110 protein-coding genes and 2 pseudogenes (2 of these 112 cut by a window edge) are annotated in these 111,857 nt (G+C 72.6%); 50 read left to right on the forward strand and 62 right to left on the reverse strand.

What is annotated here, in order from left to right; genetic code table 11:
- Positions 1-382, reverse strand: partial view of an enolase C-terminal domain-like protein gene (locus SM611_RS07595; protein WP_371948314.1) — the beginning only. Its footprint begins 797 nt before the window's first position; 382 of the gene's 1,179 nt are visible here — the first part of the coding sequence; its start codon is at positions 380-382; its stop codon lies off the left edge, out of view.
- Between the two features lie 108 nt (positions 383-490).
- Here SM611_RS07595 and SM611_RS07600 point away from each other — a divergent pair, with 108 nt between their 5' ends.
- The 3 genes from SM611_RS07600 to SM611_RS07610 all read left to right on the forward strand — a co-directional run bounded on the left by SM611_RS07600 (position 491) and on the right by SM611_RS07610 (position 2,289).
- Entirely contained in the window at positions 491-1,216 is a 726-nt protein-coding gene (locus tag SM611_RS07600; RefSeq protein ID WP_371948316.1) for a GntR family transcriptional regulator, read from the forward strand.
- Positions 1,217-1,345: 129 nt separating this feature from the next.
- Positions 1,346-1,912 carry a VOC family protein gene (locus tag SM611_RS07605; protein ID WP_371948317.1) on the forward strand — a complete coding sequence of 189 codons (567 nt, stop codon included), beginning with the start codon at positions 1,346-1,348 and terminating at the stop codon, positions 1,910-1,912.
- Complete coding sequence (locus SM611_RS07610) at positions 1,909-2,289, forward strand: nuclear transport factor 2 family protein (RefSeq protein ID WP_371948318.1); 381 nt, start codon at positions 1,909-1,911, stop codon at positions 2,287-2,289. Before SM611_RS07605 ends, SM611_RS07610 begins: the two co-directional genes overlap by 4 nt.
- A gap of 131 nt (positions 2,290-2,420) precedes the next feature.
- Here the strand turns inward: SM611_RS07610 and SM611_RS07615 are convergent, their stop codons facing one another.
- The 17 genes from SM611_RS07615 to SM611_RS07695 all read right to left on the reverse strand — a co-directional run bounded on the left by SM611_RS07615 (position 2,421) and on the right by SM611_RS07695 (position 16,209).
- On the reverse strand, positions 2,421-3,230 hold the full coding sequence (locus SM611_RS07615) for an IclR family transcriptional regulator (protein ID WP_371948319.1): 810 nt from the start codon (positions 3,228-3,230) through the stop codon (positions 2,421-2,423).
- Positions 3,211-3,588, reverse strand: a complete 378-nt coding sequence (locus SM611_RS07620; RefSeq protein ID WP_371948321.1) for an AMP-binding enzyme — start codon at positions 3,586-3,588, stop codon at positions 3,211-3,213. Before SM611_RS07620 ends, SM611_RS07615 begins: the two co-directional genes overlap by 20 nt.
- Complete coding sequence (locus tag SM611_RS07625; RefSeq protein ID WP_371948322.1) at positions 3,585-4,712, reverse strand: alpha/beta hydrolase; 1,128 nt, start codon at positions 4,710-4,712, stop codon at positions 3,585-3,587. Before SM611_RS07625 ends, SM611_RS07620 begins: the two co-directional genes overlap by 4 nt.
- Positions 4,709-5,287, reverse strand: coding sequence for an NADPH-dependent FMN reductase (locus tag SM611_RS07630; protein WP_371948323.1), 579 nt, complete (start codon positions 5,285-5,287; stop codon positions 4,709-4,711). Before SM611_RS07630 ends, SM611_RS07625 begins: the two co-directional genes overlap by 4 nt.
- Positions 5,284-6,054, reverse strand: a complete 771-nt coding sequence (locus SM611_RS07635) for an ABC transporter ATP-binding protein (RefSeq protein ID WP_371948324.1) — start codon at positions 6,052-6,054, stop codon at positions 5,284-5,286. The genes SM611_RS07630 and SM611_RS07635 overlap by 4 nt, the downstream gene beginning before the upstream one ends.
- On the reverse strand, positions 6,051-6,872 hold the full coding sequence (locus SM611_RS07640; RefSeq protein WP_371948325.1) for an ABC transporter ATP-binding protein: 822 nt from the start codon (positions 6,870-6,872) through the stop codon (positions 6,051-6,053). The genes SM611_RS07635 and SM611_RS07640 overlap by 4 nt, the downstream gene beginning before the upstream one ends.
- Complete coding sequence (locus SM611_RS07645) at positions 6,869-7,999, reverse strand: branched-chain amino acid ABC transporter permease (protein ID WP_371948326.1); 1,131 nt, start codon at positions 7,997-7,999, stop codon at positions 6,869-6,871. The genes SM611_RS07640 and SM611_RS07645 overlap by 4 nt, the downstream gene beginning before the upstream one ends.
- A 3-nt stretch (positions 8,000-8,002) precedes the next feature.
- The gene (locus SM611_RS07650) at positions 8,003-8,884 is read right to left on the reverse strand and encodes a branched-chain amino acid ABC transporter permease (RefSeq protein WP_371948327.1); all 882 of its coding nucleotides are present in this window, start codon (positions 8,882-8,884) and stop codon (positions 8,003-8,005) included.
- 74 nt (positions 8,885-8,958) lie between these two features.
- Positions 8,959-10,212 carry an ABC transporter substrate-binding protein gene (locus tag SM611_RS07655; RefSeq protein ID WP_371948328.1) on the reverse strand — a complete coding sequence of 418 codons (1,254 nt, stop codon included), beginning with the start codon at positions 10,210-10,212 and terminating at the stop codon, positions 8,959-8,961.
- Between the two features lie 242 nt (positions 10,213-10,454).
- Positions 10,455-10,832, reverse strand: coding sequence for a nuclear transport factor 2 family protein (locus SM611_RS07660; RefSeq protein ID WP_371948329.1), 378 nt, complete (start codon positions 10,830-10,832; stop codon positions 10,455-10,457).
- Positions 10,833-10,869: 37 nt separating this feature from the next.
- Positions 10,870-11,619: a 3,4-dihydroxyphthalate decarboxylase gene (gene phtC, locus SM611_RS07665; protein ID WP_371948330.1), complete on the reverse strand. Its 750-nt coding sequence runs from the start codon at positions 11,617-11,619 to the stop codon at positions 10,870-10,872.
- Complete coding sequence (locus tag SM611_RS07670) at positions 11,616-12,872, reverse strand: NAD(P)/FAD-dependent oxidoreductase (RefSeq protein ID WP_371948332.1); 1,257 nt, start codon at positions 12,870-12,872, stop codon at positions 11,616-11,618. The genes phtC and SM611_RS07670 overlap by 4 nt, the downstream gene beginning before the upstream one ends.
- Positions 12,869-13,066 (reverse strand): ferredoxin, encoded by a 198-nt coding sequence (locus SM611_RS07675; RefSeq protein WP_371939220.1) that lies wholly within the window; start codon positions 13,064-13,066, stop codon positions 12,869-12,871. Before SM611_RS07675 ends, SM611_RS07670 begins: the two co-directional genes overlap by 4 nt.
- A 26-nt stretch (positions 13,067-13,092) precedes the next feature.
- Positions 13,093-13,878, reverse strand: a complete 786-nt coding sequence (locus SM611_RS07680) for an SDR family oxidoreductase (RefSeq protein WP_371948333.1) — start codon at positions 13,876-13,878, stop codon at positions 13,093-13,095.
- Positions 13,875-14,246: a hypothetical protein gene (locus SM611_RS07685; RefSeq protein WP_371948334.1), complete on the reverse strand. Its 372-nt coding sequence runs from the start codon at positions 14,244-14,246 to the stop codon at positions 13,875-13,877. Before SM611_RS07685 ends, SM611_RS07680 begins: the two co-directional genes overlap by 4 nt.
- Positions 14,243-14,830, reverse strand: a complete 588-nt coding sequence (locus SM611_RS07690; protein ID WP_371948335.1) for a 3-phenylpropionate/cinnamic acid dioxygenase subunit beta — start codon at positions 14,828-14,830, stop codon at positions 14,243-14,245. The genes SM611_RS07685 and SM611_RS07690 overlap by 4 nt, the downstream gene beginning before the upstream one ends.
- Positions 14,827-16,209 (reverse strand): Rieske 2Fe-2S domain-containing protein, encoded by a 1,383-nt coding sequence (locus SM611_RS07695; protein ID WP_371948336.1) that lies wholly within the window; start codon positions 16,207-16,209, stop codon positions 14,827-14,829. The genes SM611_RS07690 and SM611_RS07695 overlap by 4 nt, the downstream gene beginning before the upstream one ends.
- A 151-nt stretch (positions 16,210-16,360) precedes the next feature.
- Here SM611_RS07695 and SM611_RS07700 point away from each other — a divergent pair, with 151 nt between their 5' ends.
- Positions 16,361-18,016 carry a long-chain-fatty-acid--CoA ligase gene (locus SM611_RS07700; protein WP_371948337.1) on the forward strand — a complete coding sequence of 552 codons (1,656 nt, stop codon included), beginning with the start codon at positions 16,361-16,363 and terminating at the stop codon, positions 18,014-18,016.
- 81 nt (positions 18,017-18,097) lie between these two features.
- Here SM611_RS07700 and SM611_RS07705 read toward each other — a convergent pair whose 3' ends face one another.
- From SM611_RS07705 to SM611_RS07715, 3 genes are all read right to left on the reverse strand, one after another.
- Positions 18,098-19,297 carry an HRDC domain-containing protein gene (locus SM611_RS07705; protein ID WP_371948723.1) on the reverse strand — a complete coding sequence of 400 codons (1,200 nt, stop codon included), beginning with the start codon at positions 19,295-19,297 and terminating at the stop codon, positions 18,098-18,100.
- A gap of 223 nt (positions 19,298-19,520) precedes the next feature.
- Positions 19,521-20,087 carry a DUF3000 domain-containing protein gene (locus SM611_RS07710; RefSeq protein ID WP_371948338.1) on the reverse strand — a complete coding sequence of 189 codons (567 nt, stop codon included), beginning with the start codon at positions 20,085-20,087 and terminating at the stop codon, positions 19,521-19,523.
- A gap of 154 nt (positions 20,088-20,241) precedes the next feature.
- Positions 20,242-20,433, reverse strand: a complete 192-nt coding sequence (locus SM611_RS07715) for a hypothetical protein (RefSeq protein WP_371948340.1) — start codon at positions 20,431-20,433, stop codon at positions 20,242-20,244.
- 258 nt (positions 20,434-20,691) lie between these two features.
- Between SM611_RS07715 and hemE the strand changes: the two genes are divergently transcribed.
- Positions 20,692-21,705 carry a uroporphyrinogen decarboxylase gene (gene hemE, locus SM611_RS07720; RefSeq protein WP_371948725.1) on the forward strand — a complete coding sequence of 338 codons (1,014 nt, stop codon included), beginning with the start codon at positions 20,692-20,694 and terminating at the stop codon, positions 21,703-21,705.
- On the opposite strand, the gene SM611_RS07725 is transcribed toward hemE, so the two are convergent.
- A complete protein-coding gene (locus tag SM611_RS07725; protein WP_371948341.1) occupies positions 21,702-22,679 on the reverse strand; it encodes a DUF4349 domain-containing protein in 978 nt (325 codons plus the stop codon). The two genes, hemE and SM611_RS07725, sit on opposite strands and share 4 nt — an antisense overlap.
- 143 nt (positions 22,680-22,822) lie before the next feature.
- Positions 22,823-23,923, reverse strand: a complete 1,101-nt coding sequence (locus SM611_RS07730) for a ligand-binding sensor domain-containing protein (protein WP_371948343.1) — start codon at positions 23,921-23,923, stop codon at positions 22,823-22,825.
- A 154-nt stretch (positions 23,924-24,077) separates the two neighbouring features.
- Between SM611_RS07730 and hemG the strand changes: the two genes are divergently transcribed.
- Both hemG and hemQ read left to right on the forward strand, forming a co-directional pair.
- On the forward strand, positions 24,078-25,550 hold the full coding sequence (gene hemG / locus SM611_RS07735; protein ID WP_371948344.1) for a protoporphyrinogen oxidase: 1,473 nt from the start codon (positions 24,078-24,080) through the stop codon (positions 25,548-25,550).
- Positions 25,507-26,205, forward strand: coding sequence for a hydrogen peroxide-dependent heme synthase (gene hemQ / locus SM611_RS07740; protein WP_371948345.1), 699 nt, complete (start codon positions 25,507-25,509; stop codon positions 26,203-26,205). Before hemG ends, hemQ begins: the two co-directional genes overlap by 44 nt.
- 91 nt (positions 26,206-26,296) lie before the next feature.
- Here hemQ and msrB read toward each other — a convergent pair whose 3' ends face one another.
- Positions 26,297-26,698, reverse strand: a complete 402-nt coding sequence (gene msrB / locus SM611_RS07745; RefSeq protein ID WP_371948347.1) for a peptide-methionine (R)-S-oxide reductase MsrB — start codon at positions 26,696-26,698, stop codon at positions 26,297-26,299.
- 85 nt (positions 26,699-26,783) lie between these two features.
- Here msrB and SM611_RS07750 point away from each other — a divergent pair, with 85 nt between their 5' ends.
- A complete protein-coding gene (locus SM611_RS07750; RefSeq protein WP_371948349.1) occupies positions 26,784-27,869 on the forward strand; it encodes a DNA polymerase domain-containing protein in 1,086 nt (361 codons plus the stop codon).
- Positions 27,870-27,979: 110 nt separating this feature from the next.
- Here the strand turns inward: SM611_RS07750 and SM611_RS07755 are convergent, their stop codons facing one another.
- Positions 27,980-29,956, reverse strand: a complete 1,977-nt coding sequence (locus SM611_RS07755) for a Xaa-Pro dipeptidyl-peptidase (protein ID WP_371948351.1) — start codon at positions 29,954-29,956, stop codon at positions 27,980-27,982.
- A 211-nt stretch (positions 29,957-30,167) separates the two neighbouring features.
- Here SM611_RS07755 and SM611_RS07760 point away from each other — a divergent pair, with 211 nt between their 5' ends.
- Entirely contained in the window at positions 30,168-30,359 is a 192-nt protein-coding gene (locus SM611_RS07760; protein ID WP_371948353.1) for a DUF4236 domain-containing protein, read from the forward strand.
- Between the two features lie 91 nt (positions 30,360-30,450).
- Here SM611_RS07760 and leuA read toward each other — a convergent pair whose 3' ends face one another.
- Positions 30,451-32,244, reverse strand: coding sequence for a 2-isopropylmalate synthase (leuA, locus tag SM611_RS07765; RefSeq protein ID WP_371948354.1), 1,794 nt, complete (start codon positions 32,242-32,244; stop codon positions 30,451-30,453).
- Positions 32,245-32,440: 196 nt separating this feature from the next.
- Between leuA and SM611_RS07770 the strand changes: the two genes are divergently transcribed.
- A complete protein-coding gene (locus SM611_RS07770) occupies positions 32,441-33,178 on the forward strand; it encodes a FadR/GntR family transcriptional regulator (RefSeq protein ID WP_371948355.1) in 738 nt (245 codons plus the stop codon).
- Here the strand turns inward: SM611_RS07770 and SM611_RS07775 are convergent.
- Positions 33,161-35,542, reverse strand: coding sequence for a HelD family protein (locus tag SM611_RS07775; protein WP_443112128.1), 2,382 nt, complete (start codon positions 35,540-35,542; stop codon positions 33,161-33,163). The genes SM611_RS07770 and SM611_RS07775 overlap by 18 nt on opposite strands.
- Positions 35,543-35,760: 218 nt before the next feature.
- On the opposite strand from SM611_RS07775, the gene SM611_RS07780 reads away from it, so the two are divergent.
- A complete protein-coding gene (locus SM611_RS07780; RefSeq protein WP_371948359.1) occupies positions 35,761-37,458 on the forward strand; it encodes an alkaline phosphatase D family protein in 1,698 nt (565 codons plus the stop codon).
- 69 nt (positions 37,459-37,527) lie between these two features.
- Here the strand turns inward: SM611_RS07780 and SM611_RS07785 are convergent, their stop codons facing one another.
- Complete coding sequence (locus tag SM611_RS07785) at positions 37,528-38,619, reverse strand: ATP-dependent DNA ligase (protein WP_371948361.1); 1,092 nt, start codon at positions 38,617-38,619, stop codon at positions 37,528-37,530.
- A gap of 66 nt (positions 38,620-38,685) precedes the next feature.
- On the opposite strand from SM611_RS07785, the gene SM611_RS07790 reads away from it, so the two are divergent.
- Positions 38,686-39,384 (forward strand): dihydrofolate reductase family protein, encoded by a 699-nt coding sequence (locus SM611_RS07790; RefSeq protein ID WP_371948363.1) that lies wholly within the window; start codon positions 38,686-38,688, stop codon positions 39,382-39,384.
- Here SM611_RS07790 and SM611_RS07795 read toward each other — a convergent pair.
- Positions 39,366-40,085: a pyrimidine reductase family protein gene (locus SM611_RS07795; RefSeq protein WP_371948364.1), complete on the reverse strand. Its 720-nt coding sequence runs from the start codon at positions 40,083-40,085 to the stop codon at positions 39,366-39,368. The genes SM611_RS07790 and SM611_RS07795 overlap by 19 nt on opposite strands.
- A 147-nt stretch (positions 40,086-40,232) precedes the next feature.
- Here SM611_RS07795 and SM611_RS07800 point away from each other — a divergent pair, with 147 nt between their 5' ends.
- Positions 40,233-40,634, forward strand: coding sequence for a hypothetical protein (locus tag SM611_RS07800; RefSeq protein ID WP_371948365.1), 402 nt, complete (start codon positions 40,233-40,235; stop codon positions 40,632-40,634).
- Between the two features lie 155 nt (positions 40,635-40,789).
- Here SM611_RS07800 and glgX read toward each other — a convergent pair whose 3' ends face one another.
- From glgX to SM611_RS07835, 7 genes are all read right to left on the reverse strand, one after another.
- Positions 40,790-42,880, reverse strand: coding sequence for a glycogen debranching protein GlgX (glgX, locus tag SM611_RS07805; protein WP_371948367.1), 2,091 nt, complete (start codon positions 42,878-42,880; stop codon positions 40,790-40,792).
- An 87-nt stretch (positions 42,881-42,967) separates the two neighbouring features.
- The gene (locus SM611_RS07810) at positions 42,968-45,280 is read right to left on the reverse strand and encodes an N-6 DNA methylase (protein ID WP_371948369.1); all 2,313 of its coding nucleotides are present in this window, start codon (positions 45,278-45,280) and stop codon (positions 42,968-42,970) included.
- 39 nt (positions 45,281-45,319) lie between these two features.
- The gene (locus SM611_RS07815; RefSeq protein WP_371948371.1) at positions 45,320-45,997 is read right to left on the reverse strand and encodes a hypothetical protein; all 678 of its coding nucleotides are present in this window, start codon (positions 45,995-45,997) and stop codon (positions 45,320-45,322) included.
- A 251-nt stretch (positions 45,998-46,248) separates the two neighbouring features.
- Positions 46,249-46,833, reverse strand: coding sequence for a GNAT family N-acetyltransferase (locus SM611_RS07820; protein ID WP_371948372.1), 585 nt, complete (start codon positions 46,831-46,833; stop codon positions 46,249-46,251).
- Positions 46,834-46,869: 36 nt separating this feature from the next.
- The gene (locus SM611_RS07825; protein ID WP_371948374.1) at positions 46,870-47,418 is read right to left on the reverse strand and encodes a DUF4262 domain-containing protein; all 549 of its coding nucleotides are present in this window, start codon (positions 47,416-47,418) and stop codon (positions 46,870-46,872) included.
- A 57-nt stretch (positions 47,419-47,475) separates the two neighbouring features.
- Positions 47,476-48,336, reverse strand: coding sequence for a hypothetical protein (locus SM611_RS07830; protein ID WP_371948375.1), 861 nt, complete (start codon positions 48,334-48,336; stop codon positions 47,476-47,478).
- Positions 48,337-48,369: 33 nt separating this feature from the next.
- The gene (locus SM611_RS07835; RefSeq protein ID WP_371948377.1) at positions 48,370-49,182 is read right to left on the reverse strand and encodes an SAM-dependent methyltransferase; all 813 of its coding nucleotides are present in this window, start codon (positions 49,180-49,182) and stop codon (positions 48,370-48,372) included.
- A gap of 579 nt (positions 49,183-49,761) precedes the next feature.
- Between SM611_RS07835 and SM611_RS07840 the strand changes: the two genes are divergently transcribed.
- The 3 genes from SM611_RS07840 to SM611_RS07850 all read left to right on the forward strand — a co-directional run bounded on the left by SM611_RS07840 (position 49,762) and on the right by SM611_RS07850 (position 51,517).
- The gene (locus SM611_RS07840; protein ID WP_371948379.1) at positions 49,762-50,265 is read left to right on the forward strand and encodes a pyridoxamine 5'-phosphate oxidase family protein; all 504 of its coding nucleotides are present in this window, start codon (positions 49,762-49,764) and stop codon (positions 50,263-50,265) included.
- Between the two features lie 660 nt (positions 50,266-50,925).
- On the forward strand, positions 50,926-51,321 hold the full coding sequence (locus SM611_RS07845; protein ID WP_371948380.1) for an MmcQ/YjbR family DNA-binding protein: 396 nt from the start codon (positions 50,926-50,928) through the stop codon (positions 51,319-51,321).
- A 34-nt stretch (positions 51,322-51,355) separates the two neighbouring features.
- Positions 51,356-51,517 (forward strand): hypothetical protein, encoded by a 162-nt coding sequence (locus tag SM611_RS07850; protein WP_371948382.1) that lies wholly within the window; start codon positions 51,356-51,358, stop codon positions 51,515-51,517.
- A gap of 103 nt (positions 51,518-51,620) precedes the next feature.
- Here the strand turns inward: SM611_RS07850 and SM611_RS07855 are convergent, their stop codons facing one another.
- The 3 genes from SM611_RS07855 to SM611_RS07865 form a co-directional block, all read right to left on the reverse strand.
- Positions 51,621-52,439, reverse strand: coding sequence for a class I SAM-dependent methyltransferase (locus SM611_RS07855; protein ID WP_371948384.1), 819 nt, complete (start codon positions 52,437-52,439; stop codon positions 51,621-51,623).
- A 103-nt stretch (positions 52,440-52,542) separates the two neighbouring features.
- Positions 52,543-53,400, reverse strand: a complete 858-nt coding sequence (locus SM611_RS07860) for a cytochrome c biogenesis CcdA family protein (RefSeq protein WP_443112129.1) — start codon at positions 53,398-53,400, stop codon at positions 52,543-52,545.
- Entirely contained in the window at positions 53,401-53,979 is a 579-nt protein-coding gene (locus tag SM611_RS07865) for a TlpA family protein disulfide reductase (RefSeq protein WP_371948387.1), read from the reverse strand.
- 323 nt (positions 53,980-54,302) lie between these two features.
- Here SM611_RS07865 and SM611_RS07870 point away from each other — a divergent pair, with 323 nt between their 5' ends.
- The 10 genes from SM611_RS07870 to SM611_RS07915 all read left to right on the forward strand — a co-directional run bounded on the left by SM611_RS07870 (position 54,303) and on the right by SM611_RS07915 (position 62,603).
- Positions 54,303-55,220 (forward strand): ABC transporter ATP-binding protein, encoded by a 918-nt coding sequence (locus tag SM611_RS07870; protein ID WP_371948389.1) that lies wholly within the window; start codon positions 54,303-54,305, stop codon positions 55,218-55,220.
- On the forward strand, positions 55,217-55,960 hold the full coding sequence (locus SM611_RS07875) for a hypothetical protein (RefSeq protein ID WP_371948391.1): 744 nt from the start codon (positions 55,217-55,219) through the stop codon (positions 55,958-55,960). The genes SM611_RS07870 and SM611_RS07875 overlap by 4 nt, the downstream gene beginning before the upstream one ends.
- A complete protein-coding gene (locus SM611_RS07880; RefSeq protein ID WP_371948393.1) occupies positions 55,947-56,567 on the forward strand; it encodes a TetR/AcrR family transcriptional regulator in 621 nt (206 codons plus the stop codon). Before SM611_RS07875 ends, SM611_RS07880 begins: the two co-directional genes overlap by 14 nt.
- The gene (locus tag SM611_RS07885) at positions 56,564-56,704 is read left to right on the forward strand and encodes a hypothetical protein (protein ID WP_371948395.1); all 141 of its coding nucleotides are present in this window, start codon (positions 56,564-56,566) and stop codon (positions 56,702-56,704) included. The genes SM611_RS07880 and SM611_RS07885 overlap by 4 nt, the downstream gene beginning before the upstream one ends.
- Positions 56,701-57,096 carry a nuclear transport factor 2 family protein gene (locus SM611_RS07890; protein WP_371948397.1) on the forward strand — a complete coding sequence of 132 codons (396 nt, stop codon included), beginning with the start codon at positions 56,701-56,703 and terminating at the stop codon, positions 57,094-57,096. Before SM611_RS07885 ends, SM611_RS07890 begins: the two co-directional genes overlap by 4 nt.
- 566 nt (positions 57,097-57,662) lie before the next feature.
- Complete coding sequence (locus SM611_RS07895; RefSeq protein WP_371948399.1) at positions 57,663-58,445, forward strand: ABC transporter ATP-binding protein; 783 nt, start codon at positions 57,663-57,665, stop codon at positions 58,443-58,445.
- A complete protein-coding gene (locus tag SM611_RS07900; RefSeq protein ID WP_371948400.1) occupies positions 58,442-59,281 on the forward strand; it encodes an ABC transporter ATP-binding protein in 840 nt (279 codons plus the stop codon). The genes SM611_RS07895 and SM611_RS07900 overlap by 4 nt, the downstream gene beginning before the upstream one ends.
- On the forward strand, positions 59,278-60,168 hold the full coding sequence (locus tag SM611_RS07905; protein ID WP_371948402.1) for a branched-chain amino acid ABC transporter permease: 891 nt from the start codon (positions 59,278-59,280) through the stop codon (positions 60,166-60,168). Before SM611_RS07900 ends, SM611_RS07905 begins: the two co-directional genes overlap by 4 nt.
- Positions 60,161-61,237: a branched-chain amino acid ABC transporter permease gene (locus tag SM611_RS07910; protein WP_371948404.1), complete on the forward strand. Its 1,077-nt coding sequence runs from the start codon at positions 60,161-60,163 to the stop codon at positions 61,235-61,237. Before SM611_RS07905 ends, SM611_RS07910 begins: the two co-directional genes overlap by 8 nt.
- Before the next feature lie 121 nt (positions 61,238-61,358).
- Positions 61,359-62,603: an ABC transporter substrate-binding protein gene (locus tag SM611_RS07915; protein ID WP_371948405.1), complete on the forward strand. Its 1,245-nt coding sequence runs from the start codon at positions 61,359-61,361 to the stop codon at positions 62,601-62,603.
- Positions 62,604-62,680: 77 nt separating this feature from the next.
- On the opposite strand, the gene SM611_RS07920 is transcribed toward SM611_RS07915, so the two are convergent.
- Genes SM611_RS07920 through SM611_RS07955 form a run of 8 tightly spaced genes read right to left on the reverse strand, consistent with a single transcriptional unit; the run spans position 62,681 to position 70,632 of the window.
- Complete coding sequence (locus SM611_RS07920; protein WP_371948407.1) at positions 62,681-63,082, reverse strand: HTD2 family dehydratase; 402 nt, start codon at positions 63,080-63,082, stop codon at positions 62,681-62,683.
- Complete coding sequence (locus tag SM611_RS07925; RefSeq protein ID WP_371948408.1) at positions 63,079-63,573, reverse strand: FAS1-like dehydratase domain-containing protein; 495 nt, start codon at positions 63,571-63,573, stop codon at positions 63,079-63,081. The genes SM611_RS07920 and SM611_RS07925 overlap by 4 nt, the downstream gene beginning before the upstream one ends.
- Complete coding sequence (locus tag SM611_RS07930; RefSeq protein ID WP_371948410.1) at positions 63,570-63,980, reverse strand: Zn-ribbon domain-containing OB-fold protein; 411 nt, start codon at positions 63,978-63,980, stop codon at positions 63,570-63,572. The genes SM611_RS07925 and SM611_RS07930 overlap by 4 nt, the downstream gene beginning before the upstream one ends.
- Before the next feature lie 25 nt (positions 63,981-64,005).
- A complete protein-coding gene (locus tag SM611_RS07935; RefSeq protein ID WP_371948727.1) occupies positions 64,006-65,145 on the reverse strand; it encodes a thiolase C-terminal domain-containing protein in 1,140 nt (379 codons plus the stop codon).
- Between the two features lie 5 nt (positions 65,146-65,150).
- Positions 65,151-66,293 carry an acyl-CoA dehydrogenase family protein gene (locus SM611_RS07940; protein ID WP_371948412.1) on the reverse strand — a complete coding sequence of 381 codons (1,143 nt, stop codon included), beginning with the start codon at positions 66,291-66,293 and terminating at the stop codon, positions 65,151-65,153.
- Between the two features lie 22 nt (positions 66,294-66,315).
- A complete protein-coding gene (locus SM611_RS07945) occupies positions 66,316-68,415 on the reverse strand; it encodes an acetate--CoA ligase family protein (protein WP_371948413.1) in 2,100 nt (699 codons plus the stop codon).
- 7 nt (positions 68,416-68,422) lie between these two features.
- Positions 68,423-69,571 carry an acyl-CoA dehydrogenase family protein gene (locus SM611_RS07950; protein WP_371948415.1) on the reverse strand — a complete coding sequence of 383 codons (1,149 nt, stop codon included), beginning with the start codon at positions 69,569-69,571 and terminating at the stop codon, positions 68,423-68,425.
- Positions 69,572-69,576: 5 nt separating this feature from the next.
- Positions 69,577-70,632 carry an alcohol dehydrogenase catalytic domain-containing protein gene (locus SM611_RS07955; RefSeq protein ID WP_371948417.1) on the reverse strand — a complete coding sequence of 352 codons (1,056 nt, stop codon included), beginning with the start codon at positions 70,630-70,632 and terminating at the stop codon, positions 69,577-69,579.
- A 237-nt stretch (positions 70,633-70,869) separates the two neighbouring features.
- Here SM611_RS07955 and SM611_RS07960 point away from each other — a divergent pair, with 237 nt between their 5' ends.
- From SM611_RS07960 to SM611_RS07970, 3 genes are read left to right on the forward strand one after another with little or no spacing between them, the layout of a single operon-like run.
- The gene (locus tag SM611_RS07960; protein WP_371948419.1) at positions 70,870-72,399 is read left to right on the forward strand and encodes an acyl-CoA synthetase; all 1,530 of its coding nucleotides are present in this window, start codon (positions 70,870-70,872) and stop codon (positions 72,397-72,399) included.
- On the forward strand, positions 72,396-73,148 hold the full coding sequence (locus SM611_RS07965) for an SDR family NAD(P)-dependent oxidoreductase (RefSeq protein ID WP_371948421.1): 753 nt from the start codon (positions 72,396-72,398) through the stop codon (positions 73,146-73,148). Before SM611_RS07960 ends, SM611_RS07965 begins: the two co-directional genes overlap by 4 nt.
- Positions 73,149-73,174: 26 nt before the next feature.
- Positions 73,175-75,145, forward strand: coding sequence for an alpha-ketoacid dehydrogenase subunit alpha/beta (locus SM611_RS07970; RefSeq protein WP_371948422.1), 1,971 nt, complete (start codon positions 73,175-73,177; stop codon positions 75,143-75,145).
- 4 nt (positions 75,146-75,149) lie between these two features.
- Here the strand turns inward: SM611_RS07970 and SM611_RS07975 are convergent, their stop codons facing one another.
- Both SM611_RS07975 and SM611_RS07980 read right to left on the reverse strand, forming a co-directional pair.
- Positions 75,150-75,848, reverse strand: coding sequence for a TetR-type transcription factor C-terminal domain-containing protein (locus tag SM611_RS07975; RefSeq protein ID WP_371948423.1), 699 nt, complete (start codon positions 75,846-75,848; stop codon positions 75,150-75,152).
- Between the two features lie 502 nt (positions 75,849-76,350).
- Positions 76,351-76,632 carry a hypothetical protein gene (locus SM611_RS07980; RefSeq protein ID WP_371948424.1) on the reverse strand — a complete coding sequence of 94 codons (282 nt, stop codon included), beginning with the start codon at positions 76,630-76,632 and terminating at the stop codon, positions 76,351-76,353.
- Positions 76,633-76,746: 114 nt separating this feature from the next.
- On the opposite strand from SM611_RS07980, the gene SM611_RS07985 reads away from it, so the two are divergent.
- Positions 76,747-77,769 carry an LLM class flavin-dependent oxidoreductase gene (locus tag SM611_RS07985; protein ID WP_371948425.1) on the forward strand — a complete coding sequence of 341 codons (1,023 nt, stop codon included), beginning with the start codon at positions 76,747-76,749 and terminating at the stop codon, positions 77,767-77,769.
- A gap of 421 nt (positions 77,770-78,190) precedes the next feature.
- Here the strand turns inward: SM611_RS07985 and SM611_RS07990 are convergent, their stop codons facing one another.
- Entirely contained in the window at positions 78,191-79,390 is a 1,200-nt protein-coding gene (locus SM611_RS07990; protein WP_371948426.1) for a glycoside hydrolase family 6 protein, read from the reverse strand.
- A 485-nt stretch (positions 79,391-79,875) separates the two neighbouring features.
- On the opposite strand from SM611_RS07990, the gene SM611_RS07995 reads away from it, so the two are divergent.
- The 4 genes and pseudogenes from SM611_RS07995 to SM611_RS08010 form a co-directional block, all read left to right on the forward strand.
- The gene (locus tag SM611_RS07995; protein ID WP_371948728.1) at positions 79,876-80,196 is read left to right on the forward strand and encodes a YciI family protein; all 321 of its coding nucleotides are present in this window, start codon (positions 79,876-79,878) and stop codon (positions 80,194-80,196) included.
- Between the two features lie 7 nt (positions 80,197-80,203).
- Positions 80,204-81,433, forward strand: a complete 1,230-nt coding sequence (locus tag SM611_RS08000) for an RNA polymerase sigma factor (protein WP_371948428.1) — start codon at positions 80,204-80,206, stop codon at positions 81,431-81,433.
- Between the two features lie 142 nt (positions 81,434-81,575).
- Positions 81,576-82,196, forward strand: a complete 621-nt coding sequence (locus SM611_RS08005) for a hypothetical protein (RefSeq protein ID WP_371948429.1) — start codon at positions 81,576-81,578, stop codon at positions 82,194-82,196.
- 287 nt (positions 82,197-82,483) lie between these two features.
- A pseudogene (locus SM611_RS08010) lies at positions 82,484-82,750 on the forward strand (STAS domain-containing protein); the annotation flags it as partial.
- A 130-nt stretch (positions 82,751-82,880) separates the two neighbouring features.
- Here the strand turns inward: SM611_RS08010 and SM611_RS08015 are convergent.
- Positions 82,881-83,636: an SDR family oxidoreductase gene (locus tag SM611_RS08015; protein ID WP_371948430.1), complete on the reverse strand. Its 756-nt coding sequence runs from the start codon at positions 83,634-83,636 to the stop codon at positions 82,881-82,883.
- Positions 83,637-83,791: 155 nt separating this feature from the next.
- Here SM611_RS08015 and SM611_RS08020 point away from each other — a divergent pair, with 155 nt between their 5' ends.
- Positions 83,792-84,220, forward strand: a complete 429-nt coding sequence (locus SM611_RS08020; RefSeq protein WP_371948431.1) for a response regulator transcription factor — start codon at positions 83,792-83,794, stop codon at positions 84,218-84,220.
- A 160-nt stretch (positions 84,221-84,380) separates the two neighbouring features.
- Here SM611_RS08020 and SM611_RS08025 read toward each other — a convergent pair.
- Positions 84,381-84,896: pseudogene (locus SM611_RS08025) on the reverse strand (SDR family NAD(P)-dependent oxidoreductase); the annotation flags it as partial.
- A gap of 347 nt (positions 84,897-85,243) precedes the next feature.
- Between SM611_RS08025 and SM611_RS08030 the strand changes: the two are divergent.
- The 9 genes from SM611_RS08030 to SM611_RS08070 all read left to right on the forward strand — a co-directional run bounded on the left by SM611_RS08030 (position 85,244) and on the right by SM611_RS08070 (position 96,240).
- Positions 85,244-88,012 carry a helix-turn-helix transcriptional regulator gene (locus SM611_RS08030; RefSeq protein ID WP_371948432.1) on the forward strand — a complete coding sequence of 923 codons (2,769 nt, stop codon included), beginning with the start codon at positions 85,244-85,246 and terminating at the stop codon, positions 88,010-88,012.
- 49 nt (positions 88,013-88,061) lie between these two features.
- Entirely contained in the window at positions 88,062-89,000 is a 939-nt protein-coding gene (locus SM611_RS08035) for a polysaccharide deacetylase family protein (RefSeq protein ID WP_371948729.1), read from the forward strand.
- A gap of 201 nt (positions 89,001-89,201) precedes the next feature.
- Positions 89,202-90,014 carry an STAS domain-containing protein gene (locus SM611_RS08040; protein ID WP_371948433.1) on the forward strand — a complete coding sequence of 271 codons (813 nt, stop codon included), beginning with the start codon at positions 89,202-89,204 and terminating at the stop codon, positions 90,012-90,014.
- Positions 90,014-90,400, forward strand: coding sequence for an STAS domain-containing protein (locus SM611_RS08045; RefSeq protein ID WP_371948434.1), 387 nt, complete (start codon positions 90,014-90,016; stop codon positions 90,398-90,400). Before SM611_RS08040 ends, SM611_RS08045 begins: the two co-directional genes overlap by 1 nt.
- Entirely contained in the window at positions 90,397-90,804 is a 408-nt protein-coding gene (locus SM611_RS08050; RefSeq protein WP_371948435.1) for an anti-sigma regulatory factor, read from the forward strand. Before SM611_RS08045 ends, SM611_RS08050 begins: the two co-directional genes overlap by 4 nt.
- Positions 90,792-91,841, forward strand: coding sequence for an ATP-binding protein (locus tag SM611_RS08055; RefSeq protein ID WP_371948437.1), 1,050 nt, complete (start codon positions 90,792-90,794; stop codon positions 91,839-91,841). The genes SM611_RS08050 and SM611_RS08055 overlap by 13 nt, the downstream gene beginning before the upstream one ends.
- 4 nt (positions 91,842-91,845) lie before the next feature.
- Positions 91,846-93,573, forward strand: a complete 1,728-nt coding sequence (locus SM611_RS08060; protein WP_371948438.1) for an ATP-binding protein — start codon at positions 91,846-91,848, stop codon at positions 93,571-93,573.
- Positions 93,563-95,137: a SpoIIE family protein phosphatase gene (locus SM611_RS08065; protein WP_371948439.1), complete on the forward strand. Its 1,575-nt coding sequence runs from the start codon at positions 93,563-93,565 to the stop codon at positions 95,135-95,137. The genes SM611_RS08060 and SM611_RS08065 overlap by 11 nt, the downstream gene beginning before the upstream one ends.
- Positions 95,138-95,505: 368 nt before the next feature.
- Complete coding sequence (locus SM611_RS08070; protein ID WP_371948440.1) at positions 95,506-96,240, forward strand: class I SAM-dependent methyltransferase; 735 nt, start codon at positions 95,506-95,508, stop codon at positions 96,238-96,240.
- A 62-nt stretch (positions 96,241-96,302) separates the two neighbouring features.
- Here SM611_RS08070 and SM611_RS08075 read toward each other — a convergent pair whose 3' ends face one another.
- Positions 96,303-97,928: an acyl-CoA dehydrogenase family protein gene (locus tag SM611_RS08075; protein WP_371948442.1), complete on the reverse strand. Its 1,626-nt coding sequence runs from the start codon at positions 97,926-97,928 to the stop codon at positions 96,303-96,305.
- A gap of 176 nt (positions 97,929-98,104) precedes the next feature.
- Between SM611_RS08075 and SM611_RS08080 the strand changes: the two genes are divergently transcribed.
- Positions 98,105-98,800, forward strand: a complete 696-nt coding sequence (locus SM611_RS08080; RefSeq protein WP_371948443.1) for a DUF1707 SHOCT-like domain-containing protein — start codon at positions 98,105-98,107, stop codon at positions 98,798-98,800.
- A 2-nt stretch (positions 98,801-98,802) separates the two neighbouring features.
- On the opposite strand, the gene SM611_RS08085 is transcribed toward SM611_RS08080, so the two are convergent.
- The 5 genes from SM611_RS08085 to SM611_RS08105 are packed head-to-tail and all read right to left on the reverse strand — an operon-like array spanning position 98,803 to position 102,402.
- The gene (locus tag SM611_RS08085; RefSeq protein WP_371948444.1) at positions 98,803-99,018 is read right to left on the reverse strand and encodes a hypothetical protein; all 216 of its coding nucleotides are present in this window, start codon (positions 99,016-99,018) and stop codon (positions 98,803-98,805) included.
- 37 nt (positions 99,019-99,055) lie between these two features.
- Positions 99,056-99,865: a sirohydrochlorin chelatase gene (locus SM611_RS08090; RefSeq protein WP_371948445.1), complete on the reverse strand. Its 810-nt coding sequence runs from the start codon at positions 99,863-99,865 to the stop codon at positions 99,056-99,058.
- Positions 99,847-100,557 (reverse strand): phosphoadenylyl-sulfate reductase, encoded by a 711-nt coding sequence (locus tag SM611_RS08095; RefSeq protein WP_371948446.1) that lies wholly within the window; start codon positions 100,555-100,557, stop codon positions 99,847-99,849. Before SM611_RS08095 ends, SM611_RS08090 begins: the two co-directional genes overlap by 19 nt.
- Before the next feature lie 10 nt (positions 100,558-100,567).
- A complete protein-coding gene (locus SM611_RS08100; protein WP_371948447.1) occupies positions 100,568-100,720 on the reverse strand; it encodes an Insertion element protein in 153 nt (50 codons plus the stop codon).
- 14 nt (positions 100,721-100,734) lie between these two features.
- Positions 100,735-102,402, reverse strand: a complete 1,668-nt coding sequence (locus SM611_RS08105; RefSeq protein WP_371948449.1) for a nitrite/sulfite reductase — start codon at positions 102,400-102,402, stop codon at positions 100,735-100,737.
- 716 nt (positions 102,403-103,118) lie between these two features.
- On the opposite strand from SM611_RS08105, the gene SM611_RS08110 reads away from it, so the two are divergent.
- The 3 genes from SM611_RS08110 to SM611_RS08120 are packed head-to-tail and all read left to right on the forward strand — an operon-like array spanning position 103,119 to position 105,939.
- Positions 103,119-104,183 carry a YihY/virulence factor BrkB family protein gene (locus tag SM611_RS08110; RefSeq protein ID WP_371948451.1) on the forward strand — a complete coding sequence of 355 codons (1,065 nt, stop codon included), beginning with the start codon at positions 103,119-103,121 and terminating at the stop codon, positions 104,181-104,183.
- A 27-nt stretch (positions 104,184-104,210) separates the two neighbouring features.
- Positions 104,211-105,197 (forward strand): phosphotriesterase family protein, encoded by a 987-nt coding sequence (locus SM611_RS08115; RefSeq protein WP_371948453.1) that lies wholly within the window; start codon positions 104,211-104,213, stop codon positions 105,195-105,197.
- A gap of 34 nt (positions 105,198-105,231) precedes the next feature.
- Positions 105,232-105,939 (forward strand): phosphoribosyltransferase, encoded by a 708-nt coding sequence (locus SM611_RS08120; protein WP_371948454.1) that lies wholly within the window; start codon positions 105,232-105,234, stop codon positions 105,937-105,939.
- 262 nt (positions 105,940-106,201) lie between these two features.
- Here the strand turns inward: SM611_RS08120 and SM611_RS08125 are convergent, their stop codons facing one another.
- The 4 genes from SM611_RS08125 to SM611_RS08140 all read right to left on the reverse strand — a co-directional run bounded on the left by SM611_RS08125 (position 106,202) and on the right by SM611_RS08140 (position 109,938).
- Positions 106,202-106,498, reverse strand: coding sequence for a WhiB family transcriptional regulator (locus tag SM611_RS08125; protein WP_021600082.1), 297 nt, complete (start codon positions 106,496-106,498; stop codon positions 106,202-106,204).
- 185 nt (positions 106,499-106,683) lie between these two features.
- The gene (locus tag SM611_RS08130; protein WP_371948455.1) at positions 106,684-107,589 is read right to left on the reverse strand and encodes a ferredoxin family protein; all 906 of its coding nucleotides are present in this window, start codon (positions 107,587-107,589) and stop codon (positions 106,684-106,686) included.
- Positions 107,590-107,686: 97 nt separating this feature from the next.
- Entirely contained in the window at positions 107,687-109,234 is a 1,548-nt protein-coding gene (locus SM611_RS08135) for a glycerol-3-phosphate dehydrogenase/oxidase (protein ID WP_371948731.1), read from the reverse strand.
- A gap of 95 nt (positions 109,235-109,329) precedes the next feature.
- On the reverse strand, positions 109,330-109,938 hold the full coding sequence (locus tag SM611_RS08140) for a TetR/AcrR family transcriptional regulator (protein ID WP_371948456.1): 609 nt from the start codon (positions 109,936-109,938) through the stop codon (positions 109,330-109,332).
- A 63-nt stretch (positions 109,939-110,001) separates the two neighbouring features.
- Here SM611_RS08140 and SM611_RS08145 point away from each other — a divergent pair, with 63 nt between their 5' ends.
- Both SM611_RS08145 and SM611_RS08150 read left to right on the forward strand, forming a co-directional pair.
- Positions 110,002-111,633, forward strand: a complete 1,632-nt coding sequence (locus tag SM611_RS08145) for an FAD-binding oxidoreductase (RefSeq protein ID WP_371948733.1) — start codon at positions 110,002-110,004, stop codon at positions 111,631-111,633.
- A gap of 5 nt (positions 111,634-111,638) precedes the next feature.
- Positions 111,639-111,857, forward strand: partial view of a diacylglycerol/lipid kinase family protein gene (locus tag SM611_RS08150; protein WP_371948458.1) — the beginning only. The gene runs 669 nt beyond the window's last position; only the first 219 of its 888 coding nucleotides appear in the window; it begins with the start codon at positions 111,639-111,641; its stop codon lies off the right edge, out of view.

Raw genomic sequence — 111,857 nt, forward strand, 5'->3', positions numbered from 1 at the left:
CGTCGTGGTACTTGGCCAGCAGGTCCCACACCGCGAGTTCGACGGCGCCGGCCGCCGCGGCGCGGTCGCCGTGGCCGCCGGGCTTCTCGTCCCGCATGGCGCACTGGAGCACGCGGGCGGGCGACAGCAGCCCGGTCGCCGGGTCGAGCAGGGTGTCGGGGGCGGCGGCCAGCAGCCGCGGGATCATCCGGTCGCGGAGGATCCCCCCTTGGGCGTGGCGCCCGATCGAGTTGAACGCGATGCCGGTGAGCGGGCGCCCGTTCCGGCGTACGTCGCTCTGCACGGCCACCAGGGAGACGGTGTGCGCGGCGAAGTTCACCACGGAGTTCCTGACGTCCCCGTGGAGGGGGACCGAGACCTCGCGGATGTCGGTGATGCGCATGACCCCAACCCTCTGATCCGGACCGATCGAATTGTCTAGACTAATGGAAGCGGCGCCTCCACGGCACGCGTGCGAGGAGCAACCGGGACCGGAGGGCGGGAGAGGGCCGTGAGGCGTTACGAGGCAGTCGCCGAGGACTTGGTCCGGCAGATCCAGTCGGGGCGCTGGCCGATCGGCGGGCGGTTAGCGCCCGAGGTGGACCTGGCGGCGGAGTTCGACGTGAGCCGCGGCACGATGCGGGCCGCGCTCGACATCGTGGAGGAGCTGGGACTGGTCTCGCGCCGGCCCCGGCGCGGTACCCGCGTGGAGCGTCTGAAGCCGCACTCGGTCTTCGTCCGGTCGCTGCACTCGTTGGACGAGCTGACCGAGTACTCCGTGGAGACCGACCGCCAGGTGCTGTCGATCGCCGACGTGGTGGTCGACGAGGTGGACGCCCGGGTCATGGGCTGCCGGCCGGGGGAGCGCTGGACCAAGATCCGGATGCTGCGCATCGACCCGGCCGACGACGGCTGGCCGCTGTGCTGCACCGACGTCTACCTCGAGCCCGACATCGCCGCGGCCGTGGGCGACCAGGTGCTCGACCCCAAGCGGTTGATCTCGGACATGGTCGAGCAGGTGACCGGCCGCACCGTGCACACCATCGAGCAGCGGATGCGTGCGGCGACGGTCCCGGACTCCATGGTCGACCTGCTGCACGCGGCGGCCGGTTCGCCGGTGCTGCGGATGACGCGGCGCTACCTGGACCGCGCCGGGGACCCCTTCGAGATCACGGTCTCGGTGCACCCCGCCGAACGGTTCGAGTACGCCGTTGACCTGGAGCGCGGGCGCGGTTGACGGAACCGGCCGGGACGGCCGGCGGGCGCGCGGCCCCGAGCTAATTGTCCAGACCTTTCGGGAAAAAGTCTGGTGTCCAGAAACTACTTCCGGTAGCGTGGCGGCGGATCACCTGACAGGAGGGACACCATGGAGGCCGACCCCGAGTTCGAGCTCCAGGGGCTCTGTCACCTCGCGCTCGTCTGCGAGGACATGGAGCGCACCGTCGACTTCTACACCAACGTCCTCGGCATGAAGCTGAAGAAGACGATCAACATGCCCAACGGCGGGCAGCACTTCTTCTTCGACATGGGCGGCGACCAGTTCCTGGCCTTCTTCTGGTTCCCGGACGCGCCGAAGCGGGCCCCCGGGATCGCCTCCTCCGCGGTGCTGCCCGGCCTCGGAGACATCGCCACGGCCCACGCCTCGATGAACCACGTCGCGTTCAAGATCCCGCTCGACAAGTTCGACGAGTACAAGGCCAAGCTCGATGCCAAGGGCGTCGAGACCGGTCCCGTCCTCGAGCACGACGACAGCCCGCGCGGTGTGGCGGAGACGTTCCACGAGGGCGTCTACGTCCGTTCGATGTACTTCTTCGACCCGGACGGGGTCCTGCTGGAGTTCGCCGCCTGGACGCGTGAGCTGACCGAGGACGACGTCAACCTGGCGCCGATGACCGCCGCGGGCGTCCCGGCCGGCCAGGGCGCGTCCGCATGAGCGGCACGGAGTCCATGCTGGAGTACGCCGCGCGGTTCTTCGAGATGGTGGAGGCCGGCGACATCGAGGCCGTCTCCGCGCTCTACCACGACGACGTCACCGTCTGGCACAACTACGACGACGTCGACCAGTCGAAGGAAGAGAACCTCGCCACGCTGGGCAGCATCGCCGACCGCTACGACAAGTTCGGCTACGCCCAGCCGCGCCACACCGCGCTCGAAGACGGCTTCCTCCGCCAGCACGTGATCGAGGTCGAGCGCGACGGGCGGTCGGCCTCCATCCCGGCGATCCTCCGCGTGTACGTCGAGGACGGCAGGATCAGGCGGATCGAGGAGTACTTCGATCGCAGCAAACTCGAAACCGTGCTCGCGGGCTGAGCGGCCGGTCCGGCCCGGTGCCGGTCGGGGAGACCCCCGACCGGCACCGGGCCGACGCATGACCGGTACCCGAGCAGAAGGCGCGTTTCAGGAACAGCGCGCGCCTCAGGAGCAACGCGCGTGCGGGCGGCTCAGGAGAAGAAGGCGCGGGCCTGCTCGGCGAAGCGCAGCAGGTCTTCGGCCACGGTCACCTCGGTGAAGTCCTTCTTGCGGTGGCTGGGCGCCGAGATGCTCACCGCGTAGCGGGAGCCGGCGTAGGTGCCGAGCGGCACGGCCACGGCGATGACCCCGTCCTCGCTCTCCTGCACCCCGGTGGCGTAGCCCCGCTTCCGGATGCGGTCCAGCTCCTCCAGGAGCGCGGTCCGGGTGGAGAGGGTGTGCGGGGTGAGCGGCTCCAGTTCCTCCCGCGGATAGAGCGCGACCACGGCCTCGTCCGACAGCAGCGACAGCAGCACCTTGCCGGACGCCGAGGCGTGCGCCGGGAGGGTCTTGCCCATCCGCGAGCCGACCCGCACGGCGCGGCTGCTCTCCACGGCGTCGACGAAGGACACGAGCGCGCCGTCGAGGCGGGTGAGGTGGACGGTCTCGCCGTAGTGCTCGGCGAGGTCGTCCAGCAGCGGGCGGACCTGTTCGCGGACGTCGATCTGCCGCAGCACCGAGAAGGCGATCTCGGTGAGCGCGGGACCCGGCTCGTAGGCCCGCGAGCTGTTCGACTGGCGGACGAACCCCCGGTACTGCAGCATGGCCAGCACCCGGTGGGCGGTGGACGAGGCGACGGAGAGGTACTCGCTCACCTCGGTGAGGCGGAGGCTCTTGCGCTCGCCCAGCAGCAGCAGGATGCGCAGCGCGTTGTCGACCGACTCGATCGGGTACTGCGGCTTGCGAGGCTGGGCAGGAGAGGGGTTGTTCACCCAGCGGACCTTATCCGGGGACGCGGTCATCGGTCCTTCCATCTCGCAGCTCGAACTTGAGCACTTTCCCCGATGCGTTGCGGGGGAGCCGCTCGACCACCTCGATGCCGGTCGGTAGCTTGTACGGGGCGAGCCCGCGCCGGGCGTGGTCGCGCAGTTCCTCCAGCGACGGCGCCCGCCGTCCGGGAACCGGCACCAGCACCGCGACCGGAGTCTCCTCCCATTTTAGATGCGGCCGACCCACCACCGCCACCTCCGCGATGTCCGGGTGCGCGGCGAGCTCGCCGCACCGCAGCGCGGTCACCTCCGGCCGCGCGTGGGCGTGCCGGGCCAGGTGGGCGACCCAGTGCTGCCCCCGGGCGCCGTGGACCGCCGCGGGCGCCGTCATCGCGCGCTCCCGCTCCCGAAGCGCTCGGCGATCCAGCCGGCGATCGTGTCGGCGACCGCGTCCCGGGCGCCCGCGGGCTCCAGGAAGTAGTGGTCTCCGGCGTGGTCGCGGCGGGTCTTGTCCGAGGCGGCCAGCGCGTCGGCGATCCGGTCGGCGTCGCTCGGGAAGACGCCGGTGTCACCGGTCGCGTTGACGACCAGCGCCGGGACCGTGATCTTGGCCAGGTTGCCCTCACCGCGGCAGGGCGACTCGCTCAGGCTCCACATGTTGAGCCAGTTGCGCACGGTCGTCTCCCCGGCGATCCCGCGGTCGCCCCGGTTGGCGGCCTCGACGGAGCCGCGGTAGCAGCTGTTCGGCTTCCGGTCGGTGGGCTCCAGGGACGGGTCGACCATCCTCGGGTCCGCCCAGGTCCGGGGCACGGTGAAGTGGCGGTCGTAGTAGCCGGCCGCGGTGAGCCGGGCCAGCTCCGCCTTGGCCCACGCGGTGATCCGGTGATTGCGGTCGACCTGTGCGCGCCGGTAGCGCTCGACGAACTCGGCGCTGTACGGCGGGCCGTTGCGGGGGTCGAACAGGTCGAGCGAGGGGTCGGTCGCCACCGGGTCGAACTCGTCGACCACCGCGGCGTCCATCCAGGCGGTGAGGACGTCGGGACGGCCCAGGTGCGCGGCCAGCGACACGTAGCCGTCCGCGGCGGGCAGCTCGTCCACGCCCGCGACGGGCTCGTGGCCGACCGGGGGCCGCAGGGAGGGGGCGACGGCCTGGGCCTGGTAGGCGGCCATCAGGGAGCCGCCGCCCGAGTTGCCCAGCAGGACGACGGAGTCGGCCCCGGCCTCCTCGCGCAGCCAGCGGACGCCGACGCCGATGTCCACCAGTGCCTGGTCGAGCCGGAAGTTCCACTCGTAGCCGCGGAACCGGGTGTTCCAGCCCAGGAAGCCGATGCCGCGCTCGGCCATCAGCTCGGCGAGATAGTGCTCGGCGAAGTCGATCTGGTAGTGGGTGGCGATCATCGCCACCTTCGGCCACGCGCCCTCCGGCGCGTGGTAGAGGCCCTGGCAGGGGTGCCCGCCGGCGCCCGCCCGCGGGGCACCGGCGGAGGGGCGGGACACGAAGGTTCGGGTGATCATCGGACCGCCGCCTCCAGCCGGCTCGCGGCCACGTGGGCGCGCAGCTTGCCGAAGAGGACCCCGAGGCGCTCGGTGGCCACCGGGTCCTTGAGGTGCCCGCTCTCGTCGAAGCACTCGTGGGCGAAGGGCATGACCACCTCCGGTCCCGGCATCACCGGGGATTGGGAGAAGACGAACATGTTCCGCAGCTCGAACTGGCACCGGGCGGTGCCCAGCCTTCCCGGCGAGGTGCCGATCAGAGCGACCGGCTTGCCCTGGAGCACCGAGGCGCCCAGCGGGAGGGAGATCCAGTCGAAGGCGTTCTTGAGCACGCCGGGGACGCCGCCGTTGTACTCCGGCGTGGCGATCATCAGCGCGTCCGCGGCGGCGACCTCGGCGCGCATCCGGGTGACCGCCTCCGGCTCCCGGCCGAGCAGGTCCTCGTTGAAGAGCGGAAGTCGTCCCACCAGTTCGCTGATGGTGACGGTGACCCCCTCCGGCGCCAGGCGCGCCGCCGACTCCAGCAGCATCCGGTTCCACGAACGCTCGCGCAGGCTCCCGACGATTCCGTAGACCGTGACGTCCGCCGTGCTCACAGTGCTCCTCCCAGGTAGGCGTCGATGACGGCCGCGTCGCGGACGACGGCGGCCGGGGTGTCGAGGGCGATGCGGCGCCCGAAGTCGAGCACGCAGACCCGGTCCGAGATGCCCATCACCATCGACATGTCGTGCTCGACCAGGAGCATGGTGATGCCCAGGTCGGAGTTCACCTCGCTCAGCGTCGCCGCCATCTCGGCGGTCTCCTCGTGGTTCATCCCGGCGACCGGCTCGTCGAGCAGCAGCAGCCGGGGCTCCATGCACAGCGAGCGCGCGAGCTCGACCCGCTTCTGCACGCCGTGGGGCAGCGGGCCGACCTCGCGCCCCAGCAGGTCGCCGAGCCCGAGGCGGTCGGCCACCTCGGTGACCCGCCGCAGTGCCGCGCGCTCCTCGCGGGCACTGCGCCCCCACCGGATCATGCCGGCCAGCGCCCCGGAGCGGAGGTGCTGGTGCCGGGCGAGGAGCAGGCATTCCCGGACGGTCATGGCCGGGAAGACGTCGACGTTCTGGAACGTGCGGGCGATCCCGGCCTTCGCGATCCGGTGCGGAGCGGTGCCGAGGATCTCGGTGCCGCCGAACCTGATGCTCCCCGACCCCGGGCGGTAGATGCCGGAGATGCAGTTGAACAGCGTGGACTTGCCGGCGCCGTTGGGCCCGATCACGGCGAAGAGCTCGCCCTCGTCGATGCTGAAGGTGACCCCGTCCAGCGCGCGGACGCCCGCGAACGACAGGGCGAGGTCCTCGATCTCGAGCAGCGGGGTGCTCACGAGTCGGCTCCTTCCGGTGCGGCGGGGGCCGTGCCGGCGCCGAGGTAGGCGGCCGCGATGTCGGTCTCCCGCTCCAGTTGCGCGGGGGTGCCCTCCGCGTGGACCCGTCCACCCTCCAGGAGGTAGGCGTAGCCGGAGATCGACAGGGCCATGCGCGCGTTCTGCTCGACGAGCAGGATCGAGGTGCCCCGCTCGTTGATGGACACGATGATGTCCCGGACCTGCTCGACGATCCGGGGTGCGAGGCCCAGGCTCGGCTCGTCCATGAGCAGCAGCTTCGGCCGTGACATCAGGGCGCGCGCGATCGCCAGCATCTGCTGCTCGCCGCCGGACAGGTAGCCCGCCTTCCGGTCCAGCAGGTCGCGCAGGCGTGGCAGCAGTGCGAGCACCTCGTCGCGGGCCGCGATGAGCGCGGCGCCCCGGTAGCGGCGGACGTGCGCTCCGCCCGCGAGGTTCTCCGCGACGCTGAGCCCCGGGAAGACCATCCGGCCCTCAAGGCACTGCGCGAGCCCGGCGCGGACGCGCTGTGACGCGCGCGATCCGGTCATGTCCTTGCCGAAGAGCTCCACCCGCCCGCCGGTGAGGCGTCCGCGGTGCAGCCCGAGCATGCCGGACACGGCCCGCATCGTGGTGCTCTTGCCCGCCCCGTTGGGGCCGAGCAGGCTGACGATCTGCCCCTGGGGCACGCGCAGTGTCAGGTCGGTCACGGCGTCCTCGGCGGCGCCGTACGCGGCGCTGAGCGCCGTGGTCCGCAGGGCCGGCGGACCGGCGGACGCCTGGGAGGCGCTGCCGCTCGTGCTCGGGGCGCTGCCGGTCATGACGTCCTCCGCGTTCCGCGTGGGCGGCCCAGCGGCCGGCGCAGGCGTCGCCCGCCCCGGAGCGCGAGCGCCCGGATCCCGTTGGGCTCGAAGAGCAGGATCAACACGATCACCAATCCGTAGAGGAATCCGGACAGGAGCGGTCCCGTGATGCCGCCGTCGGTGCTGGCGCTCTTGCGGACGAAGGGCAGGAAGACCGAGGCCTGGTTCACGACCTCGGGCATCGCCCGCACGAAGAGGGCCCCGAGCAGGGCGCCGGAGACCGTGCCCATGCCGCCGATCACGATCATGGCGATGAAGTCGACCGAGAGCATCAGGTGCCACTGGCCCGGGGTGAAGTAGCCCATGTAGGAGACCAGCAGCGCCCCGGAGACGCCGGCGAAGAAGGAGGAGATGACGAAGGCGGTCGTCTTGGTCCGGGTCACCGGGACGCCCACCACCGCGGCCGCCACGTCCTTGTCCCGGACGGCCATGAACGCGCGGCCGAGCCGCGAGTGCCTGAGGTTGTGGGTGAGGAGCATGACCACCAGCAGGATCGCCAGCGCGAAGTACCACCAGGCCTGGAAGGCGTCGAGGATCATCCGGTCCCCGGCCATGACGCCCAGGCTGAGGTCCTGGTCGCCGAACAGGACGGGTGCGGCCGGACGGCCGTTCACACCGCCGCTGAGGCTCGTCCACGTCTCCCACGCGTAGAGGCCGATGAAGACCAGGGCGAGGGTGGCGACGGCCAGGTAGAGCCCGCGGATGCGGACGGCGACGGGCGCGACCAGGGCGCCCGCGGCGGCGGCCACGAGGCCGGACGCCGGCAGCCAGAGCCACCAGGGCAGGCCCTGGTCGGCGCCGAGCCAGGCGGAACTGTAGGCGCCGATGGCCATGAAGAAGGCGTGGCCCAGCGAGATCTGGCCGGCCAGCCCGGTGATCACCTGCATGCCGAGGGCGCCGATGCCGGCGATCAGGGTGAGGATGCCGATGCCGAGCCACAGTTCGGAGCGGACCACCAGCGGCAGCACGAGCATGGCGGCGATCCCGAGGCAGACGCCGGCGCGCCCGCGGGTGAGGAGACCGTGCAGGCGCGGCCGGGGCGCCGCGGTGTCGCGGGGGGCCGGCGGGCTGGTGCGGAGTGACACGGCTCAGACCCTTTCGATGCTGCGGCTGCCGAAGAGGCCATAGGGCCGGACCAGGAGGACCAGGAGCATGAGGACGTAGGGCAGCACGTCGTGCAGGCGCCCGCCGCCGACGTCGCTGAGGTAGCCGGAGCCGAGGACCTGGGTGAGCCCGACGACCAGGCCGCCGACGACGGCCCCGACCAGTGAGTCCATGCCTCCGATGACGATCGCCGGGATCGCGATGAGCGCGAGGTCGCCGAGGTCGGGGGAGACCACGCGGGGGAACGAGGCGAGGAAGACCGCCGCGGTCACCGCGAGGAACGCCGCCAGCGCCCAGGAGAGCGCGAACATCCGCCCCACGTCGATGCCCTGGGCCATCGCCGCCTCCTGGCTGCTCGCGGTCGCGCGCAGCGCCAGCCCGTAGCGCGTCCGCTGGAAGAACAGGGCGACGGCGACCAGGACGACGACCGAGACGGCCACGGTGGCGAGGGCGCTGTTGGGCAGCACGACCGAGCCCACCGAGGTGGTGCCGGCGCCGATCGGCCCCACCGAGTCATGGCTGCCGACCCCCCACACCATCAGGATGACGTTGTGCAGCATGGTCGAGATGCCGAGGGTGGCGAGCACCACGACGGTCACCGACCGTCCGATCAGGCCGCGGATCAGCAGCCGCTCGACCACCAGCGCGAGGCCGACGGTGAGCGCCACGGCCCCGAGGAAGGCCGGCACGTAGGGCATCCGGGGCAGCAGGATCAGCACGGCGTAGGCGCCGATGGCCACGAACTGGCCGTGGGCGAAGTTGAAGGTGTGGGAGCCCTTGAACATGATCACGAACCCGAGCGCGATCAGCCCGTAGGCCAGCCCCAGGGCGACGCCCTGGAAGCCGAGCTGGAGGAAGAGGGTCATCTGGAAAACCTCGGTCGGGGTGTGGGAGTGGAGCCCGGGGGAGGGGGCCCGGCCGGGCCCCCTCCCCCAGGTCGTCAGTTGCCCCTGGACGTGCCCCAGGACTTCGCGGCCGGGGACTCGAAGAACGTCGCGACCGGCTCCTGCACGCCGTCCTTCCCGATCTTGTTGATGCGGGACTGGTAGCTCACGATCGAGTTGCCGTCGCCGAGGTCGATCGGAGGAAGGATGTCGTCGAAGGAGACCTTGAGGCCGACCATCGCCTTCTTGACGCCCTCGCGGGTCAGCGTCTTGGCCTCGCACGCCTTGCGCAGCGCCTCCACGACCACGGTCCCGTTGATCCAGCCGCCGACCTCGAAGTTGTCCGGCTTCGCGTCGGGGGCGTAGGCCTCGCGGGCCTTGGTCAGCGCCCGGATGCCGGCGTTGTCGTCGTTGAGGGTGCCGTAGCCGCCGGAGACGTAGTAGTTGTCCAGCAGGCCCTTCAGGGGCTTCCCGAGGCTGGACGACCAGGCGCCGGAGCTGGACACGAAGGTCGGCTTGTAGCCGAACTGGGCCGACTGGCCGATGATGCCGGCGGTCTGGGCGGGCGTGACGCCCAGCATGACGATCTCGGCGCCGGCGCTCTTGAGGCTGTTGATCTGGGCCGTGAAGTCCTTGTCGGCGTTGGTGTAGGTCGGCTCGGCGACGACCTGCACGCCCGGCGTGGCCTTCGCCGCGTGGTTGAGGGCGCCGAGGTAGACCTTGCCGGTCTCGTCGGCCGACGTCACGAATCCGACCTTGACGGTCTTGGAGGCGGCGGCGCCGGCCTTCTCGGCGGCCCAGACCAGGCCGTTGATGAGCTCGACCTCGAAGGGCGGCATGGCGACGTAGACGTTCGGGAGGTCGAGGGTCTGGGTGTTGATGGACGCCGAGAGCGTGGGCATGTCGTCCCGCTCGATGCTGGTCCGGACGGCGTTCAGCCCGGCGGTGCCCACGAACTGGGCCACCATCAGGTTCTTGGGCGCCGCGGCCCGGTACTGCTGGGTGGTGATCTGCGGGTCGTACTTGGTGTCGCGCTTGTCGACCACGACCTTGCGCCCGCAGACGCCGCCCTCCTCGCGGTTCACCTGGTCGATCTTGGCTTCGACACCGAGCGAGCCGGCGATGCCCCCCTGGGCGATGGGCCCGGAGAAGTCGCTGATCACGGTCACGCTGATCTCGTCGTCGGTGACCCCGGGGCCCATGGCGACGCCGTCGGCGCCGGTCCCGGACTTGCCGGAGCCCGAGCCGCCGCATGCGGCCAGAGTCAGCAGCGGGGCGACCGCCAGCGCGGTCAGTGACTTTCTGAGCATGGGGGGTTCGTCTTTCTCGGTCGATGGATCCGCGCAGGTGACACGGGTCACAAAAGATTAGACCAGACTATACGGAAATAGAAGAGAGAAGCTCTGCAAGTTGGAGAAGTGGTCGTGAACAGCGCTTTGTCCGGCCGTCACGGAGTCGGAACGTTCCAGCGCGAGGAGCGCCGGAGCCGGGGATGCTGGAGCGGGGCGGCCGGTGCTGGCTGGGGCCCGTGCCGGCCGGAGCACGACTTGTGTCAGCCTCGCCAGGCGAAGGTGATCTGGCGGTGCGCGAAGCGCCATCCCGCCTCGGTGCGGACCAGCCGGTCCAGGTAGTCGCCGGCGGCGGCCGGCTGCCCGTCCGTGCCCCGGAGCACGAAGTAGGCCCGCCCCGTCGCCTGCTCGTCGTCGGCCAGGTCGACGAGCACGTTGCTGTTCTCGTGGCGCGGCGACTCCGCCGTACGACCGGCGATCACCTTGGCGAGCCCCTCGGCGCCGGCGAAGGCGGCCCCTCCGGTGATCTCCATGCCGCCGCCGGCGGTGAAGCAGTCGCGGAAGGACTCCAGGTCGCGGGCGTCGATGGAGAGGCTGTAGCGCGCGTAGAGCTGGGTGATGGCGGTGATGTGGTCGGACAACGGGGCTCCTCGTCGAAGGGCGGACGGTTCGGTCGGATCAGGAGCGGGGGGCCGCGGGCAGGCGGGAGAGTTCGTGGCGCCAGGCGACGTCCAGGTTGAGGCTTCCTCCGAGGTCGGGGAGCGCGGCCCGGTCGGCCTCGTCGATGGCGCGGGGGCGTCCCCCCGCGGAGGCGACGAGCAGGCAGAGGTGCGCGATCTCGTCGATGGAGACGGCGCGGAGCACCGCCTCCGGGACCGAGCCGCCGGTGACCACCACCCCGTGCCCGCGGAGCAGGGCGGCGGCGTGGTCGCCGAGGTGCGCGGCCACCTCGTCCCCCAGCGCGTCGCTGCTGACCAGCACCGATCGGGGGTACACCGGGATGCCGCCGGCCACCAGGGCGGAGCCCGGAATGTCGTAGGCGCCGACGAGCGGCTCCAGCACCAGGCCGGCCAGGTCGGCGGCGACCGTGCGGCGAGGGTGCGCGTGCACGACGCACCGGACGTCGGGGCGCCGGCGCAGGATCCGGGCATGCAGGGGGAGTTCGTGCGGGACGGTCCAGCCGTCCAGCTCCCCGGCGAGGCCGGGTCCGCCGTCGAGGGTGACCACGCGCACGTCCCGCGCGGTGGTGGAGGCCAGGCCCGACTCCTGCGGGCCGCGGCACCGCACCAGGATCCGCTCGTCGTCGAGGCGGAGGCTGATGTGGCCGAGGAACCCCGGCGAGAGTTCCCGGGCCGCCAGCACGCGGCAGCCCAGCGCCAGCTGGTGCCGGAGCTCCCGGAGGTCGTCGTCGTGGACGTCCACTGTCATCGGGCGGCCTCCTTGAGGGGTGCTGACTCCTTGAGGGGTGCTGTCTTCTTGAGGGGGGCCGGCTCGCGGCGGGGCGCCGGCCTCGGACGGGTCACCGCGTCGAGCACCGCGGCCACCGGCGTGCCGCCGGCGATGGCCCGGCGGGCGGCCAGGGAGGCGCGCGGCCACCCCAGCGACACCGCGCCGGCCACGCGTCCGCCGCCCCACAGGGCGAGCAGCCGGCCCTCGTCCTCCACGATCCGGGGCTCGACATCGGGGTCCACGGCACCGAGTACCTGGATGGTGCGGCCGTGCTGGTCGCTCCACACCATGGGCACCTCACCGGGCGCCCGGGGGTCCGCGGGGTCGAGCAGGGTCGCGGCGATGCACCTGGCCTGCTCCTGGGCGGAGGCCCAGTGCTCGACCCGCCGGCCGGCGGCGCCGTCCGCGGTCGCCCAGGCGGCGACGTCGCCGGCGGCGAAGACCTGCTCGGCCCCGAGGGCGCGGCCGTACCGGTCGCAGGCGATGCCGTCTTCGAGGTGAAGGCCCGACCCGGCCAGCCATGTCACGTCGGTCTCCGCTCCGATGCCCACCAGGACGTGGTCGGCGCGGAGCACCTCCCCGTCGTCGAGCCGGACCTCGATCCGGTCCGTGCGGTGGTCCAGGGCCCGGACGACCCTACCCAGCCTCAGGCTCACCCCCGCCTCCTCGTGCCACGCGAGGATCCGGTCGCCGACGCTGCGGCCGACGACGCGGGCCGGGGGATTGGGCAGCGGGTCCACCAGCGTGACCCGGCATCCCAGGGCGGTCGCGGTGCCGGCGACCTCCGAGCCGATGAAGCCGGCGCCGATCACCACGAGGTCGCCGCCGCGGGCGAGGGCGGCATGGAGGCCGCGCGCGTCGGCGAGCGTCCGCAGCGTGTGGACACCGGGTCCGGTCCAGGGCGACGGCCTCGCCCGGACCCCGGTGGCGATCACCAGCGCGCCGTAGCCGCACCGGCTTCCGTCGGACAGGGCGAGGCGGCGGGACGCGGTGTCCAGGCCCGTGGCCTCGACGCCGAGCAGCAGTTCCAGGCCGAGCCGTTCCGCCTCCGGGCGGGTGAGCAGCCGGACGGGCTCCGCGAGCCGTCCCTTGGACAGGGGCGGCTTGTCGTAGGGCTCCTCCGCCTCCCGGTCGACCAGCCGGATGCGGCCGGTGAAACCGCCGGAGCGCAGGGTCCGGGCCACCGTGACGCCCGCCACCGACGCGCCGACGATCACCAGGTCGCCGGTCATGCTCCCTCGAGCCGGAGCGCCGCGGCGGGGCAGCTGCGGACGGCGCGGTCGACGCGTTCGCGGTCGGCCTCCGGGACCTCGGCGGCCAGCAGCACGACGAGGCCGTCGTCGTCGATGTCGAAGTAGTCGTCGGCCGCGATGACGCAGCTGGCGTAGCCTTGGCAGACTCCGGTGTTCACTGTCAGGGCGGGCACTCGGGCTCCTGGTTCTCGTGTCGTTGTCAGCTCTTGACGCCGGCGCCGCCGTCGCTGTGCAGGACGGTGCCCGTCATTCCCCGGGACATCGGCGACGCCAGGAACAGGTAGCTCCAGGCGTGGTCCTCGCCGGAGAGGGCCACCTGAAGGGGGACGCGGGCGGCGATGCTCGCGGCGCGGTCGGGACCGTCGAGGTGCTGCCGGTCCAGCCCCAGCGACTGCGCGCCGGTCAGCCGGGTGCCGACGGTGCCCCCGGGGGCGACGCTGTTGACGCGGACCTCGGGGGCGAGGTCGTGGGCCAGCGCGATGCGCAGTCCGCGGACCGCGAACTTGGTGGAGATGTACAGCGCGCCGCCGCGGCCCGGCCGGTAGGCCGAGGTCGACTCCGTCAGCACGATGCAGCCGCGGCTGCGCCGCAGCTCCGGCAGGGCGGCGCGGACGCCGTGCATGGCCGCTCGGACGTTGACCGAGAACATCTCGTCGAAGGCGTCGTCGAAGGCATCCTCGGCGACGGCGTCGAGGGGGCGGTAGAAGTCGAAGATGCCGACGCAGTGGACCAGCACGTCCAGCCCGCCGTGGAGTTCCCGGCAGCGGTCCACGGCGTCGTGGTTGACCGCGGCCTCGCAGGCGTCCCCCTGGACGACGTCGACGCCGGGGAGTGCCGCGCGCAGGGCCGCGCACTTGGCCTCGTCGCGCTCCACGGCCACCACCGCCGCTCCCTCGGCGGTGAACCGCTCCGCCACCGCGCGGCCGATGCCCGATCCGGCGCCGACCACCAGCGCTCGCCGGCCCTCCAGTACGGGGGCGGTCATGAGGCCGACTCGCCCGTGTCGTCCTGCGCCGTGCCGTCCCGCGCCGTGTCGTCCCGCGCCGTGTCGTCCTGCTCGGGGAACAGGGAGGTGAACGGACGGCCGACCATCGCGGAGAACGTCGCCGTCCCCTGCCAGGTGAGGGCCTCCAGCTCCAGCGGGTCCAGGGTGACCCACTGCCCGGATCGCGTCGCCTCGATCAGGAGGCGCACGCCGTTGCGGGTCCGGACGAGGCTCACCCGGGCCTCGGCGAACTCGTTGCCGAGCGTCAGGGGCTCGCCGACCGTCCCCGCTCGCAGGGCCGCCAGCTCCTGCGCGGCCTCGCGGGCGCGGCCCCGGTCCTCGTGTTCGCCCTCCCAGTGCAGGCTCACAGGAAGACCGCCAGGTTCTGGGTGCGGAGCACCGACTCGTCGACCGTGATGTGGCGGCGGGCGAGCCGCCAGGCGCCGCCGGCGCTCCGCAGCACGTCGCTGCGCTCGGCCGACACCAGGGACGGCTCGTTGACGTCGCCGCGGCTGCGGAAGAGCAGGACCGCCGACTCCACGAGGATCTCGCCGGGCACGTCGGTGGCGAAGGTGCGCACGTTGGACAGGTGGTGGCGCGTCCGCGACGGCGGGTCCTCGGTCCAGGCGTGCTCGGTGCGCAGCCGGGCGACCCGGCGCTCCAGGGAGTAGAGGTCCTCGTCGAAGTGCGCCATCCGCCGGGCGGTGTCGTAGCCGGCGCCCTGGGAGGTCGTGACCCGGATCGGCATGAAGTAGTGGACGTCCTCGGTCATCCGGGCGAGCCATTCCTCGAGGTCCTGCCGGTCCAGCAGGTACGTCTCCTCGACCAGCCACTGGTGGGCGGCCAGGTGCAGGGGATCGGAGAACGGGAGCGGATCGCCCACCGGGGCGGCCTTGGTGGCGCGGGCGCCGAGGGGGCTGTCGGCCGAGGAGACGGGGTTGCGCGCGGTCACCGGGCACCGTCCCGCCCCGGGGCGCCGACACTGACGCCGGCCGGCCGCAGGGGCCCCGCCTCGATGAAGTCGGCCCAGCGGTTCATCAGGTGGCGCTGGTTGTACTCGCCGTACCCGACCCGGGACTCGCCGGGGCCCGCCCACTGGTCGCGGCCGAGGGGCGGGACGATGGTCGAGCCGTCGGGCAGCAGGCCCATCCGGCCGTTGAGGAGGAGCCGCTGCGCCATGGTGCCGCCGGCGGTGGCGGTCAGCGAGACCCAGTTCTCCACGTCGTCCTGCTCGAACATCCCGCTGCTGCCGAAGCACATCAGGTAGGCCTTGTAGGACAGCGCCTTGAAGTCCTCCGGGGCCTCCTTGTCGACCAGGAACCAGGAGAGCACCTCGGTCTCGTTCTCGCTGATCGGCTGCCACTGGCGCAGCGACACGAAGGGGAGCACGTCGTCGGAGTCGGCTACTCTGGGCCAGTTGTGGACGAGGCTGAGGTTCGGCGCGATCGACGCCGCGGAGACCATGAAGCCGTCGCGCCCGATCAGGTCGAGTTGTTCGGCCGACCAGACCCGCTTCATCCGGTCGATCATCTCGTCGGGGTAGCCGACGTAGCGCAGCCGCTCCTCGAGCGTCCCCGGCGGCAGTTTGTAGGTGGTGCCCCCGCCGCCGGTGGCCCAGTAGGTCGTCCCGTCCTTGCGCTTCTCGGCCTTCGGCTCGCGGAACAGCCCGATCTCCACGACGCTCGCGTGGGTCTGCGGGGTGTGGTACATGTCCCCGGCGAAGTTCTCCGCGCCGATCTTCCAGTTGGCCTTGATCCGCCACCGCTGGGGTCCGAGCACCTCGACCCCGCTCGGGCTCTGCCGGGTGTAGTAGTCCAGGTAGAACGCGAAGTCGCCGAGGAACTCGCGCAGCGGCGGGGCGTCGGGGTCCAGGGAGACGAAGATCAGGCCGTTGACGGTGTCCATCGCCGGTGCGGGGAGGAGCCGCTGCCCGCGCTTGTTGAAGCCTGCCTCTCCGCCGTACGCCTCCCGGTGGAAGGGCAGGCCCACGATCCGGCCGTCGTTGCGGTAGGACCACCCGTGGTAGGGGCAGCGGAAATGCGAGGCGTTGCCCTGCTCGGCCCGGCAGACCTGCATTCCCCGGTGCAGGCACATGTTGAACATGGCGTGCACCGTCCCGTCGTTGGCGCGGCTGACGATGAAGGAGTTCTCCATGACGCGGCGGACCACGTAGTCACCGGCCTGGGGGATCTCCGACTCGTGCGCCAGGAAGACCCAGGAGCGCGCGAAGACCGTCTCCCGCTCGGCGGCGAAGACCTCGGAGTCGTTGTAGATGTGCGCCGGCAGCATCCCGTCGCGCACGTGGCCGACGACGTCGGACAGGTCGAACACGGAGACCTCTTTCTGTAGTCCAGAAACAGATTCTGGCTACAGGGCCTTCCCTTGTCAAGGAGTACGTTTCTGATATCAAGAGAACTCGCTGCCGGCGAGGCAGTCGATCCATGCTCCGGCCCCGGCGTGCGTCGGGCAGAAAGGTGGCACCTTGTCCGATTTCGTGACCGGTCATCCGTCGACGCACGGGGACAGCTACCAGCTGAACACCACGAACCTGTTCCGCCAGGCGGTGGCGACCCATCCGGAGCAGGAGATCGTCTTCCGGGACGCGGCCGGTGAGTGGCGCACGACGTCGTACGCGGCGACATGGCGCCGGGTGGCGCGCACGGCGCACGCGCTGGCCGGCATCGGCGTGGGGCCGGGCGACGTGGTGGGGGTCCTGGACTGGAACCACCTGCGGCACTTCGAGCTGTACTGGGCGATCCCCGGGATCGGCGCCGTGATGCTGCAGATGAACCTGCGGCTGGCCGCCGACGACCTCGCGTACGTGGTGGAGCACGCGGGCGCCACGGTGGTGTGCGTCGACGAGTCGCTGCTGGGCCAGGCCGAGGAGCTGGCGGCGCGGTGCCCGCAGGTGCGGCACTGGGTGGTGATGAGCGACAGGCCGCTGCCGGAGATCGAGACCTCGCTGCCGGACCCCCTGGACCACGAGGCGCTGCTGGCCCGCCAGGACGAGGAGTTCGACTGGCCGGTGATCGACGAGACCTCGGCCTACAGCGCGTGCTACACCACCGGCACCACGGGACGTCCCAAGGGGGTGTTCTACTCCCACCGGGGGATCGTGCTGCACACGATGATGTGGGCGGCCGACCAGGCGGTGGGCGACCACGACAACGTGCTGCTGACGACGCCGATGTTCCACGCCCAGTGCTGGGGGCTGCCGCAGGTGGCGGTGTACGCGCGGGCGCGGGTGGTCCTGCCGGGGCGCTTCTCCGCCGAGGAGATCGGCGTGCTCGCCCAGGCGATGGTGGACTACGAGGTCACGGTCACCAACGGGGCGCCGGCGATCTTCGCGCCGATGCTGGAGTACCTGCGCTCCCTGCCCGAGCCGCCGGACCTGTCCAGGGCACGGATGATCTCAGGTTCCACCGAGCCGCCGCTGAGCCTGATCAAGGGCTACCACGACCTGACCGGCGCCTCGATCGTCCACGGGTACGGCGCCACCGAGACCACGCCGCTGGTCACGTCGAACCGGCCCAAGCCGTCCCTGGAGGGGCGGCTGGACGAGCACGAGTTCTGGGACCTCAAGCGCTCCCAGGGGCTGCCCGTGGCCGGGGTGGACATCCGGCTGCTGGGCGCCGGCGGCTCCTTCCTGCCGCACGACGGGACATCGGTCGGGGAGATCTGCATCCGGGGCCCGTGGATCACCGAGAGCTACTGGAAGTCGGACGACACGGACAAGTTCCACCGCGGCTACTGGCGCAGCGGCGACATGGGCGTGATCACCGCCGACGGTTATCTGAAGATCACCGACCGGCTCAAGGACGTGATCAAGTCCGGTGGGGAGTGGATCTCCTCCATCGACCTGGAGAACGCCCTGGCGGGCCATCCCGCGGTCCGCCAGGCCGCGGTGGTGGGCGCTCCGCACCCCCGGTGGCAGGAGCGCCCGGTGGCCCTGGTCGTGCCCGAACCCGGCCACGACGTCGACCTCGGCGGGCTCAGGACCCACCTGGCCGCCACGTTCGCCAAGTGGCAGCTGCCCGACGAGATCATCGTCGTCGCCGACCTGCCCAGGACCAGCGTCGGCAAGCTCGACAAGAAGGCTCTGCGCGAGGAGTACGCCGGCTTCTACAGCGAGCGCTGACCCGCGGGCTCCGGAAAATCGGCCGGGGCTCGCCGCGGCGCGCCGACGGCGGCGCACCCGCCGGGGTGCGCCGCCCGCGGCTCACAGGTCTCCTTTGGTCTCCAGGCGGAGGAACGCCTTGGCGATGGGCTGGGCGGTGAGCTCGACCTGCCAGGCGCGGGCGCCCAGGTCGCGGAGGGCGGCGCCGATCGCGGACGGCGACGACTCGTCCGGCGGCGTCCACGCCAGGCGGCGGATGGAGTCGGGCTGCACGAGGTTCTCCGACGGCATCGAGTGCTCGTCGGCGAGCGCGGCGACGACGGCGCGGGCGGCGGTGAGCCGCTTGGCGGCCTCCGGGTCGCGGTCGGCCCAGCGGTGCGCGGGCGGCGGCCCGTCGCCGGGGAGGTTCGACTCCGGCAGCGACCGGTCCGACAGGTCGCGGGCGCGGGCGACGGCGCGCAGCCACGCCGACTGGTGCCGGCGGGCGCCGCGGCCCCGCATCGTCGGGAGGGCCTGCAGCTCGGCGGGCGTCTTCGGCGCCTTCTGCGCCAGCTCGATGATGGCGGCGTCCTGCAGCACCCGGCCGGGGGACAGGTCCCGCTCCTGGGCGATCTTGTCGCGGGCCGTCCACACCTCGCGGACGGTGGCGAGCGCCCGCCGGTTGCGCACCCGGTGGATGCCGGACGTGCGGCGCCACGGGTCGGGACGCGGCGGCTTCGGCGGCGTCGCCAGGATCGCCGCGAACTCCTCCAGCGCCCACTCCAGCTTGCCCGCGGTCTCCAGCTCCTCCTGCAGGGCCTCGCGCAGCTCGACGAGCAGCTCGACGTCCAGCGCGGCGTAGCGGAGCCAGTCCTCCGGGAGGGGGCGGGTGGACCAGTCGGCCGCCGAGTGCCCCTTCTCCAGCAGGTAGCCGAGCACGTTCTCGACCATCGAGCCGAGCCCGACCCGCGGGTAGCCGAGCAGCCGCCCGGCGAGCTCGGTGTCGAACAGCCGGCGCGGGACGAGGCCGACCTCCGCCAGGCAGGGCAGGTCCTGGTTGGCGGCGTGCAGCACCATCTCGGCGTCGACGAGCGCGGCGTCCAGCCCGGACAGGTCGGGGCAGGCGATCGGGTCGATCAGCGCGGTGCCGGCGCCCGCGCGGCGCAGCTGGATCAGGTAGGCGCGCTGCCCGTACCGGTAGCCGGAGGCGCGCTCGGCGTCGACCGCGACCGGCCCGGTGCCCGCGGCGAACGCCGCGATGACGCGGTCGAGCTCGGCGGCGGTGATGACCACCGGCGGGACGCCCTCGCGCGGCTCCAGCAGCGGGACGGCCGGGGGACCGGTGTCGGCCTCCGCGCCCTCGGGGCCGGACCCCGGCCCCGATCGCCCGGGAACGGTCCCGACCGGCTGCTCGACGGCCGTCTCATCCGCACCGGACTCCCCTTTGGGGCCGGTGGCGCGCGTTTCGGACACTCCCACTGCTTCCGTGTTCTCCCCCGCCGCCTCGGTCTCGGACGCTGTGCTCACGCCCCCTACCGTACGTCTTTCAACCGCCGGCGCCGCCCGGCCGATCCGGCAGTGCCGCGACGCCGGTGGGCGGCAGCCCCGCCGTGGTGCACATCACCTCGCACCACGCCGCGACATGGCCGGTGAGGTCGTCCCCGGTCGGCGACCAGGAGGCGCGCAGCTCCAGCTCGGTGGTGGACGGCTCGTCGCGCTTGTCGCCGAAGCTCTCCGACACCGCGCGGGTGATCGTCCCGGACACGCCCTCGTACCCGGTGGGCTCCAGGGCCTCCAGGAGCCAGTCCCAGGCGACGGAGCCGATCAGCTCGTCGGCGGCGATGTCGGGCTCCAGGTCGGCGCGGATGTAGGCGACGACGCGGAACCCGTTCGTCCAGCCGGACCGGCCCTCGGGGTCGTACAGGACGATGAGGCGCCCGGTGGCGACCTCGGTGTCGTCGTCGCGGTAGACGCTGCCGGACATGGCCGCCGCGTAGGGCGCGAGGCGCTGCGGGGCGGGCATGTCCTCCAGGTCGAGCTCCGGCCGGACGGCGGGGCCGTCGAGGACCGCGCGCAGCGTGTCGACGGCCCGCTGGAAGGCAGGTGGGTTCATGGGTGGACCGGCCTGATCGCGGGGGAGTGACGGGTCGCCGGGACGTGGATCGGGTCGGTGCTGCCGGGACGGGGCGCCGCCGCGTGCGGCGGCCAGGGGGCGCGGAGGGGATACAGGCACGGCACAGGTGGTTTCGTCTCGGGGGCCGGGCCGGTCAGGCCACGGCCCGCACGGTGACGGCGCGGCCGACGGACTGGCCGGGCGCCGGAACGGATTCGGAGCCGGTCTCGCGGGCCGGGGCGGTCACCGGCGGCAGGCCGACCAGAACGGCCGTGCCGCACTCGACGCAGGCCCGCTCCGGGCACTGCCCGCCGTGCCCGTCCAAACACGGCGGCTGCTCGAACATACGTTCATCACCGCAGGTGGAGCAGTACAAGGGGGAACCTCCCTCGGCTATGACACGCATCACGTTCGCACGGGCCGGTGACAGAATGCGGGACTTCGCTCGGCGTGTCCGGAAGTTCGTTTCGGCTCCGCCGCCCCCCGGTGCCGTGCCACCGGTGTTTCGTGGGACCATCACAACGTGACCGCTGACGCCGCCCGCCCGAACGACGACTCCGCGAACACGCGTGACGAGGCCGCGCTCGCCGAGAGCCCCTTCCTGCTGGCCTGCCGACGGCGGCCCGTGCCGCACACCCCCGTGTGGTTCATGCGGCAGGCCGGGCGCTCGCTGCCCGAGTACCTGCGGGTCCGCGAGGGCGTCCCGATGCTGGAGTCGTGCACCCGCCCCGATCTGATCGTCGAGATCACGATGCAGCCGGTGCGCAGGTACGCGGTGGACGCGGCGATCTTCTTCAGCGACATCATGGTGCCGCTCAAGGCCATCGGCGTCGACCTCGACATCAAGCCGGGCGTCGGCCCCGTCATCGCCGACCCGATCCGGTCGGCGGCCGACCTCGGCGCGCTGCGCCCCCTCGTCCCCGACGACGTCCCGTACGTGACCGAGGCGGTCAAGGGCCTGGTCGGCGAGCTGGGCGCGACGCCGCTGATCGGTTTCGCGGGCGGCCCGTTCACGCTCGCCTCGTACCTGATCGAGGGCGGACCGTCCAAGAACCACGAGCGCACCAAGGCCATGATGTACGGCGAGCCCGAGCTGTGGGCGAGCCTCATGGACCGCCTCGCCGACCTCACGATCGCGTTCCTGAAGCTGCAGGTCGCGGCCGGGGCGAGCGCCGTGCAGGTCTTCGACTCGTGGGTCGGCGCGGTCGCCGCGCAGGACTACCGCGAGTCGGTGCTGCCGCACACCCGCCGGATCTTCGCCGAGGTCGAGCCGCTCGGCGTGCCGCGCATCCACTTCGGCGTCGGGACGGGCGAGCTGCTCGGCCCGATGGGTGAGGCCGGGGCCGACGTCGTCGGCGTCGACTGGCGCGTCCCGCTGGACGAGGCCGTCAGCCGCGTCGAGCCGGGCAAGGCCCTGCAGGGCAACCTCGACCCGGCCATCCTGTTCGCGCCGTGGGAGACGGTCGAGCGCCGGGCCCGCGACGTCCTCGCCCGGGGCCGCACCGCCGAGGGCCACATCTTCAACCTGGGCCACGGCGTCCTGCCGTCCACCGACCCGGACGTCCTCGCCCGCCTCGCGGACCTCGTCCACGAGGCGAGCGCCGAGGACGCGCGCTAGGCGGACGGCGGCTCCGCCGGCGCGCCGGCGGCGGCCTTCTCCGGCTCGGCCGCCGGGGCGGGCCCGCCGGCCGGGCGGCGCCCGGACCGCTTGCCGATCCGGCGCCGGAACGCCAGCAGCGGGAACGCGATCGCGGCGGCGGCGACGAGGAACGGCAGCAGCCAGCCCACCACGGCGGCGAGGCCGCCGACGAACGCGGTGAACGCGTCCCAGCCGTTCTGTAGCCCGCCGACGAACCCGCCGCGCTCCTCGTCCTTCTTGGGCGCCGCGGCCTTGGTCACCAGGGTCACGGTCACCGTCGCGTACGTCGTGCGGTGCTTGAGCGAGTTCTGCCTCGCCTGCAGGGCCTCCAGGTCGGACTCCCGCTGGGCGATCTCCTGCTCGACGCTGATGACCTCGCCGACGGAGTTCGCGCGGGCGAGCAGCTTGCGGAACGACTCCAGCGCGGCCTTCGCCGACCGCACCCGGGCGTCGACGTCGGCGACCTCGCCGGTGACGTCCTCGGCCTCCTGGGAGAGCGAGATCTTGGTGCCGAGCTGGGTGCCGAGCCCGTTCAGCACGTCGGTGTACCGGTCGGCGGGGACCTTCAGCGCGATCTCCGACCGGGCCGGGTCGCTGGAGCTCGACTCCCGCTCGACGTAGCCGCCGGCCGCGGCGACCAGCTGCTTGGCCTTCGCGGCGGACGCCTCCACGTCCCCCGCCCGGATCCGCAGGTGCGCCGTGTGGACGACCTCACGGCCGGTCGGCAGCGGCGCCCGCGCTCCGGGTGCGGTCCTGCCGTTCCCCTGGTCGCCGGTGCTCTCCGCCGGGCCTGCCTGGTTCCGCGCGCTGGAGGGCGCCGGCGCGGCGGCCGCGCCGCCCCGGTCCACGGCCCCCGACGAGTCGGACGAGTGGTCGCCGCCGCCGCATGCGGCCAGGACCCCGGCCAGCAGCAGGACGACCAGCGCACATGTGACGTTCCTGACGTTCCGCATGGGCTTTGGACGAGGCGGCGCGGGGCCGCCGTTCCGCGGCCCGAGTCACGAAAGGGCCACGAAGCGGACCGCCCCCGATCACGGCCCGGCCCCTGTGCGGACCGTGATCGCGAGCCGCTCCCGCGCCCGATCACGTCATGGCGTCAGCCGTCGGTGAGCACGACGGGGCCGCCGATGTTCACGGTGCCGAGCGTCCACAGGGCTCCGGTGCCGGGGACGACGGCCAGCGCGGTCGCGTTGATGTTGCTCCGGTTCGGGACGGCGGTGGTCGGCACCTGCGTCCACCTCCCGCCGCTGTAGTGGAGCAGGCCGGGCTTGGCGGGCTCGTCGAGCAGGTGCCCGACGGCCCACAGGTCCCCGTTCACGCCCTGGACGATCTTGGAGAGCCCGTTGAAGCCGGGCGGCGGGGCGACGTTGGTCCAGGAGGCGCCGTCCCAGTGGGCCATGACGGACGTCATCGGCGACGTGCTGACGTTCCAGCCGATGGCCCAGGCGTCGGTGGGGGAAACGGCCACCATGTCCAGGATGCCGATGCGGCCGTCGGGCAGCCCGTCGACGGGGAAGACCGTCCAGGACTGCCCGTCCCAGTGGTACGCCTGGGGCGCTTCGTCGTACTGGCCGGGGGTGCCGAAGACCCAGATGTCGTCGTCGGCCCTGATGTACGCCTCCTGGAGGTGGGTGTCCGGGAACGCGGTGACGAACGTCCAGGTGCCGCCCGTCCGGCGGTAGACGCCGCTCTCCAGGGTCACCCAGACCCCGTCCGCCCGCGCCTCGACGCTGAGGGACCGGGACGCGGCCGGCAGGGCCACCTCCTCGAACCGCGAGCCGGTGAAGTGGCCCAGGTAGGGGCCCGACGCCGAGCTGCTCCCGAGCCTGGCGCCGTTGATCCACACGTCCTCGGGGCCGGCGGCGTCGACGTCGGTGACCGACGCGCTGCTGGGCAGGTTCTGCAGGTCGTACTCGACCCAGCCGCCGTTCTTCCAGCGCCGGACGACGGGGTTGCCGGGGATCGACTGGCCCGTCCCCGGGATGGGCCCGGGGATGACCAGCTCGCCCTGGTGACCGGAGATCCACACGCTGTCGGGCGAGGCGGCGGCGACGTCGTAGAGGGAGTTGTTCGGCCAGAAGAACGGCAGGGGCACGGGCCTGAAGTCGCCGCGGGTCGCGGCGGCGGCCGGGGCGGCGAGCCCGGCGCCCAGCAGGAGCGCCGCGGCGGCGGCGAGGGGGGCCTTCCAGGAGATCATAGGTGCCAGTATTCACTGGCAATGTCTTTCAGATCTTGTCACTTTCCGGATAAAAACGGCGCGCCGCCGGAGGGGCGGTGCCCGGCCGTGTGACTCTCGCCGCTCCGGCCGCCCCGGTGCGCGATCCGGCGGGACGTCTGGAAAGGTGGAGGACATGACCACGTCCCACGCCGTCGTCGTCGGCGGCGGCATCGCGGGCCTCGCCGCCGCCCACGCGCTCGCGCGGGACGGCGTGCGGGTGACCGTGCTCGAAGGCTCCCCCCAGATCGGCGGGAAGCTGCGCGTCAGCGAGATCGCCGGCGTCCCGGTGGACGAGGGCGCCGAGTCGATGCTGGCCCGCCGCCCCGAGGGCATGGACCTCGTCCGCGACCTCGGCCGCTCCGCCGACCTCGTGAACCCCGGCACCACCTCCTCGGCGATCCTCAGCCGCGGCGCGCTCCGCGCGATCCCGTCCGGCCAGGTCATGGGCGTCCCGTCCGACCTGAAGGCCCTCGCCGCCTCCCAGGTGCTGTCGCCGGCCGGCCTCGCGCGCGTCCCGCTCGACCTCGTGCTGCCGGAGACGCGGCGCGGCGGGGACGTGTCCGTCGCCGACTTCATCGGCGCCCGCGTCGGCCGCGAGGTCGTCGACCGGCTCGTCGAGCCGCTGCTCGGCGGCGTGTACGCGGGCCGGGTCGAGCTGCTGTCGTTCGACGCGACGCTGCCCGCCGTCGCCGCCGCCGCGCGCGGCCACCGCTCGCTGATCAACGCCGTCCAGGGCATCCGGGACGCCGCGCCCAAGGACCCCGGCCCCGTGTTCGCCACGCTGCCCGACGGCCTCGGCGCGCTCCCGCCCCTCGTGGCCGACGGCATCGCCGCCGCCGGCGGAACGGTCCGCACCGGCGCGATGGTGCGCGAGCTGCGCCGCCGCGAGGACGGCTGGCGGCTCACGATCGGGCCGACCCGCGACCCCGAGTACCTCGACGCCGACGCCGTGGTCGTCGCGGTGCCGGCCGCCCCCGCGTCCCGGCTGCTCGCGCAGGAGGCGCCCGCCGCCGCCCGCGAGCTGGCCGGCATCGAGTACGCCAGCATGGCGATCATCACGCTCGCCTACCGGGCCACCGCGTTCCCGCGCCTTCCGGACGGCAGCGGCTACCTCGTCCCCGGCGTGGAGAGCGACCCGGCGCGCGGCGGCCGGGGGGTCAAGGCCGTCACGTTCAGCTCGGTAAAATGGCCCCACCTGCGCGACCGTGACCCCGGCGTCATCGTGGTGCGCTGCTCCATCGGGCGGTTCGGCGAGGAGCACACGCTCCAGCGGCCCGACGAGGAGCTGACCGCCACCGCCATGGCCGAGCTCGCCGCGACCTGCGGCGCCACCGAGCTGCCCGCCGAGACGCGGGTGACCCGGTGGGGCGGCGGCCTCCCGCAGTACAACGTGGGCCACGCCGACCGCGTGGCCAAGGTCCGGGCCGCGGTCGCCGGGACGCCGGGACTCGCCGTCGCGGGCGCCGCCTACGACGGCCTCGGCATCCCCGCGTGCATCGCCTCGGCGCGCGCGGCCGCGACCCGGGTGCTGGACCATCTGCGCAGTCGAGAAGGAGCAGGACATGACCGAGCCGGCGGGCAAGCCGAAGGCACGCGAACTCAATAACGTCATCCGCTACACGATGTGGTCGGTCTTCCGCGTCGCGAAGCCCGGCACGCTCGGCGAGCAGGACGCCGCCGAGGTGCAGGACCTCCTCGACCAGGCCGCCCAGAAAGACGTCACCACCCGCGGCGCCTACGACGTCGCCGGCCTGCGCGCGGACGCCGACTACATGTTCTGGTGGCACGCGCCCACGTCCGACGACCTGCAGGAGGTCTACACCCGGTTCCGCCGGACGGCGCTGGGCCGCGCTAGCGAGCCGGTGTGGTCGCAGATGGCGCTGCACCGCCCGGCCGAGTTCAACAAGAGCCACATCCCCGCGTTCCTGGCCGACGAGGAGCCGCGCGGCTACGTGTGCGTGTACCCGTTCGTCCGGTCCTACGAGTGGTACCTGCTGCCGGACGAGGAGCGCCGCGCGATGCTCGCCGAGCACGGGAAGATGGCGCGCGACTACCCCGACGTGCGGGCCAACACCGTGTCGGCGTTCGCCCTCGGCGACTACGAGTGGATGCTCGCGTTCGAGGCCGACGAGCTGCACCGCATCGTCGACCTGATGCGGCACCTGCGGGGCGCGAGGGCGCGGCTGCACACCCGCGAGGAGATCCCGTTCTACACCGGCCGCCGCAAGCCGGTTGCCGAACTGGTCGCCAACCTGGCCTGACCCGGCGCCCGGCGCCCGGCGCCCGGCGCACGGCGCACGGCGCACGGCGGACGGCTCGCCGCCGCCGTGCCCTGGCGGGCCGGCCGCTCGGCTACTCGGCGGGTTCGAGGGTCAGCGAGATCGAGTTGATGCAGTAGCGGTCGTCGGTCGGGGTGGCGTAGCCCTCACCGTGGAACACGTGCCCCAGGTGGGAGTCGCACACCGCGCACCGGACCTCCGTGCGGACCATGCCGAGCGAGCGGTCCTCGATCAGGACGACCTTGTCGGAGTCCGCCGGCTCGTAGAACGACGGCCAGCCGCAGTGGCTCTCGAACTTGGTGTCCGAGCGGAACAGCTCCGTCCCGCAGGCGCGGCACCGGTACACGCCGACCGTCTTCGTGTCGGTGTACTCGCCGGTGAACGGCTTCTCCGTGCCCGCCTCGCGCAGCACGCGGAACTCCTCGGGGCTGAGCTGCGCCCGCCACTCGTCCTCGCTCTTGCGGATCTTCTCCATGCCTCCGAAAATACCCGGCGGTGCCGTCCCGGCGGACTGTCCCGTGCACGTGGGTTCTGTCGTACACCTGGGTTAACGTGCAGTCATGGCCTCGCCCTTCATCGAGATCCCGGTCGGGGATCGGCTCGTCAAGGTGACCAATCCCGACAAGGTCTATTTTCCGGAGCCCGGCTACACCAAGCGGCAGCTGGTGGAGTACTACCTGGCCGTGGGTGAGGGCATCCTCCGCGCGACCAGGAACCGTCCGACGACGCTGGAGCGCTGGCCCGCCGGGGTCTTCGAGGGCGCCAAGATGGCCACCCGGGAGGACTACGCGCGCGGCCAGGCCGGCATGGGCGCCGGCAGGTCGGACGCGTTCTACCAGAAGCGCGTCCCGAAGGGCGCGCCCGACTGGGTGCGGACGGCCCGCATCGCCTTCCCCAGCGGCCGCTTCGCCGACGAGGTCTGCCCGACCGAGCCCGCCGTGATCGCCTGGGCCGCGAACCTCGGCACCCTCACCTTCCACCCCTGGCCCGTCCGGGACGGCGACGTCGACCACCCCGACGAACTGCGCATCGACCTCGACCCGCAGCCCGGCACCGACTTCTCCGACGCCGTCCGGGTGGCCCTCGGCCCGGCCCGCGACCTGCTGGCCGAGCTGGGGTACACGGGGTACGTCAAGACGTCCGGCAAGGCGGGCGTGCACATCTACGTCCGCATCGAGCCCCGCTGGACGTTCACCGAGGTCCGCCGCGCCGCCCTGGCCTTCGGCCGCGAGGTCGAGCGCCGCGCCCCCGCCGAGGTCACCACCCGGTGGTGGAAGGAGGAGCGGGGCGAGCAGATCTTCATCGACTTCAACCAGAACGCACGCGACCGGACGATCGCGTCGGCCTACAGCGTCCGCCCGGCGCCGCACGCCCCGGTCTCCGCCCCCGTGACCTGGGACGAGCTCCCCGACGTCGACCCCCGCGACTTCACCATCGCCACCATGCCGGCCCGCTTCGCGGAGCTGGGCGACCTGCACGCGTCCATCGACGACGAGTCCTTCACCCTGGACACCCTCCTCGACATGGCCGACCGCGACGAGAACGACCACGGCCTGGGCGACATGCCGTATCCGCCCAACTACCCGAAGATGCCGGGCGAGCCCAAGCGCGTCCAGCCCAGCAAGGACACCGACAACCGCGCCTGACCCGGCGGGAATGCGCGCTGCCGCACCGTGATGGGAAACAGCGTCAGGTCGATCTGATCCGAAGGCGGCGCGGCCCGCCGGCCGGTGTTCCGGGCGGCGGGCCGGCCCCGTCAGTACAGCTCCCGCTCCTGGACGGGCAGGGTGACCTCCGCTGGTCCCCGCCAGGTCGCGGACCGCTTCGGCGGCGCGACGAGCGCGGCCGGGTCGTCGGCGGCGGCGGTCACCGGGATGGTGATCGAGGTGCCGCGCAGGTCCACGGTGACCTGGGCGCCGGTGGGGGTCTCGGTGTTGTAGTCGGCGTCGGTGCCGGCGAGGACGAGGGCCAGGCGGTGGCCCTTCTTGAGGAGGTACTCCTGGCTGAGCGTCTCCCAGCGGACGGTGTGGAACCGGCCGGGCCGCAAGGGCCTCGGCCGGCTCAGCGAACGGTCGTTCTGGGCGTCGAGCCAGCCGCGGGCGACTACGTTCACGGGTGAGGCGACCGTGGTGACCTCCGTCTGCTTGTAGCAGGCGTCGTCGGCGGGCGTGCTCTCGCCATGGCAGTCCTCGGTGGCGAGGGTCCAGATCCCGGACCCGGAGCCGAGGTAGTTCACGCGGGTGTCGTCGCCGTAGTCGACGAGGAGGGCGGTCAGGTTGGCCGTCGGCCCGTCGAGCTTGATCTTCAGATGGGCGTCGGGGGTGCCGGAGAGGCGTCCGGTCCGGGGGAGCGGGCCGGAGACGAAGGCCGTCCGGTACGGCTGGGACGCCGTCGGGTCGGAGACCATCGCGCTCTCGGAGTAGCCCTCGCCGCGCGGGCCGGGGGCGTCGGCGAACGCGGCCGTCGCGCCGCGGGGTGCGCGGTCCAGGCCGAGGGTTCCCCCGGGGCCGGGGCGCAGGACGAGGTCGCGGGCGTCGCGGGCGGGCCAGTCGGGCTGCGTGATCCACTGGTCCGGGCCGGTCTCGATGTCGGCGCGCGGCTCCCGCATGATGCCGTTGGGGATCTTCTGCAGTTCGTGGTCGAACCAGCGGTGCAGGGTGTCCACCCACGCGTCCCGGCGGGTGTCGAACGGGTCGACGTGGCCGCGCTGCGACAGCCACACCTTGCGCTCCACGCCGCGCCGCGCGAGGGCCTGCCACCATTCGGCGAAGTGGTCGTCCTTGACGTTGAGGTCGTTGACGCCGTGCGCGGCGAAGACGCTGGCGCGGACGCGGGACGCGCGCGCGATCGTCCCGTCCCGGTAGTCGGCGGTCTTCCAGTAGGCGTTGTAGTTGCCGGTGGCGTCGTCCTCGCCCTCGTCCAGTCCGGCGTTGACGGCGGCGCACTTCTCGGGCGGGTCGGTGTCGACATAGCTCGCGAGCCACGGCTGCTCGTCCGTCCAGTACTTGACGCCGTTCATGCGGCTGTAGCCGTACCAGCTGCTGATCGCCGAGATGGGGACGATGGTCTCCAGCCCCTCGACGCCGGTCGCGGCGACGCCGTTGGCGAGCGTCCCGTCGTAGGACTTGCCGATCATGCCGGTGCGGCCGGTGGTCCAGGTGGCCTTCACCGCGGTTCCGTCCGGCCGGTACGCCTCGGCGCGGCCGTTGAGCCAGTCGACCACGGCCTTGCCGCCGAGGACGTCGGTGGGCCCGCCGCTGACCGGGCAGCCGTCGGAGCGGGTCGTCCCGACCATGTCCACGGCGAGGAACGCGTACCCGCGCGGGACGAAGTAGTTGTCGTAGAACAGCGGGAACTTCACCGGGTTCCCGGCGGCGTCGTAGGTCTTCAGCTCGCCCTCGTTGCCGCGGCCCGCGTTGTCGTAGTACGGGCTCTCGTCCATGATCACCGGGACCTTGAGGCCGTGCTCGGTCTCCGCGGGCCGGATGATGTCGACGTTGACGCGGTCCTTCTTGCCGTCCCGGTCGCTGTCCACGGCCGACTCGACGTAGACGTGCTCGCGGATCGCGTCCTCGTAGGAGAAGACGGGCTGGGTCACGCCGTCCTTCACCACGATCTTCGGGGACGGCTGGGCAAGCGCGGTCGCGCCGCCGCCGGCACCGGCGAGCGCCGCGCTCGTGAGCGCGGCCGCCGCGACCGTCCGCCGGGTCCGTCTCAGGGGTCGCCTGGCCAACCCGCACCTCCGGGAGCTGGGAAAATGATCTCTAGGAGGCACACGTTCCTCGCCCCCGGGGGCGCGGTAAAGGTCGGCGCACGACGGACTCGGACGGAATTTGGTCACCTCCTGCCCTTGCGTCCTCCGGTCCGACCGAAACCGTGGTCTCGGGCTGTCCGTGAACGGGGGCCGGGGATGCCCCGCGCGTTCCCCGGGCATCCCCGCCCGCATGGGATGGAGCTATCGAAAAGCAATCCGCATGGGACCGTTCCGCATCAACCTGTCGAAGAAGGGCGTCGGGCACAGCGTCGGCGCGCGCGGCGCCCGCTACACCCGCTCGGCGGACGGGCGCCGCCAGGTGACGTTCCGGATTCCCGGAACGGGCCTGTCCTGGCGGCGCTCGCTCGGCCGGCGCCGCTAGTGCGGTGCCCCCTCGTTGATCTGCGGCGAGTTGTTGTTTCGGGGGCGCCCATAACAACAACTCGCCGCAGGTCGACGCACCGGGTGGGCGGCTAGCGCTTCGCGCGGTTCACCGCGGCCAGGACGGCCTCCACTGACGCCGTCAGCACGGACGTGTCCCGGCCCGCGCCCCAGGACGTCACCCCGTTGACCCGGCATTCCGCGTAGGCGACCGCCATGGCGTCGTTCGCCCGCCGGTCGGCCTGGGGCGCCGTCCCCACGGAACGGCCCCGGCCAGGACGCGCCGCGTGCTCGGCGTACTGGAGGACGTCCACTTTGATGCCGGCGGACGCCAGGGCATCGGCGAGCGCGTCGATGGGGCCGTTGCCGGTCCCGGTGTGCTCGCGCTCGTCGCCGTCCACGCGGATGACGCCGGTGAAGTCGTGCCGCGCCGGGCCCGTGCTGGACGTCCGCCACCGGACCACGGAGACCGGTCCGGCTGGGTCGAGGTACTCGGCGCGGAACAGGTCCCACAGTTCCTCGGCCGTGGCCTCCTCCCCGCTGCCGTCCGTGGCCCGCTGCACGACCTGGGAGAACTCGATCTGCAGGCGGCGCGGCAGTTCGAGGCCGTACCCGGTGCGCAGCAGGTAGGAGATGCCGCCCTTCCCGGACTGGCTGTTGACCCGGATGACCGCCTCGTACCCGCGTCCCACGTCGGCGGGGTCGATCGGCAGGTACGGGACGTCCCACGGCAGTTCCTCCCGCGGCGTCCCCGTCTCCGCGGCGCGGCGGGCGTGCAGGGCCATGCCCTTGCCGATCGCGTCCTGGTGCGTCCCGGAGAACGCCGTGTAGACCAGGTCGCCGCCGTACGGATGCCGCTCGTGGACGGGCAGCCGGTTGCAGTGCTCGACGGTGCGGCGGATCTCGTCGATGTCGGAGAAGTCGATCCGCGGGTCGACGCCCTGCGCGTGCAGGTTCAGGGCGAGGGTGACGAGGTCGACGTTACCGGTCCGCTCGCCGTTGCCGAACAGGCACCCCTCTACCCGCTGCGCGCCCGCCAGCACGGCCAACTCCGCGCAGGCGACGCCCGTCCCGCGGTCGTTGTGCGGGTGGACGGACAGGATCACCGCGTCCCGCCGCGCCAGGTTCCGGTGCATGTACTCGATCTGGTCGGCGTACACGTTCGGCGTGGCGATCTCGACGGTCGCCGGCAGGTTCAGGATCACCGGGCGGTCGGGGGAGGCGTCCCACAGGCCGGCGACCGCGTCGCACACCTCCAGCGCGTAGTCGGGCTCGGTGAAGTTGAACGTCTCGGGGGAGAACTCGAAGCGCACCCCCGGCCGGGCGAGGCGCGCCACGTCGGCCGCCCCGTCCAGGACCAGCCGCTTCACCCCGGCCCGGTCGGACCCGAGCACGACGTCCCGCCACACCGGGCCCGTCGCCGTGTAGAGGTGGACGACCGCCCGGGGCAGCCCCTCGACGGACGCGAACGTCCGCTCGATCAGCTCGCGCCGCGCCGGCGTGAACACGACGGGCGTCACGTCGTCCGGCACGCCCGCCTCCGCCAGGTGCCGGACGAAGCCGAAGTCGGTCTGGCTGGCCGACGGGTAGCCGACCTCGATCTCCTTGAAGCCCATCGCCACGAAGAGGTCGAACATGCGGCGCTTGCGCGCGGTGTCCATGGGCTCGGCCAGTGCCTGGTTGCCGTCCCGCAGGTCGACGGGCACCCACAGCGGCGCCTCCTCGACGCGCCGGGACGGCCAGGTGCGTTCGACCTCGGGGACGGGCGAAGGGACGCGGTCGTGGACCGACCGGTACCGGTGGAACGGCATCGAACTGCCGCGCTGTGGGTTCCAGGAGGGCCCGGTCGCCGGACCGGACGGGGTGTTCAGGGTCGGGAAGTTCATCGGAGCGTGTCCTCGTGGTCGCCGGACGACCGGCAGCACCGGACCCCGCGGCGGGGTGCCGGTCGGATCAGGCCCCGCCGCGGCGACCGAGGAGGAGGGCGCGCCACGACATGACCGCAACCCAACCACACCTCAGCTCCTCAGACAAGCTGAGTGCGAGATATCCTGACCGCCCGCCCACCGCGAAGGACCCCGCATGCCGCCCGCCAGCGCCACCCCGCCACCCGGCGAACGCCGGGCCCCGCTCGGCCCGCTCCGGCCCAGCCCGCTCGTCGAGCAGGCCGCCGAGCGCCTCCGCGACCAGATCGCCGGCGGCTCCTGGCCGGTCGGGACGAAGCTCCCCGGCGAGACGACCCTCGCCCGCGAGCTCGGCGTGGGCCGCTCGACCGTCCGCGAGGCCCTGCGCGCCCTGGCCGGCGCGGGCCTCGTCCAGCCGAGGCAGGGCGCGGGCGTGTTCGTCGTCGCGACGGAACCGGACGAGGACTGGCCCGCCCGCCTCCGCCGCGCCTCCGTCGCCGACGTCTACGAGATACGCATGATGCTGGAGGTCCGCGCCGCCGAACTCGCCGCCGAACGCCGCACCGACGCCGACCTTGCCGCCCTCGACCGGGCCCTCGCCGCCCGCGACGACGCCTTCGCCGGCCCTGCCGTCGAGGCGTTCATCGACGCCGACATCGCCCTGCACACCGCCGTCGTCGCCGCCGCGCACAACCCGGTCCTCGCCGACCTGTTCGCCGAGTTCGTCCCCGTCCTGCGCGACGGCCTCCTCGACCTCGTCACCCTGGTGGACGTCCGCGCGTCCGACACCGCCCACGGCCGCGACGCCCACGCCGCCCTGGTCGAGGCGGTCCGCGGCGGCGACCCCGCCGCCGCCGGCCGGACGATCAAGAGGGAACTCGCCGGGACCCTCGCCGCGCTACTCCAGGGACGCTAGGAGGGGCGGCAGGTCGCCGTCGTGGACGACCGTCAGGCGCCGCGTGGGGCGGGTCAGCGCGACGTAGAGGTCCTGCCCGCCCTTGGGCGACTCGGCGAGGATGCCGGCCGGGTCGACGACGATGACGGAGTCGAACTCCAGGCCCTTCGCCTCCTCGGCGGTGAGGACGACGACCGCGGAGTCGAGGGCCTCGGGGGTGGCGCCGGCGGCGGCGTCCGGGAGAATGTCCAGGACGGCGGCGTGGCGGGCTCCGGAGGCGATGACGGCCAGGCGGCCCTCTGCGGAGACGTCGCCGGTGACGAGGGCGAGCTCGGAGCGGACCAGGGACGGCAGCTCGGCGATCGGCAGCGCCAGCGCGGCGGGCGGCGGGCCGTCGTCGCGGACCGGTACGGGCGGGGTCTGCCCCGGGTCGACGGCGGCGAGGACGTCGGCGGCGACCCGCATGATGGCGGCCGGGGTGCGGTAGTTGACCAGCAGGCGCTGCTCGCGCCAGCGGCCCGGCACGTAGCGGTCGAGCATCTGCCCCCAGTCGGCGGCGCCGGCGGCGCTGCCGGTCTGCGCGATGTCGCCGACGACGGTGAGGGAACGGGTCGGGACGCGGCGCATCACCGTGCGCCACGCCATCGCGGACAGTTCCTGCGCCTCGTCCACGATCACGTGGCCGTACGCCCATTCGCGGTCGGCCATGGCGCGCTGGGCGGTGGTCAGGGGCGGGCCGTCGTCGTTGTGGCGGTCGGCCAGGTCGCGCGCGGAGATCACGTCGCGGGCGGAGAGCAGGTTCGTGGTCCCGGCCGATTCGATGACCTCGCGGGCGTAGCGCTCCTCTTCGGCCTGCGCGGCGTCGGCGGCACGCCGGCGCGCCCGGCCGGCCGCGTCGTCCGTGCCCAGATGCTCGGCGGCCTCGTCGAGGAGGGGGACGTCGGACACCGTCCACGGGGAGCCGGACGGACGGTGCAGCAGCGCGCAGTCGGGAAGGCCGAGCTGGGAGCCGAGGCGGGCGAGGGTGCCGGGGGAGGCGTACAGGTCGCTCAGGAGCCGCTGCGGCGTCAGTTCGGGCCAGAGTTCGTTGAGGGCCTTGTGGACGGCGGGGTCCTGCCAGAGGGCCTCCTTGGCGAGACGGAGGTCGGTCTCGTCCAGGAGGGGCTCGTCCTCGGCCTCGTCGATGAGCTCCTGGAGCCAGTCCGGCAGACCGCCCGACTTGGCGATCTCCTCCAGGGGCTCGTCCATGATGCGGTCGTACTGCTCGGCCCGGTTGACGGCGAGGGCCTCCAGCATGTCGTGGACGTAGCGCCGCCGCTGGATGTTGTGGGGGAGGCGCAGAGCGCGCGCACGGTCGCGGATCTGCGCGCACCGTTCGGCGTCCACGACGAGGGTGAGGCCCTCCACGTCGATGTGGAGGCCGTCAGAGGGCGCGCGCTGCCGATCGTGCACGGCCGCTTGCACGAGGTCGGCCATGCGGAGGTCGCCCTTGATGACGGCGACCGCGGGCGTCTCCCGCGCTGTCGCCTTGAGGCCGGGATAGAGCTCACCGACCGTGGCCAGGGCGACGTCGGTCTCGCCCAGGCCGGGGAGGACCTGCTCGATGTAGCGGAGGAACGTGGCGTTCGGGCCGACGACGAGTACGCCGCGCCGTTCCAGGACGTCCCGGTGCGTGTAGAGCAGGTACGCGGCGCGGTGCAGGGCCGCGACCGTCTTGCCGGTGCCGGGGCCGCCCTGGACGACGAGCACGCCCTGCAGTCCCGAGCGGATGACCTGGTCCTGCTCCTCCTGGATGGTGGCGACCACGTCGCTCATCCGGCCCGTCCGGCCGCGGCGGAGGGTGGCGAGCAGGGCGGCCTCGCCGACGATGCCGCCCCGCTCCGACTCGTCCAGGCCCTCCAGGTCGAAGACCTCGTCGTCCAGCCGGACGACCTCGCGGTGCCGCAGATGCAGGTGGCGGCGGCGCGCGAGGGTGCCGGGCGCGCCGGGGGTGGCGGTGTAGAACGGCCGGGCCGCGGCGGCGCGCCAGTCGATCAGGATGGGCTCGTGGTCCTCGTCGCGGAGGCCGACGCGGCCGATGTAGAAGGTGTCGCCGGGGCCGTCGGCGCCGGCCCGGTGGTCGATCCGGCCGAAGCACAGGCCGTTCTCGACGCCGCCGAGCCGGGCGAGGCGGCGGGCCGCCTCGTCGGTCGCGACGGCGCTCTCCACCCGCGCCTGGAACGCGGAGCCGCCGCCCGCCGCCGGACCTTCGCGCAGCGCGGCCTCCGCCTTCGCCCGCTCCACGTCGAGCCGCGCGTACACGCGGGACACGTACGCCTGTTCCGCGCGCATCGGCGCGGAATTCTCGTGGTCGGGGTTGACAGCGTCCGCTTGACGGAGTCCCATGCTTCGGCTACACTCCTAGTCATAGGGTTAGGTATGTTGTGCGCAAGTCGTAAGTCGCCAGCCTAGCATCCTTTCCTCCGCGCCGCATGATCTTCTGCCGCCGCCCAAAAGATCGTTCTTGTTGGGGCGGGTGTCATCCGCGCGGTGCTCCGCGGCCACCGGTCTTCGTGAGGCTTTCCGGCGATCACTGCCGGATCCCTCCGAAAGGTCGCTCCTCCATGACCTCCATGACCTCCATGGCCGACTCCGCACACCCTCTGAACCGGCGCACGTTCCTGGTCACGACCGGTCTCGCCACCGCCGCCGGCGCCGCCGCGACACTCGTCCCCGCCCCGGCGCACGCCGCCGGGCCGCGCCCGCTGCCCGGCGACCCGTTCACCCTCGGCGTCGCGTCCGGCGACCCCGAGCCGGACGGGTTCGTCCTCTGGACCAGGCTCGCCCTGAACCCCCTCGCCGAGGACGGCCTCGGCGGCATGCCCGCCCGCACCGTCCCCGTGAGCTGGGAGGTCTCCTCCGACGAGCGCTTCCGCCGGATCGAACGGCGCGGCACCGCCGCCGCACGCCCGCAGAGCGCCCACTCCGTGCACGTCGAGCTGAACGGCCTGCGCCCCGGCCGCGAGTACTGGTACCGGTTCCGCGCCGGCACGCACGTCTCCCCGGCCGGGCGGACGCGCACCGCCCCGCACCCCGCCGCCTTCGGCCCCGCCCTCGCGATGGCGTTCGTCTCGTGCAGCCAGTTCGAGCACGGCTGGTTCACCGCCTACCGGCGGCTCGCCGAGGAGCACCCCGACCTGGTCCTGCACCTGGGCGACTACCAGTACGAGTACAAGAAGGGCGTCTACACCATCCCGGGCGGCAACGTCCGCGACCACGAGGGCCCCGAGACGGTCACGCTGGCGAACTACCGGCTGCGGCACTCCCAGTACAAGTCCGACCGCGACCTCCAGGCCGCGCACGAGGCGGCGCCCTGGCTCGTCGTCTTCGACGACCACGAGGTCGAGAACAATTGGGCGGACGACATCCCCGAGGCGAACTCCGACACCCCGTCCTACGAGCAGTTCCGCGCGCGCCGCGCCGCCGCGTTCCAGGCGTACTACGAGAACATGCCGCTGCGCCGGCGCTCCGTCCCGAAGGGGCCGGACATCCAGATCTACCGGCGCGTCCGGTGGGGCAGGCTCGCCACCTTCCACATGCTCGACACCCGCCAGTTCCGCGACGACCAGGGCTGCGGCGACGGCTACAAGGACTGCCCCGAGGCCGTCGACCCGAAGCGCTCCATCACCGGGGACCGGCAGGAGGCGTGGCTGCTGGACGGCTTCCGCCGCTCCCGCGCCCGCTGGGACGTCCTCGGCCAGCAGGTGTTCTTCGCGCAGCGCGACAACACCGACGGGCCCGTCAAGAAGACCTCGATGGACGCCTGGGACGGCTACGTCGCGTCCCGCGACCGCATCACCCAGGGCTGGCTGGACGCCGAGGTGCGCAACCCGGTCGTGCTCACCGGCGACGTCCACGCCCACTGGGCGAGCGACCTGAAGGCCGACTACGACGACCCCGGCTCCAGGACCGTCGGCTCCGAGCTGGTGTGCACGTCCATCACCAGCACCGGCGACGGCGCGGACTCCGACCCCGCCGCCCACCCCTTCCTGAGGATCAACCCGCACCTGCGCTTCTACAACAACCAGCGCGGCTACGTGCTGACGACGATCGGCAAGGACGAGATGAAGGCGGACTTCAAGACGCTGCCGACCGTCCGGACGCCGGGCGCCGCCGTCTCCACCAAGGCGACGTTCGTCATCGAGGACCGCGTCCCCGGCGTCAACCAGACCTACCTGCGGCCGTTCGCGTCGGCGAAGATGACCGCCCAGTCGGAGCGGGACCTCATCCAGGAGACCATCGACAACGAGACCCAGCCCTGACCTGCGCGCCCCGGCCCCACCGCGGCCGGGGGGCCGGGCGCGGCACGCCGCCGCGCCCGGCCCGCGGGCTCAGCGGTCGGCCCGCGCGTTCGTCGCTCCGCCGCCGAAGATGTCGGCCAGGTCGTAGGCGATCGGCACCTCCAGCTGCTCGTAGGTGCAGGACCGCGGCGTGCGGTCGGGACGCCAGTTGCGGAAGCGGGCCGTGTGCCGGAACCGGTCGCCCTCCATCGCCTCGTAGGCCACCTCCACCACCAGGTCGGGGCGCAGCGGGACCCAGCTGAGGTCCTTCTTGCCCGTCCAGCGGGAGATCGCGCCCGGCATCCGGTCGACGGTCGCCTCGGTCTGGCTCGCCCATTCCGACCAGGGGTGCTCGGAGAGGTCCTCCAGCCGGTAGGGCCGCAACTCCTCGACCAGCTCGGCCCGGCGCTTCATGGTGAACGAGGCCGCGACCCCCACGTGCTGGAGCTTGCCCTCGGAGTTGTAGAGCCCGAGCAGCAGCGACCCGACGATGGGGCCCGACTTGTGCCAGCGGAAGCCCGCCACCACGCAGTCGGCGGTGCGCTCGTGCTTGACCTTGAACAGGACCCGCTTGTCGGGCTGGTACTCGGTGTCGCGCGGCTTGGCGATCACGCCGTCCAGCCCGGCTCCCTCGAACTCCTCGAACCAGCGCAGCGCCAGCTCGTAGGAGTCGGACGCCGGCGTGACGTGGATCGGCGCCCGCACCCCGGCCAGGGTGTCGGTGAGCCTCCGCCGCCGCTCGCCGAGCGGGACCTCCAGCAGCGACTCGTCACCGAGGGCCAGCAGGTCGAACGCCACGAACGACACGGGCGTCTCCTCCGACAGCAGCTTGATCCGCGACGCGGCCGGGTGGATGCGCTGCTGGAGGCCGTCGAAGTCGAGGCGCGTCCCCTTCGGCAGGACGATCTCGCCGTCGACCACGCACCGCTCGGGCAGCTCGCGCTTCACCGCCTCGACCAGCTCGGGGAAGTAGCGGGTGAGCGGCTTCTCGCCGCGGCTGGACAGCTCCACCTCGTCGCCGTCGCGGAACACGATGCAGCGGAAGCCGTCCCATTTCGGCTCGTACAGCAGGTCGCCCTTGGGCATGGTCTTGACCGCCTTGGCCAGCATCGGCGGCAGCGGCGGGCTGATCGGCAGGTCCATGCCCCCCATCTTGCGCCCCGGCACCGACAGAACACCATCCCGGGGGCGTCCGATAACGTGCAGGTCATGCGCCGTCTGCTGCCCGAGCCCGCCGCCGGCGTCGACCCGTACGAGGCCTACGGCGACCAGCCCGGGCTGCGGCTGGGCATGGTCATGAGCGTGGACGGTTCCGCGACCGACGCCGAGGGCTGGACGGACGGGCTCGGCGGCGACGCCGACTTCCGCGTCCTGCGGGCCCTGCGCGCGCTGACCGACGCGATCCTCGTGGGCGCGGGCACGGTGCGCACGGGACGCCTCGGCCCCGCCCGACTGCGCCACGATCTGCGGGCGCGCCGCGGCGGCCCGCCCGCCCCCATCGTCGTGGTGAGCCGCTCCCTCGACCTCGACTGGACGCTCCCGCTGTTCACCGACGCCGAGACGCCCACCATCGTGGTGACGTCGCAGAACAACCGGGGGAAGGCCCCGCGCGGCATCCAGGTCGTCGCAGAAGGCGAAGACGACGTCGACCTCCCCGCCGCCGTCACGGCCCTCCGCGAAGACCTCGGCTACGAGCATCTCCTCTGCGAAGGCGGCCCCGCCCTAGCGACCGCGCTGATCCGCGCGTCGCTCGTCGACGAGCTGTGCCTGAACATCGCCCCGGCCCTTCTCGGCGGCCCCCGCCACACCCGCCTCCTGGACGACCTGGACGCCGAGGTGCCGCTCGACCCCGCCGCCCTCTACATCGACGAGGGCGTGCTGTTCGTCCGCTACCGCTTGCGGGTGTAGCGCAGGAACAGGAACTCCTCGTCCTGCAGTGCGTGGGCGAGCGTCATCTCCGGCGGAACCTGCACCGGCGGACCGTTCAGGATGCGCGTCGCGTGCCCGGCGAGCAGCATCGGGCTCAGCGTGAGGCACAGCTCGTCCAGCAGCCCCGCCCCCACCACCTGTGCGAGGACGGCCGGACCGCCCTCGCACAGCAGGCGCCGGTGGCCGCGGGAGGCGAGCTCCCGCACGGCGGCGGGGAAGTCGAGCGAGTCGTACCCGGCGACGATGACGTCGGCGTGCTCCCGCGCGGCCTTCAGCCGGGCCGGGTCGGCCGTCGCGGTCGCCAGCACGATCGTCGGGACCTGCGCCTCCGTGAAGATCGGCGCGTCGAAGTCGAGGTCGAGCGTCCGGGAGACGATCGCGATCGGCGGCACGGGCGGCCGCCCCTCGCGGACGCCGTCCCAGCCCTCGCTGGGCCTGACCGGCCCGTACCCCTCGGCGCGCACCGTGCCCGCGCCCACGATGACGACGTCGGCGAGCCCGCGCAGCAGCAGGAACAGGTGCTGGTCGGCGGGGTTGCCGAGGCCGCCGCTGCGCTCGTCGCGCTGCGCCGCCCCGTCCAGGCTGGCGACCATGTTGGCCCGCATCCAGGTGGCGCCGGGCGGATACGCGTAGCGCTCGGTGAGGTCGACCTCGCCGGGCTCCGGAGAGAGAGTGCGCATAGATGGTTCAAGCTACTGCACATCCCGTCAGACCGGACGGATGACCGTCTGTGCACCAATCTGTACGAATCCGTCATGCCGGGAGCGCCGGGAGGCGACACTTGCCCTGGGGGACGGGGAGGAAGAGTTCAGAGAAGGGAGCGGGGGGTGGGGTTCGCGGCATTGGGCGCGTGGATTCTGGCCGCCGGGGCGGGCTGCTACCTGCTGGTCATCTGGATGCTGCGCGGGGGGCGCTCGACGAAGGTGACGCGGTTCCCGGTCCTGTTCGTGGTCGGTCATCCGCTGGCGGCCGTCGGCGGTCTCGCCGTCTGGATCGCCTACCTGGCGACCGGGACCGCCGGATACGCGTGGCTCGCGTTCGCGGTCCTGCTGGTCGTGGCCCTGCAGGGCTTCATGCTGTTCACCCGCTGGCTCGTCGGAGGCGGCGGCCGCCACGCCCGCGGCGCGGAGCAGGCGTTCCCGGCCATCGCCGTCGCCGTCCACGGCGCGGTCGCGGTCGCCACGGTCGTCCTGGTCTTCTTGACCGCCATCGGGGTGACCCGCGCCTAACCACTAGAGACCCCGGCGGACTGGGGGCGGGCAGGCGGAGCGAGCGCAGGCGACCGCAGCGATGCGTCCACGCCCGCACAGCCACAAAAGGCCGCAACGCGGTGTGAAGATCGCCTGCGTCGTCGACGGGGGTTCCAGGGGCCGCCCCCTGGGCTCTAGGCCCGCCGCAGGACGAGGAGGGCGCGGTCGGTCAGCCGGACGACGTCGCGGGCCTTGACGCGGGGACGTTCGCCGACCGTGCCGGGCTCGGCGGTGTCGAGGGCGAACTCCCAGCGCTCGCCGTACTCGGCGCCCGGCAGCGTGAACTCGACCGGCTCCGAGCCGGCGTTGATCAGCAGCAGGAACGAGTCGTCGCGGACGCGGCGCCCGCGCGGGTCGGGCTCGGTGATGGCGTCGCCGTTCAGGAACACGCCGAGGGACTTGGCGAACCCGACGTTCCAGTCCTGGTCGGTCATCGTCTCGCCGGCGGGGGTGAGCCAGGCGATGTCGGCGGCGGCGCCGCGGCCCGTCCCGGTGAAGAAGCGGCGGCGGCGGAACACCGGGTGGTCGTGGCGGAGGCGCGACAGGGTCCGGACGAACTCCATGTCGTCGGAGTCCTCCCAGTGGACCCAGGCGAGCTCGTTGTCCTGGCAGTAGGCGTTGTTGTTGCCCTTCTGCGTGCGGCCGAGCTCGTCCCCGTGGGAGAGCATCGGCACGCCCTGCGACAGGAACAGCGTGGCGAGGAAGTTGCGGCGCTGCCGGGCGCGCAGTTCCAGGACGGCGGTGTCGCGGGCGGGCCCCTCGACACCGCAGTTCCAGGAGCGGTTGTCGTCCGTGCCGTCCCGGTTGTTCTCGCCGTTGGCCTCGTTGTGCTTGTGGTCGTAGGAGACGAGGTCGGTGAGCGTGAACCCGTCGTGGCAGGTCACGAAGTTAATGGACGCGAACGGCCGCCGCGCGCTGTGCTCGTACAGGTCCGACGACCCGGTCAGCCGCGACGCGAACTCCGGCATGGTCGCGTAGGAGCCGCGCCAGAAGTCGCGGACGGTGTCGCGGTACTTGCCGTTCCACTCCGTCCACAGCGGCGGGAAGTTGCCGACCTGGTAGCCGCCCTCGCCGACGTCCCACGGCTCGGCGATGAGCTTCACCTGCGAGACGACCGGGTCCTGCTGGACGAGGTCGAAGAACGCGGCGAGCCGGTCGACGTCGTGCAGCTCCCGCGCCAGCGCGGAGGCGAGGTCGAACCGGAACCCGTCGACGTGCATCTCCAGGATCCAGTAGCGCAGTGAGTCCATGATGAGCTGCAGCGCGTGCGGGTTGCGGACGTTCAGCGAGTTCCCGCACCCGGTGTAGTCGAGGTGGTAGCGCTTGTCGTCGTCGCGCAGCCGGTAGTACGAGCAGTTGTCGATGCCGCGGAACGACAGCGTCGGGCCCAGGTGGTCGCCCTCGGCGGTGTGGTTGTAGACGACGTCCAGGATGACCTCGATGCCCGCCTCGTGCAGGGCCCGGACCATCGCCTTGAACTCCAGCACCTGCTCCCCGTACTGCCCGGACGAGCTGTAGGAGTTGTGCGGCGCGAAGAACCCGATCGTGTTGTAGCCCCAGTAGTTGTCGAGCCCCCGCGCCACCAGCGCGTGCTCGGGGATCGACTGGTGCACCGGCATCAGCTCGACGGCGGTGACGCCGAGGTCGAGCAGGTGGTCGATCATCACCGGGTGCGCGAGGCCCGCGTAGGTGCCGCGCTGCTCCTCCGGGATGCCCGGGTGCAGCCTCGTCAGGCCCTTCACGTGCGCCTCGTAGATGACGCTCTCGTGGTAGGGGACGCGCGGGGGCCGGTCGTCCGCCCAGTCGAAGAACGGGTTGATGACGACGTTCTTCGGCATGTGGGGGGCGCTGTCGTCCTCGTTCAGCGCGTCGGGGTCGTCGAACCGGTAGGAGAACAGCGACTCGTGCCAGCGGACGTCGCCCTCGACGGCCTTGCCGTACGGGTCGAGCAGCAGCTTGGACGGGTTGCAGCGGTGCCCGTCGCGCGGGCTGAACGGCCCGTGCACCCGGTATCCGTAGCGCTGGCCTGGGCCGACGCCGGGCAGGTAGCCGTGCCAGACGAACCCGTCGACCTCGGGCAGCTCGCGCCGCGTCTCGTTGCCGTCGGCGTCGAACAGGCACAGCTCGACCCGCCGGGCCACCTCGGAGAACAGCGCGAAGTTCGTGCCCGTGCCGTCCCAGGTGGCGCCCAGCGGATAGGGGTCCCCTGGCCACACCTCCCGCATGCTCTCCCCTCCCGGCCGGTCCGTTCCGCCCCGTCGATTGTCGCCTAACCGGGCGCGTGCCGCGCGCCACGGCCCGCCATCAGAGTGTCACGCCGGGGCGGCCGGTCCGGCCTGGGACTCGACGTCGCCGAGCAGGGCGCCCAGAGCGGCCGTGTGCATCTCGTGCGCCGCTCCCAGGATGGCGTCGTGCGCGACGATCGACTCATCGAGCGCGTTGAGAAAACCGACTATCTCCCGCTGCCGTTCGATGGGCGGCAGGAGCACCGGAAGCTCGCGGATCCTCCGGATGCTGATCGTGGGGAGCACGGCGGACGTGGCCGAGCGGCGGACCCATTCGACCACCTGCGGGTGGCTCAAGTAATGCAGCAGGTAGCTGGGGAGGATCTCGCCGCGCGGGCGAAGAAGGACGCAGCCGCTTCCGATCAGCCAGCCCGTGTGCCGGTCGTCCGCCAGCGCCACGCGGTCGATCGTTCCGGTTCGCACGGATACGAGGTCACCCGGCATCAGGCGGCATTGCGGCACCGATGCCGCGAACTCCGCCGTCGTGTGCTCGATGCCCTCGTCATGGATGCGGCGGTTCCGGATCTGCCTCGCCGTGACGACGGGGACCGCTGGATCCCCGCCCGGGAGCCGTGTTCTCGGCGGACCGGGCTGGACGGTGCACAGTCGTCCGAGCGGGGTCCGGAGCCATCCGTCACCGTGGCCGCCCTCTCCGGGCCCCTGGCCGGCGAGGGCGCCGGCCAGCGTCGTGACCTCGTCGTCGATGCGTCTGGCGGACGCGGCAAGACGAGCGATGAGCGCGGCTGAGAGCCGGAGGATCTCAGCCGCCTCCCGCCGGTCGATGCCGCTTCTCCCGGAAGACAAGAACTGCCCGGGAGAGAGGGAGTGTCCTGCGGCGCGGAGTTCGGCCAGGCCGACCGCCCGCGCCGGAATCGAACGCGTGCCTTCGCCCCGGCCCCTCCGCCACTCCCGGTAAATGCGAATGATCTCCGGGAAATCGCTCTCGGCGGCACCGCCGGCGTTGATCATTAGAACGTCCCGGCGCGAGCGGCCCTTCTCGAGGACCCAGATGGTGACCGGGATGCCGGTGCTGGCGAACAAGCCCCCGGGCAGCAGGATCACGCATGCCACGAGTCCGTCTTCGATCATGCCCGCACGGATGGTGCTGTCGGCCTTGCGCGTCGAGAAGGTCGCGTTGGGCGGGATGACGGTGACGGCCCTGCCGCCCGGAGCCAGCCGGGCGGCGATGTGCTGGAGCCAGGCGAAGTTCGCGTTGTTGCCGGGCGGCGTGCCATAGACCCAGCGGTGGTCCCCCGGTACGACCCGGTCGGCCCAGTGCATCGCGAACGGTGGATTCGAGACGATCAGATCATAGGATTCGTCGGGTTCGGCCGGGCGGCGAAGATCGTCCAGGGCATCGGATGAGAGAAGCGCCGGGACACCGTGCAGAGTGAGGTTGATGCCCGCCCATAGCGCCGGTCTCGGCGACAGTGCTCTTCCGGTCACCGGTGCCGAAGTCGATGTCTTCACCGGGGCGGCCACGGAGAGCAGCAGATCGCCGGATCCGCAGCACGGATCCAGGACGCGATCGTCTGGGTCCGCCGCCGCGAGACCGGCCACGAGTTCGGTCACCGATTGTGGCGTGCGGAACTCTCCGCCTCGATGACCCTCCTGGCGGACGGTCTCATCGAGAAGCCGGATGATCAGGCGGGCGACCAGCGTGGCCGACGGCGCGGAGTGCGCAGCGGCCAGGGAGTCCACCAGGTCGATCAGGGGGATGGGGTCCCAGTGGGCGGCCGGGGGAAGCCCATCGGCCACCCGCATGGCGGGCTGCGAGAGCCACTTACGCGTGGGCCGCTCACCGACGTGCCGGTGGACCGTCTCCCGCAGCACGTCGATGAAGTCCCGGCCGCCGCGTGATTCCGATGCCAGCCACGACCAGCCCTGCGGGTCCGCGGACCGCAGGTAAAGCAAGATGAGCACTACATCGGTGTAGGCGGCGGGGTCGCCGACACCACTGAGTGCGCGGGAACGCCCCATGAGGAGAGAACTGAGCCGACGCGCCTGCTCCTCGTCGGGGTCCAGATGCGGTGGAGGGTGAGAGGCACGCGCCTCGACCGGAACGCCGCGGACACGGCTCATGGACGCGGAAGCGGCGGCATCAGGACTTCCGGCCTCGTATGTCCGGCGGAATCGTTCCCCGAAGGTGCTGCCCGGTGGCTCGTCCGGGCGCAGGGCCTTCGCGGACACGCGTCTGGTGTCGAGCCACCGAGCGACCTCCGCGGCATCGAACAGTTCCTGCGGTGAACGCTCCGCGGGCGCGGGGAAATCGGCGTGCCTGCGGCGCCAGTTCGTCACCGCCGGCCGTTGGACACCGGTGCGGCGGGCGATGTCGGCCATGGACACCAGTGTTCCTGGAGCGATCACGGCAACCGCCTCCTAGAAGCTGGACGAATGGACACCGGCGCAGACGTCGTTCCTGCGAGCGAGTACGTCGGGAACGCGATCGAGCCGCCGCGCCTCTCCTGCGAGTTCCGGTGAGATGTACTGCATCAGCCGGTAGACGGTCTGATGGTCTTTCGCCAGGTCACGGTGGTGGATGGGCTCGTAGTGCATCACGCGGTTGCGGAGTAGCACCATGGAGAGCAAATCCCTGTGCAGCCTGTCGCGACGACCCGAGTAGCCAGTGAACGCGCGATGGAGACAGGGCACCCAGAACAACCGGTCGTTGCGGCGGCTGAGAAGTTCCACCCAGAAGCCAAAAGTGAGTTCGGCGACCACATCATCGGGGACGAGGGGGCGCGCTCCCGCCCGGCGAGCGGAGTTCTGGCGCGCGTTGGCCCGCGCCCGTTCGACTTTGCGTCTCCCTTCCGGGGAAAGGGGGGCCGCGCTCCACCAGTCCTCCCGGCCGTACTTCTCCCGCAGGCGTTCGTGTAGCGCGTTGCGCAACGCCACTTCCAGGCAGTGCAGCGGGCCATAGAACGCCGCTGACGCCTGCAAGTTCCACCAGTAAAGTCTCTGCGCCCGCTCGGGGTCGCCCGCAGCGGCCGCGACATAGGACGTGAATCGTGCTCGCGACAGCGCCTGGTGGAGCCAGACAGGGGGGTGGCCGTTCACGACGTGCCCTTCTCGTTTAGAAGGATGGGCGACTGCCCCTGGACTGCGCAGTCGGTCTGCGGTGCCGTGGAGCACGGGTGCTATAGTCGTGACTGGAAGCCCCGGGTCCGCCTCTGCTGAGCATGCCGCCCGGGGCACAGCCTTTTATGAAGTCCGGTGGCCGGCCCGGAGGCCGCACCGCATCCGTGTGACACGAAGGATGCTATGGCCTCGCGCCGGGCGGCGCAACCGCATTGCCAGTGGCGTTTTTGTTAATCCCCGCCTGGATCGGCTGGGAGGCGCCAGACGACCTCGTCGCCGCTGGTCTCCCCGGTGGCGCGCAGGCCGATCTTGGACGCGACGGCGGCGGACGCGCGGTTGCCGGGGTGGATCGTCGCCACGACGCCGTCGATCCCCTGGGCGAGGAGCCAGTCCAGCAGGGCGCGGGCCGCCTCGGTGGCGAAGCCGAACCCCTGGTAGGGCATGCCGATGACCCAGGCGACGGACGCGATGTGCCGCGGCGGGCCCTGCGTGACCGTCGACCCGGCGGACGGGGGAGCGACGGTGAAGCCGGACGCGGCGGGCGTGACCGTCGCCTGGACGTAGCCGACGGCCTGCCCGTCCCGGGCGCGGCGGACGATCCAGTTCAGCCACCACTCCTGGTGGAACGGCGCCGGGCCCGCGACCAGGTGCGCGTAGCGGGCGCGCAGCTCGTCGCGGGTGAGGGGCTCGCCGCCGATGAAGCGGTGCAGGCGCGGGTCGTCCAGCACGGGGGCCATCTCGTCCGCGTGGTGGACCGCCAGCGGCTCCAGGACGAGGCGCTGGGTACGGATGGTCGCGGCGATCGGCCCGTACACCCGCCGATCGTATGCCCGGCCGGCCCGCCGGGGCGGTCAGAGGCGCCGTGTCCAGACGCCGGCCGGGTGCTGCTTCGGGTTGAGCCACAGCCACGGCTGGCTGTGCCGGAACGGCAGGTCGGTGCCGGGCTGCCAGGGGAACAGGCCGTCCCGGTTCGGCCAGACGACCTGCAGCATCGGCAGCGGCGGGCGCCGGTAGAACGCCACGGCCCCGGCGAACAGCCCGTCGTACCAGTGCGGGTCGACGTCCCGGAAGGCGGCCTGCTGCCCCCGGACGACGCCGTCGCGGCGCTCGCCGTCCGCCGGGGCGTTCCCCTCGGCGGCCTGCCGGCCGAGCGCGTTGAGGACCTCCTCGGTCTCGTACACGTCGCCGCCGAACATCGCCAGCTCGGGCGCCCCGTGGCTGTGCCACAGGCCGACCGTGTACGCCCAGCCGGGCCCGTCCGCGTCGGGCTGGACGAGGACGACGCTCCAGCCGTACTGCGAGATGTGCACGATCGTGCGGAGCTGGAAGTTGTCCAGGCGGTCGCGGTCGCCGTAGTCACGGCAGATCACGCAGGTGCACGGGGGGCGGTCGCCGGACATGACCCTCAGTTTACGATCAATCGACCCTGGGTCGGCGTCGGTCCCCCGACCGCGGCGTCACCAGAACACGCCGCTGTCCCTGGGCCGCGCCTCGCGCCCGGCGGCGGCGCGCGGGCCGGCGAGCCACCGGACGAGCACGGTGCCGAGCAGCATCGCGGCCGGCAGGGCGAGCGGCACGGCGACCAGCGGCGCGACGGACGCCAGCTTCAGCGCCGTCCCGCCGAGCAGGCCCGCGACGCCGAGGTTGGCGCCCTGCCGTCCAGCCGCGAGCACGACCGCGAGGACCCCGGCCGCGACGGCGGTGCCGGCCGCCGGGACCGCCAGGGCGCGGCGCCGCACGAAGAACGCCAGCGCGACGCCGAGCGCGCCGAGCACGGGCAGCGCCATCGCCCCGCACCAGCGCGCGGGCCGCGGCCTCATCCCGACCGCCAGGACGGGAGCGGGGGCGCCCTCGCGCAGCCGCCACGCGCGCCGCCCCGTCGCGTCCCCGCCGGCCCGGACCGTGGCCGGCACCGGCGGGACGCGCAGCCTCAGGGCCGTGTCCTCGAAGCCCTCAGCGGTGAGCCGCCGCAGCGCCCCGGACGCGTCGATCCGCAGGGACGGCCTCCGGCCCGGCCGATACGCGCCGCCGACCTCGGCGCGGGCGAACGGGGCACCGCGCTCTTTCCCGGTGCGAACACGCACCTTCGCGGCCTCCGGGAACAGGTCCCGGGCGATGCCTCCGGCCAGCGCGCGCACCTCGGCGTCCGACGAGAGCCGTCCCGCCGCGTGCAGCTCGACCTCGGCGCCGCCGTCATCGAGAACGGCGACGTCCACCCGCGCCCGCTGCGGGGGCGGCACGCCCCCGCCGCCGCAGCCCGCGAGGACGGTGAGCGCGAGCAGCGCCACCGCGAGCGCGGCCAGCCGCCGAATGGACACCGGATCTCCGACCGTCGGCGATGCCCTGGAGCGTCAGCCGGTGGCCAGCCGGCCCAGCCCGGCGTACAGCGAGTCGGTCTGCGGCCCCTCCGGGCCGTACTCCGGACGCCACTTCCACGGGCGGGTGAGTCCCGGCTCGACCAGGTCGAAGCCCTCGAAGAACTCCATGATCCGCTCCGGCGGGCGGAACACGATGGGGCTGGTGGCCTTCCGGTACACCTCGACGACGCGGGCCAGTTCCTCCTCGGGCGTTCCGTCCGTGGTCAGGTGCGACAGCGCGAAGTAGGAGCCCGGGCTCAGCAGTTTCCGGAAGGCCGCCACGATGCCGGCCGGGTCGTCGTCATCGGGGATGAAATGGAACAGCGCGATCGACAGGACGGCGACCGGACGGGAGAAGTCGATGAGGGCCCGCAGTTCCTCGTGCTCCAGGATCGCCTCGGGGTCGCGCACGTCGGCGGTGATGACGGTCGTGGTCGCGTTGGTGGCCAGCAGCGCCCGCCCGTGCGCGAGCACGATGGGATCGTTGTCCACATAGACGACCCGGGCCTCGGGGACGACCTCCTGCGCGATCTCGTGCACATTGCCCTGCGTGGGCAGGCCCGTGCCCAGGTCGACGAACTGGTCGATGCCCGCCTCGGCCAAATGGCGGACGACCCGCTGCAGGAAGCGGCGGTTCTCCCAGACGGTGGCATGGCACAGCACGTCCCCGACGGCGGCCTTGACCTGCTCGGCGGCCGCCCGGTCGGCGGCGTAGTTGTCCTTGCCTCCGAGGAAGTAGTCGTACATCCGCGCGGGCGAGGGCGTGCCGGTGTCGTAGGGCGGGGAAGAAGGGCCATCAGTGCTCATCGCATACCTCGATCATGGAGGCCGGAATCGGCTCATGATCCCACGCGCGACGCCGACTTGTCAGCCGAAACCGCCAGAAGCGGACAGGTGGTATGCCCCCTTACCTGGGGGGGCAGGTCGCACGCCTGAGGCGGCCGAAACAAAAATGCAAAAGCCCGTTCATGCCGACTCCGCCTATTCGCGAGCGGGAAATGCCGGCCGAACCGTCGCGCCCGCGCCGGGTCCGGGGACGGGCCCGGCCGGGCCGTCCGAACGCGTGACCGCCCTCGGCGGCTACGTCGCCCACCGCCGCTCCCGCCGCATCGACCCCGCCGACCTCGCCCGCCCGCGGGAACCGACATCGCGCGAGCGGGACGTCCTGGAACTCCTCGGCGAGTACCCGGGCAGGTGCGACATTCGCCCCGGACCCCGTTCGCCCGCTGACGATCCGCGGCTTGACCGGCGCATGACTGGCCGTCCCGCCACAGATGGCACGCCCTTCTCGAAGTCAGTACGCCCAGGATGTCGAGAACGGCCGGCGGGCTTCGTCCCAGGGATGGCAGCGGCCAGAAGGGCCGCCCGGCAGACGGAGGAACGACGATGGACCAGAACCAGATCACCGAGATCTTGAACCGGCCGCTCAGCCAGGAACTGCTGGCCCGCGACCTGACGCGCCTCGCCTACGTCGCCGAGGACGGCACGCCGCGCAACATCCCGATCGGGTTCACCTGGAACGGTGCGGAGATCGTCATGTGCACCGCGACGAACGCGCCGAAGCTCCGGTCCCTGCGCGCGAACCCGATGGTCGCCCTGACCATCGACACCGAGGTGCACCCGCCGAAGCTCCTGCTCATCCGCGGCCGGGCCGAACTGGACCTCGTCGAGGGCATCCCGGACGAGTACCTCCAGATGAACGGCAGCTACCAGATGACGCCCGAGCAGCGGGTCGAGTGGGAGGCCGGGGTCCACTCGCTCTACGACGGCATGGTCCGGATCGTCGTCACCCCGACCTGGGCGAAGCTGATCGACTTCGAGACGACCCTGCCGACCGCGGTCGAGGAGCTGGTCCGGCAGCGCGAAGAGCGGCAGGTGCTGGCTCAGTGAGTCGCGCCCCCACCGGCGTCGGTCGATCCCCGCGTTCCGTGCCCCACTGCTTCGCCGCTCGGAGATCCGGCGTCCGGAGTCGGACGTCGTAGGGGAATCGCCGAGATCGTGGAGACCGTCAAGGTGCGTAAATCGGATGCGAAACGGTCAGCCCGCAAAGGCAAGTCCGACGAAGCGTGGCGCCGTATGGGAATGCGGCGATTAAAACAAAAGACCGGCCCGCGGAACCGGGGGTGTGTGCGCGTCACATACGGTGAGGTGCGGCGATCCCTCCTGCGCGACCCATGCACGTCGCTGCAGCGAGCCCTGTTCGCCATCGCGGATCGACGTGGGAACACCGCCCTCGTCTCGGTCGCTTGGGTGAGGTTTCGCACCAGCAGTGCCCGGAGGCGTTTTCAGGAGGTGATCGACGTATACGGCACCGGCGATCCCCAAAAGCGCGCGGCTCACCGTCGCCGAAGCCGAAACCGTCAAGGGCGCCTTCGAACCCAAGGTGCTGGACGGCTTCGCCCAGATCGCCGCGGAGCTCCCGAGCCCACCAGTTCCCCGCCGACGCTGACCCGCCCTGGACAGAGACGCCCTCGGCCACCGGGGGCCCTTCGCGGTTCGTGGGTCGATAGCCTGTACGCGTGCGGAAACCGGTGTCCGGGAGCGACCAGGATGGCTGACGCCGAAGACGTCTGCCGGTTGGCGCTCGCGCTCCCTCACGTCCTCGAGATCGACAGCGACGGCTTCGATTTCCGGGTCGGCGGCAAAGGGTTCGTGTGGTCCTACCCAGAGCGCAGACCGGGGAAGCCGCGCGTCATCCGGACCGACATCGCCGTGCTGTACGTCGGCGACGAGGCGGAGAAACAGGCGTTGCTGCTCGGTGAGCCGGAGCGCTTCTTCACCACACCCGCCTACGACGGGATGCCTCTGGTCATGCTGCGGCTGGACGAAGTGGACCCCGACCGTCTGGAAGAGCTCATCACCGACGCCTGGCGCATGCGTGCGCCCGATACGCTCGCCGGCGACCTCGACACCGCAGCCGATCAACCCAGCACAGATCCAAGCTGACCGGACCGAGACGGATACGGCATGGCATCTACTGATGGCGCGCGTACTGTCGAGCAGTGGCAGCCGGTATCTCGCCGAGTACAGCGCCGAGGTCCCGCCGGTCGTACTGCTGACCGACCCGGTGCTGCGAGACCTGATCACCCCCGAACGCGCCCGTACCATCGCGACCACGCCACGCGGAAACAACCGCCACTGACGCCGAATCTGACGCCGCCCACCGCGAAACGCCCGACCACCGGCACGAATGCGCGAACGGCGGCATGAGGGCGTTGCAAGCACGGGGGCTGCCCTATCGGGGTCTATTCCTTGACGGCTTGCAGTGTGTAGCTGGCGGCCAGGCGTTCGGGATGGTGAGTTAGGCGCCATTCGTCGGTGTCGTCCCTGGTCATGTGTCCGGGAATGGCCTGCCAGGGGACGCTGTCGTGCTCGGTGAGGCCGGTCAGGCGCATTCCGGCCGTGAGCAGCGCGGTGACGGTCTCGCCGAGTCCGTGGTTCCAAGTGTGGGTGAGCGTGTGCGTGAAGCTGGTGTCCGTCTGGACGTAGGTTCCGGGTTCGTCGAAGATCACCGGCTCGGCGGTTTCGAAGTAGGGGTAGCGCAGGCTGGGCGGGCTGGCGGTCTCGTCCAGTGCGAACAGCATGGGGTGGCCCTCGCGGAGGAACAGGCGGCCGCCCGGGCGCAGCAGGTCGGCGACGACGCGGGCCCATCGCGCCACGTCCGGCAGCCAGATCAGGGCGCCGATCCCGGTGTAGACCAGATCGAAGCGCTCGCGGCCGAAGACCTCGACGGCGTCGTAGAGCTCGGCGTGGCGGAAGTCGATGGTGCTGCCGGTGTCGGCGGCCAGTCGTCGCGCCTGGTCCAGTGCGGTCGCGGAGAAGTCCAGGCCGCTCATCGTGGCGCCCAGGCGCGCCAGGGAGACGGTGTCGGTGCCGATGTGGCATTGCAGGTGCACGGCGCGCAGCCCGGTCAGATTCCCGAGGCGGGGGCGGTCGAACCGGACGACGCCGCTGAGGTGCCCGGGGTCGTTGGTGAACCGATCGAATTCGTAGTCGGGGGAAACGGCATGTGCCGGGGACCGTTCGTCCCAGTTGGCCCTGTTGATCGCCACGTAGTCGTCCACAGCAGCACTGTGGCAGCGCGCTCCGCTCGCACCAAGCGAATATCCACCTGGCCGGCCGCGAGACCGGTGGGGGCAGCACCTCGTTGTTGGCCGGTATCGCGGCTCACGTCACGTTGTCGGTTACCGAGGGAGAAGCAGACTGTTCCCTGCGTCTGTGTCTGCGGGTGCGGAGCGCCATCGCCAGGACGACCGCGAGGGCGAAGGCTGCGGCGATCCAGCGGACGCCGAGGGCGTCGAGCCATGTGGTGACCTGCCCCTGAAGGTCAGTGACGGTACCGACGATCGGGTCGTCGGCGGAGGCTCCGGCGTTGAGGCGCAACTCGTACCAGCCGTAGTAGCCGACATAGACGCCTGCCAGGAGCAGGAACACCCCGCTGGCTCGCGAGACGTGGGGAAGGACCGCTCGGGTCCTTCGGACGGCGGCTTCCTGGGCAAGGGCGACGAGAAGGGCCAGCAGTCCGATGACCAGGCCCATTCCGACACCGTACGCGACGAACGCGGCCAGCCCGTCCAGCAGATCGCCGCTCCCGGAGACCAGCCCGGTGACGGCGAGGAACGGCGCGATGGTGCACGACAGGGAGGCGACCGCATAGGAAGCGCCGTATCCGTAGAGGGCGACGAACGAGCCGGTCGGCCCGCCGACGTTCAGGCGCGGAAGCCGCAGGAGCAGTTCCCGCCCGGACGCCAGCCAGGCGCCGAGCACGATCAGGAGCCCGCCGGTCACGACGGTGACCCACGGCAGGTGCCGCTGGATCGGAGCGGTCGCGACGCTGATCACCAGGCCGAAGATTCCGAAGACGGTGATGAAGCCCAACGTCATGGCCGCCGTCAACCGCAACGCCCGCGCCGCACCACCGGGCCCGGAGACCAGCAGGGCCAGGAACGAAGGCAACATCGCGAAGCCGCACGGATTGAACGCCGCGACCAATCCGGCGGCCAACGCGAGTGCGAGGTCGTCCATTTACAGGGCGTGCTTATCGATGAGGGAGGACAGCGTGGCCTCGTCCAATGGACCCACCGCCGAGTGGCTGCCGCCCTCGGGGTCCACGATCAGATAAGAGGACTGCGAGGTGACCTTGAAGTGCTTGTAGAGGGCGCCGGTCCGGTCGTCCAGTTGGACGATCCCGGACGTGCCGGTGCGCGAAACGAACCTCTCCATCGCCGCTTTGTCCTTGTCAAGCCCGGCGACGCCCACGAAGGCGACCTTGTCGCCGTACTTCTGCGCGGCCTTGGCGACCGCGGGCCCCTCGGCCTGGCATTTGGGGCACCACGGCGCCCAGAACCAGAGCACCACCGGCCTGCCCGCCAAGCTCTCGCCGTCGAACGCCGTTCCATCGAGCTTGGCCCCCTGGAACCTCAGCAACGCGGGTGCTTGCCTGACGGACGCCTCGCTCGGTGCCGCGCTCGTCGGTGCTGAAGCCGTCGCCGACGACGCGGCGACGCCCGGCTCAGCGGTCTCACCACCGCATGCGGTCAGCACGACTGCCAGCGTGAAGAGCGACAGACTGAACATCTTCATGCCGTCACGGTAGATCTGCATCGTCCACGCCGACCCTTACAAGGCGATGACGTCACCGCCCGGACCGAACCGAACGCCCACCCCAACATTCACGAAAGACGCACCGACCGTACTGGGACAGCGCAAAGCGACACGGTCGGGAGGCCGGACGCGCCTTTCATGTGCTTCCCGTCGACCGATCACCACCCTCGCACGCGTCAGGCCAGCGGGCAGTCCGGTGGCTCCGCGGCCGATGCGGGCGCTCCTTCCGTGAAGGTGATGGTGTGGCGCGGCGGGGCGGCGATGTCCCGCCCTCGCGAACGCCGAGGTTGTCGTGAACGCATGTTCACGATAGAGTCGTGAACATGCGTTCACAGCAGGGAGCGATCGTTTGCCGGTCGCTGACGAAGGCGTACGACGGACGGACGGTCGTGGACGACGTCTCGTTCGAGGTGGCGGCCGGCACGATCACCGGATTCGTCGGCGCCAACGGGGCGGGCAAGACGACGACGATGCGGATGCTGCTCGGCCTGGTCGCGCCGACGAGCGGGATCGCGCTCGTCGACGGCCGCCCCTACCGGGAACTGGCCAGTCCGCGGCGGCGGGTGGGTGCGGTGGTCGACGGCCCGGGTGCCCATCCCGGCCACTCGGCGAGGCTGCATCTCAGCGTGCTCGCCACGGCGTCCGGGCTGCCTGGACGGCGGGTGGACGAGGTCCTCGACCTGGTCGAGTTGACCGAGCACGCCGGGCGGCGGGTCGGCGGGTTCTCGATGGGCATGCTGCAGCGGCTGGCCATCGCCGGTGCCCTGCTCGGCGACCCGGGTGTTCTGATACTCGACGAGCCGGCCAACGGTCTCGACCCGCCGGGGATCTTGTGGATGCGGGATCTGCTGCGCGGGCTCGCGGCCGACGGGCGCGCACTGCTGGTCTCCAGCCATCTGCTGGCGGAGCTGGCCGAGGTCGCCGACCGGGTGTTGATCATCGACCGCGGGCGGCTGCTCGCGGACGAGCCGCTCGATCAGCTCCTCGACGGCACCCGGGTGGTGGAGATGCGCTGCGCGGATGCGGCGGCGATGCTGCGCGCGGTGACCGCCCGCGACCTGCGGGCCGACCTTGAGGACGATTTCCTGGTGATTCACGGCATGTCGGCCCGTGAAGCCGGTGAGTTGGCGGTGGCGCAGGGCGCGGGCCCGGTGCACTGGCTGACCGAGCGGACGAGCACTTTCGAAGAGGTCTACTTCCGGCTGGCGGGGCCCCAGGTCGACCCGCGGGAGGCGTCATGAGGCGGCTGCTGCGCGCGGAACTGCGCAAGGTGACGGCGACCCCCGTGACGTGGTGGCTGCTGCTGGCCACGGTCGCCATCGGGATCCTGGGCACGCTGGCGCCGTTGATCGCGGTCGACGGCGAACCGGTGGACCTGCTCGCGGACGATCAGGTGCGCGGCGCGTTGCACGGCGCTGCGGGCGGTTCGATCCTCGTCATCGTCGCCGGCATCATCGGCATGGCCGGCGAGTGGCGTTTCGGGCAGGCGAGCCAGGCGTTCCTCACCACCCCGCGGCGGTGGCGGGTGGTGGCCGTCAAGACCGCCGTCTACATGGCCGTCGGGGCGTGCTACGGCCTGGCCGCCTCGGCCGCCGCCGCCGCCACGGCCGCCGCCTGGTACGACTCCAAAGGGCTCGGTCTGCCCTTCGGCCGCTCATCGGTCTGGCTCACCCTCGTCGGCTGCGTGGTCGTGGCCGTCCTCTTCGGCGTCCTCGGCGTCGCCCTCGGCGCCATCGCACGCCGGCAGGTTCCCGCCATCGTGGTGATGCTCGCCTGGACCGTCCTGGTCGAGCCGGCGCTCTTCGCGGCCGCGCCGCGGGTCTTGCGGTGGTCGCCCGGCCTGGCGGCGCTCAGCCTGCGCCGCCAGCCCTCCGCCGACCTGCTGCCGTGGGCGCCGGCCGCCGCGGTGCTCATCGGCGTCATCGCCATCGCCTTGGCACTGGGGGTACGGATGGTGGAGCGCCACGATGTCGCCGGGTAAGCGCAGTGCCGAGGCCACCGAACGGCTGCGCGCCTCCCTCGTCGATCACGCGCGCACGCTGATCGCCCGGGAGGGCGCCGACGCCCTGACGATGCGCCGGCTGGCCGCCGAGGCGGGCTGCGCGGTGGGCCTCACCTACAAGCTCTTCGCCGACCGCCGTGAACTGGTGGGCGAGATCGTGCGCGCCGAACTCGCCCTCCTGCGCGAGGCATCCGACGAACTGCTCACCCGTGCCGGCACCGAGGCCGTCGGCGCCAACCTCATGTGGTACTCGGAGATCGTTCTCGACTCGCCGGCGGTCGCGCTGGCCCGAGAACTGCTCAACGACGAGGCGCTCATGCAGTCCGTCGCCGCGAGCGCCGACCACGCCGGGTTCGGGCCGACGGCGTTCCCCCGGATCCTGACCCGCTATCTCACCGCCGAGCAGGAGACCGGCCGCGTGGCCGGACCCGTCGATACCGACGCCTTCGGCTTCCTCATCGCCAGCACGCTGCACAACCTGCTGATCGCCGGCGACGCATGGCCCAAGCCCAGCCGACCCGAACTCCAACGCATGCTCGACGCCGCGGCCGCCGCCATCGCGCCCCGGCCCAAGGAGGACTCATGACCCCCGACGACCGCACACCCTACCGGCCCGACGGCCGGACGAACCGCCTGCGCACCACCCTCATCGTGGTCGCGGTGATCCTCGTGGTCGCCGTCGGCCTGACCCTGCACCTCACCGGCGTACTACCGCCGAAATGACCTCGACCGACCCGCGCGAGGCGGCGAGGCGCCTCTACACCGCGCTGGCCGACGGTGACGCGGCGACCATCGCCGAATTGCTCCATCCCGCGGCCACCCTGTCCGTCCCCGGCACCAATCCCATCGCCGGCCGATACCAGGGCGCGGCCGGCCTCGCCGAATTCGTCGCCGCCGGCACCGCGATCGCGCCGGGCGGCGCGCGGACCCAGGTCATCGAGGTCATGGGCGGTGACCGGCACGCCGCCGTCTACGGCATCTCCCGCGCGACCCGGCCCGGCCGACCACCACTGGAGAACCACACCGTTCACCTCCTCACCGTGCACGATGGGAGGATCACCGCCATCACGATCTTCAACCAGGACCAGCCCACCGTGGACACGTTCTGGTCTTGAGACGGCCACCGAGCCTGCGGCGGGACCTGGACCGGTCCCGCCGCAGACGCTCTGCGCAGGTGCGTGGACCCCGGCCGGGTGCCGAGCCGGCCCCGCGCACTCGGCCCACGACGCCCACACGCTCACGTCACCGTGCGGGCTGAGGGCGCGGCGGCGGTGACCAGTTGCGGGACCGCGGCAAGCCGAGCCGGGGCGGGCGGCGGGGATCGTCCGGGACGATCCTGGACGGCTCGAGCCGCACCCTCACGAGCGTAGGGCGCGCTGAGCGGGACGCCGGACGGTACGGCGATGGCAGGGCCGACCAGGCTCCAGACGCAGACGGCGGGACGCGAAGAGCCGGAGATGCCGCCCATCGGGCGCCTGCCGGGCCGGTGTGAAGACGAGCGCCGCGCCCCCTTGTCGTCGTGGCGGGGGTGGCCTTACAGTGCACTCTACGGTTTTATAGACCGAGTGGTATGTAAAACCTCTGCCGTAGTTACAGGAGGTCAGACGGTGCCGGTGCATTCGCCCCGCATTCCGCTCGATCGGCTCGTGGCAGCTCGTCCCGGGCGGGATCGGAGGTACTGATGCTCGATATCGACCGGCTCCTCGTCACCTACGGGGCGCGCGAACCGGTGATCAAAGAGGTGTCCCTGCAGGTCGGAGACGCCGGTGTGGTCGCGCTCCTGGGCAGCAACGGAGCGGGCAAGACGACGCTGATGCGGGCGATCTCCGGAACGCTGCCACTGTACGGCGGGGCCGTGCGAGGCGGCTCCATCCGTTTTCTCGACCGAGCTGTCGAGAAGTCGAGCCCGGCGGCGATCGTGCGGAGCGGGCTCGTCCAGGTGCCGGAGGGGCGGCACGTGTTCGCGGCCCTGAGCGTCGCCGAGAACCTGGCCGCCGGAGCGCTCCCCGTCCGGTCGCGCACGGAGCGCGAGAAGTCGCGCAAACACGTGCTCGACCTGTTCCCGCGGCTCGCAGAGCGGCTGAAGCAGCCCGCGGGCACGCTCTCGGGCGGTGAGCAGCAGATGCTCGCCATCGCCCGGGCGCTGATGTCGCGGCCGAGACTGCTCCTGCTGGACGAGCCGTCGCTCGGGCTCGCGCCCCGGCTCGTGCAGGTCATCGCCGAGACGATCCGGAACATCAGCGGGGAGGGGGTCCCGGTCCTGCTGGTCGAGCAGAACGCGGCGATGGCGCTCTCCCTGGCCCGGTCGGCGTACGTGCTCGAACTGGGCCGGGTCGTCCTGCGGGGCGCGGCGGACGAGCTGGCCGGCAGCGATGAGGTCCGCCGCCTGTACCTGGGGGAGTCCGCGGACGAGTCCGCCCGCGAGGCCGCGCCGGTGCCCGCCCTGAGCAGGTGGGGCGGATGACGGCGCCGAGGCTGCGGATCGAGGGAGTGACCGTCCTGTTCAGCGGGCTGCACGCCCTGGACGACGTGTCCTTCGAGGTCGAGCCGGGAACCGTGCACGCCGTGATCGGGCCGAACGGCGCCGGCAAGTCGTCCCTCCTCAACGCCCTGTGCGCCATCTATCCCGTCACGTCCGGGCGCATCCACGTCGGCGACCACGAGGTCACCGGGCTGAGGCCCGACCGCGTGGCGGGCCTGGGCATCGCCCGCACGTTCCAGAACATCGTCGTGTCGCCGGGCGAGTCGGTCTTCGACAACCTGATGGTGGGACGGCACCGGCTGACCCGGACCGGGGTGATCGGCGCGGCCTTCGGGCTCGGACGCCGGGAGGAGCGGGCGCACCGGGAGCGCGTCCGGGAGATCGCCGGGTTCGCCGGCCTGTCGGACACGCTGGACGCCCCCGCGTCGCGGCTCTCCTACGGTGACCTGAAGCGGCTGGAGTTCGCGCGGGCGCTGTGCCTGGAGCCCCGGCTGCTGATCCTGGACGAGCCCGTCGCCGGCATGAACGCGGCGGAGAGCGCCCGGCTCGGCGACCTCGTCTCCGCCGCGCGCGACGCGCTCGACCTGACCATCGTGTTCGTCGAGCACGACATGGGCGTCGTCATGTCGATCGCCGACCGCGTCACCGTCCTCAACTTCGGCCGGGTCATCGCGGACGGAACCCCCGCGGACGTCCGCCGCGATCCCGAGGTGATCGGCGCCTACCTGGGCGGCGACCCGGCGCGGCCGGCCGCCGGCGCCGGGGAATCCGCGCCGGAACTCGCGGCCGGCAGGCTCACGGAGAGGCCCTCCTCATGACCGATCTGCTGGAGCTGGTGGCGAACGGAGTGTCGCTGGGGCTCCTCTACTCGATGATCACGCTCGGTTTCGTCGTGGTGTACAAGGCGACGCGGGTGGTGAACTTCGCCTACCCCGCGTTCATGCTGACCGGGGTGTTCCTCGTGGCCACGGCCTCGCCGAAGATCGGGTTCGCCGCCGCCGCCGTGCTCGGGCTGGCCGTCACGGCGCTGCTGACGCTGCTGTCGGAGCGTCTCCTGGTGTCGCGGGTCAAGGGCGGCGACCACCACGGCATGGCGATCCTGACGATCGGCCTCAACATCGTGGTCCTGGCGGAGGTGAGCCGCCGGCTGCACGAGCGCGTGCTGCCGCTCGGCGCGCCCTGGGACGGTCACGTGGTGCACCTGGGGCCGCTCACGCTCCCGCTCACCGTCGTCATCACGGTGATCCTCATCCCGCTGCTGATCGCCGGGCTCGGGCTGGTCCTGCGCACGACCGGTCTCGGCCTCGCGATCCGGGCGTCCGTGGAGGACGCCGAGGGCGCCACCCTGGTCGGGGTCCGGCTGCGGCGCGTGTCGGCGGGCGCGTGGGCGGTATCCGGCGTCCTGGCGACGGTCGCGGGGATCGGCCTCGCCTCGTTCCCCAGCCCGGGCGTCAGCCTGAGCATGGAGGCCGTCGCCCTCACCGCGTTCCCCGCCGCGATCATCGGCGGGATGGACTCGCTCGGCGGCGCCATCGCGGGCGGCCTGACCGTCGGCATGGTCCAGGTGCTCGCGGCGGGCTACCAGGACGAACTGTCGTTCCTCGGCCTCGGTCTCGGGGACGTCGCCGCCTACGTGGTCATGCTCGCGATCCTGCTCTGGCGGCCGTCCGGGCTGTTCGGGGCCAAGGAGGTCAGTCGTGTTTGAGGCGATCACCCGGCGCCGGGCGCTGATCGGCACCGCCGTCCTGACGGCCGCCATGCTCGTGCTGCCCCTGTACGTCGGCGGCTTCTGGCTGCGCATCGGCCTGTTCGCGATGGCGGCGGCGATGGGCGCGATCGGCCTCACGCTGCTGTTCGGCGCGGCGGGGCAGCTGTCGCTCGGCCACGCGTTCTTCATCGCGATCGGGACGTACGGCTACGCCTACCTGTCGGGCGACGGCGACGGCAGGGTGCACGGGCTCGGCCTGCCGCCGCTGCTCGCGGCGGTGCTGGCGGTACTCCTCGCGGGCTTCGCCGGGCTCCTGTTCAGCCCGGTGGCGGGCAGGCTGCGCGGCCTGTACCTGGGGATCGCCTCGCTTGGCCTGGTCTTCCTCGGGCACCATCTGCTGCTGAACCTGCCGTCGGTGACCGGCGGCTACGACGGCCGCTCGGTGACGCCGTTCTCGCTGGCCGGGCACGAGTTCTCCGACGCGTCCGGCCTGGTGGTGGCCGGTGTCCCGTTCGGGGACGTCGAGCACCTCTGGTACCTGTTCCTCGCCCTCACGGCGGGCGGACTGCTGGTGGCGCACAACGTGCTGCGCGGACGGCCGGGACGGGCGTTCCGCCTCATGCGCGACAGCGAGATCGGCGCGGCGTCCATGGGGGTGAACGTGCGGCGCGCCAAGTCGTCCGCGTTCGTGCTGTCCTCGATGTACGCGGGGCTGGGCGGGGTCATGACCGCGCTGGCGTTCCAGCGGGCGATCCCCGACTACTTCGACCTGATGCTGTCCATCGACGTGCTGGTCATGGTCGTGCTCGGCGGCCTCGGCTCGGCCGGCGGGGCCGTCGCCGGCGCGACGTTCGTCACCGCGCTCCCGCTGGTGCTGAGCAAGTACGCGGACGCGCTGCCGCTCGTCGTCGCCAGCGGGCAGAGCGGCGGACTGGACGCCTCGATCGCCGCGAAGTTCGCCTACGGGGCGCTCGTCATGATCGTCGTGCTGCGGCACGGCCGGTCGATGCGGCCGTTCCGCGGTTTGCGCCGCCGCCCCGCCGCCTCCGAACCCGCGGCGGCCTGAGCGCGCCGCCCACGAACCCGCCCCACGAACCCGCCCCACGAACCCGCCCCCACGAACCCGCCCCCACGAACCCATCCCACGAACCCTTCGTGGCCCGCCCGCGTTCCGAGGAGGAGCAGCCATGCCCAGAATCCCCCGACCCGGGGTGACGGCGGGAGCCGCCGCCATCGCCCTGGCCCTGTCCATGACGGGTTGCTCGACCCGCGGAGGCGGCGACGGCGCGGCCGCCGGCGTCGACAAGGACACCGTCAAGCTCGGCGTCCTGGTGGACCTGTCGGGTCCGCTGGCGGGCAGCGGCAAGACCGTCAACCAGGCCCACCAGATGGCCGTCGAGGAGATCAACAAGGCCGGCGGCGTCTGCGGACGCAAGGTCGAGCTGGTCGTCCGCGACAACGGCTACGACCCGCAGAAGGCCGTCACCGTCTACGACGAGATCGAGCCGCAGGTGTTCGGATTCCTCAACATCTACGGCTCCGCGGTGATCACCGCGCTCCGCGACAAGATCGGCCAGAACGGGGTCCTGTCCGGGCTGACCAGCTTCTCCTCGGAGCTGCTGGGCGACGAGCATCTGATCGTCATGGGGTCCACCTACGACATCCAGATGATCAACGGGGTCGACTGGCTGGTCCGCCACGACAAGATCAAGAAGGGTGACAAGGTCGGGCACATCTACCTGCAGGGCGACTTCGGCGGCAACAGCTACAAGGGCAGCCGCTTCGCGGCGAAGCAGCTCGGGCTCACGCTGATCGGGCAGCAGATCAAGCCCAGCGACAGCGACCTGACGAGCCAGGTCAACGCGCTGAAGGCGGCCGGGGTGAAGGCCGTGCTCATCGACGCCACCTCCAAGCAGACGGCGTCGGCCGCGTCGGTGATGAAGGCGACCGGGCTGGACGTGCCGATCATGGGCAACGTGTCGTCCTGGGGGACGAGCATCCTGTCGACCTCGGCGAAGTCGGCGATGACGGGCCGGTACCAGCGGATGAGCCCGATGGGGTCGCTCGGCGGCACCGCCGAGGCCAACAAGAAGCTGGCCGCCGCCTGGAAGGCGAAGTACGGGACCGCGCGGCCGGAGTCCGACTACGCGGTCGTGCACGCCTACACGCTGACCCACCTCTACACGAAGATCATCTCTGAGACCTGCGACGACCTGACCAGGCCCGGCCTGCTCAAGGCGCGCGGCAAGGTCACCGACTTCGAGATGCCGGGGCTGCTGCCGCCGCAGGACCTGTCCGACCCGGCGCAGCCGACGACCCGGCAGAGCCAGGTGCAGCAGATCGATCCCGACGCCCTCGCCGGCCTCGGCGTCAAGGAGGACTTCCGCGCCTCCGGCACCGCCGACGCTTACAAGATCGAGGCCGCGGGCTGACCCCGTCCTTCACCGGGTGCGTTGACTTGCGGCATGTCGTTGTTATGAGCCTTCGGATAACAACGACATGCCGCAAGTCAACGAGGCTGGGGGGCGTCGGGCGGGCGGGCGTGCGCGGTGGCCACGCAGTGCCGCTCGCCGTCCGGCGCGGCGACCCACAGTTCGAGGGACGCCTCGGGCGGGCCCTGGACGACCCGGCCGCCGACGGCGAGTTCGGAGCCGGAGAACGCCGGCCGCACGTTGCGGTACTCGATCGACTCGACCCGCAGCCCCGCCTCGCGCGCCCAGGCGTCGGCGAGTTCCAGCAGCCAGGACCCCTGGAGGGGGCCGGGCACGACGACGCCCGGATAGTCCTCGACGTCCCGGCAGTAGTCGGCGTCGTAGTGGACGCGGTGCGGGTTCCACGTGGCGGCGGAGAACGCGAACAGCTGCACCGGGCCCGGCGTGATCGTGAATCCCTCGATCGGCGCCCCGCTCATCGCAGCACCCGCGCGTACGTCTCTGACACGACGGCCTCCCCGCCCTGGTCGGTGTAGTCGAGCGAGTACGACACCAGGATCAGCGGCCCCGACCGGCCCCGCTTCTCCTGGATGCCGCTGATCGCGGTGGTGAGCGTGATGACGTCGCCGGCGCGGATCCGCCGGTGGAAGCGGGCCCTGGTGTCCCCGGCCATGATCTTGGACGCGCGGCTCGGCGGCGTCAGCCCCGGCGACACCCCGTCGGCGTTCAGCTCGTCCAGCGGGACGAGGTTCTGCGACTGGAGCCGGACGGCGACGTAGAAGCCGAGCGGCGCCACCACGTCCGGATGGCCCTGCGCCCTCGCCGCCTCCACGTCGAAGTGGATCGGGTCGCGCGCCCCGACGGCGAGCGCGAACTTGGCGATGTCGGCGCGCGCGACCGGGTACGGCGGGGCCGTCACGGTGCGCCCGACCCAGGACAGGGTCGCGTCGTCGAACAGGCTCGCCGTCATCGGTTCTCCTCCCGCACGGCCTGGACCGGCGTCCAGACGGGCCGCCGGCCGCCCGCGGGGGAGTCGGCGAGCGTCCAGCGCACCGGCATGCCGATCGCGAGTTCCTCCGGCGGTGCGTCGATCCGCCCGATCATCCGGATGCCGGCGCCGGGCAGGCCGATCATGCCGACCGGGTACGGGGCGGCGTCCCGGAAACCCTCCAGGCGGGTGTGCGCCACGACCGTCCAGGTGAACAGCTCGCCGGTGTCCGGCAGCCGCTCCCAGGACGTGTCGGGGCAGCGGCAGCGCGGGCAGGCCGGGCGCGGCGGCCAGAACATCGTCGTGCAGCCGGTGCAGCGCTGGGCGCGCAGCTCCCCGGCCGCGAGGCCCTGCCGGTATCCGGCGAGGTCGGGGTGTCCGTCGGTCACCTCGGTTCCCTTCTCGTTGCGGGGGTCAGCCGGCGGCCAGGAGGGCGAGGGTGCCGTCGCCGAGGTCGCCCCAGCCGGTGACGGCCGCCACCCGGGCGCCGCCGACCTGCCGCGCGCCGCAGGCGCCGCGCAACTGCCGCACCGCTTCGACGACGTGGCTCATCCCGGCCGTGTGGGCGTGCGACAGCAGGCCGCCGTGCGGGTTCACCGGCAGCGGGCCGGTCAGCGCGATGTTGCCGTCCTGGACGAACGGGCCGCCCTCGCCGCGCGGGCAGAACCCGGCCTCCTCGAGCTGCTGGATCACCTCGAAGGTGAAGCAGTCGTAGACGAGCGCCACGTCCACGTCCCGCGGGGTCAGCCCGGCGGCGCGGAAGGCGCGCGGCGCGGCCCTGGTGAGGCCGGTGTCGAAGAGGTCGGCGCGGCCGCACAGGTCGTCGGGGGAGTCCGGGTGGCCCTCGGCCGCCGCCAGGATCGACACCGGCCGGGTCCCGTCCGCCGCGCCCGCGGCGGAGACGATCACGGCGGCGGCGCCGTCGGTCTCCAGGCAGCAGTCGAACAGCAGGTACGGATCGGCGATGACCCGGGAGGAGAGGTAGTCCTCGCGGGTCAGCGGCCGGCCGTGCATCTGCGCGGCCTCGTTGAGCTGCGCGTTCGCCCGCATGGTCAGCGCGACCTCGGCGAGCGCGGCTCTGCTCGTGCCGAACTCGTGCATGTGCCGGCGGCAGATCATCGAGTACCACTGGGCGGGCGTGCTGAGACCGTGGGCCTCCTCCAGTTCCTCCCGGAAATGACGTCCGGCGAGGTGGACGACCCGCTTCTCGACGGGCGTCCCGGACCGTCCGTTGCGGGCGACGAACACCGCCACGTGCTCGGCCTGCCCCGACTCCACGGCCAGCGCGGCGAGGCGCAGCCCGGCGATGGCGCTCGCGCCGCCCAGGTGCGGGACGGCGGTGAAGGCCACGTCCGGGAGCCCGAACACCGAGATCACGTCCTCGGCCGTCGGCCCCATCGGGTACGGGACGACGCCGTCGATGCGCGCGGGGTCGATGCCCGCGTCGGCGGCGGCGGCCGAGACGGCCTCGAAGGCAAGGCGGGTGGTGCTGCGCCCGCTGGCCTTCGAGAACTCCGTCTCCCCGACGCCGCTGATCACCGCCGTCCGGGGCATGCCGGTCACAGGTTCAGGCTCTTCGCGAGCAGGTTCCGCTGGATCTCCGAGGACCCGCCGCCGATCTCGCCGAGCTTGGCGTCCCGGAAGTGCCGCTGCATCGGCGTCTCCATCGTGTAGCCGAGGCCGCCGAGGATCTGCAGGCCGTCGTGCGCGGCCTTCATGTACGCCTCCGACGCGACGAGCTTGGCCAGCGACGCCTCCTGCCGGCACTCCAGCCCCTCGTTCAGCGCCTCTCCGACCCGGTAGGCGGCGAGGCGGGCGTGGTCGATGGCGATGTGCATGTCGACGAGCTTGTGCCGGATCACCTGGAAGGACGAGATCGCCCGCCCGAACTGCTCGCGCTCCTTGGCGTACGCGGCGGCGTAGTCGAAGGCGTCCTGCGCGGCGCCGACATAGGCGGCGGCCAGGGTGAAGCGCTCCACGTCGAGGGAGTGCGTGATGACCTCCCAGCCCTGGCCCTCCTCGCCGAGCAGGCAGCTCGCGGGAATGCGGGCGTGGTCGAGGGAGATGTTGAACGTCGGGTTCGTCCAGATGCCGAGCTTCCGCATCTCGGAGAAGACGATCCCCTCCGTCTTCGGGTCGACGAGGAAGACGGAGATGCCCTTGTGCTTGTGCTCGCCGGTGCGCGCCACCAGGATGATCCGGTCCGCGATGGCGGAGCAGGTGCTGAAGTGCTTGGTGCCGGTGAGGACGTAGTGGTCGCCGTCCCGTTCCGCGCGCGTCGACACGGCGGCGGCGTCGCTGCCGGCGCCCGGTTCCGACAGGGCGATGGCCAGCAGCAGTTCACCGGCCGCGAGGCCCGGCACGATCGTCTCGCGCTGCTCCGCGCTCCCGTACCGCAGGATCGTCTCGCCGTAGCCGGGCACCTTGAAGTAGTTGCTGGCCAGGGAGTACGACACCTTCCCGAGCTCCTCGGTGACGAGCCCGAGCAGCGTCCCCCAGCGCGGGTCGCGCTCGCCGGTCTCCTCGTCGGGGAACGCGATGCCCATCCAGCCGGTGGCGCCGAGCTTCCTCATCAGGTCGGCGGGGTAGGTGTGGGCCTGGTCCAGCTCGTCCCAGTGCCCGGGCGGGCACTCGCGCCGGACGAAGTCGCGGACGGCCGAGCGGAGCGCCAGTTCCTCGTCCGTCAGATACGGCATCACCATGCCGGAGACCACCTTTCGCAAGTCAGGAATCGGCGAGCTTGACCAGGCTGTCGGCGATCGTCGCCGTGCCGTCGCCCGCCACGATGACCGGGTTGCACTCGATCTCGCGGATGCGCGGAAGCCGCGCGACGAGGTCGCTCAGGCGCGCGATCACCGCGCACAGCGGCCCGAGATCGGTGTCGCGGCCCCGGTGGCCGGACAGGACGTGCCCGACCTTCGTCCGGGCGAGCAGCTCGCGGGCGGCGGCCGGGCCGACCTGCCCGGCCATCGCCCACAGGTCGCCGATCAGCTCCGCCTGGACCCCGCCGGAGCCGGCCACCACGACGGGCCCGTAGGCGGGGTCGTGCCGGGCGGACAGCAGGACCTCGACGCCGCGCGGCGCCATCTGCTCGACCGTCCAGCCCTCGATGGCGATGCCGGGGACGCGTTCGCGGGCGGTCGACGCCGTGGCGCGGACGGCTTCGCGCAGCTCGTCCTCGTCCCGGACGTCCAGGACGACGCCGCCGATCTCGGTCTTGTGCCTGACCCCCGCGGCCTGGAGCTTCAGGGCGACGGGGAACGTCACGGCGGGGTCCAGGGCGAAACCCCGCTCGGCGTCCGGGCCGAGGACGGCGGCGAACGCGATCGGCAGCCCCGCCGACCGCAGCAGCTCCCGGGACTGCGACTCGGTGAGGAAACCGGTGCCGTCGGGCGTGAGGCCGGTGAGGTCGGGCAGCGGTCCTCCGGCGACGTCCCGCACGTGGACCGGCCCGGGCCGGCGCAGCGCCTTCGCCACGCCGACCGCGTTCGCGAGCGTCGGGCTCACCGGCACGGGGCCCGCCGCCAGGACGGGGCGCACCTCCTCCGGGCACGCCTGCCAGACGAGCTGGTTCGGCTTCGCCAGCTTCGGCGCCGCCTCGATGAGCGCCTCGGCGATGGCGGGAGCGTGCTCGCCGCCCGCCCCCATCAGCGTGATCAGTTGGCCCACGCCGGGGTCGGCGGCCAGGGCGTCCAGCGCGCCCACCATGATCGACGGATCGTAGATGGCCCCAGCGGTGGTGTCGGTCGGGTTTCCCGGCACGACGAAGTCCGGCAGCGCGGTGCGCAGCCGCCGCACCGTCTCCGGCGCCGGCTCCGGGATCTCCAGGCCCGCCTCCGCCAGCCGGTCCGCGGTGATCACACCGGCGCCGCCGGAGACGCTGACGATCCCCACCCCGGGCGCCCGCGGTTCGCCGTGGCCGAGCAGGACGGCGACCGTGCCGAGCAACTCCTCCGGGGTGTCGACGGTGAAGGCGCCCGCGTTCGCGGAGAGCATCCGGGTCAGCACGTTCGACGAGGCCATCGCCGCCGTGTGCGAGGCCGCGGCGCGCGAGCTGGCGGCGCTCTCCCCGGCGGGCAGCAGCACGACCCGCTTGCCCAGCGAGTCGGCGAGCGCGATGGCGTCCAGCAGCGCGCGGCCGTCGTCCGTGCCTTCGATGTAGAGGGCGATGACGTCGATGTCCGGCTCCCGGGCCAGATGCGCGACGAGGTCACCGGCGGTCAGGACCAGCTCGTTGCCCGTGCTGAACATGTACCGGAACGGCGTCCTCGGCTTGGCCATGCCGGTCAGGTAGGAGCCGATGGCGCCGCTCTGGACGATGAGGGCCGCGCGGCCGACCTCCTCCTGGGCCGGGCTGTGGCCGCCGATGACCGTCCCGAACGTCAGGTGGACGCCGGAGGCGAAGTTGAAGACGCCCAGTGAGTTCGGCCCGAGGACGGTCAGGCCCCGCTCCACCGCCAGCGCCCTCAGCTCCTCCTCGCGGGCGCGGCCCTCCTCGCCCGCCTCGGCGAATCCCGAGCTGAGGACGAGGAAGCTGCGCGTCCCGCAGTCGGCGGCCTCCCGCACGACGTCCGCCACCGCCTTGGCCGGGACGGCGACGACCACCACGTCCGGGACCTCGGGCAGGCTCGCGACACCGGCGTGGAAACCGTCATGGCCGGCGTATCGGTTGTTGACGGCGTACGCCGCGGGCGGGTCGGCGGCGGCGCGCAGGTTCGCCAGCACGGTCGTCGCGGGACCCTTGCGCGTGGGGGACGCGCCCACCACCGCCACGCTGCGCGGCGCGAGGACGCGGGCGAGCCCGCCGCGGTCGTCGTCGTTCATCGGCCTCCTATCGGGTGAGGGCGCGGGCGATGACATTCCGCTGCACCTCGTTGGTTCCCTCGCCGATCTCCAGGATCTTGGCGTCGGCGTAGAAGCGGGAGATGTCGGACTCGCGGATGTAGCCGTATCCGCCGTGGACCTGCACGCTCTGCGAGGCCGCGCGGTTCGCCACCTCCGACGCGTACAGTTTGGCCATCGCCGCCTCGGTGGCGTGCGGGCGGCCCTGGTCGGCGAGCCAGGCCGCCTTGTAGACCAGGCCGCGGGCGGCCTCGTGCTCGGTGGCGATGTCGGCGAGCTTGTGCGCGACGGCCTGGAAGTCGACCAGCGGGCGGCCGAACTGCCGCCGGGTCCGCGCGTGCTGGACGCCGAGCCTCAGCGCCGCCGCGGTGAGCGACAGGCCGAGCGCGGCGACGCTGATACGCCCCTTGTCCAGCACGGCGAGGAACTGCCGGAGCCCGTTGCCCTCCTCGCCGATGAGATGGTCGTCCGGCACGAAGCAGTCGCTGAAGACCAGTTCGCGGGTGTCCAGCGCGTGCCAGCCGAGCTTCTTCAGCCGGTTGCCCTTGGTGTAGCCGGCGGTGCCCTCCGGGACGAAGAACGTCGCGTACCGCTTGCGGCCGTCCTCGCCCGTCCCGGTCACGGCGAGGACCGTCACGCCGAGGCTGATGTCGGTGCCCGCGTTGCTGATGAACATCTTCGTGCCGTTGAGGACCCAGCCGCCGCCGGTGCGTTCGGCGCGGGTGGCGATGCCCGCCGCGTCCGAACCGGCGGACGGTTCCGTCAGCCCGAACGCGCCGAGCCGCTCCCCGGACGCCAGCGGGCGCAGCCAACGCTCCTTCTGCTCGGGCGTGCCGAACGCGGCGAGCGGCAGGCTGGCGATGGTGGAGTGCGCGTTCCAGGCGGCGGCGACCGACTGGTCGGCGGCGCCCAGCTCCTCCATGACGGCGACATAGGCCACCATTCCGGCGCCGGTGCCGCCGAACTCCTCCGGGACGAGCATCCCCATCAGCCCGAGGTCGGCGAGCCGGCGGAACACGGGGGAGGGGAAGTGCTCGTCCTCGGACCAGCGCGCCGCGTGCGGCGCGATCTCCTTGGCGGCGAAGTCGCGGACCGTGCGCTGCAGGTCGAGGATCTCGGGGGGCAGGTCGAAGTTCATGGAGGTCACGGTGCCTTCGGGGTCAGGAGCGCCTTGAGGTGGCCGCCGCGGCCGGCGGCCAGGTCGGCGAACAGCTCGGGGCCCTCGGCGAGCGGGAAACGGCCGGTGATCATGAGGGAGGGGTCGAGGGCGCCGGCGGACATCAGGTCGACGATCCGGCCGACGTCGAAGGTGTAGCCGAGGCTTCCGGCGAGGGTGCGCTCGTAGAAGGTCAGCGCGGTCAGGTCGAGCCGCGCGGGACGGTCGCCGATGCCCGCGAGGACGATGCGGCCGCCGCGGCGCGCCGAGTCCACGGCGGCCACCGCCAAGTCGGGCAGCCCGGTGGCCTCCACGACCACGTCCGGACCGACCCTCCCGGTGCGCAGGTAGACCTCGCGGCGCACGTCGGCGGCGGCCGGGTCGTACGCCTCGGTCACGAGACCGGCGATCCGCTCCCGGCGCGCGGCGACCGGTTCGCTGACGTAGACGCCGGCCGCGCCGGCGATCCGCGCCGCCAGCACGACGGCGACGCCGATCGGCCCGGCGCCGAGGACCAGTACGTGGTCACCGGGGCCGACGCCGCCGCGCCGCACCGCGTGCAGGCCCACGGCCAGCGGCTCGGCGAGCGCGGCGAGGTCGTCGGGGACGCCGTCCGGGAGCCGGACGAGCCCGGCGGCGGGCACGGTGGCCCGCTCGGCGAAGCCGCCGGGGGAGGCCAGCCCGACCGAGCCCCCCTTGGGGCAGATGTGGTACTCGCCGCGCCGGCACCAGCGGCACTCGCCGCACCGCCAGCAGGGGTCCACCGCCACGCGGTCGCCGACCTCGACGCCGGGGACCGGGCCGCCGAGGGCCAGCACCGTGCCGCTCATCTCGTGGCCGAGCGCGAGCGGCGGGCGATGGCCGGTCAGCGGATGCGGGCCGGGGCGGATCATGTGCGGGCCGGAGGCGTACTCGTGCACGTCGGTGCCGCAGACACCGCAGTGGGCGACCTCGATCAGCGCCTCGCCGGGGCCGGGCGGCGGGGGCTCCGGAACGTCCTCCAGCCGCAGGTCGAGCGGTCCGTGCCAGCGCAGGGCCCTCATCGCACCTCACAGGACTAGTTTCATCTACCGATCGGTCAATGAAATCCTCACGCTCCTCCGACTGTCAAGGCCAGAGTGGGTAAGTGAGGTGTGACCAGCTATCCGTCAGGCCTCTGGAGGAGGGCTTGTCAGGGGTCGTATGCACGGTTTAGTGTGCCGTTCACGCTGTTTTATATACCGGTCGGACTGATAAATGGGTTCCGGCCCTCGGACGATCCCGGAGGAGAGGCCCCGCCGATGTACAGCCTCGCGAGCGTTCTCGACCAGCACGCGCAGCGGCGCCCCGGCAAGACCGTGGTCGTGGACGGCGACCGGCGGTTCACCAACCGGGAGCTCCTGACACGCGTCGACGCGCTGGCGCACGGCCTGCTCGACCTCGGCATCGGCCGCGGCGACGTGGTCGGGCTGCTGCTCTACAACCACGCCGAGTTCCTGGAGGCGGTGCTCGCGGCCGGCCGGATCGGCGCGGTGTTCCTGCCGCTCAACTACCGGCTCGCCCCGGCCGAATGGGAGTACATCCTCGGCCACGCGGGCGCCCGCGCGCTCATCACCGAGAGCGAGTTCGGCGCCGCCGCCGAGGGCCTCGCGCTGCCCGAGCTGAGCCACCGCATCACCCTCGACGGGCCTTCCGGCCCGCTCTGGACGCGCCTCCCCGACCTCGTCCAGGCCAACCTCGGCCGCACCGTCCCGCCCGCCGACCTGGCCGAGGACGACCTCCAGCGGCTCATGTACACCTCGGGCACCACCTCGCGGCCCAAGGGCGTCAAGATCACCAACCGCAACGTGAACTACAAGAACCTCGGGCAGATCATCCAGCTCGGCCTCACCCATGCCGACATCACGCTCGTCTGCGGCCCGCTCTACCACGTCGGCGCGCTCGACCTCCCCGGGCTCGCGACCTGGCATGCCGGCGGAAGCGTCATCGTCCAGCGGAGGTTCGACCCCGCCGACGTGGCGCGCGCCATCGAGCGCGAACGGGTCACCAACGTCTGGCTCGCCCCCGCCATGATGAACGCGGTGCTCGGATCGGACGAGCTCGCCCGGTGCGACACCTCATCCGTCCGGTTCATCGTGGGCGGCGGAGAGAAGATGCCCGAACCCCTGGTGCGCCGCATCCTGGACGCGTTCCCCAACGCCTGGTTCGCCGACGCCTACGGCCTCACCGAGACCGTGTCCGGCGACACCTTCCTCGACCGGGAGCACACCCTCGCCAAGCTCGGCTCCGTCGGCCGCCCGATTCCGCACGTGCGGGTCCGGGTGGTGGACGAGGACGGCCGGGACGCGCCCACCGGAACGCTCGGCGAGATCGTCCTGCGCGGGCCCAAGGTGTTCACCGGGTACTGGCGCGACGAGGCCGCCACCGAGCGCGCCTTCCGCGGCGGCTGGTTCCACACCGGCGACGTCGGGCGGCTCGACGAGGACGGCTTCCTCTACATCGAGGACCGCAAGAAGGACATGATCGTCTCGGGTGGGGAGAACATCGCCACCCCCGAGGTCGAGCGCGTCCTCTACGAGCACCCGGCCGTGCTGGAGGCCGCCGTGGTCGGCCTGCCCCACGAGCGCTGGGGCGAGGTGCCGCGCGCGTTCGTCGTGCCCCGGCCGGGGGAGACCCTGGCGGCGGAGGAGATCCAGGAGTTCTGCCGCGCGCGGCTGGCCCGGTTCAAGGTCCCCGCGCGCGTGGAGATCATCGACGAGCTGCCGCGCACGCCGTCCGGCAAGGTGCTCAAGCGGCTGCTCCGCGACCGTCCCGCCGCGGCCGCCCGATGACCCCGCCCGGACCGCTGGACGGGCGCGTCGTCTGGGTGACCGGCGCGGGCCGCGGCCTCGGCCGGGCGGTCGCGGTCGCGCTCGCCGGGGCCGGCGCGCACCTGGCCGTCACCTCCCGGACGTCCGCCGACCTGGAGAAGCTGGCCGCCGATGTCGCCGGCCCGGTCGAGATCCTGCCCGCGGCGGTGGAGGACTCCGCCGCGGTGGACGCGGTCGCGGCCGAGATCGTCCGGCGGACGGGACGGCTCGACGGCCTGGTCAACTGCGCGGGCATCAGCCCCGACTTCACCCGGAGCGAACGGGTCGAGGACCGGCGGTGGCGGCACGTCCTCGACGTCAACCTGACCGGCACCTTCCACTGCTGCCGGGCGGCGGGCCGCGTCATGCTCGACCGCGCGGCCGGCTCCATCGTCAACGTCAGCTCCGTCCACGCCACCACCGGTTTCGAGCGCATCGCCGCCTACGCCGCGAGCAAGGGCGGCATCGAGGCGCTCACCCGCACGCTCGCCGTCGAGTGGGCGGACCGGGGCGTCCGCGTGAACGCCCTCGCCCCCGGCTACTTCCGCACCGAGCTGAGCGCCGGCCTGCTCGACAGCCGCTGGGGCGAGCGCATCACCGGCGCCGTCCCGATGGGACGCGTCGGGGACGCCGCCGAACTCGCCGGCGCCGCGGTGTTCCTCGTCAGCGACGCCGCCCGGTACATGACCGGCTCGACCATGACCGTCGACGGCGGCTGGACCGCCCGGTGACCGCCACCGACCAACGGAAGGACGCCATGACCGGCTCCCGCCCCGACCTCCCCGGCCTCCTCGAACTGCACCGTCGGATGCGGCGGATCAGGCGTTTCGAGGAGCGCGCCGCCGAGCTGTACCGGCGGTCGGAGGTGCCTGGGTTCGTCCACCTGTCGATCGGGCAGGAGGCGAGCGCCGTGGGCGCGTGCGCGCCGCTCGACGAGCGCGACGTCATCACCTCCACGCACCGGGGCCACGGCCACTGCCTGGCGCGCGGCCTGGACACCGGGTCGATGTTCGCCGAGCTGATGGGCCGGGAGACGGGAGCCTGCCACGGCCGAGGCGGCTCGATGCACATCGCCGACCCCCGGCTCGGCGTCTTCGGCGCCAACGGCATCGTCGGCGCCGGGCTGCCGATCGCCGTCGGCGCCGCCACGGCCGCGTCCCTGCGCCGCACCGGAGGCGTCGTCGTCGCCTTCTTCGGGGACGGCGCCGTCGCACAGGGCATGTTCCACGAGGCGGTGAACCTCGCCGCCGTCCAGGACCTGCCGGTGCTGTTCATGTGCGAGAACAACCACTACGCCGAGTTCTCGAGCGCCGCCGACCAGCACCGGGCGCCGCTGTCCGCCCGCGCCGCCGGGTACGGCATCGGCTACGAGCACGTGGACGGCAACGACGTCGTGGCCGTCGCCGACGTCGTGGCATCGGTGGCGGAGCGGCTGCGCGGCGGGGCCGGGCCCGTTCTCGTGGAGGCCGAGACCTACCGCTGGCACGGCCACTACGAGGGCGATCCCGAGCGGTACCGGTCACCGTCCGAGCTGGAGGAGTGGAAGAAGCGCGACCCGCTGCTGGTGTCCCGCCGGCGGCTCGCCGCGGCCGGTGTGGAGGCGGCGGCGATCGACGCGGCCGAGGCCGAGATCGAGGCGGAGATCGATGCGGCCGTCGAGGCCGCTCGCTCGGCTCCGGAACCCGCCCCGTCCAGCCTGTTCGACCACGTCTCGGCGCCCCGTCCGGCCCTGCCCGAGCCGCCGCCGGCGACCGGCGAGAGGTTCCGCATGATGGACGCCGTCAAGTCCGCCCTCGAACACGAGCTGGCCGCCGACCCCGACGTGTTCGTCGCCGGCATCGACGTCGGCGCCGGCGGCAACGTCTTCGGGCTGACGCGCGGGCTCGCGGAACGCTTCCCCGGCCGCGTGCGGGACATGCCGATCTCCGAGACCGCGATCGTCGGGACGGCGGTCGGCGCCGCGATGGCCGGCATGCGGCCCATCGTCGAGATCATGTACATGGACTTCATCGGCGTCTGCTTCGACCAGCTCCTCAACCAGGCCGCCAAGCTGCGGTTCATGACCGGCGGCCGGGCGAGCCTGCCGCTCGTCGTCCGCACCCAGTTCGGCGCCGGACGCTCCTCCGGCAGCCAGCACTCGCAGAGCCTGGAGGCCCTCCTCGCGCACGTTCCCGGCCTCACCGTCGTGATGCCGTCGACCCCGGCCGACACCTACGGCCTGCTCCGCGCCGCCGTCCGCGACCCGAACCCCGTCGTCTTCGTGGAGAACCGGCTCCAGTACGGGAGCAAGGGGCCGCGACCGCCCGCGGACCACCTCGTCCCCATCGGGAAGGCGAAGGTGGTCCGGGAGGGACACGATGTGACGCTGGTCTCCTACTCGCGGATGGTGCACGACTGCCTCGCCGCCGCCGACGCCCTCGCCGCCGAGGGCGTCGGCGTCGAGGTCATCGACCTGCGCACCATCGCGCCCCTCGACCGCGAGACGGTGCTGACCTCGCTCGCCAAGACCAACCGCCTGGTCATCGCCCATGAGGCCGTGCGGGACTTCGGGGTCGGCGCGGAACTCGCGGCGATGGCGGCGAACGAGGGCTTCTGGCATCTGGACGCACCGGTCGTCCGGGTCGCCCCGCCGCCGATGCCCGCCCCCTACGCGCCGTCTCTCGAACGTCTCTGGCTGCCGGACGCCGCCGCCATCGCCGAGACCCTGCGCCAGGTCGCAGCCGTCTGAGGCGTCATGCCTCCGTCTCCCCGCCCTCCAGCGGATCCAGCACGATCTCCGGGTGCTGCTCGCGGAACTTCAGGACCCGCTCCTCCAGATCGTCCACCGGGCCGGGCGCGGCACGGAACCCGGTGAACAACGTCGCGCAGTACTCGCGCGACAAATACCCCGCATCCCACCTGCCATCGGGCCTGACCCATTGGTAGGTGTGGTTGTGCATATTGAGAAATTGCAGCATCGCCAGCCGCGGGTTCATCTCCCGGAATTCTCCGGAGTCCATGGCCTCGGCCAGCAGATTGGAAATGATCCCCTCGAACTCGCCGCGCTGCCGCAGCAGCCTGGTCCTGTTGTCCCCGCCCAGCATCCGGTAGTCGTGCTCGTAGACCCAGATATGGTCGAGCCGGCGCAGGATGATGGACAGCAGCGCCTCCGACAGCAGCCGGAGCCGCAGCACCGGGTCCACCTCCAGCCGGGCGATCCGCCGCGCCGTCCGCAGCAGCGGCCGCATCACCCGGGACTGGATCTCGACCAGCAGGTTCTCCTTCGAGCCGATGTAGTAATAGAGGGCGCCCTTGGTGAGCCCGGCGGCCCCGCCGATCTCGTTGATCCCCGTCGCCGCGTACCCCTTGCGGGCGAACAGTTCGGCGGCCCGGTCGATGATCTCCTGGCGTTTGATCTCATATCCCGGGCCATGGCCTGGAGGGCGGGGCATCGCGTTCCCAGTTTCTCGCTCGGCGCCGACGAGGTCGTTATGAGCCCTCGTTTTCGATGGAAACAAGATAATACCCGCCACCGGCTATTTTCGGTAAGGCGACGGTCGGTACGGGGTGGTCTTGTGGATGCGGCCGTCCTTGCGGACGACCTTCCGGTGGTGGCGGGGTGGCCCATCGTCGGCGGGCCGCTCCGCAAAACGGCGGCTCACCCGGCCGGGAGCGTCGTCGAGTCCAGGGGCGCAGCCGCCAGCGGTGCGTGAGCGTGCACCGTCCTGCGACACGGAGTGCTTTGACTGCGCGGGGAGACCGGTTCGCGTGGATGGCGGCTATTCGCTCGGCCAGTGCGGGGTGCTGGGTGAACTGCGCGGCAGCTCAGCCGCCGAGGAACACGATCATGATCACTAGTGCCAGCGCCAGGAGGGGCACGAGCGCGAGGATCGTCAGTTGGAGCAGGCAGCCGCGCTGCTTCACGGTGCCGGGAGCCCCGATGGCACCTGCGAGCTACAGGGCCGCAGGGCCGCGGTACTCCAACTCGGATGGCTGCTCGGGGGAGAGGACCGTGGTGGCGACGCCGACCTGACCGCCGCCCTGCGACACGGCGATGTGCACCGGCTTGTCCGCCGGGATCTCAAAGGCCGCCCGCCCCCAGCGCTGGTGGTAGTGGGCACCGTCGATACCGACGGTGACGCCCGCCTTGGCGACCACCCCGCGGCGCGTGCGGAGCCGCAGGACCCGCGTGGGGCCGCTGTGGCCGCCGGCGTAGGGGATGGGCGTCTCGCTCATGCTCGCCATCGATACCACTGTTCCCCGCTGCCCGATACCCCGCGGATGCCGCCATCCGCAGCCGCGTGGTGAGCCGATCTGGAATCTCGCAGGCGCTGGGGTGGTTGTGTCGGTGTGAAGAAGATCGGTTTTCTCTCGTTCGGTCACTGGAGCGACGGCGCGGGCTCGCGGACCCGGTCGGCGGCGGACGCACTGCTGCAGTCGATCGATCTCGCCGTGGCCGCGGAGGAGCTGGGCGCCGACGGCGCCTATTTCCGGGTGCACCATTTCGCCAGGCAGCTGGCTTCCCCGTTTCCGCTGCTCTCCGCGATCGGCGCCAAGACCTCGCGCATCGAGATCGGCACCGGCGTGATCGATATGCGTTACGAGAACCCGATGTACTTCGCCGAAGACGCCGGGGCCGCCGACCTGATCTCCGGTGGACGGCTGCAACTCGGCATCAGCCGTGGATCTCCGGAACAGGTCGTCCACGGATGGCGGTACTTCGGGTACGAGCCGCCCGAAGGCGACACCGATGCCGACATGGCGCGCAAGCACACGGAGGTGCTGCTCACGGTGCTGCAAGGCCGAGGCTTCGCGCAGCCGAATCCGCGGCCGATGTTCCCCAATCCACCCGGGCTGCTGCGCATCGAACCGCATTCCGAGGGGCTGCGCGACCGTATCTGGTGGGGCTCCGGCTCCAACGCCACCAGTGTGTGGGCGGCCGAGCTGGGCATGAATCTGCAAAGCTCCACCCTCAAGAACGATGAGAGCGGCGAGCCGCTGCACGTCCAGCAGCGCAAGCAGATCGAGGCCTACCGGCAGGCGTGGGAGGACGCCGGACACCCGCACGAGCCGCGTGTGTCGGTCAGCCGCAGCATTTTCGCGCTGACCAGCGATCTGGACCGCGCCTACTTCGGCCGGGACGCCGACTCGGACGACCACATCGGAATGATCGACGAGAAGACCAGGGCGATCTTCGGACGCTCGTACGCGGCCGAGCCCGACGCGCTGGTCAAGCAACTCGCCGGCGACGAGGCCATTCAGGCCGCGGACACACTGCTGCTCACCGTCCCCAACCAGCTCGGCGTGGACTACAACGCGCACGTCCTGGAGAACGTCCTGACCCACGTGGCCCCCGAACTCGGCTGGCGTTGAGGACTCCAGCAGCATCCTCGGGCCCGAGCATCCCCTCACGCTTTTCAGCCGGGACAACCTCGCCCGCTCGCGACCCATCACGTCCTGCCGGATACACGCCCATCGGCGGGGCGGCGCGAGTCGTGGCGTGAGAGGCGGCTATCCGGGGCGGCGTCCCCATGCCGAGATCAGGTAGCGGTGATCCGGGGTGGCCCCAGCGTCGCCCGGCGATAAGCGGGCCGGACCCCGCTCCAGCGGTATTCACCGGCCCGCCTTCGGCTGCGTACGGCCCGGATCCGGTGCGGTGAGGAACTGCGGTGAACTCATGGCTATATCCTCACGACCTGCCGCGTGACGCGTCACCGCGACACGGGACAACGCGGAGGCCCCGAGTTCGGTCCGCGATCTCGGGCGAGGGGCATCCGCGTCCGGTTCGGCCCGGTCAGCGGAGGGGAGGCACGGCTCGCTGGGAGAGACCCAGGGCGTACTCGGGCCACCAGGCGCCGGCCGCCGGATCGACCACGCCGTACTCGGGATCCTCCGGGCCGGCGGTGCCGCGGGTGCACTGGCCGTCGGATTCGCCGGGACGCTTGATCCAGAGAAAGGCGTCGACCAGGGGATCACCGGTGCGGGTCGAGGGCCGGGCACCCAGGCCGCGGCCCGGCGGGTTGCACCAGACCTGGGGGTCGCTGTACTCGTCCGCCGGAGGCGTCCACGGTCCCTGGCCGTTGCGGCTGGTGTCCAGGACGAAGTGTGCGAGCCGGCGCGGGTCGTCCGGGGTGGCGGCCAGGTCGGTGTCGGAGCAGCTGGTCGCGCCCGTCTCCTGGCGGAAGCGCAGGCACTTGGACAGCCTGGTGCCGTACGAGGCCAGCTCGTCGGTGCTGCGGTAGTTGGAGACGTTCAGCGCGAAGCCGTCGGCCTTGGCGATGCCGCCCTTGAGCAGGCGGCTGGCCATGCCGAGCTGGGCGCGCGGTTCGCCGTATCCGGCGTCGTAGTCGTTGAGCTGCTGCCAGTCCGAGTGCCCGGAGTCCACGTAGACGCCGGTGCGCGGCAGCCGCTGCAGGACGCTGATCGCGTGGTTGATCTCGCGGAAGCGCTCGTCGACCCGGGCGGGGTCCTCCGGCGTTCCGGTGGTGCCGCCGCCGCCCTCGTTGCACCACGGCTCGCTGGACAGCAGCGCCAGCCCGTCGGGCTCGACGATCACCACGGCGCGGCCGCCGCCGATCCCCTTGGCGAAGGCGTCGATCCAGGCGCGGTAGGCGGCCTCGGTCGGAGCGCCGCCCGCGGAGTACTGCGAGCAGTCCCGGCCCGGCACGTAGTACGCCACCAGCACCGGGACGGCGTGCTGCTTGGCGGCTCCGGCCATCGTCCGCCGCACCGCCGTCCGCACCTCGGCCGGGGTGCCGCCGGTGAACCAGATCGCCTGCGAGACCTTGGACAGGGCCCGCATGTGCGCCGCGTCGGCGTCGCGCCCCGCGGCCGCCCAGACGTCGGCCTGCCGCCCGGCGTTGGTCGTGGGCTCGACATAGAACCTGGCCTTCCCGGCCAGCGGATCGTCGTGCCCCAACGCCTGCGCCGGCGGGGCGAGGAGCGCGACGATGCCCGTCGCGGCGGCGGCGAGGATCCCGATGCGTCGTCTCATCCGGTACTCCAGAATCTCGGGGTGGTGGGGGAGGCGCACCCACGAGAACCGCCGCTTCACCCGGTCATGCCGGACGAGTGGGCAGGTGTGGGAGCGCTCCCATGCAGGAGTCTGAGCATCCTCCGAAGATCCGTCAAGGCCCAACATCCCGACGGCTGCCCGATCGTCCATGCGTGGTTGCGCGCGGTTCCGCGCTTGCCCGCTCGACCCGTGGCGATAACGTTCCGATTGCTCAGGTGACGGTGGCTGCCCGGCGGGTCCTGGCTTTGATGGGGCGGCTGGATTCGGTGCGGTCTCGGTGATGTCGCCGTTGAAGGTGAATTCCGACTGGGTGTGGCGCGAGATTTCTGCGGGCGCGTGTCGATCTGCGGGCCGCTCGTTCGACGTGTAGGTGCCGGGGTCGAGAGGCGGCCCCTCCGGACGAGGAGAACACGATGTCGAAGTACCTGCTGATCATGCGGGGCACCGACGAGTCGAACGCGGCCATGCTGGCCGGCATCGAGGAGATGATGACCGCGACGCGCCGGTTCATCGAGGACATGGTCAAGGCCGGTGTCCTGCTGGCGGCGGAAGGGCTGGACGATCCGCGCCAGGGCGTCGTGGTCGATTTCAGCGGCGAGGCCCCGGTGGTCACGGACGGCCCGTACGGCGAGACCAGGGAACTGTTCGGGGGCTTCTTCCTGCTCGACGTCGCCTCGAAAGAGGAGGCGGTCGAGTGGGCCAAGCGGGTCCCGGCGGCCCCCGGGGCCAAGATCGAGGTCCGGCGGGTGCCCGGGAGCGACGAGGTCCCGCAGGCCGACGGTTGATCATCTTGTGACGGGCGCACCCGATGTCGAGGCCGTCTGGCGGATCGAGTCGGCGCGGATCGTCGCCGCGCTGACCCGGTTCACCGGCGACTTCGAGCTGGCCGAGGACGCGGCCCAGGAGGCGGTGGCCGAGGCGCTGGTGTCGTGGCCGCTCGACTCCCCGGCGAATCCGGCCGGCTGGCTGATGGCCGCGGCGCGGCGGCGGGCGATCGACGCGATCCGCCGGCGGAACGTCCTGCGGGACCGGTACGCCCTGCTGGCGGCCGACCTGGCGGCCGACCGGCCGGTCGACGGGGAGGGCGATCCCGACAAGATCGATGACGACGTGCTCGCGCTGATGTTCATCAGCTGCCACCCGGTGCTCGCCCCCGAGGCCCGGGTGGCGCTGGCCCTGCGCGTGGTCGGCGGCCTGTCCAGCGAGGAGATCGCCCGCGCGTTCCTCGTACCGGTGCCGACCGTGCAGGCCCGCATCACCCGGGGCAAGAAGACGATCGCGGCGGCCGGGGTGCCGTTCGAGTTGCCGCCGGCCGGCGAGCGGCGGGAACGGCTGGGCGGCGTGCTCAGCGTCCTGTACGTGATCTTCACGGAGGGGTCGACGGCCACATCGGGCGACCGGCTGCTGCGCCCCGGCGTCGCGTACGAGGCGATCCGGCTGGCCCGCACGCTGGCCGCGCTCCAACCGAACGAGCCGGAAGTGCACGGCCTGCTCGCGCTGTGCGAGCTGACGGCCGCGCGCTTCCCGGCCCGGACCGGCCCGGACGGTTCGCCGGTCCTGCTCGACGAGCAGGACCGGCGGCTGTGGGACATCTCGGCGATCCGCCGTGGGCTGGCGGCTCTGGCCAAGGCGTCGACCCGTGGCCTCGGCCCCTACGGCCTGCAGGCCGCGATCGCCGCCGTCCACGCGTCGGCGCCCTCGGTCGAGGAGACCGACTGGGACCAGATCGTGCTGCTCTACGAGGCCCTCGGCCGGGTCGCGCCCTCGCCGGTGGTCGAGCTCAACCGGGCCGTCGCCGTCGCCATGGCCTCGGGCCCGGCGGAAGCCCTGGCCCTCGTGGACGAGCTTGTCGCCTCGGACCGGCTCTCTGGTTCGCATCTGATCCCGACCGTGCGCGGTGAGCTGCTCGCCCGGCTCGGACGGCGATCCGAAGCACGTGCCGAGCTGGAGCTGGCGGCCCGGCTGTGCACCAACCAGGCCGAACGCTCGGTGCTGCTGCGCAAGGCGGCCAAGCTGAGCTGACCGCCGATCGCATCGGCCCCGAGGACCGAGGCGATGTCGAGCAGTCACTGGGCTTTTGAACCCTACGGGGGTAGTGTACGTTCACCATAGGCGTACACGGTACTCCTACGTGCCATGGTGACAAGAGAAAGCGGGTGCAGAGATGCTGTTCGTCGAACTCCTCGTCCCCAAGGAAGCCTTCACGGAAGCCGAATGCCGCGCCCTGGCCTCCTCTCTCACGGCTGAGCGGCTCCTTCTCGGCGGGGAGGGCGTTCCCCGCACAGATCCGGGAGTGCTCGCGTGGTTCGGCTCCCTCACGCACGTCATCGTCCGTCAACCGGACATCTGGATCACGGGTGGCGATGCGCCAGGCGACAAAGCCCCAGCGTGCTGCGTGGTGAGGATCCACGTGGGCGCGTGGGCGAAGGAGATGAGCGAACACCTCATCGCGAGAGCCACGCAAGAGCTGGTGGACACGGCGTCGACATTCGACGGCCGGCCGCGTGAGCCGCAGGTGCTGGTGCATGTGTTCGGCGTCCCCGAGGGCGGTTACGGCCTGGACGGACGGGTGCGTCGAACCGCCGACTTCCAGGAAATGATGGAGCAGGCGAAGACAGGGACAGCCGAAGCGCCGCCGGGAATGGCCATCGATCCCGCGTGCGGCGCGGTCGTCCCGGCGGACAGCCCGATCACCGTGGAGTTGGACGGTGAGGTCTTCAGATTCTGCTGCACGCACTGCAGGGGCAGCTTCGTCAAGCAGCGGCGTGCGGCCGCCCCTTCCTGACGGCAGGCGGCGCCCACGGTCGCGGGGGCGAGCAGTCGCACGAGGCTCGAATAGCACTCCGAGATTTATGGAAATGGGACGGAGCCCGTCCGCTGGATGGCGGCCATCCGGTTCGGCTCGCCCAGTGGCTCCCGCAGTAGAGGGTTCATTGGTTTGTGTGATGTGCCCACTCCCGATGTAGCGGCATTGTGCTCATCATGAGCCGATCTAGGGGGCGCGAGATGGTGCATCACATTGCCGAGCGGACGGGCGGTCAGGGCGTGGCGGTGCGCACGTCACTGCTGCGGATGGAGGGCACCTTCGACCCGGCGTGGCTGAGGGTGGAGGGAGAGGTGGACCTGTCCACCTCGGAGGTCTTCGCCACGACACTGGCGACGATGGTCGAGCGCGGTGCCGGGGACGTGCGGGTGGACGTCCAAGGGCTGGACTTCATCGATGTCGGTGGGCTGCGGGCGCTGGCCGCCGCGGCGTGCCGGCTGGGGCTGCAGGACCGGCGGCTCGTGCTGAACTCGGTCGCGCCGCACTTGATACGCCTGATGGATCTGGTGGGCTGGAGCGATATCCCCGCCTTGTCCTGCCACACTGGTCGCCGAGCGATAAAGGCGGCCCTGACCGGCATCGAAAAGCGCCCACCCCGACGACCGGGGTGGGCGCTCCCGTCGCGGTCTCGCCGCTCGGCCGGCTTCATGCAGCGGCGGCGGTCACGGTCCCGAGCACGAGCCGCGGCGGCGGGTTCCTCAGGCGGGTCAGGCCGAGGATGGCGGCGGCGGCCTCGGCCGGGTCGCCCGGCGCCCGGACGCGCCGCTCCCGGACCGTCCCGGCCAGGGCGCCGACGGTCGGCAGGTACGGCTCGCTGACCGGGGGAGCCGTCATCCGGGCGCCCGTCCAGCCGGTGTGCGGCTCACCAGGGTCGACGACGCTCACCTTGATGCCGAACGGGGCGACCTCTTCGGCCAGGACCCCGGCGAAGCCCTCGACCGCCCACCTCGCGCTCTGGTAGGCCGCGAGGCCCGGCGTCGAGGTCCGCCCGCCCAGCGACGCGACCGGGACGACGTGACCGGCCCCCTGGCGGCGCATGACCGGCAGTACGGCCCTGACGACGTTGACCACGCCGAAGAAGTTGGCCTCCATCTGGGTGCGCAGGGCATGGTCGGTGACGTCCTCCACGGCCGCGATCCCGGCGTGGCCGCCGGTGGGGACCGCGACGTCCAGCCGGCCGAACGCCCTCATCGCCAGGAGCACCGACGTTTGCGCGGAATGCTCGTCGGCGACGTCGAGCGCCATCCGCCTGAACCGCTCCCCGTACTCGGCGCGCAGGTCGTCCAGGCGGTCGGGCCGCCGGGCGGTGGCGACGACGCGGTCGCCGGCGGCCAGCACGGTCTCGGCGAGGGCCCGTCCCAGCCCGTCCGATCCCCCGGTGATCAGCCATACACGTGACATGAGGTGTCCCTTCGCGGTTCGGCACGGCGCGGGCGGATGATCCGTGGTTCGTCCGGACGGCGTCGCGCGGCGGCCGGGCCGAGGCCGCCTCCGCCGCGGTCGCCGAGGCCGAGCGCAGGGCCGCCCTCAATCCCGGCGTACCGTTCTTCGCCGCGATGGCGGCGCACGCACGCGGTCTGCTGGACGGCGACGCGCGGGCGATCCTCCGAGCCGCCGGAATCCTCGCGGGAGGATCCCGCCCTCTGCCGCTGGCCTCCGCCTTGGAGGACGCCGGCAGACTGCTCCTCGCGTCCGACCGCGACGCCGGCGTCGGTCACCTCACCCGGGCCGAGAGCCTCTACACGCGAACGGGCGCCGGGAACGAGGCGGCAAGGGTGCGGCGCAGGCTGGACGCCGCCGGACACCGGCCGCGGGCGAACCGACGCGGAACGGCGCAGGGCCGCGAAGCGCTCACCCCCGCCGAGCAGCGGGTCGCCTCACTCGTGGCCGAGGGGGCGACCAACCGCCAGGCCGCCGAAAGGCTCTTCCTGTCGCCCGCCACGGTCGGCACGCACGTCATGCATGTTTCCGCAAACTCGGCGTGAATTCGCGTGTGGAACTCGCCCGCGTCTACCTGGAGTGCGGCGGCACCTTCGACTGACGGACCGGACGCCGGAATGCCGGAACCGTTCTCTCGAAACGGTTCCGGCATTCCGGCGTGCCTGGGACACCACACCCCTCGTACCCGGGGCCGGTGCGGCCCGCCTAAGGGATCTGGTCGGCCAGTTCGGTGTCGACGAAACCCGGCTCGACGACCACGACCCGCACCCCCCGGGTGGTGACCTCCTGCCGCAGCGACTCGGAAAAGGCCGCGATGCCGAACTTCGTCGCGGCGTAGACACCGCTGTTGGCCGACGCGATCCGTCCCGAGGACGAGGAGACCTGCACCACGGTTCCCTTGCTCTCGAGCAGGTGCGGCAACGCCGAGTGGACCATGTGCATCGACCCGAGCAGGTTGGTCTCGACCATGCGCGTCCATTCCGCGGTGTCCGCACCGTCGATGGGGCCGCTGAGCATCACCCCGGCGTTGTTCACGAGGACGTCGAGGGCGCCGAACCGCTCGACGGTCGCGGCGACCGACGCTCGCACCGCCTCCGGGTCGGCCACGTCCAGTTCCAGAGGCAGCACCTTGCCGGGCGCCTTGCGCGCCAGCGCCTCCAAACGGCCGGTCCGCCGGGCCCCGGCGGCGACGCTCGCCCCCGCCTCCGAGAGGGCCAGCGCGGTGGCCTCCCCCGATGCCTGACGATGCTCCGGTGACGAGGACGACCTTCCCGGCCAATACGTTGCTCATACGCTTCCTTCCGCGGAGTGTATGACCGTGGCCGGCGTCCCCGCACGGAAGCCGATCTCCCGACGAGCGCCGTCGCACAGCGGCCTGCCGGAGGGCGACCGGTGCGCGCCGCCGGCGGGGTCGCGGCGGGGACGAGAACCCTCATATCGATACAGTTGGGGGCCATCGGGCGGGTCTTGATCCAGGTCAGACGGAAATGGCATCCTGGCGAAGCGCCCGATGGCTGCTGACTTGGCCGCGCCGGCGGATTGGCGCTGAACGGGAGCTTCGAAGGGGCATGGGGACGGGGACTCTGTCCGGGCGCACGCCGCTGCTGGACCGGCATCGAGAACGTGCCGAGCTGGACGGTCTGCTGGGGGATGTGCGCTCCGGGCGCGGGCGCGCCCTGGTGCTCCGCGGAGAGGCGGGCGTGGGCAAGTCGGCCCTGCTCCATCACACCGTGGGGCGGGCGGCCGACATGCGGGTGGTCCGCACCGTGGTGGCGGAGTCGGAGATGGAGCTGGCGTTCGCCGGCCTGCACCTTCTGCTCGCGCCGCTGCTGGACCGGATCGACACGCTGCCCGGCCCGCAGCGCGACGCGCTCGCGGTCGCGTTCGGGCTGCGCGGGGGAGACGCGCCCGACCGGTTCATGATCGGGCTGGCCGTGCTGACCCTGCTGGCGGACGCGGCGGAGGAACGCGCCCTGCTCTGCGTGATCGACGACGCGCAGTGGCTGGACCAGTCGTCCGCCCAGGTGCTGGCGTTCGTCGCCCGGCGGCTGCTGGCCGAGCCGGTGGGGCTGATCTTCGCGGCACGCGAGCCGGGCAGCCACTTCCACGGACTGGGGGATCTGGAGGTGCGCGGTCTCGCCAAGCGGGACGCGCAGGCGCTGCTGCGCTCGGTGGTCCGCTTTCCGCTGGACGAACGGATCAGGGACCGGATCCTGGCCGAGACGGACGGGAACCCGCTGGCACTGATGGAACTGCCGCGCGGGCTGAGCCCCGCGCAGCTGGCGGGCGGATTCGGGCTGGTGGAGGCCCAGGCGGTCCCGGCGCGGGTCGAGGAGGGCTTCCGCCGGCGGCTGGTCGAGCTGCCCGCCGAGACCCGGTCGTTCATGCTGGTCGCGGCGGCCGAGCCGACCGGCGACCCCGAGCTGATCCGCTGCGCGGCCGAGCATCTCGGGGTCCCGGCCACCGCGGTGCGGCCCGCTGAGGCCGATGGGCTGCTGGAGATCGGGACGTGGCTGCGGTTCCGGCATCCGCTGGTGCGGTCGGCGGTGTACTCGGCCGCGTCCTCGGCGGAGCGGCGGGAGGCGCACGGCGCGCTGGCGGAGGCGACCGATCCCGTATCGGACCCCGAGCGCCGGGCCTGGCATCGCGCGCACGCGGCGCTGGAGGCCGACGAGTCCGTGGCCGGCGAGCTGGAGCGGCTGGCCGGCCGGGCCCAGGTGCGCGGCGGCATCGCGGCGGCGGCGGCGTTCCTGCGGCGCGCGACGGATCTGACGCCCGATCCGGCCAGGCGCGGGGCGCGGGCGCTGGCCGCCGCGCAGGCCGCCTTCGACGCCGGCGCCCCGGACATGGCGCTGGAGCTGCTCGTCTCAGCGGAGCTGGGCCCGTTGACGGAACTGCAGGGCGCGCAGGTGGCCTGGCTGCGGGCCCAGGTCATCCTCGCGCGCAAGCGCGGCGGTGAGGCCCTGGAGGCGCTGCTGGAGGCGGCCGGCCGGCTGGCCGGCGTCGACGCGGGACAGGCGCGCGAGGCCTATATCGACGCCCTGGGGTCGGCCGTCTTCGCCGGCAGGCAGGGCCCGCCCGGCCTTCTGCGGACGGTGGCGGAGGCCGCCCGCACCGCGCCCGCCGGGCCCTCGCCGGCGAGGCCGGTCGACGCGCTGCTCGACGGGCTGGTGGCACGGTTCACCGAGGGCCTCGGCCAGGGTGCGCCGCGGCTGAAGAGCATCCTGCGGGAGTTCCGGCAGGAGGCCCGCGGCAACCCCGACGACAACATGCGCTGGCTCTGGCTGACCTACCCGGTGGCCGCGGACCTGTGGGACGACGGAACCCTGCGGGAGCTGGCCGAGTACGCGGTCCAGGCGGCGCGTGAGGCGGGAGCGCTCCACTTCCTCCCCCAGGCCCTCACCTACCGCGCCGCCGTCCACGTCTACGCGGGCCAGTTCGACGCGGCGGCCACGCTGGTCGAGGAGTCCGACGCGATCTTGAAGGTGACCGGCAATTCCTACTTCGGCTTCGCCATCACCCTGCTGCGGGCCTGGCGCGGAGGGCCCGACGCGCCCGCGCTGATAGAGGCCGCCGCCGCGGCGGCGGGCACCTGGGGCGAGGGGCGGGCGGTCAGCCAGTGCCTCTACATGGGCGCGTTGGTGCACAACGCCCTCGGCCGGTACCAGGAGGCCCTGGACTACGCGGAACGGGCCTGCGCGCACGAGGATCTGGGGGCCACCGGGTTCGCCCTCATCGAACTGGTCGAGGCGGCCGCCTACAGCCGCGCGCCCGGAGCGGCCGCGAGCGCGCTGCGGCGGCTTGAAGAACGGTGCGACGCCGCCGGCACCGACTGGGCCCTCGGCGTTCTCGCCCGGTCGAAGGCGCTGCTGTCCGACGGCGAGGAGGCCGAAGCGCTGTACCGCGAGGCCATCGAGCGTCTCCGGCGCAGCAGCGTCGCCGTCTACGTCGCCCGCACCCATCTGGTGTACGGCGAATGGCTGCGCCGCCAGAACCGGCGCCTTGACGCGCGCGAGCACCTGCGCACCGCCTACGAGATGCTGGACGGTTTCGGCGCCGCGGATTTCGCCCAGCGGGCGCAACGCGAGCTCATGGCCACCGGCGAGACCGTCCGCAAGCGCGCCGAGGGCGCGCCCGGCAGCGGCCTGACCCCCCAGGAGGGCCAGATCGCCCGCCTCGCTCGGGAGGGCCTGTCGAACCCGGAGATCGGAGCCCAGCTCTTCCTCAGCCCGCGCACCGTCGAGTACCACCTGGGCAAGGTGTTCGCCAAACTCTCCATCTCCTCGCGCCAGCAGCTCGCGGAGGCGCTGCCCGACTCGGGCCGCGACCGCGCGTGACCCGCACTGCCCGGACCCTGTCCCGTCCCTCCGGAACGGAGAACCTCACATGACCGAGCCACAGCCCTGGCAGTGGCTCGAGCGGACCTGGCGCGGTCACGTGGCGCGCGTCCGCGCCGGTCGCTCCCTGCATCCCGCGTCCTGGCCGGGAGGCGCCCGCGTCGCGGTCGCGCTCTCCTTCGACTGCGACCATGAGACGAGCTTCCTGCGCGTCGGCGAGACCGGGCCCGGCGCACTCGCGCAGGGCGAGTACGGCTCCCGCGTCGGCGCCCGACGGGTGCTTCGCCTCCTGGAGCGCTTCGGCGTCCCGGCCTCGTTCTTCGTGCCGGCGGTCTCGGCGCTGCTGCACCCGGAGGAGGTGCGCGACTACGTCGCCGCCGGCCACGAGATCGGCATGCACGGCTGGATCCACGAGAGCAACACGACGCTGGATCCGGCCGATGAGCGCGACCTGGCCCTGCGGTCCGCCGACACGCTGGAGAGGCTGGCGGGCACCCGCCCGGTCGGGCATCCGCACTCCGGCGTGGGACTTCTCCGACCACACCCTGGCCATAACGCGCGAGCTGGGCCTGCTCTACGACTCGTCCCTCATGGCCGACGACGAGCCGTACGAGCTGCTGGCCGACGGCGAGCCGACCGGCGTCGTGGAGATCCCGGTCGAGTGGATCAGGGACGACGTGCCCTACCTGCTGCTGGAGTTCGGCGGCACGCTGCGGGCGTGCCCGCCGCCGCGGGACGTGGCCGGGATCTGGCGCGACGAGTTCGACGCCGCGCTGGAGGAGGGCGGGCTCTTCCAGCTCACCATGCACCCGCAGGTCATCGGCCACCGCTCCCGCATGACCGTGCTGCTGGAGCACATCGACGCGCAGCAGGGCGTCTGGTACGCCACCCACGCCCAGATCGCCGAGTACGTCCTGGCGCAGCACTCATAACGCCAGAGGCGGCCCGCGTCACTTTCGCCTGCGCGACGATCCGGTCGATTCTGTGATCCAGGCCGCATGGTCATGGCGCCTACCACATCGGGGCGCGACCAATGGAATGCGCTGCGTTCATGTGCGGGGCCCGCGGATACTTGCCGCTTAGCAAACATCGCTACTAGCAGGTACTGTGCACAAGTCCGCTTAGTCCAGATGATCCAGATGAAGCAGCGATGGGAGCGCCCTGGGTGAATGGTGAGTTGGTAGAGCACGTGGCCGGACTGCTGGAGTCGGAGCGGGAGGCCGTGCTCGACCGCTGGGTCGAACTGGCCACCGAGGGCGTCCGCGGCAGGATCACCGAGCGCGAGCTCCGTACGGAGCTGACCGAACTCTACGGGCTGGTCGAAGCGGCCGTCGGTGACGGAGACGGATCGGGCGAGGGAGAGCTGCACGCGGCCCTGGCCGAGATGTCGCGCAACCGGGCCCGGCAGGGCTTCAGCCCGAGGGAGACCGCGATCAGCGTCTTCTCCCTGAAGCAGGCCGTGCACGAGCGCGTCGAGGCCGGTGGGGACGCCGCCGTCTACGGCGAGTTCATCAGGTTCTCGTCGTTCATCGACGATCTGGGGCTGCTGACCTTCGAGACCTACGCCGCCACGCGCGAGCAGGTGATCGCCGACCAGGCCGAGCAGCTGCTGGAGCTCTCCACGCCGGTGGTGAAGCTGTGGGACGGCGTCCTCGGCGTCCCCCTGGTCGGGACCCTGGACTCCGCCCGGACCCAGGTGGTGATGGAGACGCTGCTGCAGATGCTGGTCGACACCGGCTCGCAGTACGCGGTCATCGACATCACCGGGGTGCCCGCCGTGGACACCGAGGTCGCGCAGCACCTGCTGAAGACGGTGATGGCCGCGCGCCTGATGGGCACCCACTGCGTGGTGTCGGGCATCCGCCCGCAGATCGCGCAGACGATCGTGGCGCTGGGCATCGAGTTCGGCGACATCGTCACCAAGGCCACGCTCGCCGACGCGCTGGAGTACGCGCTGGACCGCAAGGGCATCCGTGTCGTCGACGGCGGGGAGCTCGCCTGATGGAGCGGGTGCCGATTCTCAAGATCGGTGAGGTTCTGCTGGTGTCCATCCAGGTGGACCTGCAGGACCAGACCGTGCTGGCCCTGCAGGAGGACCTCGCGGAGCGCATCGTCGCGACCAGGGCGCGCGGAGTGATCATCGACATCACCGCGGTCGACATCGTGGACTCCTTCATCGGCCGGATGTTCGCCACCATCGCCGCGATGTCGCGGCTGATGGACGCCGAGACGGTGGTGGTGGGCATGCGCCCGGCCGTGGCGATCACGCTCGTCGAGCTGGGCCTGTCGCTGGGCGGTATCCGCACCGCCCTGGATCTGGAGCAGGGCATGCGGCTGCTGGGCGCGCCGTTGCCGGCCATCGGCGCCGGCTCCTTGGACGGACGGTGACGAGCGCCGGGGAAGAGACACCGCTGCGCTCCAACGACGACGTGGTGCGGGTCCGGCAACTGGTGCGCGGCGCGGCCTCCGCGGCGGGCATGTCCCTGGTCGACCAGACGAAGATCGTCACCGCGGCGAGTGAACTGGCCCGCAACACCCTCGTCTACGGCGGCGGCGGTTCGGTGAACATCGAGAAGGTCACCAGCGCCGGCGGGCGGGCGGGCATCCGGATCACGTTCCGCGACCGGGGGCCGGGCATCGCCGACCTGGACCTCGCGCTCACCGACGGCTGGACGAGCGGGAGCGGCCTCGGGCTGGGCCTGTCGGGCGCGCGCAAGCTGGCCGACGAGTTCGAACTGGAGACAGAGGTCGGGCAGGGCACCACCGTCACGGTGGTCAAGTGGGCGCGCTGAGCGGCGCGGGCCCCGCGGGCGGCCCCCCGGTGGGGGACGCGGTGTGGATGCGGGTCGAGGAGGTGAGCGCCGCGGCGGGCGCACGGCGGCGGGCGACGGTGCTCGCCGAGCGGCTCGGGTTCGGCGGCGAGCGGCTCGGGCAGATCCAGCTGGCCGCGACCGAGATGGCCACCAACCTGATCAAGCACGCCCGGCAGGGGGAGATGATGGCGCGGATCGCCCGCAACGGGGGGTCCGCCGAGCTGGAGCTGCTCAGCATCGACCGGGGTCCGGGCATGGCGGACGTGCGCGGTTCGAGGGTGGACGGCCGCTCCACCAGCGGCACGCTGGGCATCGGGCTGGGAGCGATCGACCGGCTCGCCGACCGCATCGGCCTGCATTCGCTGCCCGGCCACGGCACGGTCATGTTCGCCCGGTTCCACCAACCCGGCGGCGTCATCGCGCCCGAGCCGCCGTACTGCGGGCTGACCAGGGCCATCGACGGGGAGACGGAGTGCGGGGACGCCTACGTCGCCCGGGTCGAGGACGGGGTGGTCTACGCCATGCTCTGCGACGGCCTCGGGCACGGGCCGCTGGCCGCGCGGGCTTCGCGGGAGGCGGTCGAGGCCGTGGAGCGGATGGTGCTGCCGGCCCGGCCGGTGGAGATCCTGCGGCACGTCCATCGGCGCCTCTCCTCGACCCGCGGCGGCGCGGTCGCCGTCGCGGCCGTGGACCCGGCGGCCCGGAAGGTGCGTTTCGCCGGGCTGGGCAACGTCGCCGCGTGGATCGTCGGCTCCGGCCGCCGGCAGGGCATGATCTCCGTGCCGGGCATCGCCGGGGCGCAGGCCAGGACCTTCCGCGAGCACGTCTACGACCTGCCCGCCGGGGCGGCCGTGGTGCTGCACTCCGACGGGCTCACCGACCGGTGGGACCCCGGCCTGCAGCCCGACCCGTCCGGCCACGATCCGCTGCTGGTCGCCGCGGCCCTGATGCGCGACGCCGGGGTCCGCCACGACGACCGGTGCGTGGTCGCGGTGGCCCCGCGGGACGGCCGGTGACACGATGATCGTCGATCTGCTGCGCATCGAGATCGCGGACGAGGAGGGCGTGTTCGCCGTCCGGCAGGCGGGCCGGCGGGTCGCGGGTGCCGTCGGGCTGGATCCGCAGGACCAGGTGCGGGTCGCCACCGCCCTCAGCGAGGTCGGCCGGGATCTGTTCGCGCACGCCGGCCGGGTGCAGGTCGCCTTCTTCCTCGATCAGGGACCGGGCCCCGGCCTGCTGGTCGAGCTCAGCTTCCGGCCGCGGCCCGGCGCGGACCGGTTCACGCCGGGGACCGCGGCCGCCGCCCGCCTGGTGGACCTGGTGGAGGAGGAGGACGGCGACGGCCGCCTCATGGTCAGGATCCGCAAGAACCTGCCCGCCCCCGCGGAACCGGTCTCCGAGGCCGCCGTGGCGGAACTGCGCGGGGAGCTCGGGCGCTTGGCGCCCGTCTCGGTCCTGGACGAGCTGCGCACGCAGAACGCCGAGCTCGTGCAGGCCCTGGAGGAGGTGCGGTCGCAGCGCGAGGAACTGCGCGTCCTGAACGACGAGCTGGAGGAGACCAACCGCGGCGTGGTGGCCCTCTACAACGAGCTGTCGGAGGAGCTGGAGAAGACCAACCGGGGGGTCGTGGCGCTGTACGCCGAGCTGGAGGAGAAGTCCGACCAGCTCCGCGAGGCGGGAGAGGCCAAGAACAGGTTCTGGGCCACGATCAGCCACGAGCTGCGGACCCCGGTGAACGGCGTCATCGGGCTGGCGCGGCTCCTGCTGGACCCCGCCGCCGACCCGCTGACCGACGAGCAGCGGCACCAGATCTCCCTGATCGCCGACACCAGCGGCACTCTGGTCTCCCTGGTCAACGAGCTGCTGGACACGGCCAAGGCGGAGCGCGGGAAGCTCGAACCGCGTCCCGCCCCCGTGGGGGTCCCGGACCTGCTCGCGCGGCTGGCGGCGCTGCTGGCGCCGATGGCCGAGGAGGCCGCGCTCACGCTGACCGTGGACGACCGGCTCGCCCCGCCGGTCCTGGTCACCGACGACGTGATGCTGACCCGGATCCTGCGGAACCTCCTGGCCAACGCGCTGACCTTCACCCCCGAGGGCGAGGTCCGGCTCACCGTCGGCGCCTCGTCCGGCCATGTGGAGTTCAGCGTGTCCGACACCGGGGTCGGCATCGCCCCGCAGGACCAGGAGCGGGTCTTCGAGGAGTTCTACCAGGTGCCGGGCAACGCCCGGGGAGGGACCGGGCTGGGGCTGCCGTACGCGCGGCGGCTCGCCGGCCTTCTCGGCGGCGATCTGCGGCTGGAGAGCGTCCTGGGGGCGGGGACCACGGTGACCCTGCGGCTGCCCGGCCACCGGCCCCTGCGGGAACTCGCGCTGGGCCACGTCCTGATCGCCGACGGCGAGGAGGCCGCCCGGCGGATACTGCGCGGCCTCGTCCAGGACGCGGCGGCGCGGATCAGCGAAGCCTCCGGCGTCCCGGCCGCCTCGGCGGCCGTCGCCTCCGCTCCGCCGGACCTGGTCCTGCTGGACGACCGCCTCTGCGGCACCGGCGACGTTCCCCTGCTGGACGAGCTGCCGGACGGCACCGCCGTGGTCCTGCTCACCTCGATCGACCGCATGACGGCGCGGGGAGCACGACCGCGGCGGGCCGACGCCGAACTCGCCAGGGACAGCCTCGGCTCCGACATGCTGGCCGACGCCGTGCAGCGGGCGCGCAGAGCACGTGAGAGGCGGGACGCCGATGACCGCTGAGCGATGCACGACCCTGGTCGTCGACGACATCGACACCAAGCGCTACATCATCGGCAGCTGGCTGCGGCGCGCCGGGCACACCGTCGTGGAGGCCTCGACGGCGGCGGAGACGTGGGAGCAGCTCGCCGCGCACCAGGTGGACCTGGTGATCCTGGACGTGCGCCTGCCGGACATGAGCGGGATCGAGGTGTGCGAACGGATCAAGGCGGCGCCGCCGACCGCCTCGCTGCCCGTCATCCACATCTCGGCGTCGGCGGTCGACGTCACCGACCGCACCCGCGGCCTGCGGCGGGGTGCCGACGCCTACATGGTCGACCCGATCGACCCCGGCGAGTTCCTCGCCACCGTCGACGCCGTCCTCCGCTACTACCGGGCGCGCCAGAAGGCGGAGCGGATGGCCGAACGGCTCGCCGCGTTCACCCGGACGTCGCTCGCCATCAACGCGGCGGAGAGCTTCGACCGGGTCGCGGAGGTCGCGGCGTGCGGGGCCTTCGAGATCTTCGGAACGCCCACGGCGGTGTTCATCATGCCTCCGCACCGGCGCGCCCGGCGGACCGTGAGCCTCGACGGCACCCCCTGGCACCGGGACTTCCCCCCTGGCGTGTTCGACTGGATGGCGCGATGCACCGGTCTGCGGGACACCACGGGCACCGAGGTCGTGCGGATCCCCGCGGACGAGTGGCGGGCGGCGCTCCCGGACACCGCCGCCCAAGGCGACGTCGTGCTCGTGATGTCGCTGGTGAAGACGGGCCGCCCGCCGATCTGCATCGCGATCCAGGCACCCGACGCGATGGACGAGGACGACGCCCACCTGCTCCGCCAGCTCGGGCAGACGCTGGCCCTGGCGATGGAGGCGATGCGGTCCTACACCGAGGAGCAGCTCATCTCGCTGACCCTGCAGCGCAGCCTGCTCCCGGCCACCCGCCCGGCCATCCCGGGCTGGACGTTCGCGGTCCGCTACGAACCGGCCAGCGACCAGGCCGAAGTCGGCGGCGACTTCTACGAGGTGCTGGACCAGGGCGACCATGTGCTCATCGCCATCGGCGACGTCCAAGGGCACTCGCTGCACGCGGCGACCGTGATGGCCGAGATGCGCCACGCGCTGCGCGCCTTCGCCGACGAAGGCCACGACGCCGTCACCATCCTCGGGCTCCTCAGCCGGGTCCTGCAGCGGTACCACGACAACGAGACCGCCACCATGTGCCTGATGACGCTCGATCCCCGCACGGGCGTCCTGCACGTGGCCAACGCCGGGCACCTGGCGCCGCTCTACATCGACGAGGGCGGCGCCCGCTACGGCAAGGGCGGCGGCATCCTGCTCGGCTTCCCCGTCGAGAGCGTCGGGACCGAGGAGGCCGTGGTGCCGCCGGGCGGCACCGTCGTCCTCATCACCGACGGCCTGATCGAGGACCGGGGCATCCCGCTGTCCGACAACCTGGAGCGGCTCGCCTCCATCGCGGCCGACGTGGACGCCGACCTGGAGGAGTTCAGCGACCGGGTGATCTCCGAGTTCGGCCCCCGCGAAGACGACGTCGCCTTCATCGCCCTGCGCCGGGACCCCTGACCGGCCCGCGCCTCTCCTGCGCTCCGGGCGCACGTGGACGGCGCGGCGCCCGCACGACGCCGGTGGACAAGGTCCGCTCCGGGCTCCGGTTCAGGCGTCGTCGGTGTCCATGGGGTCGAGGTTGGCCACCACGCGTTCGGAGGCCTTGATGAGGACGTCGCGTTCCTCGGGGGTCAGCAGGTCGAGGTAGTGCTCGCGAACGTGCTGAGCGTAGGGGACGAAGGCGGCCTCGACCGCGGCGCGGCCCTCGGGGGTCAGGGCGAGCAGGGAGCTGCGGGCGTCGTCGGGGTTGGGTTCGCGGGCTCGCCACCACCGACCAGTGCGTCGAGGCCGGCCCCCGAGCGGCCGGTTCGTGGCAGAGTGGCGGGATGCCTGGAGCGCGGTACGGGATGGATGCGCCCTACGGGTTCGGCTTCGTGGGCTTGGTCGTGCTGGGGTTCTGGGTGACCGGGCTGGTGATGGCGGTCACCGCCGGTCCGGCCGCCGCGCTGCCCGCGCTGGTCTCCGGCACCCTGCTGGCGGGATGCCTGGCCCTGAGCCTGCACGCCACGCTGCGCGGCAAGTTCCTGGTCTGGCGGGACGTGCTGGACGAGCTGGACCTGCGCGGCGACGAACGGCTGCTCGACCTCGGCTGCGGACGCGGCGCCGTCCTGCTGGCCGCCGCCCGGCGCCTCCCGCGGGGCCGGGCGGTCGGCGTGGACCTGTGGCGCGGACGGGACCAGTCCGGCAACACCCCGGCGGCGACCCTGCGCAACGCCCGCGCCGAAGGCGTCGCCGACCGCGTCCGTGTGCAAGGGGGTGACTTGCGCAGGCTCCCGTACGCGGAGGCGAGCTTCGACCTGGTCGTGTCCAGCCTGACGGTGCACACCATCTTCGGCGCGGACGCCCGCGCCCAAGCGATCGTCGAGGCGTACCGGGTGCTGCGGCCGGGCGGCCGCCTGCTGATCGCCGACCTGGCGCGGACCCCTCGCGAGTACGCCGCGGTGCTGGCCCGGCTGAACGCCCAGGACATCCACGTGCGCGGCCTCGGCTGGCGCGCGTGGTGGGGCAGTCCGTGGGTCCCGACCCGTCTGCTCACCGCCCGCAAGCCGGCCACCCCCTGAACACACCTACCGGCACGATCCAGGCCCCTGGTCACCTGGCGTCCGGGAGATCGTCCTCCGCCTCAGCCGACTTTCGGGATGGCGCGGTCGATGATGGGGGACAGGTCCAGTCCCGGCGGGAGGGTGCCGAAAGCGGCTCCCCAGTCGCCTGCGAGGCGGGTGGCGCAGAAGGCGTCGGCGACGGCCGGGTGACCGTGCCTGACCAGCAACGATGCCTGGAGGACGAGTGTCAGGCGCTCGGCTACTCGGCGGGCGCGGAGCTCGATCGTCGCCGTGTCGGTGAAGGCGTCCTTGGCGTCCTGGACGGCTGCGTCGAGGCGCTTGTCGGCCCCTCGGGCCAGCTCGACCTCGCCGAAGAACGCCTCCAGAGTCTGCGGCTCGCGTAGCGTTGCGCGGAGGAGATCGAGCGCCGCGACGTTGCCGGAGCCCTCCCAGATGGAGTTGAGGGGCGACTCGCGGAAGAGGCGCGGCATGCCGGACTCCTCGACGTAACCGTTGCCGCCCAGGCATTCGAGGGACTCGGCGGCGTGCGCGGGCCAGCGCTTGCAGATCCAGTACTTGCTGACCGCGAGGCCGAGGCGCTTGAAGTCGGTCTCGGACGCGTCGCCGCGCACCGAGCGGTCGGTGGCCCCGGCCAGCCGCAGCATCGTGATCGTGGCGGCCTCCGACTCGATCGCGAGGTCGGCGAGGACGTTGCGCATCAGCGGCTGGTCGATCAGGTACTTCCCGAACGCCCTGCGGTGCGCGGCGTGGTGCGCGGCCGTCGTGACGCCGAGCCGCATCCCGGACGCGGCGCCGATCACGCAGTCGAGCCGGGTCATGTTGACCATCTCGATGATGGTGCGGACGCCGCGGCCCTCGTCCCCGACCCGCCAGGCGACCGCGTCGTCGTACTCCACCTCCGAGGACGCGTTGGACTTGTTGCCGAGCTTGTCCTTGAGCCGCATCAGCCGGAGCGGGTTGAGGGCGCCGTCCGGCAGGACGCGCGGGACGAGGAAGCAGGTGAGGCCGCCCGGCGCCTGGGCGAGGGTGAGGAACACGTCGCACATCGGGGCGCTGGTGAACCACTTATGGCCGACGAGGCGGTACGTCCCGTCGGGCTGGGGCGCGGCCCGCGTGGTGTTGGCGCGGACGTCCGAGCCGCCCTGCTTCTCCGTCATGGACATGCCGGCCAGCAGCGCGTCCTTGGTGAGCGGGGCGCGCAGGCCGAAGTCGTACTCCGGCTTGGCCAGGAGGGGCTCGTACTGGGCGGCCAGTTCGGGGGACTGGCGCAGCGCGGGAACGGCGGCGTACGTCATCGAGATCGGGCAGCCGTGGCCGGCGTCGACGCGCCAGGTGTAGAACTTCGCGGCGCGGGCGACGTGGGCGCCCTCGCGGGGGTCGGCCCAGGCCGAACCGTGCAGCCCGTGCGTCACGGCGACGTTCATCAGCTCGTGCCAGGCCGGGTGGAACTCGACCTCGTCGATCCGGTGCCCGTAGCGGTCGTGGGTGCGCAGGACGGGCGGGTTCTCGTTCGCGAGGCGCCCCCACTCCTGGGCGCGCTCGGTGCCGGCCAGCCGGCCCAGCTCGCGCACCTCGGGCTCGGCCCAGCCGGCGCCCTCGCGCGCCAGCCCGTCCAGGAGGACGGCCTCGTCGGCCGTGTCGTGCCCGGCGAGCGGCGGAACCTGATTGACCACCTCGTGCGTCACCCCGGGGCCTCCGTTTCGCGATGTCCACGCCCTCGTCGTGCAGGATACAGAACCGCGTTCGGGCATCGTGAGATCATGCCCGGCCCGCGGTCCAGCGTCCATCCTCCTCAAGTGGTGGGGCGATCTCGTCCCCCCGGCGGATTGTCGCGCGGCGGCGGGGGCATACCTTCGGAAACATGAGCCAGTCCAGTCCGCAGCCCGAGCGGGCCTGCCCCGGCCGCCCGCCGGCCCGGCGGCAGGACGTCCGCTCCGAGCCCCCCGACGTCACGGCGGCGGCCGACGCGATCCGCGCGTCCGACGCCGAGCGGGAGGCCGTCGTCGAGCGGCTGCGGATCGCCTCCGTGGAGGGCCGGCTCACCTTCGAGGAGCTGACCGAGCGCACGGAGGCCGCCTACGCCGCCGTGAGCCGCGGCGACCTGGAGCACATCACCGCCGACCTTCCCGGCATGGGCGCCCCCGGCGCCAACCCCGCGCCCGTCCAGGTCAAGCGGCGCTTCAGCGCCGTGATGGGCGACTGCAAGGAGCGCATCGTCGGCCGCATCGACGGCCCGCTGGAGGCGGTGTCGGTGATGGGCGACGTGGAGCTCGACCTGCGCGGCGCCCAGGTCCCGAGCGGCGAGGTGCTCATCACCGCGACCGCCGTGATGGGCGACGTCAAGATCATCGTCCCGGACGGCGTCAGCGTCGAGCTGTCCGGCCACAACTTCCTCGGCGACCGGAAGGTCAACGTCCGCGACCCGCACCCCGGCGCCCGGGTGCCCGTCGTCCGCGTCGCCGCGACCGCCGTGATGGGCGACATCAAGATCGTCGACGACGAGCACCACATGCCGGTCCGCCGCGCCATCGCCGACTGGTGGAAGGACCGCGGGTAGCGTCAGCGGCTGTCGTCGCCGCGCTCGGCCTCCTCGACGCCCGCCTCGTCCGGCGGCAGCGTGTCCGGGTGCTCGCGCTTGACACCGGGCGTGCCGGTGCCGCTGGTCGTCCTGCCGTCCGGCACGGTGCGGCCGCGGGCGTCGGAGCCCTCGTTCACGGGGGCGAACTCGCGGTCGTGGGTCTCGCCGGGCTCGTGGCCGGGGTCCTCGTGCTTCATGGCGGCCCGCATACCCCGTGGCCCGGGTCCCGAACGTCTAGACGGCGGTGGCCCCGCGCACGTCCTCCAGCGCCTCGTCGTAGCGGCGGACGACCAGGTCCGCGATCTCCGGGGCGGCGCCCAGCACCGGCGAGACCGCGGACGCGCCGGCGGAGAGGGCCTCCTCCCGCACCTTGTCGGCGAAGTGGCCGGGGGCTAGAAAGCAGGACGCGACGGCCACGCGCGGGGCGCCCGCGTCGAGCAGCGCCGCCACGGCCTCGCCCGGCTTCGGGCCTGCCGCCGACGCGTACGCCGGGACGGCGTCCCGCCATCCGCGCGACCTCCACTCGCGCGCCGTCCGGGCGATGGTGGCGTTGGCGGACGCGTCGCTGGAGCCCGCCGAGACGAGGACGACCGCCGTGTCCGGGTCACCGGGCGGAACGCCGGCCTCGGCCAGCCGGCGCTCCAGGGCGTCCACGAGGAGCGGGTGCGGGCCGAGCGTCCCGGCCGTGCGCAGGCGCAGCCTGGGGTGCAGGGCCCGGACCCGGTTCAGGACGCCCGGGATGTCGGTCTTGCTGTGGTAGGCGGGGGTGAGCAGCAGCGGCAGCACCACGGCCGCAGGGCCCGCCGCCCCCCACCCGCCACCGATCGACTGACGAGCTCCGCTCGACCTGCTCTCGCGGGCGAGGCCGTCGAGCACCTGGTCCGGGGTCGGCGGCGCGTGGTCGAGGAACGAGGCGTGCACGGACACGTCCGGGCGGCGCGCCCGGACGGCGCCGAGCAGCTCCCCGACGGTCGCGGCGGCGCGGGGGTCCCTGCTCCCGTGCGCCACCGCGATCATGGGAACGCTCACAGGTGGATGCCGCATTCGGTCTTGCCGAGGCCGGCCCAGCGGCCGCTGCGCGGGTCCTCGCCGGGCGCGACCGGGCGGGTGCACGGCTCGCAGCCGATGGACGGGTAGCCGTCGTAGTGCAGCGGGTTGACGATGACCCCGTTGTCCTCGATGTAGTCGTCCATCTCCTCCTGGGTCCAGTCCAGGATCGGGTTGACCTTGACCATGCCGCGCTTGCGGTCCCACTCGACGACCCTGCGGTCGCGGCGGCTCGCGGTCTCGTCCCGGCGGATGCCGCTGAACCAGGCCATGTAGCCCTCCAGCGCGCGGCCGAGCGGCTCCACCTTGCGCAGGTGGCAGCACAGGTCCGGGTTGCGGCCGAACAGCCGGGGGCCGAGCGCGGCCTCCTGCTCCTCGACCGTCCGGGACGGGGTGACGTTGATGACGTTCACCGGGTAGACGGCCTCGACGGCGTCCCGGGTGCCGATCGTCTCGGCGAAGTGGTAGCCGGTGTCGACGAACAGGACGTCGATGCCGGGCTTCACCTTCGACACCAGGTGGATCAGCGCCGCGTCCGACATGGACGAGGTGAGGCAGATGCGGTCGCCGAACGTGGCGACGGCCCACCGGATGACTTCCAGCGTGGGCGCGCCCTCCAGCGCGGTAGCGGCCGATTCGACGATGTCTTCGAGGTCGAGGGTTGGTCTGTCGGTCTCCAGAAGAGTCACCGAAGATCTCCTAGTTCGCGGTGCGGGGAGCTCCGACACCGAGGAATTTCAACGTGAAGAGGCGGAGGCAGTCAGGGCAGTACCACGAACCGTGCTCCTCGCGCGGTTCCAGGTGCTCCTCGCCGCAGTAGGGGCAGTAGAACGGCGCCATCCGCTCGCTCATGCGAATCCGTCCCGCTACTTGAGGTCGGCGTCGTCGGCGCGGTGCACCCACTCGGCGAAGGTCTCGCCCTCGGTGCGCTGCTCGTCGAACTTGCGGACGACCCTCTCGACGTAGTCGGTCAGCCCGGACGAGGTCGTCTTCAGGCCGCGGACCTTCTTCCCGAACGAGGCCCCGAGCCGCCCTCCCAGGTGGATCTGGAACCCCTCGACCTGGTCGCCGTTCTCGTCCACGACCAGCTGGCCCTTGAGGCCGATGTCGGCGACCTGGATGCGGGCGCAGGCGTTCGGGCAGCCGTTGACGTTGATCGTGAGCGGCTGGTCGAAGTCGGGGAGCCGCTTCTCCAGCTCGTCGACCAGGTCCATCGCGCGCTGCTTGGTGTCGACGATCGCGAGCTTGCAGTACTCGATGCCCGTGCACGCCATCGTCTGGCGGCGGAACGTGGACGGACGGACCTGCAAATCGTGCTTGGCCAGCTCGTCGGCGAGCGCCTCGGTGTTCTCCTCCGGGACGTCCAGGATGACCATCTTCTGCTCGATGGTCGTCCGGACCCGGCCGGAGCCGTAGCGCTCGGCGAGGTCGCCGATGACGCCGAGCATCTCCCCGCTCACCCGGCCCACGCGCGGCGCGAACCCGACGTAGAAGTTCCCGTCCTGCTGCGGGCGGATGCCGACGTGGTCGCGGCGGGCCAGCGGTGCGGCCGGCTCGGGGCCGTCCGGGAGCGCGTACCCGAGGTACTCCTTCTCCAGCACCTCGCGGAACTTGCCTGCGCCCCAGTCCTTCATGAGGAACTTCAGGCGGGCGCGGCTGCGCAGCCGCCGGTACCCGTAGTCGCGGAAGATCGAGGTGACGCCGTGCCAGACCTCGGTGGCCTGCTCCGGCTTGACGAACACGCCGAGGCTCTGCGCGAACATCGGGTTGGTGGACAGGCCGCCGCCGACGTACAGCTGGTAGCCGGTCTCGCCCTCCTCGTTCACCACGCCCACGAACCCGATGTCGTTGATCTCGTGGACGGTGCAGTGCGACGTGCACCCCGACAGCGCCGTCTTGTACTTGCGTGGCAGGTTGGAGAACTCGGGGGAGCCGATGTAGCGGTCGTGGATGTCGCGCAGGTTCGCCGTCGCGTCGATCACCTCGTCGGCCGCGATCCCGGCCAGCGGACAGCCGATGATCGTGCGCGGGACGTCGCCGCAGGCCTCCATCGTGTGCAGGCCGACCGCTTCGAGGGCGTCCCAGATCGCCGGGACGTCCTCGATCCGCACCCAGTGCAGCTGGACGTTCTGCCGGTCGGTGATGTCGGCGGTGCCGCGCGCGTACCGGGTGGAGATGTCGGAGATCGTGCGGAGCTGCGGGCCGCTCAGCTGCCCGCCGTCGATCCGCACCCGCATCATGAAGTAGCGGTCCTCGAGCTCCTCGTCCTCCAGCGCGCCCGTCTTGCCGCCGTCGATGCCGGGCTTGCGCTGCGTGTAGAGGCCCATCCAGCGGAACCGGCCGCGCAGGTCGGCGGGGTCGATCGAGTCGAAGCCGGTCTTGGAGTAGATGTCGATGATGCGCCGGCGGACGTTCAGGCCGTCGTCGTTCTTCTTGTTCTCTTCGTTCTTGTTGAGGGGTTCCCGGAAGCCGAGGGCCCACTGGCCCTCGCCCTTCTTACGCTTGGTCGCGGGTGGCACGGCGCGCGTCCTCATCTGTTGGTGGTGAGGGACGCGTAGCGCACCGGCAGGCTCGGACGGCCGGCTCAACGCTGAGCAGGATCAGGTCAAAGGTGACGCCGATGCACCACGCGGCCCGCTGAGCAGGGGCGTGGTCGGGGGCGTCACCGACAGATCGCGCTGCGGACGCGCAGAAAGTCCACGTGGCGGCGCTTGGCCAGCAACGGGTCCGCAGCAGTCATGCTTGAACTGTGACATGACGTCTCGCGCACTGTCCAGTTACGTCCGGCATCCGGACACGTGAGATTCGTCATCCCTGCCGTCTCCAATTCACCCGGGGCTCGGCGTCGTCGCCGGTCCGGGCGCCGGTCCGCCGGTCGCCCTCGGGCGGCGCGGACGGGGGCAGGTGCTGGCAGTCGCACCAGGATCCGCCGCGGCACTCCCCGTGGCGGCGCTCTCGGCAGGACTGGCAGATCATGTCTCCATTGTCACCCACGAAGTCCGATGCCCGGTTCGCGGGTCGCGGACGCGTCCCCGGGGCCGCCGGCCTCCGGTGGCCGGACGCGGACGATCATGGTCCGGCCGACGTTCCGGTCCGTCGAACCGGGTATGGGCAAGGGCATGGACGGGGGAGGGCGCCCACCGCGAGCCGATCGGACGGGGGAGGTGATCGGCGCGCGAAACGCGGAGCGGACCACTGAAATGGGCGATGCGACATGTTCCGGGCGCGTGACGCTCTACGGTGGGGCGGTGTGACCACCGTCTCCGACGCCGAGGGCGTCCCCTCGGCGGGGGACTCCGACTCCGGACGGGGCCCGCGCGGCCCCCGCCCGAGCATGCCCCGCGACCTGACCGGGCGCGCCCGGTCGGCCGCCCGGTCGGCCGCCCGCGTCTGCTGGCTCCTGGTCAAGGGGACGGCGGTCGGCGCGTTCCGGTACCGGGTGACCGGCCTCGCCGCCGAGGCCGCGTTCTTCGCCCTGCTGTCGCTGCCGCCGCTCGTCATCGGGCTGATCGGCACGATGGGGCACCTGCGCGGCCTGTTCGGCGCGGGCACGGTGACCGAGATCCGCTCCTGGGTGATCGAGCAGGCCCGGACCGTGCTGACGGGCCCGGCGGTCGACTCGGTCGTCGTCCCGCTGATCGACGACGTGATCCGGGGCGGCAGCCCCGACATCGTGTCCGTCAGCTACCTGATCTCGCTGTGGGCCGGGTCCCGGGCGACCAACGTCTACGTCGACACGATCACCATCTCCTACGGGCTGTCGGGCGTCCGCGGGGTGATCCGCACCCGGACCCGCGCCTTCGTGCTCTACCTGGTCGGCCTGCTCGTCATGCTGGTCGTCATCCCGATGCTGGTGGCCGGGCCGGCGCTGGTGCGGCAGGTGCTGCCGGAGAGCGCCGGGACGGTCCAGCTGCTGTACTGGCCGGTGGTGGTGAGCCTGTCGATCGTCTTCCTCGCGCTGCTCTACCACGTGAGCGTCCCGGTGCGGACGGCCTGGTGGCGCGAGGTGCCCGGCGCCGTGCTCGCGCTGCTGATCTGGATCGTCGGCAGCGCCGGCCTGCGGCTCTACCTGGCCGGATCGCTGAGCGGCGTGTCGGTGTACGGGCCGCTCGCCGCCTCGATCGCGGTGCTCGCCGGGCTGTACGTGGCGGCGCTCGCGGTCCTCATCGGGGCGGCGCTGAACGCCGAGATCGACCGGCTGTGGCCGAGCCGCGACACCGCCCGGGCGCGCGCCGTCCGGGAGGCGCAGGACGACGAGGTGCCGCGCGACCAGGGGACCACGAGTAAAAACAACCCTGAATCGGGCGCTGAATAGGTCATACATGTCGTAACCTCGCCTGTCATGACCCCCCGTGAGGAGCCCGGCCGGCTGCGGACCGTGACCGGCACGATCGCGACGTCCGACATCACCGGGCCGGTGCTCTCCCACGAGCACCTCCAGATGGACCTGCGCTGGCCGGCGCGCCCCCAGCTGGTCGACTCCGACCCGGGGCGCTGGCTGGACGAGGAGAAGTCCGTCCAGCGGGAGCTGTCCGCGCTGCGCAAGGAGCACGGCCTCGGCCTCGTCGTCGACCTGACGTCCGCGGGCATGGGCCGCAACGCCGCCGCGCTGGCCCGGATCAGCGCCGGCTCCCGGGTCGCCGTGGTCGCCGGCACGGGCGTGTTCACCGAGCCGTTCCACCCCGCGTTCGTCCGCGAGACCCTCGCGGCGCAGAGCGGGCCCGAGGGCCCGAGCGGCGTCGAGCGCCTCACCGAGCGGCTGCTCGCCGAGGTCGGCTTCGGCATGGACGGCACCAACTCCCTCCCCGGCGTCATCGGCGAGATCGGCACCTGGGGCGAGGCGCCGACCGAGACCGAGGAGCTGTGCCTGCGCGCCGCCGCGCAGGCCGCCCGCTACTCCGGCCTGTCGGTCGCGACGTACGGCCGGGCGGGACTCGCCCAGCTGGAGATCCTCGCCTCCGCCGGGCTGCCCCCGGACCGGGTCGCGGTCGGCCAGCAGGACCGGGTGGACGACCCCGGCCAGCACCGCAAGATCGCCGAGTCGGGCGGCTACGTCTCGTTCGGCACGCTCGGCCTCGCCGGCGAGGACCGCGCCGCCGTCGGCGCCCGCGTCCGCTGCGTGATGGACCTGCTGGAGGCCGGGCACGCCGACCGGGTGCTGCTGAGCACCGGCGTCTCCCGGATGGCGCAGATCACCCGCTACGGCGGCGCCGGCTTCGGCTACCTCTTCGAGACGTTCCTGCCCGCGCTGCGCGCCGCGGGCGCCGACGAGGCGACGCTCGGCGCGGTCCTGCGCGACAACCCGCTGAGGTGGCTCACGGGTTCGTGAGTGGGTAGGGAGACCCTGGAAGGGGGTGTCCCCTATGTCCCGGAACAGATCCGCACGAGAGGACGTCCAGCGGGCGGAGACCGTCCGGCTCCCTTACGCCGACCGGACCGAGGCGGGACGCGTCCTGGCCGAGCGCCTCGTCCCCCTGGGGCTGGAAGGGGCGCCGGTGCTCGCGCTGCCGCGCGGCGGCGTCCCCGTGGGCTACGAGGTCGCGCGGCGGCTGGGGTCCCGGCTCGACGTCCTGGTGACCCGCAAGATCGGCTATCCGCCGCAGCCGGAGCTCGGCGTGGGGGCGATCACCGAGGGCGGCGCGCCGGTGTTCGACGGCGGGCTGCTGGCCCGGCTCGGCCTCACCGAGGACGACCTGGCGGCCACGGTGGCGGCCGAACGCGCCGAGCTGGACCGCCGGGTGGGCGTCTACCGGCGCGGCCGGGAGCTGCCCGATGTCGCCGGGCGGCCCGTGATCGTGGTGGACGACGGGCTCGCGACCGGCGGGACCGCCCGCGCGGCGGTGCGGGCGATGCGCGAGCGCGGGCCGTCCCGGCTGGTGCTGGCGGTGCCGGTGGGCGCCGCCGAGACCGTCGGCGCGCTGGAGGCCGAGGTGGACGAGATGGTCGTCCCGGCGGCGCCGTGGGAGTTCCGCGCCGTGGGGCAGTGGTACCGCGACTTCGAGCAGCTGACCGACGCCGACGTGACGGCGTGGCTGGATCGCGCGCGACGGTCCGGCGAGGGCCCGGTGTGAGCCGGCCCACGCGGAATGGCGGCCGGCGAATTCCAGTGAATGGGTCACATCGCGGAGTCGGTTGCGGTAAAAGCACGTGCCGGGCGGAATGTCGCGGCACGATGTGGCTGCACTGTGATGCAGATGTGACTGCGCGCCCCGGCCCGGCCGGGGGCGGCCGGGCCGGGGCAACGCAAACGGCCCCGCTGGGCGGGGCCGTGTCGTTTTTCAGGTGGCGTGCCGGGGATCGCGATGGGAGCGTTCTGGCGGCCTGCCCGCTCGCTCAGGCGGCGTTGGCGCGGCGCATCCGGCGACGGCGCTCGGACGCGCGCTCGTCTTCGTTCAGACCGCCCCACGTGCCGTACTTCTCGGGCCTGGACACCGCGTAGTCCAGGCACTCCGTGCGCACCGGGCAGCCCATGCAGATCTGCTTGGCCTTGCGCTCGCGGATCTCGCGCTCGGGCTGGCGTTCGCCGTCGGGACCGAAGAAGAGGACGAGGTCTTCCCCCCGGCACGCCGCGGCGTCCTGCCAGCCCCAGCTGGGACGAGGGAGGTTTGCCTGCCGACGTACCTGAGCCATGGAACACCCACCTTGATTGGTTTCGAACAAAAAACGGGACATGGACGCTCGACGTGCTTCGGGTGACATGAGTCAGAAGCGCCGAATGTTCCAACGTCTGGAGTTGCCGCTCTGTTCCCCGCCCGGTTACTCCGGAAACCTGGGGACGTGCGACAGGGAGACCCTCGAATGGGGCCTCCAGGAGATTACACGAGGGCCGCCGCGTTGAGAAGGGTGAGTTCCCTAACAACATGGGTTTTCAGGTTCTCGCCGCAGTCCGGGCCGCAGGGCTCGGACTGCGGGACGGCCTCCAGGGCCACCCGGTAACGGCTCTGCCGGGCGACTACGACCGCTTCGTACCGAGATGTCCCGGTGACCGATTCCACCGTCACCTCGTCCACGCCGAGGACGCCCGTGTGCGCCCGCACGAAGTGCTCGGCCGCCTGCGCCGCCTCCGGCGTCCCGGCCCGTCCGCGCAGCCGGTCGAGGACGACCTCGCCCCGCAGATAGGCGTCCACGGCCCGGACGGCCTCGGTCTCGCCGAGGTCGCCGTAGTAGAGCCCGTGGGGAAGACATACCAAATTCGCCGCAAATCGGTCACCGCCGACATGGGTGGTTTCCCATACGAGGCGATCGAAACGCGTGGCGAGGGCGCGGGCCAGCGGCCCGCCGGTCCGCGCGCAGCAGGCGTTGTGCCGGCCGTGCGTGCAGGCCAGCAGCACCGGGTCGATCACCGGGTCGCCGAGACCGGGGGAGCGGCCCGCGGCGAGCGCGGCCAGGTCGAGCGACGCCAGCTCCGCCGGGTCGGACAGCTCGCGGCCCTCCATCCAGACCTCGGCGCCGCGCGAGAAGGCGGCGTAGACCTGGACCGGCGGGGTGGCGCGGCGGCGCCCCGGCCGGCGGATCAGCTGCGGCCGGACGCCCGCCCGCTTCGCGGCGCGCACGGCGTCCGCCACCGGGTCGGGCCCGCGCAGGTCGGTGACGTTCTCGGGCCACGGGCCGGGGTGCTCGACGAGCAGCCAGGCGCGCGCCTTCGCGGTCGCGCTCGCCAGGCACGGCCGCTCGCCCGTGTGGCTCCCCGGGCAATGCCCGCAGCCCTTACCGCGCGTCACGTGGTCCCCCCGGTCGATCTTGAAGCGATTAGGTAAGGGTAACCTAACGGTCGCCCGTCAAACCAGGTGGGGCGGGACGGACGGGGTGACAGAGGTCTCAGTGCAGCGCCGCCCGGGGCAGCAGCGCCTCCGCCGCGGGCAGCGCCGCCTCCCGGTCGGCGGCGACGAGGCCGATCCGGGTGCGGCGGTCCAGCAGGTCGCCCGCGTCGAGGGCGCCCTCGTGCCGCACGGCCCAGGCGAGCTCCGCCCCGGTCACCGGCAGGTTCGGCAGCACCGGCTCCAGCAGGGCCGGGTCCTGCACGCCCAGGGCGGTCAGCAGCGGCGCCTCGGTCCCGTACCGCTGGACGAGGCGGGCCGGCGCGTCCAGGGCGTCCAGCCGCGCCCGTGAGGCCGCCCCGACGAGCGGGAGCCGGGCGGTGCGGCTCGGCCCGGCGGCGAGCCCGCGGGCCTCCACGGCCGCGTCGACGGCGTCCTGCGCCATCCGCCGGTAGGTGGTGAGCTTGCCGCCGACGATCGTGACGACGCCGTCCCGCGAGGTCAGCACCGCGTGGCGGCGGGAGATGTCGGCGGTGTCGCGCCCGTTCCCGACGTCCAGCAGGGGGCGCAGGCCCGCGTACGCGCCGATCACGTCCGCGCGGCGCACCGGGACGTCCACGGCGGAGCCGAGCACGTCGAGCAGGAACCCGATCTCGCCCTCGGTCGGCTCCGGCACGTCCGGGATCGGCCCGTCCGCCGGCTCGTCGGTGAGCCCGACGTAGACGCGGCCGTCGCCCTGCGGGAGCACCAGCATGAACCGGGCGCCCCGGCCCGGGATCGGCACGTGCATCCCGGCCGAGAGCCCGCGCAGCGTCTCGGCGCGGAGCACCAGGTGGGTGCCCCGGGACGGGCGCAGCCGGACGCCCTCCACGAGCCCGCCCGCCCACACGCCGGCCGCGTTCACCACCGACCGCGCCCGGACGGTGATCTCCCGCCCGGTCAGCTCGTCCCGGACGAGGGCGCCGTCGCCCCGCAGCTCGACCGCGCGGCACCGGGTGAGGACGCGGGCCCCGTGCCCGGCGGCGGTCCGGGCCAGCGCGGTGACGAGGCGCGCGTCGTCGCAGAGCTGCCCGTCCCACGACAGCAGCCCGCCGCGCAGCCCGTGCGGGCGCAGCGCGGGCGCGAGCCGCAGCGTCTCGACCGGCGACAGCCGGCGCGGGCGGGGCAGCACCGAGCGCGGGGTGCGCGCGGCGAGCCGCAGCAGGTCCCCGGCGCGCATCCCGGCGCGCGCGACGGCCGCCTGCCGGCGCGACACGAGCGGGGTCAGCGGCAGCACGAACGGGAGCGCGCGCACCAGGTGCGGGGCCGTCCGGCGCATCAGCACACCGCGCTCGACCGCGCTCTCGTGCGCCACGTCCACCTGGCCGGACGCCAGGTAGCGCAGCCCGCCGTGGATCAGCTTGGAGCTCCACCGGGACGTGCCGAACGCCAGGTCGTGCGCGTCGACCGCGGCGACCGACAGCCCCCGCGACGCGGCCTCCAGCGCGGCTCCCGCGCCGGTCGCGCCGAGGCCGACGACCAGTACGTCCACCACCTCCTGCGGCAGGGCGGCGAGCTCGCGCTCCCGGCGCGCCGCGTTGAGCGACGTCCGCGGTTCCGGTCCGGTCATCATGTTTCCTCCGTGTCCGCCTCCGTCTTCGGGCGAAGGCGATGGGTCCGGCGCGGCCCGCGAGGTCGATCCCCTCCGGGTCCGGCCGGGGAGAGTCAAGGGGCGAGCATCCGGTCCAGGACGTGGCGGAGTTCGGCGTCGAAGGCGTCGGAGCCGAGGTCGGGGTCCGCGTCGTCGAGCATCGTCGGGGCCGACAGCGCGTAGGACTGGACGACCAGCAGCAGGGCGCGGGCCTGCCGGGCGGGATGGTCCCGGCGGACCGTCCCGTCGGCGTGCCCGGCCGTGAGCGCCTCCTCGAACCACGCCAGGAACGCCAGCTGGCTGGCCCCGCAGCGGTCCAGCACGTAGGGGAGCAGCAGCTCCGGGTCCACTTCGACGATCTTGCGGAGCAGGGGGTGGTCGCGGAACGCCCGGACACCGGTGACCAGGCCCTCGACCATCCGGGGCCGGACGGGGCGGCCGTCGTCGGCGGGATGCAGCGCCGCGCCGATGCCGGTCCACTCGCGGGTCATCAGGTCGGCGACGATCGTGCGGACGTCGGGCCAGCGGCGGTAGAGCGTCATCCGGGACACGCCCGCGCGGCGGGCGATGTCGGTCAGTGTCGTCCGGCGCACGCCGACGGCCAGCACGCAGTCGCGCGCGGCGTCGAGCACGGTGTCGTCGGCGGTCCGGGCCGCCGCGCTGTTGTGACGATTCGACGTCATGTGTCACAGTGTAAGCCTTAGGAACCGGGGACCGACACGGGAGGCGGCGTGGAGACACGGGACATGCTGTGGAGCGGCTGGGGCGATCCGGCCAGGGCCGCGCCGCTGCCCGAGCCGGTGGTCGGGCTGCTGCGCGACATGCTCGGCGTGCGGCCCGCCGCGGCGCCGCCGGTCGCGCTGGCGCGGCTGAAGGTCGCCGCGCCCCGGCTGGCGGGCGCGGACCTCGCCGGGCTCGCCGGGATCGTCGGGGAGGGCAACGTCCGCTCCGACGCCGAGTCGCGCGTCCGGCACACGCGCGGCAAGTCGACGCCCGACCTGCTGCGCATCCGCGCCGGGGAGACCTCCGACGCGCCGGACGCCGTCGTCCTGCCCGGCTCGCACGACGAGGTCCTCGCGGTGCTGCGGCTGTGCGCCGGGAAGCGGATCGCCGTGGTGCCGTTCGGCGGCGGCACGTCCGTCGTCGGCGGCCTCGCGCCCCAGGGGGTGGACGCGTTCATCGCCCTCGACCTGCGGCGCATGGACCGCCTCGTCTCCGTGGACGAGGTGTCCCGCACGGCCGTCCTGGAGCCGGGCCTGCGCGCCCCGGCGGCCGAGGCGCTGCTCGCCGAGCGCGGCTTCACCCTCGGGCACTTCCCGCAGTCGTTCGAGTGGGCGTCGATCGGCGGGTTCGCGGCGGCGCGGTCGAGCGGGCAGGCGTCGGCCGGGTACGGGCGCTTCGACGACATGGTCGTCGGCCTGACCGTGGCGACCCCGGAGGGCTCGCTCGACCTCGGCCGGGCGCCGAAGTCGGCTGCCGGGCCCGACCTGCGGCAGCTCGTCCTCGGCTCGGAGGGCGCCTTCGGCGTGATCACGTCGGTGACCGTGCGGATCCGGCCCGTCCCGGAGGCCCGGGAGTACGAGGGCTGGCGGTTCGCGTCGTTCGACCGGGGCGCCGCCGCGCTCCGCCGGCTCGCCCAGGACGGCCCGCGGCCCGCCGTGCTGCGGCTGTCGGACGAGGCCGAGACCATGGTCGGCCTGGCCGACCCGTCCGCCATCGGGAGGCCGGGCGAGTCCGGCCGGCCGGACTCGGGCGGATCGGCGGACGGGGGGCCGCCGGCCGGGTGCCTGGCCGTGCTCGGGTTCGAGGGCACGCCGGAGAGCGTGGCCGCCCAGCGCGCCGGGGCGGCGGACGCGCTCCGCGCCGCCGGCGGCGAGCCGCTCGGCGCCGGGCCGGGCGAGAAATGGGAGCACGGCCGCTTCAACGCCCCCTACCTGCGCGACTCGCTGCTGGACGTGGGCGCGTTCGCCGAGACGCTGGAGACGGCCGCGTTCTGGTCGGACGTCCCGAAGCTGTACGAGGCCGTGCGGTGCGCCCTCATCGCGGCCCTGGCGGGGGCGGGGACGCCGCCGCTGATCATGTGCCACATCTCGCACGTGTACCCGTCCGGCGCGTCGCTGTACTTCACGGTCGTGTCCGCCCAGGGCGAGGATCCGCTGGAGCACTGGGACAGGGCGAAACGCGCCGCCAACGACGCGATCGTGGAGGCGGGCGGGACGATCACCCACCACCACGGCGTGGGCACCGACCACCGCGACTGGTACGCGCGGGAGATCGGGCCGCTCGGCGCCGCCGTGCTGCGCGCCGTCAAGGACCGGGTCGATCCGGCCGGGATCCTCAACCCGGGCGTCCTCGTCCCGCCGGCCCCCGGGGAGTAGCCGCCATGCGCGCGTTCACCGCGATCGTCAACCCGGCGGCGGGCGGCTCCGCGTCCGCCTCCTGCCTGATGCCGCTCGGCCGGCTGCTGCGCGAGGCGGGCGCCGAGCTCGACGTCGAGTACAGCCGCGGCATGGAGCACGCCGCCGCCGTCGCCCGCGCCGCCGCGGAGGCCGGCCGCGTGGTGCTCGGCGTCGGCGGCGACGGCATGGTCGGCTGCGTCGGC

This window comes from Actinomadura monticuli, from assembly GCF_041463655.1.
Classification (GTDB): domain Bacteria; phylum Actinomycetota; class Actinomycetes; order Streptosporangiales; family Streptosporangiaceae; genus Spirillospora; species Spirillospora monticuli.

Coding starts and splice junctions, on each gene's coding strand:
- SM611_RS07605 (WP_371948317.1), top strand. CDS start 1,346: ATGGAGGCCGACCCCGAGTTCGAGCTCCAGGGGCTCTGTCACCTCGCG.
- SM611_RS07610 (WP_371948318.1), top strand. CDS start 1,909: ATGAGCGGCACGGAGTCCATGCTGGAGTACGCCGCGCGGTTCTTCGAG.
- SM611_RS07615 (WP_371948319.1), bottom strand. CDS start 3,230: ATGACCGCGTCCCCGGATAAGGTCCGCTGGGTGAACAACCCCTCTCCT.
- SM611_RS07620 (WP_371948321.1), bottom strand. CDS start 3,588: ATGACGGCGCCCGCGGCGGTCCACGGCGCCCGGGGGCAGCACTGGGTC.
- SM611_RS07625 (WP_371948322.1), bottom strand. CDS start 4,712: ATGATCACCCGAACCTTCGTGTCCCGCCCCTCCGCCGGTGCCCCGCGG.
- SM611_RS07640 (WP_371948325.1), bottom strand. CDS start 6,872: ATGACCGGCAGCGCCCCGAGCACGAGCGGCAGCGCCTCCCAGGCGTCC.
- SM611_RS07650 (WP_371948327.1), bottom strand. CDS start 8,884: ATGACCCTCTTCCTCCAGCTCGGCTTCCAGGGCGTCGCCCTGGGGCTG.
- SM611_RS07655 (WP_371948328.1), bottom strand. CDS start 10,212: ATGCTCAGAAAGTCACTGACCGCGCTGGCGGTCGCCCCGCTGCTGACT.
- phtC (WP_371948330.1), bottom strand. CDS start 11,619: ATGACAGTGGACGTCCACGACGACGACCTCCGGGAGCTCCGGCACCAG.
- SM611_RS07670 (WP_371948332.1), bottom strand. CDS start 12,872: ATGACCGGCGACCTGGTGATCGTCGGCGCGTCGGTGGCGGGCGTCACG.
- SM611_RS07680 (WP_371948333.1), bottom strand. CDS start 13,878: ATGACCGCCCCCGTACTGGAGGGCCGGCGAGCGCTGGTGGTCGGCGCC.
- SM611_RS07710 (WP_371948338.1), bottom strand. CDS start 20,087: ATGAACCCACCTGCCTTCCAGCGGGCCGTCGACACGCTGCGCGCGGTC.
- SM611_RS07715 (WP_371948340.1), bottom strand. CDS start 20,433: ATGTTCGAGCAGCCGCCGTGTTTGGACGGGCACGGCGGGCAGTGCCCG.
- SM611_RS07725 (WP_371948341.1), bottom strand. CDS start 22,679: ATGCGGAACGTCAGGAACGTCACATGTGCGCTGGTCGTCCTGCTGCTG.
- SM611_RS07730 (WP_371948343.1), bottom strand. CDS start 23,923: ATGATCTCCTGGAAGGCCCCCCTCGCCGCCGCCGCGGCGCTCCTGCTG.
- hemG (WP_371948344.1), top strand. CDS start 24,078: ATGACCACGTCCCACGCCGTCGTCGTCGGCGGCGGCATCGCGGGCCTC.
- hemQ (WP_371948345.1), top strand. CDS start 25,507: ATGACCGAGCCGGCGGGCAAGCCGAAGGCACGCGAACTCAATAACGTC.
- msrB (WP_371948347.1), bottom strand. CDS start 26,698: ATGGAGAAGATCCGCAAGAGCGAGGACGAGTGGCGGGCGCAGCTCAGC.
- SM611_RS07750 (WP_371948349.1), top strand. CDS start 26,784: ATGGCCTCGCCCTTCATCGAGATCCCGGTCGGGGATCGGCTCGTCAAG.
- SM611_RS07760 (WP_371948353.1), top strand. CDS start 30,168: ATGGGATGGAGCTATCGAAAAGCAATCCGCATGGGACCGTTCCGCATC.
- leuA (WP_371948354.1), bottom strand. CDS start 32,244: ATGAACTTCCCGACCCTGAACACCCCGTCCGGTCCGGCGACCGGGCCC.
- SM611_RS07770 (WP_371948355.1), top strand. CDS start 32,441: ATGCCGCCCGCCAGCGCCACCCCGCCACCCGGCGAACGCCGGGCCCCG.
- SM611_RS07775 (WP_443112128.1), bottom strand. CDS start 35,542: ATGGGACTCCGTCAAGCGGACGCTGTCAACCCCGACCACGAGAATTCC.
- SM611_RS07780 (WP_371948359.1), top strand. CDS start 35,761: ATGACCTCCATGACCTCCATGGCCGACTCCGCACACCCTCTGAACCGG.
- SM611_RS07785 (WP_371948361.1), bottom strand. CDS start 38,619: ATGGACCTGCCGATCAGCCCGCCGCTGCCGCCGATGCTGGCCAAGGCG.
- SM611_RS07790 (WP_371948363.1), top strand. CDS start 38,686: ATGCGCCGTCTGCTGCCCGAGCCCGCCGCCGGCGTCGACCCGTACGAG.
- SM611_RS07795 (WP_371948364.1), bottom strand. CDS start 40,085: ATGCGCACTCTCTCTCCGGAGCCCGGCGAGGTCGACCTCACCGAGCGC.
- glgX (WP_371948367.1), bottom strand. CDS start 42,880: ATGCGGGAGGTGTGGCCAGGGGACCCCTATCCGCTGGGCGCCACCTGG.
- SM611_RS07810 (WP_371948369.1), bottom strand. CDS start 45,280: ATGGCCGACATCGCCCGCCGCACCGGTGTCCAACGGCCGGCGGTGACG.
- SM611_RS07825 (WP_371948374.1), bottom strand. CDS start 47,418: ATGTCCGGCGACCGCCCCCCGTGCACCTGCGTGATCTGCCGTGACTAC.
- SM611_RS07835 (WP_371948377.1), bottom strand. CDS start 49,182: ATGAGCACTGATGGCCCTTCTTCCCCGCCCTACGACACCGGCACGCCC.
- SM611_RS07840 (WP_371948379.1), top strand. CDS start 49,762: ATGGACCAGAACCAGATCACCGAGATCTTGAACCGGCCGCTCAGCCAG.
- SM611_RS07845 (WP_371948380.1), top strand. CDS start 50,926: ATGGCTGACGCCGAAGACGTCTGCCGGTTGGCGCTCGCGCTCCCTCAC.
- SM611_RS07850 (WP_371948382.1), top strand. CDS start 51,356: ATGGCGCGCGTACTGTCGAGCAGTGGCAGCCGGTATCTCGCCGAGTAC.
- SM611_RS07860 (WP_443112129.1), bottom strand. CDS start 53,400: ATGGACGACCTCGCACTCGCGTTGGCCGCCGGATTGGTCGCGGCGTTC.
- SM611_RS07865 (WP_371948387.1), bottom strand. CDS start 53,979: ATGCAGATCTACCGTGACGGCATGAAGATGTTCAGTCTGTCGCTCTTC.
- SM611_RS07870 (WP_371948389.1), top strand. CDS start 54,303: ATGCGTTCACAGCAGGGAGCGATCGTTTGCCGGTCGCTGACGAAGGCG.
- SM611_RS07875 (WP_371948391.1), top strand. CDS start 55,217: ATGAGGCGGCTGCTGCGCGCGGAACTGCGCAAGGTGACGGCGACCCCC.
- SM611_RS07880 (WP_371948393.1), top strand. CDS start 55,947: ATGTCGCCGGGTAAGCGCAGTGCCGAGGCCACCGAACGGCTGCGCGCC.
- SM611_RS07885 (WP_371948395.1), top strand. CDS start 56,564: ATGACCCCCGACGACCGCACACCCTACCGGCCCGACGGCCGGACGAAC.
- SM611_RS07890 (WP_371948397.1), top strand. CDS start 56,701: ATGACCTCGACCGACCCGCGCGAGGCGGCGAGGCGCCTCTACACCGCG.
- SM611_RS07895 (WP_371948399.1), top strand. CDS start 57,663: ATGCTCGATATCGACCGGCTCCTCGTCACCTACGGGGCGCGCGAACCG.
- SM611_RS07900 (WP_371948400.1), top strand. CDS start 58,442: ATGACGGCGCCGAGGCTGCGGATCGAGGGAGTGACCGTCCTGTTCAGC.
- SM611_RS07905 (WP_371948402.1), top strand. CDS start 59,278: ATGACCGATCTGCTGGAGCTGGTGGCGAACGGAGTGTCGCTGGGGCTC.
- SM611_RS07915 (WP_371948405.1), top strand. CDS start 61,359: ATGCCCAGAATCCCCCGACCCGGGGTGACGGCGGGAGCCGCCGCCATC.
- SM611_RS07920 (WP_371948407.1), bottom strand. CDS start 63,082: ATGAGCGGGGCGCCGATCGAGGGATTCACGATCACGCCGGGCCCGGTG.
- SM611_RS07925 (WP_371948408.1), bottom strand. CDS start 63,573: ATGACGGCGAGCCTGTTCGACGACGCGACCCTGTCCTGGGTCGGGCGC.
- SM611_RS07935 (WP_371948727.1), bottom strand. CDS start 65,145: ATGCCCCGGACGGCGGTGATCAGCGGCGTCGGGGAGACGGAGTTCTCG.
- SM611_RS07940 (WP_371948412.1), bottom strand. CDS start 66,293: ATGGTGATGCCGTATCTGACGGACGAGGAACTGGCGCTCCGCTCGGCC.
- SM611_RS07945 (WP_371948413.1), bottom strand. CDS start 68,415: ATGAACGACGACGACCGCGGCGGGCTCGCCCGCGTCCTCGCGCCGCGC.
- SM611_RS07950 (WP_371948415.1), bottom strand. CDS start 69,571: ATGAACTTCGACCTGCCCCCCGAGATCCTCGACCTGCAGCGCACGGTC.
- SM611_RS07955 (WP_371948417.1), bottom strand. CDS start 70,632: ATGAGGGCCCTGCGCTGGCACGGACCGCTCGACCTGCGGCTGGAGGAC.
- SM611_RS07960 (WP_371948419.1), top strand. CDS start 70,870: ATGTACAGCCTCGCGAGCGTTCTCGACCAGCACGCGCAGCGGCGCCCC.
- SM611_RS07965 (WP_371948421.1), top strand. CDS start 72,396: ATGACCCCGCCCGGACCGCTGGACGGGCGCGTCGTCTGGGTGACCGGC.
- SM611_RS07970 (WP_371948422.1), top strand. CDS start 73,175: ATGACCGGCTCCCGCCCCGACCTCCCCGGCCTCCTCGAACTGCACCGT.
- SM611_RS07975 (WP_371948423.1), bottom strand. CDS start 75,848: ATGCCCCGCCCTCCAGGCCATGGCCCGGGATATGAGATCAAACGCCAG.
- SM611_RS07980 (WP_371948424.1), bottom strand. CDS start 76,632: ATGAGCGAGACGCCCATCCCCTACGCCGGCGGCCACAGCGGCCCCACG.
- SM611_RS07990 (WP_371948426.1), bottom strand. CDS start 79,390: ATGAGACGACGCATCGGGATCCTCGCCGCCGCCGCGACGGGCATCGTC.
- SM611_RS07995 (WP_371948728.1), top strand. CDS start 79,876: ATGCTGGCCGGCATCGAGGAGATGATGACCGCGACGCGCCGGTTCATC.
- SM611_RS08005 (WP_371948429.1), top strand. CDS start 81,576: ATGCTGTTCGTCGAACTCCTCGTCCCCAAGGAAGCCTTCACGGAAGCC.
- SM611_RS08015 (WP_371948430.1), bottom strand. CDS start 83,636: ATGTCACGTGTATGGCTGATCACCGGGGGATCGGACGGGCTGGGACGG.
- SM611_RS08020 (WP_371948431.1), top strand. CDS start 83,792: ATGGCGGCGCACGCACGCGGTCTGCTGGACGGCGACGCGCGGGCGATC.
- SM611_RS08030 (WP_371948432.1), top strand. CDS start 85,244: ATGGGGACGGGGACTCTGTCCGGGCGCACGCCGCTGCTGGACCGGCAT.
- SM611_RS08035 (WP_371948729.1), top strand. CDS start 88,062: ATGACCGAGCCACAGCCCTGGCAGTGGCTCGAGCGGACCTGGCGCGGT.
- SM611_RS08045 (WP_371948434.1), top strand. CDS start 90,014: ATGGAGCGGGTGCCGATTCTCAAGATCGGTGAGGTTCTGCTGGTGTCC.
- SM611_RS08060 (WP_371948438.1), top strand. CDS start 91,846: ATGATCGTCGATCTGCTGCGCATCGAGATCGCGGACGAGGAGGGCGTG.
- SM611_RS08065 (WP_371948439.1), top strand. CDS start 93,563: ATGACCGCTGAGCGATGCACGACCCTGGTCGTCGACGACATCGACACC.
- SM611_RS08070 (WP_371948440.1), top strand. CDS start 95,506: ATGCCTGGAGCGCGGTACGGGATGGATGCGCCCTACGGGTTCGGCTTC.
- SM611_RS08080 (WP_371948443.1), top strand. CDS start 98,105: ATGAGCCAGTCCAGTCCGCAGCCCGAGCGGGCCTGCCCCGGCCGCCCG.
- SM611_RS08085 (WP_371948444.1), bottom strand. CDS start 99,018: ATGAAGCACGAGGACCCCGGCCACGAGCCCGGCGAGACCCACGACCGC.
- SM611_RS08090 (WP_371948445.1), bottom strand. CDS start 99,865: ATGCGGCATCCACCTGTGAGCGTTCCCATGATCGCGGTGGCGCACGGG.
- SM611_RS08100 (WP_371948447.1), bottom strand. CDS start 100,720: ATGAGCGAGCGGATGGCGCCGTTCTACTGCCCCTACTGCGGCGAGGAG.
- SM611_RS08105 (WP_371948449.1), bottom strand. CDS start 102,402: ATGAGGACGCGCGCCGTGCCACCCGCGACCAAGCGTAAGAAGGGCGAG.
- SM611_RS08115 (WP_371948453.1), top strand. CDS start 104,211: ATGACCCCCCGTGAGGAGCCCGGCCGGCTGCGGACCGTGACCGGCACG.
- SM611_RS08120 (WP_371948454.1), top strand. CDS start 105,232: ATGTCCCGGAACAGATCCGCACGAGAGGACGTCCAGCGGGCGGAGACC.
- SM611_RS08125 (WP_021600082.1), bottom strand. CDS start 106,498: ATGGCTCAGGTACGTCGGCAGGCAAACCTCCCTCGTCCCAGCTGGGGC.
- SM611_RS08135 (WP_371948731.1), bottom strand. CDS start 109,234: ATGACCGGACCGGAACCGCGGACGTCGCTCAACGCGGCGCGCCGGGAG.
- SM611_RS08140 (WP_371948456.1), bottom strand. CDS start 109,938: ATGACGTCGAATCGTCACAACAGCGCGGCGGCCCGGACCGCCGACGAC.
- SM611_RS08145 (WP_371948733.1), top strand. CDS start 110,002: ATGCTGTGGAGCGGCTGGGGCGATCCGGCCAGGGCCGCGCCGCTGCCC.